At 36.8% G+C, this 115,343-nt stretch carries 93 protein-coding genes and 4 pseudogenes; 42 read left to right on the top strand and 55 right to left on the bottom strand.

The window, feature by feature from the left end:
• Nucleotides 1-38 precede the first annotated feature (38 nt).
• Entirely contained in the window at nt 39-968 is a 930-nt protein-coding gene (locus IPL24_09905; GenBank protein MBK8363977.1) for a hypothetical protein, read from the bottom strand.
• Nucleotides 969-1,249: 281 nt separating this feature from the next.
• On the opposite strand from IPL24_09905, the gene IPL24_09900 reads away from it, so the two are divergent.
• Both IPL24_09900 and IPL24_09895 read left to right on the top strand, forming a co-directional pair.
• Entirely contained in the window at nt 1,250-3,196 is a 1,947-nt protein-coding gene (locus IPL24_09900) for a T9SS type A sorting domain-containing protein (protein MBK8363976.1), read from the top strand.
• A gap of 194 nt (nt 3,197-3,390) precedes the next feature.
• A complete protein-coding gene (locus IPL24_09895; GenBank protein MBK8363975.1) occupies nt 3,391-4,161 on the top strand; it encodes a Ku protein in 771 nt (256 codons plus the stop codon).
• Between the two features lie 81 nt (nt 4,162-4,242).
• Here IPL24_09895 and IPL24_09890 read toward each other — a convergent pair whose 3' ends face one another.
• A complete protein-coding gene (locus IPL24_09890) occupies nt 4,243-4,833 on the bottom strand; it encodes a porin family protein (GenBank protein MBK8363974.1) in 591 nt (196 codons plus the stop codon).
• Between the two features lie 330 nt (nt 4,834-5,163).
• On the opposite strand from IPL24_09890, the gene IPL24_09885 reads away from it, so the two are divergent.
• The 3 genes from IPL24_09885 to IPL24_09875 are packed head-to-tail and all read left to right on the top strand — an operon-like array spanning nt 5,164 to nt 7,497.
• Nucleotides 5,164-6,174, top strand: coding sequence for a PAS domain S-box protein (locus tag IPL24_09885; protein ID MBK8363973.1), 1,011 nt, complete (start codon nt 5,164-5,166; stop codon nt 6,172-6,174).
• The gene (locus tag IPL24_09880; GenBank protein MBK8363972.1) at nt 6,122-7,078 is read left to right on the top strand and encodes a HAMP domain-containing histidine kinase; all 957 of its coding nucleotides are present in this window, start codon (nt 6,122-6,124) and stop codon (nt 7,076-7,078) included. The genes IPL24_09885 and IPL24_09880 overlap by 53 nt, the downstream gene beginning before the upstream one ends.
• 5 nt (nt 7,079-7,083) lie before the next feature.
• Nucleotides 7,084-7,497, top strand: coding sequence for a response regulator (locus IPL24_09875; protein MBK8363971.1), 414 nt, complete (start codon nt 7,084-7,086; stop codon nt 7,495-7,497).
• A 3-nt stretch (nt 7,498-7,500) separates the two neighbouring features.
• On the opposite strand, the gene IPL24_09870 is transcribed toward IPL24_09875, so the two are convergent.
• The 7 genes from IPL24_09870 to IPL24_09840 all read right to left on the bottom strand — a co-directional run bounded on the left by IPL24_09870 (nt 7,501) and on the right by IPL24_09840 (nt 12,462).
• Nucleotides 7,501-8,385: a metallophosphoesterase gene (locus IPL24_09870; GenBank protein MBK8363970.1), complete on the bottom strand. Its 885-nt coding sequence runs from the start codon at nt 8,383-8,385 to the stop codon at nt 7,501-7,503.
• A gap of 47 nt (nt 8,386-8,432) precedes the next feature.
• Nucleotides 8,433-9,038 (bottom strand): hypothetical protein, encoded by a 606-nt coding sequence (locus IPL24_09865; GenBank protein ID MBK8363969.1) that lies wholly within the window; start codon nt 9,036-9,038, stop codon nt 8,433-8,435.
• Nucleotides 9,025-10,293 (bottom strand): glycerophosphodiester phosphodiesterase, encoded by a 1,269-nt coding sequence (locus IPL24_09860; GenBank protein ID MBK8363968.1) that lies wholly within the window; start codon nt 10,291-10,293, stop codon nt 9,025-9,027. The genes IPL24_09865 and IPL24_09860 overlap by 14 nt, the downstream gene beginning before the upstream one ends.
• A complete protein-coding gene (locus IPL24_09855; GenBank protein ID MBK8363967.1) occupies nt 10,290-10,958 on the bottom strand; it encodes a hypothetical protein in 669 nt (222 codons plus the stop codon). The genes IPL24_09860 and IPL24_09855 overlap by 4 nt, the downstream gene beginning before the upstream one ends.
• A gap of 111 nt (nt 10,959-11,069) precedes the next feature.
• Nucleotides 11,070-11,447, bottom strand: coding sequence for a hypothetical protein (locus IPL24_09850; protein MBK8363966.1), 378 nt, complete (start codon nt 11,445-11,447; stop codon nt 11,070-11,072).
• Nucleotides 11,448-11,504: 57 nt separating this feature from the next.
• The gene (locus IPL24_09845; GenBank protein MBK8363965.1) at nt 11,505-12,020 is read right to left on the bottom strand and encodes a DUF4142 domain-containing protein; all 516 of its coding nucleotides are present in this window, start codon (nt 12,018-12,020) and stop codon (nt 11,505-11,507) included.
• A 139-nt stretch (nt 12,021-12,159) separates the two neighbouring features.
• On the bottom strand, nt 12,160-12,462 hold the full coding sequence (locus tag IPL24_09840) for a hypothetical protein (protein MBK8363964.1): 303 nt from the start codon (nt 12,460-12,462) through the stop codon (nt 12,160-12,162).
• Between the two features lie 192 nt (nt 12,463-12,654).
• On the opposite strand from IPL24_09840, the gene IPL24_09835 reads away from it, so the two are divergent.
• Nucleotides 12,655-14,265 (top strand): FAD-dependent oxidoreductase, encoded by a 1,611-nt coding sequence (locus IPL24_09835; GenBank protein ID MBK8363963.1) that lies wholly within the window; start codon nt 12,655-12,657, stop codon nt 14,263-14,265.
• A gap of 18 nt (nt 14,266-14,283) precedes the next feature.
• Nucleotides 14,284-15,423 (top strand): DUF748 domain-containing protein, encoded by a 1,140-nt coding sequence (locus IPL24_09830; protein ID MBK8363962.1) that lies wholly within the window; start codon nt 14,284-14,286, stop codon nt 15,421-15,423.
• Nucleotides 15,424-15,611: 188 nt separating this feature from the next.
• On the opposite strand, the gene IPL24_09825 is transcribed toward IPL24_09830, so the two are convergent.
• The gene (locus IPL24_09825; protein ID MBK8363961.1) at nt 15,612-17,198 is read right to left on the bottom strand and encodes a hypothetical protein; all 1,587 of its coding nucleotides are present in this window, start codon (nt 17,196-17,198) and stop codon (nt 15,612-15,614) included.
• A gap of 140 nt (nt 17,199-17,338) precedes the next feature.
• Here IPL24_09825 and IPL24_09820 point away from each other — a divergent pair, with 140 nt between their 5' ends.
• Nucleotides 17,339-18,211 carry an SDR family oxidoreductase gene (locus IPL24_09820; GenBank protein MBK8363960.1) on the top strand — a complete coding sequence of 291 codons (873 nt, stop codon included), beginning with the start codon at nt 17,339-17,341 and terminating at the stop codon, nt 18,209-18,211.
• Here IPL24_09820 and IPL24_09815 read toward each other — a convergent pair whose 3' ends face one another.
• The 12 genes from IPL24_09815 to IPL24_09760 form a co-directional block, all read right to left on the bottom strand.
• Nucleotides 18,212-20,074: a hypothetical protein gene (locus IPL24_09815; protein MBK8363959.1), complete on the bottom strand. Its 1,863-nt coding sequence runs from the start codon at nt 20,072-20,074 to the stop codon at nt 18,212-18,214.
• Nucleotides 20,075-20,076: 2 nt separating this feature from the next.
• Nucleotides 20,077-20,556, bottom strand: a complete 480-nt coding sequence (locus IPL24_09810; GenBank protein ID MBK8363958.1) for a low affinity iron permease family protein — start codon at nt 20,554-20,556, stop codon at nt 20,077-20,079.
• Nucleotides 20,534-20,935 (bottom strand): hypothetical protein, encoded by a 402-nt coding sequence (locus tag IPL24_09805; GenBank protein MBK8363957.1) that lies wholly within the window; start codon nt 20,933-20,935, stop codon nt 20,534-20,536. Before IPL24_09805 ends, IPL24_09810 begins: the two co-directional genes overlap by 23 nt.
• A gap of 92 nt (nt 20,936-21,027) precedes the next feature.
• Nucleotides 21,028-21,357, bottom strand: coding sequence for a hypothetical protein (locus IPL24_09800; protein MBK8363956.1), 330 nt, complete (start codon nt 21,355-21,357; stop codon nt 21,028-21,030).
• Between the two features lie 20 nt (nt 21,358-21,377).
• Nucleotides 21,378-21,707, bottom strand: a complete 330-nt coding sequence (locus IPL24_09795) for a hypothetical protein (protein ID MBK8363955.1) — start codon at nt 21,705-21,707, stop codon at nt 21,378-21,380.
• A 198-nt stretch (nt 21,708-21,905) separates the two neighbouring features.
• Nucleotides 21,906-22,262 (bottom strand): response regulator transcription factor, encoded by a 357-nt coding sequence (locus IPL24_09790; GenBank protein MBK8363954.1) that lies wholly within the window; start codon nt 22,260-22,262, stop codon nt 21,906-21,908.
• Between the two features lie 21 nt (nt 22,263-22,283).
• Entirely contained in the window at nt 22,284-23,711 is a 1,428-nt protein-coding gene (locus IPL24_09785; protein ID MBK8363953.1) for a PAS domain S-box protein, read from the bottom strand.
• Between the two features lie 21 nt (nt 23,712-23,732).
• Entirely contained in the window at nt 23,733-25,127 is a 1,395-nt protein-coding gene (locus IPL24_09780; protein ID MBK8363952.1) for a sigma-54-dependent Fis family transcriptional regulator, read from the bottom strand.
• Between the two features lie 142 nt (nt 25,128-25,269).
• On the bottom strand, nt 25,270-26,724 hold the full coding sequence (rpoN, locus tag IPL24_09775) for an RNA polymerase factor sigma-54 (protein ID MBK8363951.1): 1,455 nt from the start codon (nt 26,722-26,724) through the stop codon (nt 25,270-25,272).
• Nucleotides 26,725-26,910: 186 nt separating this feature from the next.
• On the bottom strand, nt 26,911-27,348 hold the full coding sequence (locus IPL24_09770; protein ID MBK8363950.1) for a hypothetical protein: 438 nt from the start codon (nt 27,346-27,348) through the stop codon (nt 26,911-26,913).
• On the bottom strand, nt 27,335-27,685 hold the full coding sequence (locus tag IPL24_09765) for a phage holin family protein (protein ID MBK8363949.1): 351 nt from the start codon (nt 27,683-27,685) through the stop codon (nt 27,335-27,337). Before IPL24_09765 ends, IPL24_09770 begins: the two co-directional genes overlap by 14 nt.
• 11 nt (nt 27,686-27,696) lie before the next feature.
• Complete coding sequence (locus tag IPL24_09760) at nt 27,697-27,987, bottom strand: YtxH domain-containing protein (GenBank protein MBK8363948.1); 291 nt, start codon at nt 27,985-27,987, stop codon at nt 27,697-27,699.
• 309 nt (nt 27,988-28,296) lie between these two features.
• Between IPL24_09760 and IPL24_09755 the strand changes: the two genes are divergently transcribed.
• The 6 genes and pseudogenes from IPL24_09755 (at nt 28,297) to IPL24_09730 (ending at nt 38,108) form a co-directional block, all read left to right on the top strand.
• Complete coding sequence (locus tag IPL24_09755; GenBank protein ID MBK8363947.1) at nt 28,297-28,581, top strand: hypothetical protein; 285 nt, start codon at nt 28,297-28,299, stop codon at nt 28,579-28,581.
• A gap of 11 nt (nt 28,582-28,592) precedes the next feature.
• On the top strand, nt 28,593-28,931 hold the full coding sequence (locus IPL24_09750; protein MBK8363946.1) for a hypothetical protein: 339 nt from the start codon (nt 28,593-28,595) through the stop codon (nt 28,929-28,931).
• A gap of 35 nt (nt 28,932-28,966) precedes the next feature.
• The gene (locus IPL24_09745) at nt 28,967-29,146 is read left to right on the top strand and encodes a hypothetical protein (GenBank protein ID MBK8363945.1); all 180 of its coding nucleotides are present in this window, start codon (nt 28,967-28,969) and stop codon (nt 29,144-29,146) included.
• A gap of 264 nt (nt 29,147-29,410) precedes the next feature.
• Nucleotides 29,411-36,117, top strand: a pseudogene (locus IPL24_09740) (HAMP domain-containing protein).
• 31 nt (nt 36,118-36,148) lie between these two features.
• Nucleotides 36,149-37,407 (top strand): annotated as a pseudogene (locus IPL24_09735) (response regulator).
• Nucleotides 37,408-37,697: 290 nt separating this feature from the next.
• Entirely contained in the window at nt 37,698-38,108 is a 411-nt protein-coding gene (locus tag IPL24_09730) for a response regulator (GenBank protein ID MBK8363944.1), read from the top strand.
• A 126-nt stretch (nt 38,109-38,234) separates the two neighbouring features.
• On the opposite strand, the gene IPL24_09725 is transcribed toward IPL24_09730, so the two are convergent.
• From IPL24_09725 to IPL24_09695, 7 genes are all read right to left on the bottom strand, one after another.
• Nucleotides 38,235-38,561: a hypothetical protein gene (locus IPL24_09725; GenBank protein MBK8363943.1), complete on the bottom strand. Its 327-nt coding sequence runs from the start codon at nt 38,559-38,561 to the stop codon at nt 38,235-38,237.
• 193 nt (nt 38,562-38,754) lie between these two features.
• Nucleotides 38,755-39,360: a ferritin-like domain-containing protein gene (locus tag IPL24_09720; protein ID MBK8363942.1), complete on the bottom strand. Its 606-nt coding sequence runs from the start codon at nt 39,358-39,360 to the stop codon at nt 38,755-38,757.
• A 146-nt stretch (nt 39,361-39,506) separates the two neighbouring features.
• Nucleotides 39,507-40,079 (bottom strand): DUF4142 domain-containing protein, encoded by a 573-nt coding sequence (locus IPL24_09715; GenBank protein ID MBK8363941.1) that lies wholly within the window; start codon nt 40,077-40,079, stop codon nt 39,507-39,509.
• Between the two features lie 39 nt (nt 40,080-40,118).
• Nucleotides 40,119-42,413: a BamA/TamA family outer membrane protein gene (locus IPL24_09710; protein MBK8363940.1), complete on the bottom strand. Its 2,295-nt coding sequence runs from the start codon at nt 42,411-42,413 to the stop codon at nt 40,119-40,121.
• On the bottom strand, nt 42,391-47,175 hold the full coding sequence (locus IPL24_09705) for a translocation/assembly module TamB (GenBank protein MBK8363939.1): 4,785 nt from the start codon (nt 47,173-47,175) through the stop codon (nt 42,391-42,393). Before IPL24_09705 ends, IPL24_09710 begins: the two co-directional genes overlap by 23 nt.
• Nucleotides 47,176-47,459: 284 nt before the next feature.
• Nucleotides 47,460-48,332, bottom strand: coding sequence for a hypothetical protein (locus tag IPL24_09700; protein MBK8363938.1), 873 nt, complete (start codon nt 48,330-48,332; stop codon nt 47,460-47,462).
• Between the two features lie 245 nt (nt 48,333-48,577).
• Nucleotides 48,578-49,312, bottom strand: coding sequence for a PorT family protein (locus tag IPL24_09695; GenBank protein MBK8363937.1), 735 nt, complete (start codon nt 49,310-49,312; stop codon nt 48,578-48,580).
• 186 nt (nt 49,313-49,498) lie between these two features.
• On the opposite strand from IPL24_09695, the gene IPL24_09690 reads away from it, so the two are divergent.
• Together IPL24_09690 and IPL24_09685 are read left to right on the top strand one after the other, a co-directional pair.
• A complete protein-coding gene (locus IPL24_09690) occupies nt 49,499-49,855 on the top strand; it encodes a hypothetical protein (GenBank protein MBK8363936.1) in 357 nt (118 codons plus the stop codon).
• Between the two features lie 48 nt (nt 49,856-49,903).
• Nucleotides 49,904-50,365, top strand: a complete 462-nt coding sequence (locus IPL24_09685) for a PA2169 family four-helix-bundle protein (GenBank protein ID MBK8363935.1) — start codon at nt 49,904-49,906, stop codon at nt 50,363-50,365.
• Nucleotides 50,366-50,667: 302 nt separating this feature from the next.
• Here IPL24_09685 and IPL24_09680 read toward each other — a convergent pair whose 3' ends face one another.
• The 3 genes from IPL24_09680 to IPL24_09670 form a co-directional block, all read right to left on the bottom strand.
• Nucleotides 50,668-51,081 carry a hypothetical protein gene (locus tag IPL24_09680; protein MBK8363934.1) on the bottom strand — a complete coding sequence of 138 codons (414 nt, stop codon included), beginning with the start codon at nt 51,079-51,081 and terminating at the stop codon, nt 50,668-50,670.
• Nucleotides 51,082-51,115: 34 nt separating this feature from the next.
• A complete protein-coding gene (locus IPL24_09675) occupies nt 51,116-51,289 on the bottom strand; it encodes a hypothetical protein (GenBank protein MBK8363933.1) in 174 nt (57 codons plus the stop codon).
• A 139-nt stretch (nt 51,290-51,428) separates the two neighbouring features.
• Nucleotides 51,429-51,998 carry an HD domain-containing protein gene (locus IPL24_09670; protein MBK8363932.1) on the bottom strand — a complete coding sequence of 190 codons (570 nt, stop codon included), beginning with the start codon at nt 51,996-51,998 and terminating at the stop codon, nt 51,429-51,431.
• 87 nt (nt 51,999-52,085) lie between these two features.
• Here IPL24_09670 and IPL24_09665 point away from each other — a divergent pair, with 87 nt between their 5' ends.
• Entirely contained in the window at nt 52,086-52,448 is a 363-nt protein-coding gene (locus IPL24_09665) for a hypothetical protein (protein MBK8363931.1), read from the top strand.
• Nucleotides 52,449-52,508: 60 nt separating this feature from the next.
• On the opposite strand, the gene IPL24_09660 is transcribed toward IPL24_09665, so the two are convergent.
• Nucleotides 52,509-53,009: a hypothetical protein gene (locus IPL24_09660; GenBank protein ID MBK8363930.1), complete on the bottom strand. Its 501-nt coding sequence runs from the start codon at nt 53,007-53,009 to the stop codon at nt 52,509-52,511.
• Between the two features lie 390 nt (nt 53,010-53,399).
• Entirely contained in the window at nt 53,400-54,503 is a 1,104-nt protein-coding gene (locus IPL24_09655) for an AAA family ATPase (protein MBK8363929.1), read from the bottom strand.
• Nucleotides 54,504-54,704: 201 nt separating this feature from the next.
• Here IPL24_09655 and IPL24_09650 point away from each other — a divergent pair, with 201 nt between their 5' ends.
• Entirely contained in the window at nt 54,705-55,133 is a 429-nt protein-coding gene (locus tag IPL24_09650; protein ID MBK8363928.1) for a response regulator, read from the top strand.
• A gap of 444 nt (nt 55,134-55,577) precedes the next feature.
• Here IPL24_09650 and IPL24_09645 read toward each other — a convergent pair whose 3' ends face one another.
• Nucleotides 55,578-56,150: a YqgE/AlgH family protein gene (locus tag IPL24_09645; protein MBK8363927.1), complete on the bottom strand. Its 573-nt coding sequence runs from the start codon at nt 56,148-56,150 to the stop codon at nt 55,578-55,580.
• A gap of 138 nt (nt 56,151-56,288) precedes the next feature.
• On the bottom strand, nt 56,289-56,477 hold the full coding sequence (locus IPL24_09640) for a DUF3606 domain-containing protein (protein MBK8363926.1): 189 nt from the start codon (nt 56,475-56,477) through the stop codon (nt 56,289-56,291).
• Nucleotides 56,478-56,643: 166 nt separating this feature from the next.
• Here IPL24_09640 and IPL24_09635 point away from each other — a divergent pair, with 166 nt between their 5' ends.
• A complete protein-coding gene (locus IPL24_09635) occupies nt 56,644-56,817 on the top strand; it encodes a hypothetical protein (GenBank protein ID MBK8363925.1) in 174 nt (57 codons plus the stop codon).
• 31 nt (nt 56,818-56,848) lie between these two features.
• Here IPL24_09635 and IPL24_09630 read toward each other — a convergent pair whose 3' ends face one another.
• Together IPL24_09630 and IPL24_09625 are read right to left on the bottom strand one after the other, a co-directional pair.
• A complete protein-coding gene (locus tag IPL24_09630) occupies nt 56,849-58,555 on the bottom strand; it encodes a CHASE3 domain-containing protein (protein ID MBK8363924.1) in 1,707 nt (568 codons plus the stop codon).
• Between the two features lie 176 nt (nt 58,556-58,731).
• Nucleotides 58,732-59,055, bottom strand: coding sequence for a hypothetical protein (locus IPL24_09625; protein ID MBK8363923.1), 324 nt, complete (start codon nt 59,053-59,055; stop codon nt 58,732-58,734).
• A gap of 200 nt (nt 59,056-59,255) precedes the next feature.
• Between IPL24_09625 and IPL24_09620 the strand changes: the two genes are divergently transcribed.
• The 9 genes from IPL24_09620 (at nt 59,256) to IPL24_09580 (ending at nt 69,809) form a co-directional block, all read left to right on the top strand.
• Nucleotides 59,256-59,798: a T9SS type A sorting domain-containing protein gene (locus IPL24_09620; protein ID MBK8363922.1), complete on the top strand. Its 543-nt coding sequence runs from the start codon at nt 59,256-59,258 to the stop codon at nt 59,796-59,798.
• Between the two features lie 362 nt (nt 59,799-60,160).
• A complete protein-coding gene (locus tag IPL24_09615) occupies nt 60,161-62,506 on the top strand; it encodes a TonB-dependent receptor (GenBank protein MBK8363921.1) in 2,346 nt (781 codons plus the stop codon).
• A gap of 285 nt (nt 62,507-62,791) precedes the next feature.
• Nucleotides 62,792-64,117, top strand: a complete 1,326-nt coding sequence (locus IPL24_09610) for an inositol-3-phosphate synthase (protein ID MBK8363920.1) — start codon at nt 62,792-62,794, stop codon at nt 64,115-64,117.
• Nucleotides 64,117-64,575: a phosphatidylglycerophosphatase A gene (locus tag IPL24_09605; GenBank protein ID MBK8363919.1), complete on the top strand. Its 459-nt coding sequence runs from the start codon at nt 64,117-64,119 to the stop codon at nt 64,573-64,575. The genes IPL24_09610 and IPL24_09605 overlap by 1 nt, the downstream gene beginning before the upstream one ends.
• 20 nt (nt 64,576-64,595) lie before the next feature.
• The gene (locus IPL24_09600) at nt 64,596-65,036 is read left to right on the top strand and encodes a GtrA family protein (GenBank protein MBK8363918.1); all 441 of its coding nucleotides are present in this window, start codon (nt 64,596-64,598) and stop codon (nt 65,034-65,036) included.
• A 16-nt stretch (nt 65,037-65,052) separates the two neighbouring features.
• Entirely contained in the window at nt 65,053-67,578 is a 2,526-nt protein-coding gene (locus tag IPL24_09595) for a carboxypeptidase-like regulatory domain-containing protein (protein ID MBK8363917.1), read from the top strand.
• A gap of 1 nt (nt 67,579) precedes the next feature.
• Nucleotides 67,580-68,290, top strand: coding sequence for a CDP-alcohol phosphatidyltransferase family protein (locus IPL24_09590; GenBank protein MBK8363916.1), 711 nt, complete (start codon nt 67,580-67,582; stop codon nt 68,288-68,290).
• 8 nt (nt 68,291-68,298) lie between these two features.
• On the top strand, nt 68,299-68,850 hold the full coding sequence (locus tag IPL24_09585) for a DUF4833 domain-containing protein (protein MBK8363915.1): 552 nt from the start codon (nt 68,299-68,301) through the stop codon (nt 68,848-68,850).
• The gene (locus IPL24_09580; protein MBK8363914.1) at nt 68,847-69,809 is read left to right on the top strand and encodes an inositol phosphorylceramide synthase; all 963 of its coding nucleotides are present in this window, start codon (nt 68,847-68,849) and stop codon (nt 69,807-69,809) included. The genes IPL24_09585 and IPL24_09580 overlap by 4 nt, the downstream gene beginning before the upstream one ends.
• Here IPL24_09580 and ade read toward each other — a convergent pair.
• Together ade and IPL24_09570 are read right to left on the bottom strand one after the other, a co-directional pair.
• Nucleotides 69,784-71,433, bottom strand: coding sequence for an adenine deaminase (gene ade, locus IPL24_09575; GenBank protein ID MBK8363913.1), 1,650 nt, complete (start codon nt 71,431-71,433; stop codon nt 69,784-69,786). The genes IPL24_09580 and ade overlap by 26 nt on opposite strands.
• 25 nt (nt 71,434-71,458) lie before the next feature.
• Nucleotides 71,459-73,504 (bottom strand): O-antigen ligase family protein, encoded by a 2,046-nt coding sequence (locus tag IPL24_09570; GenBank protein MBK8363912.1) that lies wholly within the window; start codon nt 73,502-73,504, stop codon nt 71,459-71,461.
• A 135-nt stretch (nt 73,505-73,639) separates the two neighbouring features.
• On the opposite strand from IPL24_09570, the gene IPL24_09565 reads away from it, so the two are divergent.
• Complete coding sequence (locus IPL24_09565) at nt 73,640-74,623, top strand: hypothetical protein (protein ID MBK8363911.1); 984 nt, start codon at nt 73,640-73,642, stop codon at nt 74,621-74,623.
• Between the two features lie 21 nt (nt 74,624-74,644).
• Nucleotides 74,645-75,307 carry a 2-C-methyl-D-erythritol 4-phosphate cytidylyltransferase gene (locus tag IPL24_09560; protein MBK8363910.1) on the top strand — a complete coding sequence of 221 codons (663 nt, stop codon included), beginning with the start codon at nt 74,645-74,647 and terminating at the stop codon, nt 75,305-75,307.
• Between the two features lie 3 nt (nt 75,308-75,310).
• Here the strand turns inward: IPL24_09560 and IPL24_09555 are convergent, their stop codons facing one another.
• The 3 genes from IPL24_09555 to IPL24_09545 form a co-directional block, all read right to left on the bottom strand.
• Nucleotides 75,311-75,877, bottom strand: a complete 567-nt coding sequence (locus IPL24_09555; GenBank protein MBK8363909.1) for a DUF4468 domain-containing protein — start codon at nt 75,875-75,877, stop codon at nt 75,311-75,313.
• A 48-nt stretch (nt 75,878-75,925) separates the two neighbouring features.
• Nucleotides 75,926-77,530, bottom strand: a complete 1,605-nt coding sequence (locus IPL24_09550) for a LysM peptidoglycan-binding domain-containing protein (GenBank protein MBK8363908.1) — start codon at nt 77,528-77,530, stop codon at nt 75,926-75,928.
• A gap of 393 nt (nt 77,531-77,923) precedes the next feature.
• Nucleotides 77,924-79,099 (bottom strand): amidohydrolase family protein, encoded by a 1,176-nt coding sequence (locus IPL24_09545; GenBank protein ID MBK8363907.1) that lies wholly within the window; start codon nt 79,097-79,099, stop codon nt 77,924-77,926.
• A 179-nt stretch (nt 79,100-79,278) separates the two neighbouring features.
• Here IPL24_09545 and rlmN point away from each other — a divergent pair, with 179 nt between their 5' ends.
• The 5 genes and pseudogenes from rlmN to IPL24_09520 all read left to right on the top strand — a co-directional run bounded on the left by rlmN (nt 79,279) and on the right by IPL24_09520 (nt 84,303).
• On the top strand, nt 79,279-80,334 hold the full coding sequence (rlmN, locus tag IPL24_09540) for a 23S rRNA (adenine(2503)-C(2))-methyltransferase RlmN (protein ID MBK8363906.1): 1,056 nt from the start codon (nt 79,279-79,281) through the stop codon (nt 80,332-80,334).
• Between the two features lie 29 nt (nt 80,335-80,363).
• Nucleotides 80,364-81,338, top strand: coding sequence for a polyprenyl synthetase family protein (locus IPL24_09535; GenBank protein ID MBK8363905.1), 975 nt, complete (start codon nt 80,364-80,366; stop codon nt 81,336-81,338).
• A gap of 2 nt (nt 81,339-81,340) precedes the next feature.
• A complete protein-coding gene (locus IPL24_09530; GenBank protein ID MBK8363904.1) occupies nt 81,341-82,336 on the top strand; it encodes an alpha/beta hydrolase in 996 nt (331 codons plus the stop codon).
• Nucleotides 82,314-83,971, top strand: a pseudogene (locus IPL24_09525) (DNA primase). The gene IPL24_09530 and the pseudogene IPL24_09525 overlap by 23 nt, the downstream one beginning before the upstream one ends.
• 44 nt (nt 83,972-84,015) lie before the next feature.
• Nucleotides 84,016-84,303, top strand: coding sequence for a hypothetical protein (locus IPL24_09520; GenBank protein MBK8363903.1), 288 nt, complete (start codon nt 84,016-84,018; stop codon nt 84,301-84,303).
• Nucleotides 84,304-84,765: 462 nt separating this feature from the next.
• Here IPL24_09520 and IPL24_09515 read toward each other — a convergent pair whose 3' ends face one another.
• The 4 genes from IPL24_09515 to IPL24_09500 all read right to left on the bottom strand — a co-directional run bounded on the left by IPL24_09515 (nt 84,766) and on the right by IPL24_09500 (nt 94,759).
• A complete protein-coding gene (locus IPL24_09515) occupies nt 84,766-90,546 on the bottom strand; it encodes a T9SS type A sorting domain-containing protein (GenBank protein ID MBK8363902.1) in 5,781 nt (1,926 codons plus the stop codon).
• A 644-nt stretch (nt 90,547-91,190) separates the two neighbouring features.
• Nucleotides 91,191-93,275, bottom strand: coding sequence for a pseudouridine synthase (locus IPL24_09510; GenBank protein MBK8363901.1), 2,085 nt, complete (start codon nt 93,273-93,275; stop codon nt 91,191-91,193).
• A 211-nt stretch (nt 93,276-93,486) separates the two neighbouring features.
• On the bottom strand, nt 93,487-93,849 hold the full coding sequence (locus IPL24_09505) for a YraN family protein (protein ID MBK8363900.1): 363 nt from the start codon (nt 93,847-93,849) through the stop codon (nt 93,487-93,489).
• Nucleotides 93,842-94,759 (bottom strand): LD-carboxypeptidase, encoded by a 918-nt coding sequence (locus tag IPL24_09500; GenBank protein ID MBK8363899.1) that lies wholly within the window; start codon nt 94,757-94,759, stop codon nt 93,842-93,844. Before IPL24_09500 ends, IPL24_09505 begins: the two co-directional genes overlap by 8 nt.
• A 101-nt stretch (nt 94,760-94,860) precedes the next feature.
• Here IPL24_09500 and metG point away from each other — a divergent pair, with 101 nt between their 5' ends.
• Complete coding sequence (gene metG / locus IPL24_09495) at nt 94,861-96,903, top strand: methionine--tRNA ligase (protein MBK8363898.1); 2,043 nt, start codon at nt 94,861-94,863, stop codon at nt 96,901-96,903.
• A 459-nt stretch (nt 96,904-97,362) separates the two neighbouring features.
• Here the strand turns inward: metG and IPL24_09490 are convergent, their stop codons facing one another.
• Entirely contained in the window at nt 97,363-98,547 is a 1,185-nt protein-coding gene (locus tag IPL24_09490; protein ID MBK8363897.1) for a DUF2029 domain-containing protein, read from the bottom strand.
• A 236-nt stretch (nt 98,548-98,783) separates the two neighbouring features.
• Here IPL24_09490 and IPL24_09485 point away from each other — a divergent pair, with 236 nt between their 5' ends.
• Nucleotides 98,784-99,659: an OmpA family protein gene (locus tag IPL24_09485; protein ID MBK8363896.1), complete on the top strand. Its 876-nt coding sequence runs from the start codon at nt 98,784-98,786 to the stop codon at nt 99,657-99,659.
• Nucleotides 99,660-99,759: 100 nt separating this feature from the next.
• Here IPL24_09485 and IPL24_09480 read toward each other — a convergent pair whose 3' ends face one another.
• A complete protein-coding gene (locus tag IPL24_09480; GenBank protein ID MBK8363895.1) occupies nt 99,760-101,031 on the bottom strand; it encodes an NAD(P)/FAD-dependent oxidoreductase in 1,272 nt (423 codons plus the stop codon).
• A gap of 239 nt (nt 101,032-101,270) precedes the next feature.
• Here IPL24_09480 and IPL24_09475 point away from each other — a divergent pair, with 239 nt between their 5' ends.
• From IPL24_09475 to infB, 3 genes and pseudogenes are all read left to right on the top strand, one after another.
• Complete coding sequence (locus IPL24_09475) at nt 101,271-101,744, top strand: ribosome assembly cofactor RimP (GenBank protein ID MBK8363894.1); 474 nt, start codon at nt 101,271-101,273, stop codon at nt 101,742-101,744.
• A gap of 5 nt (nt 101,745-101,749) precedes the next feature.
• Nucleotides 101,750-103,007: pseudogene (nusA, locus tag IPL24_09470) on the top strand (transcription termination/antitermination protein NusA).
• Between the two features lie 93 nt (nt 103,008-103,100).
• The gene (gene infB / locus IPL24_09465; protein ID MBK8363893.1) at nt 103,101-106,145 is read left to right on the top strand and encodes a translation initiation factor IF-2; all 3,045 of its coding nucleotides are present in this window, start codon (nt 103,101-103,103) and stop codon (nt 106,143-106,145) included.
• A 674-nt stretch (nt 106,146-106,819) separates the two neighbouring features.
• Here infB and IPL24_09460 read toward each other — a convergent pair.
• The 3 genes from IPL24_09460 to IPL24_09450 form a co-directional block, all read right to left on the bottom strand.
• On the bottom strand, nt 106,820-107,050 hold the full coding sequence (locus IPL24_09460; protein ID MBK8363892.1) for a hypothetical protein: 231 nt from the start codon (nt 107,048-107,050) through the stop codon (nt 106,820-106,822).
• Nucleotides 107,051-107,358: 308 nt separating this feature from the next.
• The gene (locus IPL24_09455; protein ID MBK8363891.1) at nt 107,359-109,077 is read right to left on the bottom strand and encodes a T9SS type A sorting domain-containing protein; all 1,719 of its coding nucleotides are present in this window, start codon (nt 109,075-109,077) and stop codon (nt 107,359-107,361) included.
• A gap of 164 nt (nt 109,078-109,241) precedes the next feature.
• A complete protein-coding gene (locus IPL24_09450; protein ID MBK8363890.1) occupies nt 109,242-111,542 on the bottom strand; it encodes an OmpA family protein in 2,301 nt (766 codons plus the stop codon).
• A 129-nt stretch (nt 111,543-111,671) separates the two neighbouring features.
• Here IPL24_09450 and IPL24_09445 point away from each other — a divergent pair, with 129 nt between their 5' ends.
• Nucleotides 111,672-112,088: an SPOR domain-containing protein gene (locus IPL24_09445; protein MBK8363889.1), complete on the top strand. Its 417-nt coding sequence runs from the start codon at nt 111,672-111,674 to the stop codon at nt 112,086-112,088.
• 86 nt (nt 112,089-112,174) lie between these two features.
• Here the strand turns inward: IPL24_09445 and IPL24_09440 are convergent, their stop codons facing one another.
• From IPL24_09440 to IPL24_09430, 3 genes are all read right to left on the bottom strand, one after another.
• A complete protein-coding gene (locus IPL24_09440) occupies nt 112,175-113,224 on the bottom strand; it encodes a T9SS type A sorting domain-containing protein (GenBank protein MBK8363888.1) in 1,050 nt (349 codons plus the stop codon).
• Nucleotides 113,225-113,291: 67 nt separating this feature from the next.
• On the bottom strand, nt 113,292-114,152 hold the full coding sequence (locus tag IPL24_09435; GenBank protein MBK8363887.1) for an EamA family transporter: 861 nt from the start codon (nt 114,150-114,152) through the stop codon (nt 113,292-113,294).
• Nucleotides 114,153-114,297: 145 nt separating this feature from the next.
• On the bottom strand, nt 114,298-114,666 hold the full coding sequence (locus tag IPL24_09430; GenBank protein ID MBK8363886.1) for an MmcQ/YjbR family DNA-binding protein: 369 nt from the start codon (nt 114,664-114,666) through the stop codon (nt 114,298-114,300).
• Nucleotides 114,667-115,002: 336 nt separating this feature from the next.
• Between IPL24_09430 and IPL24_09425 the strand changes: the two genes are divergently transcribed.
• A partial coding sequence (locus tag IPL24_09425) for a DUF502 domain-containing protein (GenBank protein ID MBK8363885.1) occupies nt 115,003-115,343 on the top strand: 341 nt, incomplete at its 3' end.

Below are 115,343 nucleotides of genomic sequence, written 5' to 3'. Positions count from 1 at the left end.
CTTTTCAAACCTAAATCAAACATACACTCCTCCATAAATTAAGGTTTGAAAATGGTAGTTGTGTAAGTGTAAGTTGTTTGGGCTGCACCGGTTATTCCACTCACTGTAATTGTATATTCAACATCATTTACATTTGAAAGATCAATACCGGTTGGTTCCCAAACAATTGTTTTATCACCGTAAGAAGCTGTTGATGATACGACATTAAGTGCCACGGCGCCTGAAGGACCGGTCATTGTTACTGTTGCGGCAGAAAAATTTGCCGATGGAATTCCGAAAGACCAACGACCTGGAATTAGCGACTGAGGAATATAATCATTAGGCGGATAGGCGATGAAAGCAGGAACCGACGGATTAGAAAAAGATGAGAAGACATATAATGCCATTGCATTTGAAGTTGAACCATAACTAAATTTATTTTTTTTCGAATGAAGAATCCATCTTCTGTGACCTACATCCTGATTTCCGGAACCATCATCGCGTATAAAAGCTGAAATTGCAGCTGATGAATTATAACCCAATGCAATATTGCTTGATGCTGCTCCATCCGCTCCCATTGAAGTATAACATAACCATGTCATTGGTGGTGCATGGCTCAATTGATTATTAGCCGACATCATTAATGCTGTCTCTTGCTCCTGTGCAAATAACGTCGTGTCCAATGTGCAGTTATCATTGAGTCCGACCATTCTCCGAAAATAATTTATTCGATTGATCACAGCATCATGTGAAGCTTGCGAAACCGAACCGGCATTACAAGTAGAAGTACTTCCCGTCCAGCCCGGATTAGAAATTGCTGATCCGAGATAATTCAAATTGTAATCAGCCAATGCGGAGTCACGTGCAGGATTGGATGAACCACCCGGAGTATTTGGAACAGGTTCTTCTTCCTTATCTTTACTACATGAATTAAATAATAAAGCAATAATAGATGTGTAGAAAACAATTTGGGTAAATTTAGTTTTCATGTTCGCTGTGGATTTAGAGTTTGAAGTAAATATATGGATTTTACAAAATTTAAGATAAATAAACACATCCTTTGAATTCCGGATCAAACACATAAATAGACCTTGTCTGGCATAAAAAATGAATTAATTTTGCAACTTATCCTTCATTCCTCAATAAAAACGGGCCGAATTTCAATTATTCAATGAAAGATGACATTTTCCGAATGCTTCATTTGTAGGAATGATTACGGTCAATGTGTACATTTATATACAAAATAAATTTAAAACAATAATTAATCTATATGAAATTATTTAGTACAATCATTATTCTTTTAATTTCCCTGCAAAGTAATGCTCAAGTCACCTGGGAAAAATTATTCAGCGGAACCAGCACTGATGTTTTCAGAAGTGTAAAAGAGGTTTCCGGAGGTGGATATATTGCTGCCGGATACACTGCCAACTTTTCAGCAAACGATAGTGACGCTTACGCAGTCAGACTAGATCAAGATGGTGACACGATGTGGACATATCAGTATAATGGACCTCAAAGTAAAAAAGATCTTTTTTATAAGGTCATTGAAACCTCTGATGGAGGATTTGCATTCTGCGGCTATACTTCCAGTGTTTCCGGTTTTGATGATGATCTTTTGTACATTAAACTTAATTCATCAGGACAACAACAATGGGTAAAGTTTTATGGTGGTATCGGAAAAGAACGTGGTCAGGATATTGTTCAGACCGGGAATGGTAACTTCACAATCGTTGGTTACACTACTTCGGCACCTGCACAATATTATGATGCATTTATGCTTCATGCAGATAGTAATGGAGATACATTATGGACCAAGCTCTACGGTTCATCTAATTATGATGATGCCAATTCGTTAAAAATTTTAGCAGATGGCGGATATTTGTTAGGAGGCCAAAGTGACAACCCCGGAAATGGTTTAGATCAGTATTTGATAAGAACCAATCCAACAGGAAATGTTATCTGGACTACAAAACTAGGAACTTTAGGAACTGATAATGTCGAAAGTATTGTTGTACTTTCAGATGGCTATATGCTTGCAGGTAGCACCTCTTTGATATCAGGTGGTGACGATGATGGTTATCTGGTAAAAACTGATACTTCCGGAGCATTTGTCTGGGCAAAAATGTATGGTGACACTGCTCCTGATGATTTTCACAGAGTTGAAAGTACAACAGACGGCGGATTTATTTTAAGCGGCACCACATCAAGTTACGGAGACGAAAATCCAAATATATGGATGGTAAAAACAAATTCTGCCGGTGATACACTTTGGAACAAAACTTTTGGAAGACATAATCATGACCATGGTTATAGTGGACAGCAAACTTCGGATGGTGGTTATATTATTGTCGGCCATACAGGGAGTTTTGGATATAACTTTGAAGAATCTTATATAGCAAAGCTTGATGGTTCAGGGAATATTACTAATCCAATGACGTATACATCAGTTTTTGATATGCTATCACCAACTAATAATTCTTGTGGAGATTCAGAAACTCCAATGGAAATCGTCATCAAAAATTATGGAAGAAAAACAGTTGCTAATGTTCCTTTGACTATTTCAGTGACCGGTTCAACTACTGCAAACTTAACTGAAACATATAATATTCCATTAGAGCCGGAAGTTACAGATACAATTACTCTTACTAATTTTATCAATACATCTGCCGGTGGTACATATACTTTTACATTTACAACAGGGAATGTAAACGATGTATATCCTCAAAGAAATACATTCACAAAAACCATAACCCTAAATTCTCAACCAAGTGTTAACCTTGGTCCTGATACTGCCGTGAGTGATTCTACTTTTTTACTGGACGCAGGTCCGGGATTACAGTATGAATGGACTTTTGGCTCTACTGCACAAACCTATACAGTTATAACAACAGGAAACTACTGCGTAACAGTTACAGGCTCGAATTCATGTACCAATTCAGACTGTGTATATGTTGTTGTTTCGGTTGGAGTTGATGAGATCAAACCTTTGATCAATAGTATTTATCCAAACCCTGCAAAAGATAAGATCAATATCGAACTTTTAGCTAATGTTAAAGAAGTAAAATATGTATTAACAAATTCAACTGGAAATATATTAAGGTCGTCATCATTCAGAAACAAAACAACATTAGACTTATCAGTATTTTCAAAAGGAGTTTACTTCTTAAAAATAATTGCTGAAGATGGAGTTGAAACAAAAAAAATCATAATAGACTAATTCCTTTACAATATCAGATCTTCTACGGAGTGTGCAACAGGTAATCAATTCCTGCGCACACTCTTTTTTTTTCGTGATTTTTAAACTAACTTTATAAATTCAAATCAGTGGAAATTTTTAGTGCCGGAAAAGTAGTTAATTCCTATCCTGAGTAAGTCTGGCATTCTTTTTCCATATTACCGAATAAAAACAATATGAAAGCGATCTGGAAAGGTTCAATTGGTTTTGGTCTGGTAAACATTCCCGTAAAACTTTATAGCGCTGTTGAACAAAGTAATTTGGATCTCGACATGGTCGACAGCAGGGATCATTCAAAGATCAGATTTCAGCGGATCAATGAGACCACGGGAAAGGAAGTGAAATGGGAGAATATAGCGAAAGCTTATTTTATGAATGATGATTACATTTTGCTTGATGATGCAGATTTTGAAGAAGCTGCCCCTGAGAAAAGTAAGATCATTGAAGTAAATCAATTTGTAGATGAAAATGAAATTGATCCCATTTATTATGAAAGTTCGTATTACATACAGCCGGAGAAAAGTGGAATTAAAGCTTACTCATTGCTTTATTCAGCATTGACTAAATCCGGAAAAGTTGGAATCGCACAGTTTGTTATGCGAACAGCAGAAGCATTGACAGTACTAAGGCCTTACAAAAATGTTCTGCTCTTAAGTAAAATCCGTTTTTCAGAGGAGGTAAGAGACATATCCGATCTTGGTGCTACAAAAATGGTTGCTGTAAAACCACAGGAACTTAAAATGGCGTTGTCACTTATCAAGCAATATTCCAAAAAATTCGATATTGAGAAATACAAAGATGAATATGCAAAGGCATTATTAAAAGTAATAAAAGCAAAAGCGTCAGGTAAGCGTCAGCCGGTTCGAAAACTCAAAGTTGCACATCGTCATAGCGATGATTTGATGGATCAGTTGAAACAAAGTTTGTCAAAAAAGAAAGCCTCATAGAGCTAAGCATTTATTACATAAGTACAGAGCCTGTAAAGAAAAACTTTACAGGCTCTGGATATTTTTGATCTTCCGAATTTTTTACTCTTCCGAAATTCCAAAACCAAGTCCAACTGTCAATGAAATGTATGAATTCTTTACATCCATTCCGGGAATATCTTCTTTAAAAATTTCTGAAGCACCCATACCATAACGTGCATCAACGTTCAGCCATTTCTTCTCCCCTACTTTGTAATTGAATCCCAAACCAGCCACAAAACCAAAATCGGTACTTTTAAAGTCCTCTTTCTCGACAAAAGGACCATTTGCAGAAGCAAGAATTCCTAAAGAAGGACCCAGTGTGATCTTAGGACGGAAGTCATCTCCATACTGATTGAAAAAAACATTTGCAAGCAAAGGAATCTGAATATACTCGAGATGCAAATCATTGTTGTCGATTTTCGAATTTGCTCCTTGTTGCGAATACACTACATCCAGGCTAACACCAAAATGTTCAACAATACTATAAACCAAGAACCCTCCGGCCTGCAGCCCGATTCTTGATTCTGCATCTTCAACATCAGTAAGTGTACTGAAATTTAATCCTAATTTAGGGCCAATTGTTACTTTTTGAGCTACAGAAACTGTTGTTAGCAGACTAACTGCGATGATCAGACTTGTAATTTTTTTCATAATTTTTTTTTAGCGAACCCACGTTATTCTAATAGCAGGCTCATATTATGGTTCATTAGGAATAAAATCTTGTGCCAATAATCATCAGTAGAGCATGCTTCAGATTCAAATTTTATTACTGAAACTTAGGTTTAAACATGAATTCCATTCCTCCTTGTTCAAAACCTGAATACCCCAGCGTTGAATCTAACTTATCAAGGAACGTTTTTTTAACAGATTGGTAAATGTTAAGAGGAGTTCGGTTTTAAATTCACTACCTGACAATATCATAAAATGTCAACTGAAAAACCTTAAACCTCCTAAACACTCAGAATTTGAACCCATTTTAAAATGACAGAACATTCAATCAATGATTCTTATGCAAATAACGACTCAGGAAAGTCACTAGATATATCAGATGATGTATGGATCTCCAAGATTCTGCACAAAATGGGTGATGCCATCATTCTTTCCGATGATAATGGAGTTGTCCTGAACATGAATGAAGTTGCCGAAAATCTGACAGGATGGAAACTGGAGCAATCTCAGGGTAAACCGATAGAGAATATTTTTAATGCAATTCATGAAGGGGTTTCATTTCCTGTTCAAAATCTTGTTTTGAAAGCATCAAATGAAAAGCGGGAAATTGCATTGCCTAATCATACTGTGTTGCTGAAGAGAAACGGATCACAGTTCATAATTTCCAATAGTGCAATTCCTATTCTTGATGATCATTCAAATGTATCGGGCGTAGCATTGGTGTTTCGTGATGTCACCGAACAATCCATCATAAAGAAAAAACTTAATGAAAGCGAAGGTTTACTGAAAGGTATTTTAGAAAACACAAGCATGATCGTATACATTAAAGATCTGACAGGAAGATATCTATTCATCAACCGGCAAAAAGAAAAAGTTTACAATATTGATGCTTCTACACTAATTGGTAAATACAGTACTGAACATTTAAAGAAGGAGACCGATCTGCAGAATGAGCAAACACATTTTCAGGTTGTCCGTGAAAACAGACAGATTGAATTTGAACAAAAAATCAAACATGCAGATGGTTCAATTCACTACTACCACACATCCAAATTTCCGCTTTACGATGAAGAGAATAAAATGTATGCAGTTTGCGTTGTTTCAACTGACATAACAGAAAGCAAGAAGAATATTGAGATGAAGGAAATGTTGCTTTCCAAAGAAATAGTACAGAAGAGTGAACTCAGATATGATGTGTTGACTGACAATATGCCAAATATGTTCTTTTCTCTTGATAGAAAATACCGGCATACAAGTTTCAATAAAGCATGTGAAAAATTTACCGGAAAAAAAAGCAGAAGACGTAATTGGCAAGACGATTGACGAAGTCTATGAAGATAATGGTACATTATTCCTGCCGGAATATAAGGTAGTGATGAAAACAGGTAAAGCGAAAAACTTTACTACAACTTTTAATATTGGTGAAGAATCATACATATATAAAGTAAACATTTATCCAACTGAAAATGGGATTTCAGTTTTGATGACTGATCTGACCAAGCAAAAGCAATCAGAAAAAAATACCCTGGAAATGGTTTCAAGACTTGAAACAAAGAATAAGGAGCTCCGGCAATTTGCATACGCAGTTTCTCATGATCTCAGGGCCCCTATAGCACGTGTACTTGGCTTGATCTCATTATCAAGGAATGATCCGGGATTTATTATAAACGACAAAACCATTCTTGAAAACGTTGCAATTGAAATCGGAAATCTCGACAATGTTGTGAAGGATATTAACAATGCCATTTCTATTCGTGATGAAGCAAAGCAAAAATCAATAATAGAGATGGAAAACGAACTTGATCTTATTAAAAAGGTTCTGGAGAATGAGATCAAAGAATCGAATGCAGAAATTACATATGACTTTTCAGAACAGCCGGTTATTTCAAGTGTAAAAAGTTATATCTACAGTATTTTATATAATTTAATTTCCAATGCATTAAAATATCGTTCAAAATCACGTCCATTGAAAATTCATGTTCAAACAAAATTAGAAGATGAAATGATTATTCTTTCAGTTGAGGACAATGGATTAGGAATTGACCTGAGCCGTAATGCAGAAAAGATCTTTGGATTATACAACAGATTTCATGGCAAAACAATCGATGGAAAAGGAATCGGATTAAACCTGGTAAAAGTCCAGGCAGAATCATTGGGAGGAAAAGCAGAAGTAGAAAGTACCGTCAATGTTGGCAGCAAATTCAAAATATATTTTCCTTTAGAATAAATGATATGAAATCACCTATTCATATACTCTTACTTGACGATGACCCCATGTCGAATCTGATCAATGAAAAAATATTTCAGTTCTCCGGCTATGATCTAAAAATAAGTTCTTTTGTAGATGCTAAAGAAGCATTAAACTTTCTGCGGACAATAATAAAATTTGAAGACGAAAAATTTCCTGATATTATATTTGCAGATATCAATATGAATGGAATGAGTGGCTGGGAATTTATTGATGAGCTATCAGATTTTCCCGAAATTTTTCTCAGTAATTGTACGGTGTACATGCTTACTTCTTCGATCGATCAGCAGGACATTAAGAAAGCTGAAGCTTATGAGATCATTAAAGACATTATTTCAAAGCCATTAACTGAAGAAATTGTTGTGAGAAACATATCAAAAATAATTTTCCATAACTAAAATTTAATTCGTCTCTTTCAGTGGTATCTTGATTGAATAACCGATCTCAAATCCTTTGAATGGGCTTCCCTGAAGTTCATGTGAAACAACAACAAGTTCTTCATTGAGAATTTCAACAGAAAGATAATGAAAATGTGGTTTATATTCTGCTGATACATCTTCCAGCCGATCTGCTGAATTGCTTAATGGATGATTCAGACCGCCACCGCCACCAATTATAATAAAATCCTTTCCTTTCTTTTTGAAATATTCAAATGCATGCGAATGTCCGGTAATGAAAAGCTTTGCCTTTTTAGAAGCCAGAAACGGTTCAACAAAATAATTCTGAACCAATGAAGATGACTTCACCAATTTGCTATTTGTGTAAGGCGGGTGATGACAACCAAAAATAATAGCTTTAACAGAATCACTGCTATCCAGCACCGCTACTGTATCCTTCAACCACTTATTCTGTTCTTTGATTTCATCCGGACTTAAAGAATTGAAATTACTGTTCAGAAGAACAACTGCTATTGAATCAAATACCTGAACATAGCCTGTTCGTTTATGGTCAGGAAATCTGATTTGAAATTTCGCCTCACCGGCAATAGGTCTTTGCATTAATTCATGGTTACCAAGAACTCCATAGATAGGAATTCCTTCACTTCTTGCGGCTCTGATGTATGCGTCTACCGGCTTCCATTTATTTTCACTATAGCCTAATGAAACAACATCTCCTAAAAGAAAAAACGCCAGCGGTTTTAATCTTATAATATCTTTAAATACAAGCTCTGTAGCTTTTGTATTGTTATTGGATTTCAGAAACACTTTTTCAATCCATAGTGGAGCCTGTGTATCACTTGCAAAAACCAACATATTTGAATAAGGTTTATCCTGGGCTTTCACCATCGGGAAATAAAGCCAGATTATCAATAAAACAGTATTTATTCTATAGCTTACCATCTAAAAAATGTATACCTATAACTTAATTGCAGAACCATAATTGCTTGCTGTGATTCTGCTGAATCCATCCATTTCAGCTCACAATAAAAAGAATTGTTGTCTTTTGAAAACAAAGAATATGATCCTCCGGCAATCCATCCAAGTCCAACTGAATTTGATCTTACTTTACCCAGATAATTTAATTCTGTCGTTTGAAAATAAGATCCTGCTCCTGCTCTGATCTGAAATTTTTTAGTCAAAGGCATTGCAAACTCCACTAATAGCGGAATTGCAGAAATCTTTAGATCTCCTTCGGCATTTTTACTATTGATCGTATATGAATAAAATTTAATCAATCCGCTTTCAACAGATATACTCAACCGATGATCCGTTTTCCAATTGATCCGAAAAGAAAAAGCCTCACTAATCTTACTCACATTCGTTTCCAGATGTAAGGGAACGTTCGGCTTAGTTGAATAGTAGGACCCACCTGCGCCTGCTTCAACACTCAATTCAAATAGTCCGGAATTTTTGTTTTTTTTTGGAAATAACTCCTGGGAATAACCAGAAGTGTATTCAAACATCAGAATAAGAATGAAGATTTTTTTAAGGTCCAACATAATATGAATGTGCTACTTTACATGGGTAGTTAGATAATATTCCATCATAAATATTTTCCGAGACATATTGCTCAATGAATTCAGGAGAGTCTAAAGTCCAGACATAAACTTTCTTTCCAATGCTGTGCAAACTTTCAATTTCCGGCCGCATAACTCCTAATGACCATGGCGCGCCCCAGGCATTTGAGTTGACGTTAATAATTTCATCATACCTTTCATTTAGACTTGGAATATTTAAATAGTCAGGTAATGCTATAAAATTCTGTTGAACATCCTGATCCGGAATTCCAATTAGTAATACCAGATCTCTATTCATTTGTGATGCCTTTAAAAGATACTCTTGCTGAATTTCATAAACTAATTGAAGACTTCCATAATACTTTACATCGAGCCAGACAAAACGCAGGGAAGTTTGAAGTAATACTACATCCAAAATTTCTCTAAGTGAGGGAATAGTTTGTCCATCTGTTAATCTGACAAGATCCCGTATTTGAGCATAAGAGTAATTCGCAATATTCCCCATCATTCCATTCGGCTGAATCAATCTGTCATTCAGGGTTTCATCGTGATAAACAATTGGTACTTCGTCGGAGGTCATTCTGACATCTAATTCAATTCCTGTTGCTCCCAATTTTGTGGATAACAAAACCATGTTTACAGAATTTTCTGCAGCCGGCAGTAAGTCTGAAGTCCTGCCTCCACAGCGATGCGCGAGAATCAGGAAATTTGAATCATCACGCAGAGGTCTTTTATAAATAAATTGGAGTGAATCTAATTCAGTTCCGATCTGACTAAAATTTCCGGTGATAGTTATGCTGTCACTTACTATGGGTTTTGACAGATCCGAAATTAACCGGGTTCCCTTTTCATATTCAATTTTCAAACGTACAACACCTGTTTCCGTGTTGACCATCTTTCTGTAATATCCGTTAACCAGGATAATTGAATCAGTTCTCCGACCGGAGGCAATAAAATAACTGTTGTCCTTTTCAAAAAAACCAGATAGCGTATAAACCGTATCAGAATTTTCTATGGTCCAAACCCATTTCAAAGCAACACTTCCGCCAAACATTGCATCACCCTTTGATATTTCATAAACTCCTTCAATTCTTTTTCCAATTGAATCAGATAAAGTAGTTGTTCCGGCCGCAGTAAATTCATCCCAGTTATTCTCCGGAACAAGGGCAGTAAACTCTTTTTCACACGAGGTAAAGAGAATGCCGGAAAAAATTATAGCGACGACTTTCCGTTTCATATTATAAGTTGAACTTTTATTTCCGGATAAAATACATGCTCTTCGAAAGTTTCGTTGAGAGTCCAGGTCTGCCAATAAAAATCACAATACATTGCACGAAATCCAAGAACAATGAAAGTAGATTTTACAAATGGTTGTTCAATATAGAAACTTAACGCCTGGCCACTATATAACGGCGATGGCAACGATTGGTACACTTCACCGGCAACATCACGACGAAGAAGATTTAATATTAATTCACCTTTAAGTGTCAGGAAGAGATCCTTCTTAATCTGAACACCTGCCTTTAGAGCCGGATAACACATAAAGCCATACCCCTTTCTGTCAAAAGCATCTGAACGGAGTATTCCCGCCCATACCGAACCGGCCAATTCAAAAGCTATTCCATACTTATCGGTACTTTGTAATAAGTAACCACCACTTAATATGAGTTCGTTTTGAATGAATTGAAAGCGGAGCCGGGGATTCAGATAAAACTTTTCACTGAAAAATTTCAAAGCAGAAAATTCTCCTGCCGGTATTCTCCTATGAAATTCCTCAGTAACAACACGAGGAGTTGTCATAAATGTTATTCCATATGATCCATGCAACTCCCTGCTTTGAAATTTTGGATATACAATGAAACCCCGGGAAGTTTCCTGCCCGTGAGAGTAAAATGTTGACATTGTCAAGAGGAGTAAAACGAGAAGATGTAATTTCCTCATATCATTTTCCGGTAAACAACTTCATCAATTTTGCAATATGCCATGAGGATTCACGACAAAAAACAACTGAGACTATTGAAATTTTTCTGAAATATATTTCACTAAACTTTCATCACTCATTTTATTGGACGTACTTTCTTTTGCGACAGCATTTTTATACTGAGGAATTTCCGCCAGGTAATGAATGAATTGTTCCTGCGCAACTCCAGTACCAGTTACGTGAATCTCATCTACGTTTTGCATATGCGAAGTAATGTTTTTAAATAATTTCTGCAGATCGCCTTTCTCAGTATTATGCGCAACATTTTCATTTCCGCCTTTATCTGATACTGCGCTCTTTTCATGTGCGAGAACGACAAAATTTCCGGCTTCATTTTCTTCTCTTCCAACTACAATAGCATGTGCACTATCGAGCCATACTCCAAATTGTTTTTTATTTTTTCCTGACATATATATAATTTTTAAAATAATTTATTTATTGTTATGCTTACAAAAGGTATAAGCAAATCAGTAATTTGCAGCAACACTATCGGCCCACATTTTCCGGGTCTGAATTTCTCCAAGATGATTTGTTGCAAATACTTTTACCTGCGCATTACTTCCCGCACTCATTTCTGTCTGATGTAAACTAATTGCAGTACCAAGATCTTGTACAAGATTATGTATATAAGTACTGTCAAATTCCCGACCACTGATTGTTAGCAAATGATTTCTTAAAGTAAGATGCTGAGGGTCCAATGAATCTGCCACTTGCATAGTAACACTATCTGAAAGATCAATTAAATGTTGTCTGTAAATAGTATGTTCCGTTACGATCAAATCAGCAAATGCAAGAATTGCAGAATCACTTGAAATCGATCCAGCAACATGACTTAATTGAATTGAAGTATAATTAACAATTGATGCCTGCAAAACAAAATATTCGTCCTGATTCACATATGAATTTCCAGTGGGAACAGGATCCTTGTCTTTTTTACACCCAATGATAAGAATGAAAGCCAATAATGGGAGAATTTTGATCATAAAGAGCTGTTTACTTCCATTAGAAAAAAGCATACCATGGTACCAATAAAAATGAGAACCTCTAAAACAGGCTCTCATTTTTACGATTATTGTTCATTTCTGATCAGCATTTACATAAACTGATCAAAACATGGCAAAACTATTTTACAGAATCTCTTTGCATCATTCTGTCGTTTTGATTACGATTTCTCATTGAATCCTGAGGCATCGTTGATGGGGTACGACGACGATCTTTCATTTGAGTAGAATCAGTACGATTAGGATTCATTTTATTCTTATGCATTGTAGAATCAGAATGCATTTTATTATCCTGCATCTTACTTTTATTTCTATTGCCTGTACTGTCAGCAGTTGTAGAATGATCCATACCTGTTTGAGCAAAGCTCGCTGAACTGAAAGCAAGTCCTGCAATTACTAATATTGATTTAATCAGATTTTTCATTTCCTTTTTTTTTAGAGTTTATTATAGGTATAAAACTATTGTGCCAGTCTTGAAAACCTTAGGAAATGGCATCATATTTTTATCATTAATCAGCATAGTCTGAAAATTCCATGCTTCTCACTGATTATCAGAGATAATACATCTTCAGAAAGCGTTCAGAATTGTATAAATAATACCATATTAAATTTAATTATGAATACTGACTTCAAAATTACTTCCGGATCGAATCTTAGCTTCTGGACAGAGGTAACAGAACCAATCAAGTTCAATCAACTTAAAAATGATCTCAGTTGTAATGCTCTGGTTATTGGTGGGGGAATTGCAGGACTGACTATTGCATATGAATTACTTGAGAATAATCAATCGGTAATCCTTATAGAAGATGAATACATGGGCAGCGGGGAAAGTGGTCGTACAACAGCACATCTCACTTACGTCCTTGATGAACGATATTATTCATTAATTAAGTCCTATGGAAGAGAAAAGGCAAAACTAATTGCTGAGAGCCACATTAATGCAATAAACAAAATTGAATCTATAGTAAATAAAGAAAATATTTCCTGTGATTTTATGAGGTTGGATGGATACCTCTTTCCTCATCCATCCGATGATTTTGATACGATTGAAAAAGAATTCAAAGCTGCAAGCGAATTAGGATTACCAGTAAGTATTGTAAATGATATTCCCGGAATGAAAATAAATTCAATACAAGCACTAAAGTTTTCACAACAAGCCCAATTCCATCCTATGAAATATCTGAAAGGTTTGAGTGATGCCATTCAACAGAAAGGCGGTAAAATATTTACAAGCACTCATGCTTCTGAAATTTCATCAAAAGGAATTGTAACTGAATCAGGTAAAATAATAACTGCAGACAATGTTGTGATTGCAACAAACTCACCGGTAAACAATAAAATTCTTATGCATTTAAAACAATTTGCATACAGAGCATATGTTATTTCAGCACTTGTTCCCAAAAATTCTATTGTGCCACAGATCTGGTGGGACACAGGTGACAATAAAAAAAGAGATTACCGACCGCCGTACCATTTTGCAAGAATGCAGAATTACAACGATACTCATGATGTATTAATTTGTGGTGGTGAAGACCATCCTACAGGACAAGCGGATGCAGAAGGGAAACCTGAAGAAGAAAGATATTCTGATCTGATAAAATGGTGTAAAGATAATTTTGAAATTGGCGAGATCATAAATAAGTGGTCCGGCCAGATTCTCTATTCAATGGATGGTCTGGCTTATATAGGTAGAAATCCCGGTGATGCTGATAATATTTTCATTACAACCGGAGACTCCGGAAATGGGATGACCTATGCAAATATTGCTGCTGATCTGATTTCAGATCTTATTTACAAAAAAGAAAATAATTACGAAAAGATCTATTCACCTTCCCGCTTCGATCTCATTAATGCCGGAAGTGTTTTCATAAAAGAAATTGTTGGAGGATTTGTATCATATTTAAAAAATAAAAGCAGCTCTGATGATGTCCAATCTACCCTGGAATTAAAACCAACCGAAGGTCATGTAGTAAATTACGAAGGAAGTAAATTCGGTGTTTACAAAGACGAGAAAAGCAAATTACATATTGTAAATCCAAAATGTACTCATCTTGGATGCACTGTAAACTGGAACAATGACGAGAAGAGCTGGGATTGTCCTTGCCATGGGAGCAGATTTGATATTTTTGGAAAAGTACTTAATGGTCCCGCAAATACACCTCTGGAATATTTTGATGAGGATCCGACTGAAAATACGAATACTAAAATCTCTGAAATTAATAAGTGATTATAATAAATAAAAAATATGAAAAAGAAATATAAAATAATTCTGATCATTATTGGAGTTTTAATAATTTTCAGAATATTTCTACCTGCCATTGTTCTGCATTATGCGAACAAAGCTCTTGAAAATGTTCCCGGATATTATGGACATATAAGCGATATTGATATTGCAATAATCAGAGGTGCGTATGTGATCAATACCTTCTATTTGAATAAAGTTGATTCCGTGACCTTTGACCAGACTCCCTTCTTAAATGCCAGAAAAATTGACCTCTCAATTGAATGGAGTGCGCTCTTCAAGGGCAGACTTGTAGGTGAACTTCAGGTCTTCACACCTCAACTAATATTCACAAAAGACAAAGCTGAGCTTGAAGATGTAAAGAAAGATACAACTGATTTCAGAGTGCTGCTGGATAAATTTATGCCTCTTAACATTAATACCTTTGAAATTCACAATGGCGAATTGAAATACAAAGACAATACAAGCAAACCGGTTGTTGATGTTTCATTGCAGCAAACACATGTGCTTGCTAAAAATCTTTCAACTGTTGTGAATAAAAATATAGTATTGCCGGCAACAGTAAATGTTGAAGCAAATGTTTATGAAGGCCAGCTTACTATTAAGATGAAATTAGATCCTCTTGCAGACCAACCTACTTTTGATGTCAACACAGAAATTAAAAATACAAATCTTGTATTGCTGAATGATTTTTTCAAAGCTTACGGAAAATTTGATGTCAATAAAGGAAACTTTGGCTTGTATTCAGAAATGGCTGCGAAGGATGGAAAATTTGTAGGATACGTAAAACCTTTAATAAAGGATCTTGACGTTTTGGGACCGGACGATAAGAATGATAATTTTTTCCACAAGGCATGGGAAGGAATTGTTGGAACAACAGGATTTATTTTTCAGAATCAGAAAAAAGATCAGATAGCTACAAAGGTAGAGATTGAAGGTGATTTCAAAAACCCTGATACACATACCTTAGATGCACTATGGGAGGTAATAAAAAACGCTTTTATTCAGGCATTGGTACCGGCAATCGATAATCAGATCAATCTTAAATCAATTGACGAAAATGAAAATAAACCTGATAATATTCTTGAAAAAGTATTTGGGTCAAAAAAAGATAAGGCTGAGAAGAAAGAAAATAAAAAATGACCGGGATTTAATTTATTAATGGATTGCCGGGATTTAATTGATCCAGGAAATCCATTGATAAATTAAATCCAGGTCAATTTTCCAGATAATCATAAAAGCATTTAACCCCGGTCATTCTTCCCGGTAATCCAATAATCCATTAAATCCAGGTCATCTTTCCAGGAATTCATTAATCCAATAAATCCAGGTCAATCATTCGTCCCCAGAACGATCCTTTTCGCACCACTCATGATTGTTTTTAAACTATTATTGAAGATGAATCTCTGAGGATCTCTTTTATAATAGAGCTTACTGGTATTATTTTTACTTCGCTCAGATGGCACATCGCTTTTGATAACAAAACTATTTAAGATAAAGCTAAGCACCTTTTTTTGCGTACCCTTTTTACTTCCACTATTCGCATCAACAGCTTCTATCTGGAGATCGCGATAGTTCATCTGAAGTGTACCCAATGCAACCGCAGGTTTTGCATTAAAATCAAATTTCATTGTATCAATGATTCCACTCTTAAAAGAAATTCCTGCAAGAAAAGGCACTAAAGTATTCAAAGTTTTTACTGGAAAACCATTCAGTTCTCCATGACATTGATATGAATTATCGCCGGTTTTCATAGGAAAGGATAATTTTACTTTCAAAGAACCCTTTCCTCCAAGAGCACTGGTAGAGTTTACAAATAATGTATCATCGAACGATTGATTAGAAATATTTATAATGTCTGTCTTTATATTATCAAAAGAAATGTATCCGGATTTTTCATTCCCTTCTTTCAATTCTTCGTATGTTACCGAACCTTTTTCAACCTCAATTTTCTTGATCCCAATCGGGAATTTTATATCACTTATCACCTGTTGAAGGAAAGCAGGATACTCAATCTTTCTTTCAATATTCTTGTCACGGTAAGCTTCTACATTCAGGGCTGACAGTGAGATCAATCCTGAACGTATAGCTTGTATCTCTGTAAAATGTTTAGCATCGAAAGAAGTTGATCTCAGGTTATATGCTTGTAAAGAAATTCTGTCAGTTTGTTTACCGGCTTTTTCTCCAAACATTTTTTTACTGTAGTTAGGTGTTATTTTTAGCGAATCAATCGATAAAAGAGAATCAGAGTATGACAAGTTAAGTTTTGAAATGCTGATGGTATAAAGACTGTCGGCTGTCAGATAATTAATATTCTCAAGTTCTCCCCAAAGATTTTTAGCCGAGAATTGTTCACCGGGTTGAAGATCATTCAGAGTAAAATCACCTATAAAAATATTTCCATGTTCAGTCTTTATCAGTGGCAGCGAATCATTGAGATCTGAGAAGTATGAAAATTTTGGGTTAGAAATTATTATTTCGGATAGAAAAATATCCGGCTTCTTCCCTTTTCCGGAATCATTTACTGCAATTTCCGTTACGGATTTTTTTACTCTGCTCATAATAATATCCGGAGATTCCACTTCAACTTTTCCGGCATGAAAACCTTTTCCGGTTATCAATTTAAAAAACGAAACGTTACTGATACTTACTGAACTAGCCTTAAGTTCAGACAAAGAAGAAAAAGAAGCCTTATTAATATTCTTAAGACTGATATCGTACATCTTCACATTACCTGCAAAAATAAATGATTTAAGATCTCCGATTTTCAAAAAATACTCTGACTGCGAATTGTTATACTGATCAATTAAATAATTTTTTATTTGCTTTTTAAAGAAGATTGGCATAAAAATAATTGCAATTACTATCAGTAGCACAACGGAAAATCCAATTTTAATGCCTGTTTTTTTACTATTCATAGAAGATGCTTATTAGAAAAGGATGCCACCAATTATATAATATGATTAATATTCTAATTACAATTAACCATCAGGTAAATTAGGTTGTAATTTATCGATTAATTGCCAAAAAAGGATTTAACCCATAAAAAATAAAGGAAATGCAGAAAAGAAATAAATATACAGCCCAACGGCCCGCCCAACATCAAAAACAACAGCCCGGAATAGAATGGAAAATGAAACCTAACCCAGATTACGGAATTGGTTTACAGGTATTGGATAAAAAATTAAATGAAAAAGTTGCAATTATCACAGGGGGAGACAGTGGAATTGGGAAGGCAGTTGCACTAATTTTTGCCCGTAATGGATGTAATGTAGCAATCGTTTATCTTAATGAAACTAAAGATGCCAGGGAAACGCAGCGACTTATAGAAGAAGAAACCAATGCAAAATGTCTTTTGGTCAAATGTGATATTCAGAAAGAAAGCAATTGCAAAGCAGTAGTTTCAAAAACAATGAGAACATTCGGTAGAATTGATATTCTGGTCAACAATGCCGGAATGCATATTCCTCAGAATAATATTCAAAAGATAACATCAGGACAATTGGAAAAAACATTCAGAACAAATGTTTTTTCCATGTTCTATTTCTGCAAAGCAGTATTACCACATCTTAAAGAAGGAAGTAGTATCATTAATACAACTTCAGTTACAGCCTACAGAGGAAGTTCACACCTGTTGGATTATTCAGCAAGCAAAGGAGCAATCGTTTCATTTACCAGATCATTATCAGCATCACTTGCACCAAAAGGTATCAGAGTGAATGCAGTTGCACCCGGGCCTATATGGACGCCTTTAATTCCTGCCAGTTTCACTGCAAAAGAAGTAAGTAGTTTCGGCAGCGACGTACCTTTAAAAAGAGCCGGTGAACCTGCAGAAGTGGAAGGATGCTTTTTGTTTCTTGCAAGTTCAGAATCATCTTATATGACTGGTCAGGTAATGCATCCGAATGGCGGAGAAATTATCAATGGATGATTACTGAAAAGAAATTGGAACAGGTTTTGCAAATTCAAAATCACGAAAACCGAAATCATACGTCCGAACGGGATTAAATTTCAGAATATCATATCCTGTTCCAGGAATATAAGGATAGAATCCAATTGAAAACTGAAATGTATTAAAGACAAGCAACTCATTCTTTAACAATAATCCTATTCCAAATGCCTGATAAAAACGGTTTTGAATAAATGGTGACACATCATCACCAACCATACCGACATTCCAGTAAATAAATGGAGCAAACCGGAATCCGATAAAATTATACGGAAGATACAATTGGGACTGGAGTTGAAAAACAATTTTATTTGTTACATCGGGGATAACACCCACAAATCCCTTTATTCCATTTTCTTCATTTATGTCAACAACTTCTCCTACCCTTCTCTTTACACCATATATAATACTTCCTTTTGCAAACTGCCGGAGCTTCCAATTGCCGATAGTAATCAAATTCGAAAAGTATCCAATAGAAGTGCTGACAACTCCCTGCTCAACATTTCCATGATTCCAGAAATTACCATATCCTGCACTTAACGAAACATATCCAAACTTTCCAAAGTGATTGCCTAATGCGGCGTTTACTCCTGTATACAATCGATTTGATGCAAGAGCATTTTCAAAACCTATAAGAAACTGAAGTATACTCCCTGCAGGAACATCTTCAGGAATTCCATAACGATAGATAAAATAATCGCGGTAATAGGATCGTCGTGACAGACCGAACCCTGCCAGGTACAATTTTGAATCACCTGATACTCCCATAGTGTCTATGTTTACTAATGCACTTTTTGTTGTATTGTGGTTAAAATATCTGCCGGTTAGAATGAAATTTGTTTTTTCACCTTCTTCATTTTCCGACCTCGTCATAGGAATACTTCTCCCAAGCCAGATATCAAGATCATTAAACCTTAATCCGAGATTTGATTCTACAATAGAGCCATCAGTTGCCACATTTGATCCTCTGAAGAAATAATCGACTCCACCTGCCCATTTAGTCAGCGGAGAAAAGAATGGTCTGTTTATACCAATTCCATTCGTAAATGTATCCGGACTTGTGTTGTAATAAACAGCTGTTGAAACAAATGAATTTTTTATTGACGGCACAAGATAACTTCCCATCAGATATTTTTTTCCGTTTCCGGGATAGTAAATTAATTGATTCCTGAAAGTATGTCCAAGGCCAATAAAATTCCTTTCTTCCAAAGTTGCAGAAGTTTTCTCACCTAATACATCAATTCCACCAACGATTGTCCATAGGTCCTGCTCCAGAATATACACATCAACACTATCAGTCCCTTTTACATTCTTTACGTGAATTTTCAGATCCTTTACAAATAAGGTCTTTCGTAACAGACGTTCCGATTCACGCACTTTTATCGGATCTAATTTATCATACTTTTTAAATAACAATTGATTTCGGATTGCAAATTGTGTCGACTTATTATGAATTGCATTTCCCGCTTTCTGAACAAAACTTTTTGGATGTATGGTTGTATCTTTTATATCATATCCGAATGGATCAAGCGTTTGTATATTTATGTTACGGATTACCTTGTTTGCATAACGCTTATATGTCGCTTGTGCTTTAATAGCAGTATCGGCAAACTCAGTCTTATCGAGATCAAAAATCGAATTAAATATCTTGTAAGTGAGTTTTCCTTTCTTCTTTGAAAATCTTTCAAGAGATCTATAAAATTTTAAAGAGTCAGCTTTCTCTTCTTTTTTAATAACCCGCTTAGAAGGTTTCTTTTGAGCAAAACTATTTGAGGAAAATAAAAGAATCAGAAATGCAACGGAAAATCCGGCAGCTACAAAAGATATATTGAAAATTCGTTTCACATTTATTTTCCGGATCTTTTCGATCCTTTCATCTTCTCATTGTGATTATCACTTGCATCATCAATTGAGTGAGATTCATGGACATCAGATTCGTTTCTTGTAAGCTCGGCAAGTTTCTCGAAATATTTGGAAATGGTTCTCAATTCATCTTCAGATAATCCTTCAACATCGACCATTCTATTACTTGCTTTATCGTTGGATGCCACAAGTTCATTCAATTTAATGTGAACAGCTATTGAATCCTTATTCTGAGATTTTTGAATAAGAAATACCATCAAAAAAGTCACAATGGTAGTTCCCGTATTGATCACCAATTGCCATGTATCAGAGTAGCCGAAAAAATGTCCGGAAAAGATCCAGACAATTACAATTGTGAAGGCAAGAATAAAAGCTCCTGTGCTCCCTGCTTTTTTCGTAACAGCAGAAGCAAATTGCTCAAAAATATTTTTATTCTTTCTTTTATTTATGATTTTCGATTTCATTACCAAGCGTTTTTTCTTCAATCTTAGCTTCTGCTCCTTTTTTCCGGATATCTATTCTTAAAGCAAAATGAATGTTCATATATAAATTTGCGATCCAGACCAACGCCAGTTCAGCAATAAGATACCCTCGCCAGTCAGTGAACAGCAATTGAAAATTTGTAATTAAAAGAAAAGCTGCAGCAACATAAAAACTGAAACAATACTCACAGAACAAAACATACATAAATTTTTGTCTCAGCAATGAATGTTTTTCATTCGCTAATTTTTTCAGAAACTCCCTTGCCTCTTTGAATAATTCCTCATGTGTCCATGTCCAGGAAACACATGCAATGGGCAGAGCAATTATAAATAATTTTATGATCTGGCTTTGGAATTCCATAGAGTAATGAGACTTTAGCCAATTTAAGAAAAAACTAAGAGTTTCAAAAATTCTCTCTCATATTTCCTGTGTAAATAGCACTAAATCGGATATCAGGCGGGAACCTGGTTATTCAATGGATTGATGATCAAATCCACAAGATTACCTCTCAGGTCCTTTCTCCAGGAATACATCAGACGATTATATAACATTCTTAATAATCTGATATCCTTTAAACTTCCTGTTCGGATACATTTTTGCATCCGCAGATCACGTACGTAGAATTTAAACTTATCCAATTTAGATGTCAGATCGGCGTTTTCAGCGATCAGTAAAACTTCACCATCATTATCAACTGTCAGGTGAGTAAGAGTCGGCTCTTTCACAAATCTATCAATAAGTGAATTGAGTTCAGTTAGTGTTGGATTATGAAACAAATTCATGTGATGTTTTTTTTGATTAATTATTTTTGGTCAATTTTATTAATGCTACCCATTGCCTGAACTAAATTTCCAAGCGTATCTATACACTCTCCATTTTTCAAAATGAAAGACGTACCATCTTTTTTTGCAACGACACCATTTAATTTTAATGTAACACCATTTGCCAATAATATATCTTCAGTAACTTCTTTCCCACCTCTGACAATTACAATTACACCGGAGTCCCGGAGTTCAGAACAATATTTTTCACTATTAGGATTTGGTTCTTGTTTCTGAATCACTTTGGGATCCTGAGACATTACATAAAATGACAGAATCGAGCCGGCTAGTAATGCTATTGTAGTTTTCATATCGGGAAGGACTTTAGTAAATAAATTAGAATATTATACCTCAATATCTATTTAATAAAAAAGGTGTGCCAGATCGAAAAAGCGCTTTTTTAAGAAAATAAGGTCGCTTCAGAAAATTCAATAACCATAACTCAAGATCACGACCCGACTATGATAATTTAAATAAAAAATTCAAAACTTAATTTATAAATTGAAATTTCAGAATGCTCTTTCCTGAGTCAGCTTCTTTACACCTTCCAGTAGATCTACGCCATTGAATGGTTTCTGGAATAACATATCCGCCTTATGAACTGTTGCCTTTAAAACATCTTCACTCATTCCGGTAATAATTATAACAGGAGTCTGACTTCTGGATTTTATATCTTCCACAAGTTCAAAACCACCCTTATAAGGTATCATTACATCAGTAATGATAATATCCCAACCCTTCTTCTGCAGCTCTCTGGAAGCGTCTGTTAAATTAGAAACGGCAGTTACGTCATATCCATTCCTTGTAAGGATCTTTGAAATCATTTCCAGGATTTGCAATTCATCATCAATTACCAGCACTTTCATTAGCTTATATTTTAATCAGGGTTAAATATTTATTCCTATTATTAATTTAGTTCCTTTTCCAACTTCCGATTCTACATCTATAGTACCTTCATGAGATTGGATAATATTATGAGTAGTTGCAAGTCCTAATCCTACTCCACCTTCTTTAGCTGTGAAATATGGTTCGAATAACTTACTGATATTTTCAGGTGGAACACCGATTCCATTATCAATTATTTCAATAATACATCTGTTATCTTTGTTGTTCGTTCGCACCTGAATATTTCCACCTTCAGGATGAACTGCTTCAATTGCATTCATGAGTATGTTTAAAATGGCTGTTCTGAATTTAACTTCATCAACCATTACATCACAAAGGTTTTTGGTATATTGTCTTGTGATTTTTACATTCTTAAGCTTGGCTCTGTCCATAGCAAGTGCCAATGCATCATCCAGAATTTTGTGTATGCTGAACTTACCTTTAACAACTTCCTGTGGTCTTGTTGAAAGTAACAGTTCGTTTATAAGATCATTTATACGGTTACAATTTCTGCGGATCATACTGAAATACAATTCGAATTCTGCATTTGCTACTTCATACTCGAGTTGTTCGACCGTAAGAGTTATATTAGTAAGTGGATTACGAACCTCATGTGCAAGCATTCTGGAAACTCTCCCGGTCAAAGCCAGTTTTTCTGCCATAGCCAGATCACGTTCAATTTTTCTCCGTCTGGTGATATCATGAATTATACCTCTGATAATAAATTTCCCGTTATCCAGGTTTTGCATTGTAGCAGATATCAGACAATACTTTTTATCGTTATTAATATCTTTTAATACAACTTCATAGTTATATATAGAACCGGTTAGTTTGATAGCCGAAAGCAGTTTTTCGCGATCATCATCATTCTGATAAAGCACTGCTACCGATTTTTCCATGATCTCTGAGATCTTATATCCAAAAATCCGGGTAACAGAGTCGTTCACTTCCAGAAATTTTCCATTCTCATCTGTGATATAGATCATATCTCTCGATGATTCAAAAATGGTTCTGTATTTGTTTTCACTTTCCGTTAATGCTCTGAGGCTATCACTTCTTTCCAGAGTATAGCGAATACTCCTTTCAAGTTTTTCAGTATTAACTTCTGCTTTTACCATAAAGTCAGATGCTCCCAACTCCATGGCTTTTACATCAATCTTATAACTTCCCTTTCCTGTAAGAATAATGGTTGGCTTCGTGCATCCACCGGAAATTGCAGACTCAAGTAATTCCAGACCTGTATGTTGCCCCATCAGATAATCTATAAAATATAAGTCATATTTATTTGTTACCATTTCACTGAGTGCATTGTTATACTTTGGAGTCCATGCCAATTCGATATCGTATGTAGCAATTTCATTGAAATAGCTTTTCAACAAAACGTAATCATCCTCATCATCATCTACCACCAATATTTTAATTTTTTTCATCATCAACAGGAGTTTCCGGGTCTATAGATCGTAATCTTTAATTTTATTATACAATGTTTTTCTATTGATATTCAGAATTTTTGCCGCTTTACTTTTATTGAAATTAACTTGTTTCAATACTTTTATGATCGTTTCATACTCTGCTTCACGTGCCGCAGATTTCAGATTTGGAACTTCTGAAGATGCTGAATGTTCTTCTTCAACAAGATTTCTTACCACAGGAGAATCATCGAAACTCAAACGGGTATGATGAGAAATTTCAATCGGAACAGATTGAGCTTTTATGATATCGCCCTCAGTGAGTAAAGCTGCACGTTTAACGACGTTCTTTAATTCACGAAGATTCCCATGCCAAGGATATTGCTGGAATAACTGTTTCACTTCATCTTCGAATCCATGAATTTTTTTTCCGAGAATTTCATTAGACTGATTTAAAAAGAAATCAGCATACATCATGATCTCATCTGTTTTCTCTCTCAGCGGCGGTACAGTAATATGAAATTCATTGAAACGGTGATATAAGTCTTCTCTGAACTTTCCTCTCCGACAAGCTTCTGCAAGATTTTCATTACTTGCAATGATCAATCGTACATCGATATTAATTTCTTTATTTGAACCAATTCTTCTGATTCTTTTTTCCTGAACAACCCGTAATAAAGAAGTCTGAACTTCATAAGGAAGATTCGCAACTTCATCAAGGAAAAGTGTTCCGCCATTCGCAAGTTCAAAGTGACCGATCTTAGTTACAAGTGCTCCGGTAAAAGATCCTTTTTCGTGACCGAAAAGTTCACTACCGGCAAGTTCTTTTGAAATCGCTCCACAATCCATTGCAACAAACGGCTGATCAGCTCTTGCAGATTGACTATGGATAGTTTGTGCAACTGCTTCTTTTCCCGAACCACTTTCTCCATAAATGATAACAGAGTAATTTGTCGGTGCCACCAATTCAATTTGCTTAAGTAAAGCAATTGATTGCGGACTTTTTCCGTAAGCAAATTTTTTCACCGGTGTATGATTTGTACCCGGCAACTTTTTATCAGGAACTGACTTAGCATCCGGATCCAATGCTTTTTGAATAGTTAATAGTATTTCATCCGGGAATAAAGGCTTGGTCACATAATCAAATGCACCGAGCTTCATTAATTGTACTGCTATTCTAACATCAGAATACCCGGTAATAATGATAACCGGAATATTGGGATTAATTTCTTTGATTTGTTTTAATACTGCTATTCCATCGATATCCCCTAAACGAAAATCGCAAAGAACAACATCCGCTTTTTCCTGTTTAAACAATTCTACTCCCTTTTTTCCCGTATTTGCTATCGATGATTCATATCCATAGCGGGTGAAAAATTTTTTGAGAAGATGACTGATTTCATAATCATCCTCAATGATCAATATCTTGGAACTCATAGGTAGTTAGTTTTTTAAAATAATTAACAAAAACCCTGCTTAGACGATATTTTCCCAAAATGATAGGAAAATGGCCTGAAATTAAGGTATAAGTGAAGGGTATTTCTCAAATATATAATATATTGTGGTATTTATTACACAATTAGAGTAAATCTTTTCTCATTCTGGCATTTGGGAGATTCAGACTTTCGCGATATTTCACGATTGTTCTCCGAGCTACTTTGTATCCCATTTCGGCAAGCACATTAACAATTTCAAAATCTGTCAGAGGTTTATCCTTCTTTTCTTTTTGAATTATGTCGATGATTAGCTGCTTTATCTTTTCCGTACTTACTTCAAATCCATCTGGTGTTTGTAATGAATTAGAGAAAAGATCTTTCAGCAATATGTTTCCATATTGTGTTTGTACATATTTATTACACGTAACTCTGGAAACAGTACTTACATCAAACCCTGTAAGTCTGGAAATATCTTCAAGAATCATTGGTTTGAGAGTAATTCTTTCACCGGTCAAGAAATACTCTTTCTGAAGAATTGTTATGACCCGCATAATTTCCAGAAGTGTGTTTTCCCGTTGCTGCAAAGCCTGAATGAGCCATTTTGCTTCATCCACTTTCTTTCTGAAATAATTAAATTCTGTTTTTTGTCTGCGCGAAGCAGTTTCAGATTTTACAATCTCAGTATAATCTTTATTGATATGAATAGTCGTAGAAGGATTACTTGTCAGTGAAACTTCAATATTGTCTTCATCCACTAAAACAACAAATTCCGGAATAATCGATTGCGACATTGAAAGTTCTTTTCCACCTTCGAAAACAGGCTTAGGAAAAAGATGAGTAATAAAATGTAATGCTTGTTTCAATTTATCATTGTCGATATCCATTTCACGCATGATCTTGTCATAATTCTTGTGATGCAATTTTTGAAAATGATCAGTCAGAATAATTTTTGCATGCTCCATTGCTTCACCGGAATTTTCCTTCCGTTTTATCTGAAGTAACAAACATTCCTGCAGTGTTCGAGCTCCGACTCCCGGAGGATCTAATTGTTGAATGCATGTAAGTGCAATTTCGAGTTGCGACTCTTCAACTGACTTACCATGAGCAAATCCATACGTTTCTGTGAGGTCCACAAGTGGTGTCCGAAGATATCCATCCGAATCAAGCGAGTCGATGATATATTCAGCCAACAAACGAATTTCATCAGAGATAGGTAAAACTTTCAATTGATCTTTCAGTTGCTCCTGAAATGACTGGCTAAAAGATGCAGTTGAAGTAAAGACAGGTTCGTCCTTACTGGCGTTATTCAGATAAACTTTATAGTCGGGAATATCGTCGTCGTTATAAAATTCCTCAACCATATTCATTTTATCATCTGTAACTTCTGAATCATTCTCCGTTTCATTAGAGAATGTTTCTTCTTCTGCTACTTCAGCACCTTCTTCTAAAACAGGATTTTCTTCCAGCTGATTTCTGATAAAACTCTCGAGTGCGAGTGTTGGCAGATGCATTAAATTCAGCACCTGCAATTTTTGTTGTAACAAAAATGTATTCAGCCCTTGCTTCTGGGTTTGAACTTGATTCTGATTAAAGCTCATAGTGGTTCGTTTTCCTAATTATTGCCAATAATCTTTCCAAAAATCGTCTTAAATCGTATTTGCTTGTTTTAGAGATGTTTGCTAAAAATAATATGGAAAACACAACGAGAGGTAAATAAAAAAATGGGACATTAGTTATACACGTTTAACTAAAATGCCCCATTTAATAAAGTATCCCTGAATGAATTAATAAATGTCTCTGTCGGAATGCGCAGTTGATGCATCATATGCACGACCATTCGATGAATGATTATTACCTTTTTTGTGAAACATAGAACCTACCCAATCCAATATAGAACCGGAGTTCTTTGAAACATAATTTTTTGCAAGAGTAGTTGCTAAGAAGGATAAACCATATTTAGTTATTAAACCCGAATTTCTGAAAATTCCCTTTTTCAGAATTCCATCCAAAGCGAATCCCACTCCTTTAGTTAGAAGATTTTCTTGCTGATCTTTGTGAAACAAGTTTGCAACTGTATTTACCACCGAAGTAACTGGTCTCAAGTCTTCTTTAAGATCCCTGAAACTTTCAGCCAGATTCTCCTCTGCTGATTTCAATCTTAAGGATGTCAACTTCCGTTGTTCCCTTAGTTCTTTCAGAGTACTTATGTTAGTCTTCGTCATCGTGAATTTGTTTAATGATTGCATTTGAAATAGGTGTCTGAATCCAGCTTACTCTGTTAACGAATGCCAGAATAACCAGTAATACAAAGAACAATCCGACTACCAGATAACCAAGCGACGGTTGATTGTAATAAGTACTGATGTATTTTGCCAAAGCAACGAATAAGAAGAATAGAGAAAATACTCCAAGTATAGCTGAAATCAACAGTAAAGCAGCAGATGAAATGAGTGTCACAGCTTTATCCTTGAGATCAAGAATATAGAGTTTCACTCTTTCATCTGCGTATTCTTTTACACGCTGAACGAAAACATCAAGTTTTGAATTTTCTTCAATCATGATAAGATAAATTAAGAATGTGCATTTTTAGTATGACGGCTTTGGTTTTCTTCTTCACCCATCATATTGCTCGCCTTACTTTTCATCTTATCAACTTTTTGTTCAGCTTTAGCTTCAAGATCAGAAAGTGTTTCTTTACCTTCTTTGATTTTTGAAGAAAGTTGACTGATCAGATCATCAGTTTTACTTGAGATTTTTTTGCGTGTATTGCTTCCTTTATCGGGAGCAAACAGAACTCCTAGAGTAGCTCCGGCGGCTGCACCTAATATAAGTGCGCCTAATAGTTTTTTATTATCTGCCATTTTATTTAGTTTTCCTATAATAAATAAATTTCTATGCCAGCATTCCGGATCAATTCGCAATTTTTCTCAATTCAGCTAAAACCCGGTTATCCATTAATCCAATAAATCAGTGTAAAGAAATTTTGTTATTCTATAATTCATTTTATTCTAAACTGATACTAACTGATCACCTTCCTTCTGTTCAAAATAAATCTTCATTTAAAAGCAAAAAAGAGGTTTAATTAAAATGGCATACATTTTTTCTTATCAGAATATTAACAAAATGAAATTCTGCTTTTAAAAAAAACAGAGTAAGTTAAATAACCAATTATGACAACAAATAAAAATCAGGACCCGGGAAAAAATGTTCCGAATGATCCATCAAAAAACGATCCTACGAGAATTGATCCTCGTACGAATGATCCTTCAAAAGTGGATCCGACACGAATAGCACCGGATACAAACAATCCGGATAAAGTTGATCCCACTCACATCCCACAACAGGATCCTAGTCCCGAACCTCCACCAAATCCAGGCCCTACTATACCATCTACTCCCGGAACACCGGCACAGGGCGGAAACAACATAACACAACAATCAAATCCAACAATTTAAAAATACCACTTATGCTTAATCTAAAAAAAATTAAATCCCAATTGTCGGCTACGCTACTAATTATAGCGATGACTCTTTCGTCCGGCTTTTCATTTGCATCCGGAATCAGCAGTTCCACTGATTTGAAATCAGGAGAATCCGCTAAAACAGAAAAAGCTCACGCAGAAGCGCTGATAAGCAGAATCCATGAAATTGCTTCTTTGAATAAAAAGGAATTAAACAGAGAAGAGAGATCACAATTAAAAAAAGAAGTGACAGGAATTAAGAAAGAATTGAAAGAACTTGGTGGGGGTGTATACATTTCAGCTACTTTGTTAGTGATCATCATCATTCTTATCATTCTCCTTTAACGAAATCAACTAATCCATTTATAAACGATAATCCAATGAAAAAATTAGCAGACAAAGATCTGAAAGATGTCCTGGATGAAAAAAATAAATTGATTATCAATCAAACTCGCAGGATAAACTTTCTGGAAGAAAAAATTTTAGAAATTCGTCAGAAATATTTCAAATTAAAATACGACGAAGAGAAAATGGATATTCATATAAATCGAATCTCTTAATTTAGTTTTTCCCATTTATTATTCAGGATTGACATTTCAGTGGTGGAATTGTCAATCCTGATTTTTTGCGGTTTTTTAGTTCGCCCAAAAATTGAGCCAATTCAATTTTTAAAATTATTTTTAGTTTTTGAGAAATTATTTATACAATTTTTAATTTACTCCTGTCTTTCGTTTTGAATTAAATAAATCAACTACTTTCTTTATAGGAAATACTATCATTCAGAGAATTAATTCTTCTAGCAGGAACTTCTCAATCACAACCCCATGAGCACTAAAAAATCAAATGGTAAAAGTTCAGATTCTGTACCAAATGGTCAGTCTGAAAATCAACTTAGCATCATAGAAGATGCACCCCGGGTAAAAAACAAAAGCAAATTAAAATCTGAAATTGATCAGATAAGCTTTGTCCACAATGAATCGGATACACTCTCGAGTAAGGAATTACTGAACGTACTTCTTGAGATCAAGAATGGAAATTTTAATGTAAGGATGCCAATTGATCAGTATGGTATCAATGGGAAAATCTGTGATACAATGAACGACATCATTTCTCTGAACGATAAAATGATGCAAGAGTTTACAATAGCAAGAAATACAATTGGGAAACAAGGAAAACTTACACAGCGAATTGATCTTCCGGAAGCAAAAGGCTCATGGCGGGTAGGAGTTGATTCACTGAATCTGCTTATATCAGATCTTGTGGATCCCACAATTGAAATTGCCCATGTGATCGGTTCAGTAGCTAAGGAAATCTGACACAACAGATGCCACTGGAAATCGGTGATCACGTTTTGCAAGGAGAGTTTGCACGGATCTCTAAAGAAGTAAATGACATGGTAAAGCAATTGAATTTGTTTTCCATGGAAGTAACCCGTGTGGCAAGAGAAGTTGGTTCAGAGGGAAAGTTAGGGGGACAAGCCAAAGTTAAAGGTGTTGCAGGTGTATGGAAAGATCTTACTGATTCTGTGAATCAAATGGGAAGTAACCTTACTGCACAAGTAAGAAATATTGCCGAAGTAACAACTGCTGTGGCAAAAGGTGATTTGTCAAGAAAGATCACAGTAGATGTAAAGGGCGAGATCCTTGAATTAAAAAACACCATCAATACCATGGTGGATCAGCTGAACTCATTTTCATCAGAAGTTACGCGTGTTGCATTGGAAGTAGGTACAGAAGGTAAACTCGGAGGACAGGCACAAGTAAAAGGTGTTGCCGGTACATGGAAAGATCTTACCGATTCTGTAAATCAAATGGCAAGTAACCTTACAGGACAGGTCCGGAACATTGCTGAAGTAACAACAGCAGTTGCTAAAGGAGATCTTTCACGCCAGATAACCGTTGATGTGAAAGGAGAGATTCTTGAACTAAAGATCACCATCAATACGATGGTGGATCAAATGAATTCATTCTCTGCTGAGGTAACACGTGTTGCCCGTGAAGTAGGTTCAGAAGGAAAACTTGGAGGACAAGCACGTGTTAAAGGAGTTGGTGGTGTATGGAAAGATCTGACTGATTCTGTGAATCAGATGGCGAGCAATCTTACAGGTCAGGTGCGAAATATTGCTGAAGTAACAACAGCAGTTGCCAAAGGTGACCTTTCAAAGAAAATCACCGTTGATGTTCGTGGAGAGATCCTCGAGTTGAAAAACACAATCAATACAATGGTTGATCAATTGAACTCGTTCGGATCAGAAGTAACGCGTGTTGCAAGAGAAGTTGGTTCAGAAGGAAAACTTGGTGGACAAGCAGCTGTGCAAGGTGTCGGTGGTGTATGGAAAGATCTTACCGACTCTGTGAACCAAATGGCGAGTAACCTGACCGGACAAGTTCGGAATATTGCAGAGGTAACAACAGGACTTGCAAAAGGGGATCTGTCGAAAAAAATTACTGTGGATGTCCGGGGAGAAATTCTTGAATTAAAAAATACGATCAACACAATGGTTGATCAATTGAATTCTTTTGCATCAGAAGTAACACGTGTTGCAAAGGAAGTTGGTTCAGAAGGAAAACTCGGAGGACAAGCAACAGTTGTTGGTGTTGGTGGTGTATGGAAAGACCTCACTGATTCGGTTAATCAGATGGCAAGTAATCTTACAGGACAGGTAAGAAATATTGCAGAGGTAACAACTGCCGTTGCTAAAGGAGACTTATCCAGAAAAATTACTGTAGATGTAAAAGGTGAAATCCTTGAGCTAAAGAGAACCATCAACACCATGGTTGATCAGTTGAACTCATTTGCATCCGAAGTAACACGTGTGGCTCTTGAAGTAGGTACAGAAGGAAAACTTGGTGGACAGGCTGAGGTAAGTGGGGTTGGTGGTACATGGAAAGATCTCACTGACTCCGTAAATCAGATGGCCTCTAATCTGACAGGTCAGGTACGGAATATTGCCGAGGTAACAACTGCAGTTGCAAACGGTGACCTTTCAAGAAAAATTGGTGTCGATGTAAAAGGTGAGATCCTTGAATTGAAAAATACAATTAATACGATGGTAGATCAATTGCGTGGATTTGCCTCAGAAGTTACACGTGTGGCAAGGGAAGTTGGATCAGAAGGAAAACTCGGAGGACAAGCAACTGTGGAAGTTGTTGGAGGAGTATGGAAAGATCTTACAGATTCTGTTAATCAGATGGCAAGTAATCTTACATCACAAGTACGGAATATTGCAGAGGTAACTACTGCCGTTGCCAAAGGTGATCTCTCACGTAAGATCACAGTGGATGTTAAAGGTGAGATCCTGGAGTTAAAGAACACCATCAATACAATGGTGGATCAGTTGAATTCCTTTGGAAGTGAAGTAACACGTGTAGCACGTGAAGTTGGATCTGAAGGAAAACTAGGTGGACAAGCCGATGTACCCGGTGTTGGTGGTACATGGAAAGACCTTACCGACTCTGTTAATAAAATGGCGAGTAACCTCACTTCACAGGTCCGGAATATTGCAGAGGTAACAACTGCAGTTGCAAATGGTGACTTGTCAAGAAAGATCGGAGTAAATGTACAAGGTGAAATTCTCGAGTTAAAGAATACGATCAATACAATGGTAGATCAGTTACGGGGATTTGCATCTGAAGTAACACGTGTTGCAAGAGAAGTTGGTACCGATGGAAAACTTGGCGGACAAGCATCAGTACCGGGAGTAGCAGGAACATGGAAAGATCTTACTGATTCTGTAAATCAGATGGCCGGAAATCTTACTGCACAGGTAAGAAATATTGCAGAGGTAGCAATCTCTGTTGCCAATGGTGATATGTCTAAAAAAATTACTGTTGACGTTCGTGGAGAGATCCTTCAGTTAAAGGAAACGCTCAATACGATGGTGGATCAGCTCCGGGCCTTTGCATCTGAGGTAACACGTGTAGCAAGAGAAGTTGGAACTGATGGAAAACTTGGCGGACAAGCCTTTGTTCCGGGAGTTGCCGGTACATGGAAAGATCTTACGGATTCCGTGAATCAAATGACAGGAAATCTGACAGCACAAGTAAGAAATATTGCACAGGTAACAAAAGCAGTTGCCAGCGGTGACCTTTCAAAAACAGTTGCCATTGATGTAAAAGGTGAGATCCTTGACTTGAAGAATACGATCAATACTATGGTTGAACAGTTGAATAGTTTTGCTTTTGAAGTTACCCGTGTTGCCAGAGAGGTAGGTACAGAAGGAAAACTTGGAGGCCAAGCTGAAGTAAAAGGTGTTGCAGGTACATGGAAAGATCTTACCGATTCCGTGAATATGATGGCATCTAATTTAACGAGTCAGGTGCGAGGTATTGCTAAAGTTGTAACATCGGTAGCAACAGGAAATCTTCGTCAGAAACTTTCAATTAATGCAAAAGGTGAGGTTGCTCAGCTTACCGATACGATCAATGAGATGATTGAAACACTTGCCGTCTTTGCCGATCAGGTAACAACTGTTGCGCGTGAGGTTGGGGTTGAAGGAAAGTTAGGTGGACAGGCAAATGTTCCAGGAGCATCCGGGATCTGGAAAAACTTAACAGAAAACGTTAATCAGTTAGCAGAAAATTTAACAACTCAGGTTAGATCGATTTCTGAAGTTGCTTCTGCCGTGACCAAAGGTGATTTGACAAGAACAATAAACGTAGAAGCAAAAGGTGAAGTAGAAGCTTTGAAGGATACGATCAATCAGATGATCGCTAACTTAAAAGAAACTACTCTGCGAAACCATGATCAGGATTGGCTGAAATCAAATCTTGCCAAATTCACTCAGATGTTACAAGGTCAGCGGGACCTGAACTCAGTAACAAAACGGATTCTTTCCGAATTAGCACAGGTTGTAACTGCACATTACGGAGCTTTTTATATTCTTTCAGAAGATTCAGAAGGTCCGAAACTAAAATTATCATCTGCTTATGGTTATAAGGATAAAAAGAGTTTACTAAAAGAATTTGCAATAGGAGAAGGATTGGTTGGTCAATGTGCATTAGAGAAAGAAAGGATCACACTTTCCAATGTACCGCAAGACTATATAAAGATCAGTTCCGGTTTAGGAAGAGCAAGGCCTACCAATCTTATAATTCTACCGGTGCTATTTGAAAACAATGTAAAAGCGGTAATTGAACTTGCAACGCTTGACAGATTCAGCAGAACACATCTTGAATTACTTGATCAGCTAACAGAAAGTATTGGAATTGTATTGAACACAATTGAAACAAATACAAGAACTGAAGAATTATTAGCGCAATCACAATCACTTGCCGGAGAATTAAAAGTTCAGCAGGAAGAGTTGAGACGAACAAATGACGAATTACAGGATAAAGCATTGCTCCTTGTAAAACAAAAAGATGAAGTTGAAGCGAAAAATAAAGAAGTTGAAGAAGCCAGAAAATCTCTTGAAGAAAAAGCAGAGCAATTAACATTGACATCAAAGTATAAGTCAGAGTTCCTTGCTAACATGTCACATGAATTGAGAACACCTCTGAACAGCTTATTGATTCTCGCTCAACAGCTCTATGAAAATGCAGAAGGCAACCTCAACGACAAACAGATGCGTTATGCAAAAACTATCCACAGTTGTGGTGACGATTTGATTCAGTTGATCAATGATATTCTTGATCTCTCAAAAATTGAATCCGGATTTATTACAGCTAATATTTCACCTGTTAAATTTAATGAGATCGCAACGTTCGTTGAAACAACATTTAAACCGATCTCTGAAGCCCGTCATCTTTTCTTTAATATAGAAACAGATACAGATCTACCTGCCAATCTGGAAACAGATCTTCAACGTTTGAACCAGATCCTGAAAAATCTGTTGTCCAATTCATTTAAATTCACTGAAAAAGGTGAAGTTAAACTGAAAATATACAAAGCAAACAAAAACTGGAAACCAGGAATTAATCCAACTCTTGACAATGCTAAATCGGTTGTTGCTTTTGCTATTTCAGATACAGGAATTGGCATTCCTATGGAAAAACAAAATATCATTTTTGAAGCATTCCAGCAGGCAGAAGGATCTACAAGTCGGAAATATGGTGGAACAGGATTAGGATTGTCTATCAGTCGTGGTCTTGCGGAACTTCTTGGCGGATCAATTGAACTTGAAAGCGAATCCGGAAGAGGAAGTACGTTCACCTTGTTTTTACCGGCCGAAAATGTTTCCGGAATTGTGTCCAAGCAAACTGAAAATTTAAAAGTTTACGAGGATCTTCAAAACAGTAATCAGAACATTGACAACCTGCTTAACTCCATGCGGATCACCGGACAGGGAATTGAGAGCAACATGAGTATAGTAAATGAAATGATCAATGACAGTGGCGATGACAGAAACAATATTCAGCCACATGACCTCGTTGTTCTGATTGTTGAAGATGACCTGAGATTTGGAAAAATTCTTCTTGAAAAGATCCATCAGCATAAAATGAAAGGTATAATTGCCATCAGCTATATTGAAGTATTTGATTTTATTAACAAGTACTCACCTATTGCAATTACACTGGACGTGAAACTTCCTGATACCAGTGGCTGGAAAGTTCTGGATTTGTTAAGAAATGATATCAACTACAGGCATATCCCCATTCATTTAGTTTCGGGAGAAGAGAATCGGGTACTTGCATTAAAACGTGGTGCACGAAACTTTTTATTAAAGCCACTTGACAACGATAAGTTAAATGCATTAGTGAACGATATTGTAAAATATCATCAAGCCACTATTAAAAACGTACTCATTGTTGAAGATAATGATATTGAATCATCACAGATTGCAAAGATCCTTAAAGATGATCTTATAAATGTTACAATCGTTAATAACGGCAAGAAAGCATTGAAGCAAATTTCTATGAAAAATTTCGATTGTATTATTCTGGATTACACATTGCCGGATATAAAAGGTGAAGAAATGATAAACAAGGTAAGTACATTAAAAGATGCACTTACTTCAGTAATTGTTTACTCCGCAAAAGACTTCAATAAAAATGAATTAAGTCTGTTGAATCGCGTAACGAATTCAATTATCTTAAAAGGAGTGAATTCACTCGAACATTTGCTAGATGAAACGGTACTGCAATTGCACATCAATGTTAAGCATCTTGCTCCTGAAAAAATGAAGATCATTGAAAACCTGCGCAAGAAAGACGATATACTTAACAATAAAAATATTCTTGTTGTAGATGATGATGTAAGAAATCTATTTGCATTAACAACTGTTTTCGAGAGATACAAGATAAATGTCATTACAGCAGAGAGTGGACAAGAAGCAATAAATATTCTTTCAGAAAACCCGGGTATTGAAATGGTCCTTATGGATATTATGATGCCGGAAATGGACGGCTATGAAACGACTCAAAAAATCAGGAGAGAACACAAAAATAACTTGCTTCCGATTATAGCCGTTACTGCTAAAGCCATGAAAGGAGACCGTCAGAAATGTATCGATGCCGGAGCTTCAGATTACATAACAAAGCCATTAAAGATAGACCAGCTTCTATCGTTAATGCGGGTATGGTTTTATAAATAAATAACAATTAAAGCTTCCTTAATATCAATAAATGACGAAGATCCTGGTAGTAGACGACAGAGCAGACAATTTATTGTCAATTGAAAGCATTCTTGAAAAGATAACTATGATATCATTAAAGCCACCTCAGGAAGAAATGCTTTGAAGATTCTGTTATCCGAATTTGATTTCGCATTGATATTGATGGATGTCAAAATGCCTGAAATGAGTGGTTTTGAAACCGCTTCATTAATTTACGAAAGGCAGAAATTGAAAAACATTCCGATTATTTTCATAACGGCACACGACTATAACGAAGAAAACATTTTCAAAGGATACAAAGTTGGTGCTGTTGATTACATTTATAAACCAATTAACCCTGAATACCTACGGGCCAAAGTCAAAGTCTTCATTGAACTTTATAAAAAAAATCAGCAGCTGGTTTCACAGGAGCAAAAGATGATTGCAATTACAAAGAATCTTGAATCTGAAATCAATGAAAGAAAATTATCGGAGGAAAAGATTCAAGGATTGAATTTACAACTTTTACAATATATAGAGAAACTGGAAACTGCAAATAAAGAGCTTGATCGTTTTGCTTTTATGGCTTCCCATGATTTACAGGAACCTTTGCGAAAAATCCGGACCTTTGCTGATCGTTTAAATACTAACTATTCAGAAAAACTCGATGTTGATGCAGCCAAATATCTAAAAAGGATAGAATACTCGGCAGAAAAAATGCAGAATCTGATTCAAGACATTCTAACCTTTTCCAAGATCGCTAATAATATGGAAAATTATGTTGAAGTTGACCTGAACTCATTGCTGACAGATATTCTTACAGAAATAAATGCTGAACATTCAAATGTGTCAATAAATATAATTACAGGGAAACTTCCCACTATTTATTCAAATCAACTTTTGATGTCTACATTATTTCAAAACCTATTAAATAATGCAATCAAATACCGGCGAGATGATGTGCAACACCAGATAAAGATTTACAGCGAGTTTGAAGAAGGTTCATCAGATAAGAAATACTATAGAATTTATGTTGAAGACAATGGAATTGGTTTCGACCAGAAATATTCCGATCAGATCTTCAAAATGTTTACCCGTCTTCATCAAAATAATACCGAAGGAAATGGAATCGGATTGGCTTTATGTAAAAAAATAGTAGAAACACATAAGGGATATATTTCTGTTCGCAGTAAAGAGAATGAAGGAACAACCTTCATAATCTCAATTCCATTTGAAACACAAAATCCTGTTAAATCAGGAAACATTATTGCGAATCCATCAGAAAATTAATATCATTCTTCATAGTTCCGACAACATTGTTTAAGTTTTGTTTCTGTGAATTTATTTCCCCAGCATATTTTGTCTTTTTAATCAAATTTTTTGATTAATTATATGGCAGATAATTTTATTCTTTATATTAAACAATTCGACATGAAAATACTTTCATTTTACATCTACCAACCAAAATCTACCGGGAGTATTTTAGTCTCCTAATCAATCAATATAATCATAAAGTTACTTAGAAAATAAACTCGGGGTGGATAAATATGTCCACTAATCTCTAACTTAAACAAACAATTTTGAATACACAAATTAAAAAATGTCTTTTAGTAGATGATGATCAGGATGATCGCGAAATTTTTCAAATCGCTGTCACAGAAACAGGAAATAACATAGAATGCTATTTTCATTCAAATGCAATCGATGCAATCAATAGTTTAAAAGCTAAAATTTATCGACCTGATATTATTTTCCTTGACCTCAATATGCCAATGATGACTGGCATTCAGTGCCTGATTGAAATTAAAAAAATTGAATTCATTAGCCAGACACCAATAATAATCTATTCGACATCTTCAGATCCAAGATTTCATTCAGAAGCATTAATGAATGGTGCAAGCGCTTACATTACAAAACCGCATAAACTATCTGAACTGGTATCGATTTTAAAAACTACATTCAAACGTGAGCTAGGAGAGATGCCATCATAAAAATTAAATTACTACGCAGAAATTTTAATGGCAACAAATAAAAATTCCGGGTAAGAAATAAACTACCCGGAATTTTATGTTAACTAATACTAAAACTAACAATAAATGAATCTGAATTCAACAACCTTATACAATATTGTTTGAATCTTTTGAACGTCCACTTGGAGAATCAGATCTTGTTTTACCTGAACCTTTTTCTGATTCTTCGTTACGATCATTTTCCATAGTGATATCATTTTCTTCTTCCATAGAAGTAGAAGAACGACGCTCAGTATTTTCATTCTGGTCTCTGCGAGAACCGGTAGTTCCACCTTTTGATTCTTCTTCACGCTTTCTGTTTGATTCAGAAGTAGAAGTTGGTGTAGTACCTGCTTTCTGACCCTGGTTCTGAGAACGATCTTGCTCTGTATTTCCTTTTTGAGAACCTTGATTTTGATTTTTTTGATCTGCCATAACAATTAAATTTAAAAGATTTTATCGCCTACTCTATTCTATGCTTTTCAGCTTCCGCATTTCTGAAAATTCTTTGGTATTCAGAACTTCCATAATCTATTAAGAAATTTTTATGCCTGTTAACAAATGTGATTCAATATTTTTTTGACTTTAACATTTAAAAACACTTTCACACATTTTTTAACAATTAAAATTATTTTTCTTCTGTTTCCTCTTCTTCTTCCGCACCTTCTTCATTCCACTCATTAAATGCTTCTTCATTGATACCTTCAATTGCAAGTCCATTTAAAGTATCATTTGCATTTTTTTCTTCTTCAAGAATTTCTTCAAGAATTGAAACAACCTCGGTATGACCCATTGTACGTGCAAATTCTGCAAGTATTCCATAAGATGCTATTTCATAGTGTTCAATTTTCTGAGCGGCTGAAATAAGTGCGGCATCGCGTGTCCAGGTATTTTTTTCAGTGTCTTCTAAAATACCCATTGCTTCTTCAACCAATCCTTCCATTGCATCACATTTTTTTGCGACTGCTTTTTCACCAAGTATTTCGAAAATCCGTTCAAGCTTTACTACTTGCTCGTTAGTTTCTTCCAGGTGATTATTGAATGCTTCTTCTAAGTCTTCTGTCGTAACACCTTTAGCAAGCTTCGGCAGATTCTTAGTTAAGTGTTTTTCTGCCCAATAAATATCTTTCAATTCATCAAGAAATAATTTATGAAAGTGATTTGCTTTCATATTTACACTAGAAGCTCCAGACAACTTTTTGGAAGTTGTTACATTTGATTTTTTCGTTTCCATTATATATAAGGTTTAAAATTAAGTTTACACTTGGAAAATAAATTAACATGCCTGTTAACTAAAATTTCAAAAGGACTAATGTTAAATATTTATTAACGCAAAAATCCGGGTTACGGCCCGGATTTAATCAAAATTGTATATAACCTTTATTTTTTTGCAATCTTATTTTGGGTATCCATTGCAACATCAAGATGCTTCCTGAGTTCAGGCAATTGTGAATTTATCCATGCAACAAGTTCAGGATCTTTACAATTATTTGCTCCTTTTTCATAGAGATCGATAGCATCTTTATGAGTAGAAACCATTTTGTTTACATATTTTTCATTAAAATCATTACCTTTCGACATAGCGAAATCTGCTGAATCTTTAGACGCAGGCTCTCCAATTGTAGAAGGAATTGAAATGGTGTTTTTTCTTGCATACTCTGCTAGTTCGTCATAGGAATTGCGATGAGTTGTATTCATTACATTTCCTAGTTCTTTTACTTCTTTAATAGTACCTGATCTGGATGCTATTGAGCCAAGTGACATCTCAATTAAATTCATATTTGCTGCATCAACAACAAATTGAGCATCATCCTCAGCATCTTTTGAGAATTTTGCATCATTTCTATTTTCTGCTTCTTGCTTATCACTTTCGGCTTGCTCATTATTTTTGCCGGTATCAGAGCAAGAAAAGAACATTACAGATAATAAAACTATTATACTCAGGTTTTTCATAGTGTGTTTTTCAGAATAATTTAAAAAAACTATGCCAAATTAAAATGGATACCCAATAGCTATGTTAAACAGTAAATTATCGCCTCTCCACGGCCCTGAACCCAGTTTAATACTATTTACAGTCCAGCGGTCACCTTCAACCAACCATGGCTTACGCAGCGGTATTGCCAGGTCAAAACGAAGAATAAAGAATGAAGCGTCGAAGCGAATTCCAAAACCGGTTCCTACTGCGAATTCAGAAAGGACTTTTTTCAATTTAAATACTTCTCTTGTTGCCGGATCATGAAAGACCCAAATATTTCCCGCATCAACAAAAACAGCGCCCTTAACGATCTTGTAAATTGGGAAACGATATTCAAAGTTTGTCTCAAGTTTAAAGTCACCTCCACTTCTTAAGATTGAATATTTGATAGTATCAGGCGGAGTGGCACCTGGGCCAAGTGCATTAATTCTAAATGCTCTGATGCTTGAAGGTCCGCCACTAAAAAATTGCCGGACATACGGTAGCGAGGAAGAATTTCCATAAGGAATACCAAAACCTGAATAGAGACGTAAAATGACCTGATCCTTACTGGAAAGATTAAAGTAATTATTCATGTCCACGGTAAATCTTGTAAATTGAGAATAAGGCACGCCGGCTGCAGTAAACGGTTCACCATTCACACGCTCTTTCCCCAAAAGAGATTTATTAATCAATGAAAACAAATTTCCGGCAAACTCTGATGTAAATCTGAGATAAAATTGATTTTTTTGTGCCGGAATAACATGCTCATTAAAAGTAAATGAATAAAACAATGCGGGTATAAATTGATTCTCAAATGTCCGCTTCAAAAACAAATTGTCATTTATAAGCAAATTGAATTCATCCGTTCGCTTGGCAACAGAAAAATAATTTACAGAAACAGGATTCAATTCATGCGAGATCCGCAGATTCATTCTCCATTGATAACCATAAGTAAACTGAAACGAATTCAAATTATAAAAGCCTACTCTCTTCAGGAAATTATAGTTGAAGGAAATAACAGTTTTAGGAATGTAATATCCTCTGACTATTGGAATCTTAATTCCCGTTATGAGTCTTGGAAATTTCAGCTCGATCTGTGGATTGAATTCATAGCCAAATACATTTTCACCATTTCCTTTGAACTGTGTTTCTAACGAACTCTTCAAACTGATCTTCAATGCTTCTGCTCCATTGAAAGCATTTCTGTTTAAAAACGAAAAACTCAGAGCAGGGCCTACAAAATCATTCGATTTAGAAATAGCGTCTAACTCACTCTGAATTGATTTTCTTCTCCCGGGCGTTAACTCAATTATTACATTTAAGTAAGAAGTGTCACCGGAGTCAACGGGAATATATCTGATTTTTACAAATTGATATGTCCCCATTCCCATCAATCTGCTAATTGTCATATCATGATTCTGCCGCGAATAGGTTTCACCTTTTTTCAGAAAGATTGATCTTGAAATAACTCTCGGTCTTACTGAGCTATTTGCTGTAAACCTTGCTCGTCTTGTACTATCAGGATAAGATACAACAGAATCGGTCTTTCCTAATTCATAATCTGTATTGACCTTTATGTCTCCTATTTTAAAAGTTTTTAATTCGTCCGTCAAACCATCCTTCAGCAACAATTCAAGTTTAACAGTACGTTCAGTTCTATTTGTATCGGCAGTGAAGTATACATTCTCCTTCACAAAATAATAATATCCACGGTTTCGCATTTCATCTTCAATTCTCCGAAGTTCAGTTCGAATATTTACGAGCATGTATGGTTGCCCGGTTAGTTTAGAGCCGGCAACAATTTCCTTCAGTGCTGTAACAGGAAGAATATTACTATCACGAACAGCTACATCAGACACAACGAAAGGAGAATTCAGATTCAATGTATATTCAACGGATGCTGTTCTTTTGGATTCAATGACTCTTGAGGTAACGGTGTTATCAAAGAAACCATTATTAAAAAGCTGATCTCCCATTCTTGAAACATTAGCAGCAACATCCACATCATCCATTGTTACAGGCTTCGCTCCTATTTTCGTTTTCAGCCAGGTCTTAAACTTTTTTCCAACGGTGTCGGTAATGCCATTGTAGATCCATACCCTGGGCCTGTTGCCTAAAAACTTTTTATTATGTTCCGGTCTGATATTTTTTATCACTTCAGATTCTAACCTGGCTTGCTTTTCAATCTTATTGGGCGATATAATTATTACTTCCGCTCCGGTATACAACACCTGTCCTTCCGGCAAATTCCTTGTACCACTGCAACCGATTAAAAATAAATTAACCGAAACAAGAAATATTAAAAACTTATTTGCTTTCCGGCGATTCATAATTCTTTTCTTTTACTGGATTTTTTTTAAACAGATCTTTCCAAAGATCAAAGTCTTTTACAAACAATAAACCGACACCGGTCTCTACAAGCTGACCTTCAACCAGGCCTTCATATTGATTTCGACGAAATCCTTTTAATCTGTATTCTCCATCTTCTGTCAATTTATATTCAACTGTAAAATCACCGGTCCAGTCTGCAAGGGAATTTTCCTTTGCTCTGGTCCCTTCTACGTCAACAGAACCACCAACTTGTACAGAAATCCTGTCATTAATATTTTTCTTGATGCCGACAGCTAATTCCGTTCTTCCTTCACCGGAATTAGAAGCATAATCATTGTATGATTGCAGATCAAAATTTAATTCCACACCATTTATATATTGAGAACTGAGTTTATTCAATTGATTAGACAGAAATCTGCTAACACTTGATCTTGCAGCATTTTCAGCAGCACTACCTTCGGCTGAACTTGCCAAAGGATCTTCCTGGATAAAACGATTCAACACTAATAGAGCAAAGACCTGCTTGTTCAGTTCAGACGGATCATTATTCAACAGAATTAATTTTTCATTTACCATTCCGCCTAAGGCCCCTCGACTACCTGCCGGCAATTGAATTTCAAAAGTTATTACCGGAGCTTTTAAGTCGCCTTTCAGAAAAAGAAAGACTTGAAATGGCAACCGTTCCTTGAATTCATTATTTGAAGTTGAATTTGCCGAAAACTCATTTGCCAGTAGATCAGCAGGCGAGGTCCGAACCTCATACATTGCCTTCAGATCAACCTCGGCATTCAATGGGTCACCATTCCAGTCAATCCGGCTTCCTTGCTGAATAACAAATCTCTTCTTAACAAGATTCTCAAGAGATACGACATAACTACCATCCTCCAGCTCGTAACTTCCGGTCAGAGACATTCTACCTGTCTTGTCCATTCCAAAATTCAAAGCAGCCGCACCTTGAACAATGAGTGAATCACCTGAATCCGGATCCGGTAATATTCTTAAGACGGCACCTTTGTCAATTTCAAGAAGTGATTCAACAGTTACATTTTTGAATTCACTCTTGTCGATCTCTGCAGTATTTCCTGATGTTAAAATTGAATTCAACCGATCCAACTTGAATACTACTTCGCTGCCACCTCTGTCAGACTGATCAGAGGATTTCGGAATAGCAAACGTAAAATCTGTTCCTTTTTTTACTCCTAATCTTGCTTTGATATATGGTTGATTCAATTTTCCCGAAATATCAATTTTGCTATCCGCTATTAATCTACCATAAAACATTTTCTTCTGAGCCTTAGGAGAATTGAACAATTCAAACTCATCTGAAGAAATGCTTATTGACAATTCAGGATTTGTCATATTTTGCATGTCAATGAAACCATCTACGATAAGATCTTTCCCTTCACTATCTCGCATTGCAAATTTGTCGAACTTTAATTTTTTGTTTTCGATTTCAAGTGAACTTTTTGGCACACTGAATCTGGAATTTATAGTAGTAGGAACTGTTTCAACATCATTAAATGTCAATTTCCCTTCCACTTCCGGAGCAGCAGTTGTGCCCGTTAATACAATCTTTCCGGTGATATTTCCGGCAGAAGAAGACAAACTGCCCATAGACATCGCTTCTACGCTTTTCATTGAAATACTTTTCAGATCTGCAATAATGTTGAGTAAAGAATTTTCACCGGAAGATCTCACATCACCTGATATTTCAATATCATTGTCGTTTCCGCCTAATGTTGACTTAAATGAAAATCCATCAGGAAGCTGATTTGCCTTTACATATATATTCCCAATAGGATATTCCTTAACTTTTATATCGTTAAGGTTCATAACTCCGGAAAGTGATTTGTCAGCAAGAATGATGTTACCATCCAACACTCCTGAAGGAAGAGTAGAATCACGGCTCACTAACTGAAATAAATTTTCAATTTGAAATGCTTTGAATACAATTTTTCCATTTCCATCAACGTCTCTTTCGATCTGAATATGTTCATTTTGTTTAGCGATATCCATGTTGATTGTAACAGGTAAATCTTTTCTAAGATGAATACTGTCAGACCCCAGAGCTTGCCATTCTTCAGAGTTAAGAATAAAGGTAGAGGGCAATAACAATAAATAATCTTCCATAGATTTAGCAATTACATCTGCAGAAAAAGACAATTTTTTCTCTTCGCCTTTCAAATTTAAAATTGAAAGTTTCATTGTGCTGTCTTTGAGCAAAACATTTAAATTCAAACTATCAAGTTTAAATTGCATGTTAGAAACCTCTTTGAAACCCATACTACCGGTAAATGCAGCAGAATCTGATTTGACATCCAGAGCAAAATTTTCAAGTTTCATTCCACCATATTTAAGATAAGGTAATTTCAAGGAAGCATTGAAAACATCTTCCTTCTTATTAAAATTTCCTGTCATCTCGATGGTTGAGAATTCTTCCAGTTCAGGCAGAAATACATCTTTCAAAACAGGATGATTTCTGAGGTAAATATTGAAACTAAAATCATTTTTATTTCCGGTAACAACTGTATCTGAAACAGGGAAATATCTATTTGTCATATTTCTGACTTCCGAAACCAATTTGAAAGGTGAAAACGCGCCTTTGAAATCAGCAGTCAGAATTGCACTTTCCATTTTTGTACTGTTTCCCAGACTATCATTTACAGATGCAACTAACAATGAATCCAACCGATAAATATTTTCATTTTTTACAATTACAATATTATGAATGGCCATACTTCCGGAAAGTGAATCGTACTTTAATCCATTAAAATCCATGGTTGCATTAGAGGAGAACCGAATGTCATCTTTAGCAAAATTCAACTTCTTAAGATTCACACCCAGAATATCCACTGTAGCTTTTACTTTTTCATTTCCTGCACTTAGATCAACTAAGCCATCAATTTTAAGTTCAGCATTAGAATCATTCAACTGAATAATTCCCTGAAACGATTTACCGGAAATATTACCAACAACAGATAAATCGTGATAAGTATATTTATTGTACAGAAAAGATGATGCTAACAAATTTATATTCGCCTTTATATCTGCAGGGGTTAATCCTGATCCGTCGAAATTAAGTTTCACTGAAACCGGTCCTACCTGATCTTCCATCCTGAGCAATTTACCTACATTGAATTCTGTTACATCCATTTCACCCTTGTAGACGTTTTTATCTTTCAACACAGTTGAAAATTCTACTTTGCCAATAGATGTTTCCAAAGCAGTATGAAGATTGAAATTTTTCACAGTACCTTTTCCTTGAGTATTGATGGATATCATTTCAGGTACTCTTATTGAAGCAGGTATTAGTCCGGGAACAGGAATCATCTCAAGATCGGTTCTTGAAGTAACCAGTTTAAAGACTGGTATATCAAATCCAATTGATTCAGGATTCTCAATATTTGTCAATGTAAACTTACTTTCCAAAGTTGTGTTGGTGCCCGCTTTCAAATGGAAATTGTTTACTGCCAGTTTTTCCATATTTCCATTCGCCGTAATATTCATTTCAATATCCGGCCAGGGTTGAGAAAAATATTTCTTTTCCAACTCCGCGGGAACAAAATAAACCAGATCATTCTGGTTTAGCACAACAGACCTTAGGTCGATTTTTGAATCCAACAATTTCAATTTACTATTTGTGTTTTTCCGGAAAAATGAAGCAGAAACATCACCTTTTAATTCAGTTTTTCCATGATGCAAATCAATGTCCGACGCAGAAATATTATTCACACTCTTTACAACTTTTCCACTGAACAGAATTGGAGAAACCTTTTTATCCAGGAATGCAGAAAGCTTTTTTATATTGACTCCAATCGAATCGTTAGAAAGAATAAAATCCGAAAGTGTTCCGTTTAACTGTCCCACTTTAAAGTTTGTGGCGTCAAACTTATTATAAGTGTTCTGAGATCCGGCATTTGACATCTGAACATCATTGTCTATAAATATAGCGCTTCCCATTTTCAGATGCAGTGCAGCTTTATTTGAATCGGTGACCTCAAGCACCCTAGCTAGTTTCTTTTCATTACTGAGAAATATTCTGGAGTGATCACTTTTAAGCGATAGCAATTCAAAATTATTTTTACTGAGATCTATATTCAAAGAAGTAATACCTGATCTGATCGTGCTAAAGAACACCTTTTGACTATCTACGTGATTTGACATTGAAAATGTAAAATTTTCCAGATCAACTTTTCCAATTTGAAAAATTGGCAGAACCCCGGAATTACTTGTATCGACTTTAGAATTTGATGGGTTCATAATAATGTTAGCTGAAGCATCAGCAATTAACATTTCAGACAATTTAAATCTCAAACTTTTAAGATCAAGTGAATCGATTTTTAACTTCAATTCTGAAAGATCGAGTGAAATATCAGCTCCGGAACTATTGTCCTTAAATGAGAACCTGCATTTTTCAAGGCTGACCTGATCAATTTTAAATACAGAAGATTTGTCAGTCTTAATAGTATCTATTTCTTCATCTTTAGAAGAAAGCTTTTCAATAATAAATGAAAAGTTGAAGACTGAATCAGTTTTTACCAGCTTCACATTCGCATCTGTAAGCTTGACATTATGCAAATCAATATTCCCATCTATTAGCTCCATCAATCCAATTCGAAATGAGATATTCCCGGCGGAAATGATAGTATCAGATTTTTCATCGCCGACAAATAGGCCATCGAGATCTACATTACCTGTAAAATAAAAGTGCAGATCCTCGGCAGTAATAATCGAATTAGTCCTGGAGGTAACAGTGTTCAATAATTTGGACAAGGCAAATTGGCGTACCGATTTAAATTGTACAGCAATTACTGAAATCAGTAGAATTGAAATGATAAAGCATAGCAATATGAGCAAGAATTTTCCTGTTATCCGGAAAACTCTTTTTAAACCCCACTTTGATACACTTTTTTCAATCATATAATTTCCAAGATAGTCACCTCAAGTCGGTATTCCAAAAATTAACACCGGATTAACCTAAGACTTATTACATAAAAAAGCCCTGCCTTTATTAGAGGAAGGGCTTTAAATAACTAAACCAACATTTATTGTGCTACAACTACAAGATATTTACTTGCACTCCAGAATTTTTCAGGATCCGAGATCGTCAATACCGACTGCTCATTACTTTTTTTCTCCAGAGTAAAAGAATTTTTTGGGTGCGTAGTTACTATTTTAGGATCATCACTATTAATTGGAATAGATGTGATCTTTGTGTAATCAATTTGTGTAAAACGACTATTATCGAAATCAGAACTTAATTTCGGTGTTTTACCAATTCCTAATAAACCACCTGTACGGTCAATTACTTTTTCATCCTGCAACTCTTTTGATTTACCAACTATATAGTAAGCAGTGTGCAATGCGGTAACTTTACTTGTAATATCTGCTGCCTGAGCTGCATTAACTGTATTAAGTGTATCAAGTGAACTATTAAGATCAGCGATCTGAGTATTAAGGGAATTTAATTTATCATTCATTACAACAAGTTCAGCATCTTTCTGAGCAAGTTGTGCATTTAATGTCTGAATCATTTCCTCAAACTTAGCAATCTTTCCACCTGATGATTTAAGCTTTTTATTTAGTTGAGCAATCTTCGCTCTATTCTCATCCATTAATGAGTTGATATCGGCGATTTCTTTATTGATACGATCTTTGGAAGTTTGTTTAAGTTCTCCATTTCTTCCATCAATTTTCTCAGTAATTACGTTTTGTTTTTTTGCAACAGAAGCAAGATTCGCTTCGATTTCATTAAATGAATTAATGAAATCATTTAATGCTGAATCACGGCCGTTAATAATAGCCTCTAACGAATCACCACGGTTGGTAAGTGATTGTACCTCTGCCTGACGATTATCACAACTTGTAACAACTAATACTACCCAGGCAAGCATATTGATCAATGCAATTTTTTTCATAGTTTTATTTTTATTACAATTTTAAATTAAACACTTATTCAACGTTTTTTTTATTTATATAAATGAGCAAAGATCCCCCTATGGCAATTAGTAATAATCCGGACCAAGGTGTACCAAATGCATTATCTGTGTGAAGGTTTGTACGATCCGCACTATTCATAGAGAAAAAAATCTCAGAAGCAGACCAGATCAATACGAATGATCCTATCAAAATTAACAGACTGGCAAAATACTTCATGCTCTTATCAGAAGCAAAGAGCAACACCTGCATATCCTGAATAGGTATTTACTTTTGCGCGATCCAATACATAATATTCATCGGTTGTGATATTCTGACTGTCGTCACTTATATCAACAAGTCCACGAACGCCGCGGAAACCGAGACTAAGTTTAACTGCATCTCCAATCATAAAATCCAGACCGGCTCCATAAGCGAAACCAATATCACCAGATTTAACTGCCAGTACAGCATTCACACTATCAACTCCTGCACCTTGTGGCATTTTGTCAAGTGACGAACCGGTATTCAGACCAAGTTGCGGACCTACAGCAAGATTCAAATTCAATCCTTTGCTAACATCTGTATTCAACATTAATAAAAGTGGGACATTAATATAGTTTACATTGAATTCTCTTTCGAAACCAGATTCATCTTTATAAGTCTGGCTCAAAGAAGAATACAATACTTCCAGTTGCAAGCCAAAATTCCTTGTCAGGTTTACACCAAGAACCCCACCACCGCCGTAACCGGCTTTATAACTCGTTTCAACAGCACCATTACCAACACCTTTAACTTTTAATGATGTGAAAGTCATTAATCCGCGAACTCCTATATACCCTCTTTTGAAGTCTGTATCAGAATCAGCATTAGAAGTAGTTTCCTGTGCCGGTGTAGTAGTTGTAGTTGTTGTAGTAGTAGTTTGACCATAAGCAGAGTTATATCCCCACAGCGCCATCATAACAATTAATATCTTTTTCATAGTTCAACGTTTTTTTCAAGTAGTAATTAAAACTGCATACCAAAGTCCTTTTTGTATGGAGAACAGCGGTTCACCGCCACAACATGAGTCAGCTTTGGGTAAACAAATCCTCAAATAACCACTAAATGGCCTATTGAACGCTTAATTTTATGGCGTGAGTTTTTAATTAATAAAATAAAAATCCATATGAAAAGAGCAGAAAATCTGGTTGAAGAATCAAACCTAAATACCATGGTAGATTGTGTGAATTCATTAGTCCGAAAAGGATTTGAAGAGAACTTTAAAGCAAAGGAAAATGGGCTGCTATCATTAACCAGTAACCGTTTGTACAAACCGGAAGAGATAAAGATTCTAAATTTTTACCGATTTGAAGGACAATCTGATCCTGGAGACAATAGCATTTTATATGCAATTGAAACATGTGATGGTAAAAAGGGAACCTTAGTTGATGCATATGGTCCCTATGCCGACCGGAATGTCACAAACTTTGTTCATCAGATTGAAGACATTTCAAAAAAGACTGATAAAGAACAACCACTTTAATTTCAGTCAGGCATATAATTTTTAATTAGTATAAAAAAGATAAAAACTATGGAATCAAATGAAAAGATTGTCGATTCTCTGAATGAACTCATTCAGATCAACAACGACCGAATTGAAGGCTACGAAAGAGCCTCTAAAGAAACAAATGAAACAGACCTGAAGTTGCTTTTCGAAAGATTTGCATCGAAGAGCAATATGTTCAAGAGCCAATTGAATTCAGAAGTTGTAAAGCGTGGCGGGAAACCAAACGAATCCACTACTGCATCCGGAAAGGTTTTCAGAGTGTGGATGGACTTCAAGGCAGCTTTAACGGGAAAAGACCGTAAAGCAATTCTTAGCTCATGTGAATTCGGCGAAGATGCTGCACAGGAAGTTTATGATGACATTATTAAATCAGGCATTGGATTACCTACGGACGTAATGCAAATCATCTCTTCGCAAAAAACAACATTACGTATGGATCACGACGAAATTAAAAAGTTGCGTGACCTTGCAATACATGAGAAATAAAAATTAGAAGAACCATTTCTTTTACACACACTTCCAGTTAAATTTTTAATTTTTAACATTCCCCAAAAAAGCCCTTTAATGAGGGCTTTTTTTGTGGCTGGAAGTAGAGCAGAGATTATCGTTTAGGTAAATATAAGTAATGGCTTCAATGGAGGTGTAGGTGTGTGAGTGAGTGTGAGTGTGAGTGTGAGTGTGAGTGTGAGTGTGAGTGTGAGAATAAAAAAACGGCTACCTGGGAAGAAATCCCGGATAGCCGCAAATAGAATAATTAACTAACGGGTTAAGAAAACCCGACATTGAAATTATTTCATTCCATACAACTCTACAGTTGCTTTTTCATCTTTGCTGTTAGCAATAGATTTATATGTAAAGACAATTTTCTTAATTGATACAGTTGATTTAATATCAATCACCCGGCTTTCTCCACCGGCTTTGAATTCATTTTTCAAGGCAACTGCTTCCTGACTTCCATCTTCATAATAGATATCAAGATCGGAAATATTCATTGGAGCATCTTTAACAAATAGTTTGATTGATTTTAACATATCAGCACCCATGACCACTAACTCATCCTTTTCAGATTTAAAGCTCGCAGTAACTTCACCGATTTTATGCCATCCTGCTTTATCGCTTACCATAACTGCAGGTTTTTGTGCATAAGTTGAGCCTACCATTACTAAGGCTATTAGTACAAATAATCCTTTTAAATTTTTCATATTCATTGTTGTTTTTAGAGGTTAGAAATATTATTTAATTTTTATATATTAATGAGTCATCGTCTTCTCCCTTGTTCTTGCCTGGTGGAGGCATTGCCGGCTCGGGTTTCTTTTCAGTTTTCCCCCTTGTAAGTCCGGTTTCCTGTTCAGTTCCGGCAGGAATTGTTACACCTTTTTCCGGCTTATTATCCTTTTTATTTTCTTTCATCGCCTATAGTTTTTAAAATGTCATTTAACTTAATCATAAAGTTCTATGCCACCTTAACGACGTTATAAGCAGATGAATTGTGGACTGGGTTGTAACTTCAGTTAGAATCCAAAAAGAATGGCTTGAAGTTCTGAAAAGGCTAAGCTGAAATTTTACTTACATTACTATACTTCATTTCTTCTTCCACATCACTTGTGTAAATACAATGATAATATTCTTCAAGCTGAGGGCAAGTCCCTTTGAGATCATTTATATTTTTAGCTGACCACTCCAGAAATATTTTTTTTCTTTCTATGTCCCAACCCGGAGGAGGGCAGCTAACCATCATTTCAACATTGGCAACAAGATCTGCTAGCTTGACCATATTAGCAGCTTCATTTAATCCTGCGTAACTTTCCTGAAAAACAACTTCCTTATTATTAGAAAAACTTTTTTCTAAATTTAATTTTCTCACAATAGCATAAGTGCGTGGACCGAATCGTAAATGTATATCAACCGGCTTTACATTCGATCTGCCTACCAAGTCATATAGAATTGATGCCCTCAGAATATCAATGTCTTTAACTTCACCGATAGTAGACAAAAGAGAACAAACCTGGATCAAATGATTAAGATATGGTTCATCATTTTTAGTCTTTTCAAACTTTAACCGATACGAAGCAAACTCCAGAGCTTCCATCAAAAGCAATAAATTTTCGTGTGATTTCATGGGTCTTGATTTATCCTTTACATTAACAAATAATTATGCCAAATGAATTGGTACGAATTTTAATTCTATTAATCAAAAAAGCATACTATGAAAAACGAAATTCCATTTGAAACAAAAGCCCACTCTATGTCAGGCAAAGGGTCATTAGATTTCAATTCCAAAGAAGATTTAAATCAGCTTGCCATGAAACTCATACCCAATTACAATCCCGACAGATTTGACGCAATGGGTTTCCGTATTTATGCTAAGAAAGATGAACCGATAATTACAATTTATGCAGTAGATAAATTAAAACAAGATGACAGCAATTATGATAAAGACAAACTTCCGGTGAAGAAATTTAAATTACGAATTTCATTTCTAGAATTTTTACAAAATATAAAATCTTTCGATATGACACTTTCGAATGGAAATTACGATATGGAAGATATTATAGTAACTAATAAATAAATTCTTTTATAAAGTTCGAAAGAACGTTTGATCAATAAGCATCAAACGTTCTTTCGCTTTTTATTTCCCAAGTGGAACTGAAATATTTTTTTCCGATTTAGGCTTGAATCTAAAGATCTGCATCATTGCCAGTGATAAAATTGCACTTGCGCCAAGACCTTCAGAAATCAGAATAAAACCGATTGCAAGATGTGGATACAGCAATGGTTGGGGCAATTGTCCTAGCAAAAATGCTAAGACAACAGGGTCCAGGTATAGATAGATAACAAACAGAATTGCATACCACGTTTGTCCAAGTAGCCCAATCAAAAACCCAATCATTAATCCTCCGAAATAATTGAGGTGATTTCCGTGTTCCTGATATGCTGATTTTACACCGAAATATCCAACCGGAAACAACAATATATAATTAAGGAACCGCAATTCCTCACGAACATAAAGTCCTGTGATACGCGCGATCGCAAAAATCAGGACAGCAATGAAAGTATAGATGATACTGTACTTGAATGAATAATTAAAATTTTCTCTTAATGTTAACCTTCTGTGGCGAATGTTTTCCATAACATGTTTTTTTTAGAAATCTTTAAAAATTCCAAGCCATGTAAAATCATTGATTTTCTATTGAAAAAAGTGAAGGATTCAAAATATTCACAGAAAAGTGTGTAATCAATTTCTCACATAAAAAAATAAATTCATAAAATAAAAAAGACAGTGCAAAATTTCAATTTTACACTGCCCCCACATGAACACCGACTAATTTATGAAATCGAGTTCGGAATAAGTATTAAATAACTGTGCCAAAACACTGGAACTAGGCCTGACTAGGATTAAAGGATTATTGGATTAATGGAATCTGGAATAATGGAATAATGGATTTAATAGATTACCGGAATTTCCTTACTGGTACTACTTTTCACTCCCGGTAATCCAATAATCCATTAAATCCCGGTATTATCTGAAACCCAGATTTCGTTTGCTGTTATATGGTGTCTGATATTCCTTTTCTTCTGCGAAAAATATATCTGCAAGTACCATTTCAGTTTCAGGAACAAACTTATATCCAAGATACATACATAACCTTGTAGCTTTTTCTATCTCAAGTTCTTTAAAATAGTACTTAGCAATCAGTCTTCCTTTTCTCAACAGTGTTGGCTCAATGGTTCTGATATCGTTATTGAACGTGCATATAATCTGAATGTGAAAAAAGTCAGACAACAACCCATCAGACAACGTTAATATATTTGCCAATACCTGGTCATCGTCTGTGTTTTTCTTTTTCAATAACCAATCTGCATCTTCGATTATCAATATTGAATTTTTATAATCTCTTAGTAATGCGAGGAATTCCGGATTTCCAATTTTCTTACTTAAGCTTGCCGGTACAAATAGTTTTTGTTTATCTATTTCCCCGGCCAGATATCTGATATAAGTAGTTTTCCCTGTCCCTGCTTTTCCATAGAATATAACCAGACCCTTATCATTGATTCTGTTTAATCTGTCAACTAACATTTCATTTAACTGAAACAAATCATCATTATAGTTAAGTTCAATATTAGTATAAGATCGTTTGAGAACAATTGGAACAAATTCCAGTTCATCCTCTTTATTCAACATTAGTAACCGGACACTAACATTCTCCTTATTAACCGGCAGATAAAAGTTTTTAACTTCTTCAAGAAGTCCTGCCACCTTGGTCGTCGGGACTTCGTCAGAATAATAAAGATGAACATCGTTTTCTAATCCTTCTTCTCCTGAAGGAAAATCGAGCAGCAAATGATCATCTAAAGCATACGATCCATATGAAGATTCGCCATCGTCACTATGTGATGAATGAATGGTAGTTCCAAGAACTTTGTTTTTCTGAATATCATATTTTACAGAAAGATTGTCGAGGAGACCTTTCCTGTCTATATTCTTCACCCAATGGCGATGAGGAAATTTAGAATACCGGCGATAGAAATATACGTATGGGTTAAATGAAGTACCTTTAAACAAAGGATCTTCATTCATTTTATCGCTATTATTGAGATCTAAACCTGAACTTTTATCTTCCATACAATATTTCAAGTCATGGAATTTTGAGACCTACCGCCGGACAACTTTATCGAAAGCCCCCTAACGCATCCTTTTTCCCTTTACTTAATGAAAATTACTTAAAAAGACAGACCAACCCCAACTTTTCAACTATATTAAATGTTTTAGTTGTAATTCGCTATTTAACATTTACCTTTGCTCCAACTCGAAGATTAAAAAATAATGATCGTAAATAAAAAAATATTCCTTGTTGATGATGATGAGGACGACCAGCTATTTTTTACTGATGCCTTAAAAGAAATTGATCCTGCTATTCAGTGTTCAGTAGCCAGGAATGGTAAAGATGCGATAAAGATATTACAAGGGTTGAATGAACTTCCGGATGTTTTATTTCTGGATCTGAATATGCCATATATGAATGGCTTTGAATGCTTAAAAGTTTTGAAAACTGAAATTAAACTAAGCCTGATCCCAATCGTAATTTTTACAACTTCCAATGATCCAAGAGATGTGCAATTAACTCATCGCTTAGGAGCTGAAGTTTTTCTTTCGAAGCCAAACGACTTTAATCAGCTCAAACTGAAATTAGAACACATTCTTAAAATTAATTTCGATTTTTATACCCCTGAAATATCCCAATACAGCCTTTAATAGTGGGTATATTTTTACGCACGTGTTCTTTTGAATCGGGTATATCGGAAATAAAATTGGTGTTTAAGTAATCTGATCAAATTTCCGGGTTTTCTTTTAAGAAAATGCAAAACTGGAAATTTAGTTGACTGTACCTCATCCCAGACTGCAAAGAGAATCGAAGCAACTATTCCTAAAACAAAAATTGCTGTTACGAAAAATCCTGTATATTCTATTATCGACTGTATCATTCTTTTTGACTTTAATTATTTTATTGAACTATATGTGCGTAAGGGTAACGCTCTTGCCATACTTTCAGCGAAGAGACTTTGTTAATGATGATAATAGTTTTGCTATCAAGTTTAACCTTGATGCGGCGAGAGGATTCTTTCGGTGCTTTTTTCATGATTATTTTGTAGATTTAAACTGCAGTGAAAATGATAGAAAATAATATGCCACTTTGATCTAACTTAGTGAAGGATCCGGCCATTCTTCAAATAATCCATACATATGGTTTTCCCTGATAAGTTTTTCGCTCCACAAGTGGTCACAAGAGTTGCTATAAAATTCAGGTAAGCTGATCTTGCTTGTCCACCATTTACCTTCATTGATCTCTTCAAGCAAATTTTCTTCATTCCATTCAATTTGACCTACATAAAACCGGAAGTCCTCCAGACTCAACATTCCGGACTCACTCATTTCTGTTATGTATTCATAATCGCCACCGAAGAAAAGTCCATTTCCGAGTTCGATAGATCCCGGAACATCTTCTGAAGAATGTATACAAGAAATGCCATCAACAGCATTAAGGCCGCCAAAGAAAAGAGGTGCATTATATCCAAAGTCAGGAACAACATCGTTTAAAGAAATTGAAGAGACCTTATTTAATATAATCCCTCGTACTTTTTGATTTTCATGTCTGAAAATTAACACTACTGATCTTTTAAATAATTCGTTTTGCCAAAATGGTTTTGCAACAAGAATTTTGCCCTTAGAAATACTCTCCAGTTTGGTTATATTTACTTTGCTATATTTCATAATAACTAGAATTAAGATTAGTATTTGTAACTAAGAAAACATCATGCCCGTTTTTTTATTGCGATATTTTTTAAAAATCTGTGATAAATCTGTGAGATCTGCGAAATCTGCGGGAGAAAAATCACCATAAAATTGAAATCACGAATGCAATTTCGAACTGGCCTTTAAATATTTTCTTATCATCGATAAAACGTTACTGCCTGTCTTAATGATTGCTTCGGAGATACTCGATGCAGAAATTCCCCAATGCCTCGCCCAGAAATCAATATCGTAAGTAAAGTTAATTCTCAGCCTTCTGTAATCGTATGAGTTGGATTTTGTTTTCATGACATCATCTTTTAATGTTAAAATTCAATATCTGTGCCGAGAAAAAAGTCTTTGAATGATAATTTTTAACATAGCTGTTTATAACTCTTAAAAGGTTTAAAAAAAATAATAATTTTAACTATTACTGGTATAAAAATAGTATTGTCATAAATGAAACACAATTATCATGAAGGCAATTAAAAAAGAAGATGTAGATAAAAATGGCAACCAGTTGAATTTATCTGCTTTTAAAAGAATTGACAAACTGCTGAAAAAACATTCACAGATTCAAGCTGAAGACAATTTAAAAAGTGGGGGCAATAATCTCCAGAACTTAAAAAATCTAAACGATGGATTATAACTATCTTATAATCTATTAGTAAGTTAGATTTTTATCGGTTAATCAATGGAAAATAGACGGAAAATATCGATCCAATATCCGGTTTGCCAATTGCTTTGAGTACTCCATTGTGATTTTGCACAATTTTTTTGCAAATGGCCAATCCAATACCTGTTCCGCTGTATTCTGTTCGGCCATGGAGGCGCTGAAATAACTCAAGAATTTTGCTTTCATATTGCTGTTCAAAACCAATTCCATTGTCTTCAAAACTTATTTTCCAATAGGAGAAGGCAGGGTCCAGTTCAGCACCATTATCTAATGCAGTTTTCACAACATCAACACTTATTTTTACAACGGGTGGTATTCCTTGTTTGTTATACTTGATTGCATTTCCAATCAGATTCAGAAATAGTTGATGGATCTGTACGGGAATTACCGGAATGGTTGGCAAAACATCTGCTGTGAATACAGCTTGCTTGTCTTCAATATTTTCTTTGAGTGCAACTTTCACTTCATTAAGAATTATATTCAGATCTGTCACTTCGAAAATCTGATCCTGAGTATTGGTTCGCGAGAAATTGAGGAGAGCATCAATGAGATTTTGCATTCTGCTTGCTGCGGAAATAATCCTTTCGAAATAATCTCTTGCAGAAGGAGAAAATTTTTCCGCTTCAACTTCAATTATCCTGTTTGAAAATCCCTGAATTTTACGAAGAGGCTCCTGCAAGTCATGACTGGCAACATAACTGAACGAAGCTAATTCCTGATTACTTTGTTCAAGTTGACGGTTCTTGCGTTCCAATTGACGGTTTGCTTTCGCCAGTTCTTCAGATGCACGGAAGATGTCTGAAATATCTGTCATCGACGCTGTGATTCCATTATTCAGCTTACTGAGAGAAACCTTATACCATTTTTTACTTCCATTGGCTCCATACTCAAAATCGAATTCAATATTTTTTCCGCTCATCAGAACATCAGAGAAATGTTTATAAATTCCAAGCTCCTTAGCATTTGGAATTGCCTCAAGCAAACTTCTTCCGATTTTAAATTTTGAGTAAACAATATTCAGATCTTCCGAATATTTATTTGCATGAATGATCTTGAAATCCTGCAATTTTCCATTAGAATAAATAGCGTCATACACAACAATACTATTTGGTGAAGTATCGAGTACAGAATCCAGAAAATGTTTGGACTCGTCAACTTCTTTTTTCAGTATTAATTGTTCTCTGAGTTGTCGTTTAATTCTGAGGAAAGAAGAAATCAGAACAACCAATGTTAGCACGAAAAAAATAAATGCATATAGTGGAGTAATGATTGTATCCTTATTTCTCTCATCAATTCTTTGTTTCAAAATTTCATCCTGATGAACCATCATTTTAGTTACTTCAAACCTGAGAGAGTCCATTAATTGTTTGCCACGAATGAGCATTGGCAGATAATCTTTTTGTCGCGAATTTCTGGGCCGGCTATCCATAAAAAGCAAGACGTTCAATGCATCTAAACGTTTCACTCCTAATTCACGGATCCTTTCTATATCAGCATGCTGGTCTTTTGAATCACCGATCATTGATTGTAGTCCGGAAATCTCCCTTTCAAACTGCCCTGTCGCTATGGAATATGGTTCTAAAAAAAGTGAATCATGGCTTAAAAGATAGCCTCTTTGTCCTGTCTCTGCATCTTTTACTGAGGACAAAACCTGCTCAAGTTTTAATTTGACTTCATTTGAATTATTTACCCACCGCTCGGAATCACTCAACTGATTAATCTGTTGATACAAAAAGAAAAAAGATATCAATAGTAATAGTCCGAGCCAAATAAATAAAAGATCGGACAAAATAATTTTAAAATATTTCATAATTGATCTGCGAAGAATACGAAGTTAGAAAATACCTTGAGTTAAACCAAAAAATGGCTTCAAGCTCCAATCATATTTTACAAAACAATTGCACCGTCATCATCAGTAGGTAATGGAGAATCGGCATTTCGTCCTTCTACCGCCGATTTCAATCCCTTGCCTTTCTCTGTAGTTGTGGTTTGTGTTGTACTCTTTTCTTTCTGCGTTTCTGAACGGGGCTCTTTTTTAGTGCTCTCATTCTTTATTTCTGCATCAGTTTCTCGTTTTTCTGATTTTTTTTCATTTGATTCTTTAGGCGGATTATCAGGAACAACAATCTTTTCTGCTGATGCTTCATTGTCTTTGCGAATCGCCATATCTTTTCCAGTCTTTTCACCGGCAGTTTTTTCCATTTTTTTCATTTTCGTAAATTTTAATGTGCTTTGCAAAATTTGTTCCTCGCCACGTTTTACAAGCGCGAATACATTGAGGCTTTGAGTACACAAAAATGAAACTTCACCGAATTTGCTTCAAATTGAAGTAAATATTTAAATTTGCAAAAAGAATATATTTATGAGAAAACTTTACACCTTGCTTCTTCTATTAATTGGATCAACGACTTTTGCACAAAATCCGAATTGACGGCTATGCCTTTGCAGGATTTACAGTAGCGTCATCAGGAGATTTTACGATAGGACCACTAGGTGAATCTGTTCTTTGTCCGGGAGATACTATGTACTTTGAAGTCCTACTGCCTTATGATACAAATATTACATGGTATGAAGATGGTGATACGATTCCGGGAATCAATACAACTGTTTTAACTGTTACTGAACCCGGCAACTATTACGTAACAGGTGCACCAAGTTTATGTCCAAACTATATTGAAGGCCCGGGTGTGACCCTGGATGTTATCGATTGTCCTGTAGGAATTGAAGAAAACTATTCTTCACAGATCTCAATCTATCCAAACCCAGCTGAAAATAGTATCCGGATCTTAAATGGAAACCAGAATCAGGAGTTTTTTATTCTGGATGCGATTGGCAAAAAGGTTATGCAAGGCAAAATCAATTCTGATACTATGATATTGAATATAGAAATGCTTCCTGCGGGATCATATATTTTCAAAACAAATTCTACATCATATTTGATAATTAAAAAGTAAATACCACTAAAAAACAGAATAAAATCGCCCTGAATAAATCAGCCCGATTCCATTTTTTATTTTCCGCTGAGAGTTTTCTAAGTGGCAAACCATAGATCTGTTCTTTTGCTAAAAAAGGCCACACAATGATGTAGGCTGATTTTCTTGATCTCCTTCATTTTTTATCATTGGAATATTGCTAATTTTATAAAACGACAACATAGAGTAAGAACTCCTTAACGAACCATTAACTGTTACTGTAGTATGATTGGCGTAAGTTCGCAATACATACACACCATCATGAAAAAGTCTATTTTCACAACAGCCGTTTTATTTTTTCATTCCTGACTTTTTTATTTGCAAAACAGCCGGGCATCAAAGGAGTGATCAGGAATTCCAATCAGGAGCCGGTAGAATTTGCGAACGTGGTTTTAGTTCAGGCAAATGACAGTACAATTGTAAAAGCAGGTCTGACAGAAACCGATGGAACATATAGTTTTGAAAATATCGAACAAGGACAATACAAATTACTTGTGGTCCAGTTGGGATATGATAAACACTACACTGAAGCATTTGATCTGAAAGCAAATCCGGAACCGTTGGTTTTGAAACCGGTGAGTCTGATAGAAAGCGCTATCAATCTCAAAGAAGCTACTATCACAGCACAAAGACCATTTATCGAGCACCATATTGATAAGACTGTAGTGAATGTCGAAAATAGTATCGTGAATGCCGGAAGTAATGCAATTGAAATACTAAAAAGATCACCCGGGGTAACAGTTGACAATGAAGGCTACATTCACTTGAGTGGTAAAGAGGGCGTGAACGTAATGATAGATGGAAAGCCAACTTATCTTTCTTCAAAAGATCTTTACGAAATGCTTAAGAACATGAACAGTGATCAGCTAAGCAAAATTGACATTATCACAAATCCTTCTGCAAAATATGACGCCGCCGGAAATTCCGGGATCATCGACATCCGGTTGAAAAAAAGACAAGATGTAGGATTGAATGGACGAGTCAATGGTAGTTATGGTCAAGGTGCATATCCTGATGCCGGTGGCGGTTTAAGTTTAAACTATAGAAAAGAAAAGTTCAACTTGTTCGGAAGTTATGATTACACGCGTGGCTATTACTATACAAGAACAACTTTAGCAAGACGTTTTTTCAGCGATGGCAGCAATACACTTTTCGATCAGAGTACTTTTAATAAAGGAAATTATACCAATCAGAATTTCAGAGGTGGAATTGATTACTATTTAGACAAAAATCATTCGATCTCTGTAGTGCTGCGAGGGAATTACAATACAAATTATGACAGAACTATCAGTACAACACTGATGAAGGATGTAAATGAATTTACTGATAGTAGCTATATCACCGATAATATCAATAACAGTAAATGGAATAGTATTACAGGAACGTTGAATTATCAGTTCAGAATAGATTCGTTAGGAAAAGAACTTTCTATAGACATTGACAAAGCACGGTATGACAATGCGAATAATTTTACATTTCTCACACAGTATTACGATGGGAATAGTGTAAATGTAAATTCAGAATATGCTACAAACAATCAGCCGGCAGCAATAAATATTCAGAGTGCGAAGTTAGATTATACACAGCCGTGGAAAAAAACTATGAAGATCGATGCCGGTTTAAAAAGCAGTTATGTTACTACCGACAATGATGTTCAGTACATCAATTTTTACAATGGCGAAGGGGAACTCGATACAGGCAAAACAAATCATTTCAATTACAAAGAAAACATTAATGCAGCATATGTAAACTGGACCGGAGAATTTAAAAAAATAGGATTTGAAATTGGATTACGTGGCGAGCAAACGGTTTCTGAAGGCGAACAGGTAGTAAAAAATGAAAAATTTGAGCGGAATTATTTTCAGTTGTTCCCAAGTGCTTTCTTTAATTATAAGTTTACAGATAAGCATATGACCAGACTTTCTTATAGCCGAAGAATCGACCGTCCGGGCTATCAGCAGTTGAATCCGTTCCGGTATTTCCTGGATCCTTATAATTTCATGCAGGGAAATCCTAATCTTGAACCACAAACAACAGACAACTACGAAGCTTCGTATACATTTAAGCAGTTATACACGATCACATTTAATTATAGTCACACTGCTGATGCCATGACTCAGATCACAAAGCAAATTGATTCGACGCATACGACCTACATTACAACTGAAAATTTAAATTCCAGAAATAATTATGGTGTGAATGTCAATCTGCCTTTGCACATTACAGAATGGTGGACAAGTTCAAACAATCTTTCACTTTTTAATAATAAATACCAAGGCGTATCTTCAGTAGGAAATATTGATAAGTCACTTACCTCCTATTTCCTGAATTCAGTAAATAGTTTTCAGGCTAAAAAAGGCTGGTCGTTTGAGGTAAGCGGATATTACCAATCACAAATGGTTTGGGGAACATGGTTAGTAGATCCACAATGGTCAGTAGGTGGCGGAATCAGTAAAATGCTGATGAAAGAAAGGTTACAGTTGCGTGCAAACATTAATGATATCTTCCATACGCAAAAAGAAAAGTCTAAAATTAAATATCAGAATATTGATGCTGCATTTTCGCAGGTTTATGATACACAATTTGTCCGCTTCCATGTGAGTTATAATTTTGGTAAACGAGGAATAAAAACAAAAAATCACAGCCGCGGACCGGAAGAGCAGAACCGAATTAATTCTGGCAGGCAGTGAGGTAAATATGAACTTTCTCCTTTAGGTGTTAAGGGGTTTAAGGTGTATCGAAACACTTTAAACCCCTTAAAACTTTTATATCTTTTAAAGCTTCCACAAAAAAGATCCTTGAACAATTTCATTATTTTCAAAACATTAGCCTTTTTTTTAAAATATCCTTTTGATTTTGTGCTGATTAGAACTAATTTTAAGTTTAGTTAAAATAAACCCTAAATTCAATCGTCATTATTGAGACCCTACCTGAAATTACGAATTCATGGCACTAATTCTTAAGGTAAAATCACTATGAACACAACCATCACACCGGCACAAGGAAAATTAGGAGTATTAACAGTAGGAATGGGAGCAGTTGCAACAACATTTGTTGCAGGAGTGCTGGCCATCCGTAAGGGAATGGAGAAACCAATCGGTTCCTATTCGCAACTTGGGACAATTCGATTAGGCAAGCGAACTGAAAATCGCAACCCTCTGGTTAAAGAATTTGCAGAACTTGCAACCCTCGAAAGTATGGTTTTTGGTGGCTGGGATATTTTTGAAGACAATGCGTATGAGGCAGCATTAAACGCCGGTGTACTTGATGTCCACAAACATCTTAATCCGCTAAAAGAAGAGCTATCAGCATTAGTTCCGATGAAAGCAGTTTTCGATCCTAAATATGTAAAACGTCTGCACGGTTTACATGTGAAGCCGATCAAATCAAAGCGCAAACAAGCAGATGCTTTGATCGAAGACATAAAATCATTTCGTGAAAAAAATAACTGCAACCGGTTAGTAATGATCTGGTGTGCATCCACAGAAATTTATATTGAAACTTCTGATGTACACATGTCAATTGAAGCTTTTGAAAAAGGACTGGACGATAATGACCCTGCAATTGCGCCATCGATGATCTATGCTTATGCTGCACTGAAATCGAGAGTGCCATTTGCAAACGGTGCTCCTAACCTTACATGTGACATTCCGGCTCTAGAACAGCTGGCTTTAGAAATGGGTGTACCGATCGCAGGAAAAGATTTCAAGACAGGACAAACTTTGATGAAAACCATTGTTGCTCCGGGATTAAAATCACGTATGTTAGGAATCCGGGGTTGGTTCTCTTCTAATATTCTTGGAAACCGCGATGGAGAAGTTTTAGATGATCCGGATAGCTTCAGGACAAAAGAAGTATCGAAACTTAGTGTATTAGAAAATATTCTTGAGCCCGACAAACATCCGGATTTGTATGGCGATCTTTACCATAAAGTGCGGATAAATTACTATCCGCCGCACGGGGATAATAAAGAAAGCTGGGACAATATCGATATAACAGGCTGGCTTGGATATCAGATGCAGATCAAGATCAATTTTCTTTGCAGAGACAGTATTTTAGCAGCGCCAATCGTTCTTGATCTGGCATTGTTTCTTGATCTGGCGCAACGCGCTGAAATGAGTGGGATTCAGGAATGGCTTTCATTTTATTTCAAGGCTCCGCAGACTGCAAAAGGACTTCCGCCGCAACACGATATTTTCAAACAACTAATGAAACTTGAAAATACATTGCGTCATTTAAAAGGCGAGGATCTGATTACACATCTTGGTCAGGATTACTATCAGGAATTTATTGAAGCTTAATGATCAGGAGGCTGAGTAAAGGTTTTGCTACGCTTGGCCCGATCGGGTATTTACCAAAAGCACCGGGTACATGGGGATCCATTGCCGGTGCTGGGATCTGGTATCTGTTAGCTGAAATCATTCCTCGATTTCAACAATATCATTTAACTCTTATAATCATTGCAACAATTGCAGGAATTGTAGTTTCCGATATAGTTAGCAGAGGCGGAAATAAGGATCCAAAAGAGGTTGTTATTGACGAATTTGTAGGAATGTGGATCGCTTTGATCTGGTTGCCACATTCATTAAAACTTACATTGATTGCATTAATCCTCTTCAGAATTTTCGATATTGCAAAACCTTTCGGCATCCGTCGACTGGAGAAGATTCAAGGTGGTTGGGGGATTATGTTGGACGACATTGCAGCCGGAATTCTCAGTGCTCTTGTCATCCATCTGTCGATCAGCTTTCTTGGATAGAACCGGAATCAAATTAGTCTATGGCCACTTTTACCGTTTACAAACAAAGCTTACTGATGGTGAAAGAATCGAAATTTTTCACAAAGAATCAAAGTTTCTTAAAATTTCAGTTGACGGCAGTAATTGCTACCTCTATTGATTTTTTAATGACAATTTTATTCGAACGTTTCATTGGTTTTCATTACTCAATAGCTGTTGCAATGGGCGCAACTTGCGGGGCTATTACGGCATTTATTATTAACCGGAAATGGGTTTTTTCTTCGATGGGTACACATCCGGCTAAACAAGCATTCAAATATTCTTTAGTGGTTGCAGGGAGCATCCTTTTGAATACCGGAGGAACATATTTGCTTACTGAATCAACGATGTTAACATACCTTATTTCAAAAGCTATTGTCTCAATACTCGTAGGATTTACATATTCATATTACTTTTCCAAACGATTTGTCTTTTATGCTTGACAATACAAGATTCCACATGCGCATATTTTTATTATTGTTTTTGTTTCCAATAATCGTTTTTGGACAGACTACTGTCCGGGGATTAGTGACCGATTCAAAAACCGGAGATCCTCTACCCTTTGCAAGCATTCTTCTTGAAGGAACTACAGAAGGCAGAAATACTGATTTCAACGGACAATATTTTATGGAAACAAATGCGCCGGGTACAAAATTGAAATTTGTGCTTATCGGATATGAGCCTGTAGTTAAGGATATTTTACAGGGTCAGTCGCAGATTGTTTCCGTAAAAATGACTCCCGTAGTAAAAGAATTAAAGACTGTGGAGATCAAAGGAGAAAAGCAACGTTACAAGAATAAGAATAATCCTGCAGTTGAACTGATCGATCGTGTAATTGCGCATAAGAAGCAAAACAGAAAAGATCAGTTAAATGCATATGAGTTTGAAAAATATGAAAAAGTGCAATTTGCATTAAGTAATATCACTCAGAAATTTAAGAACAAACGGTATCTGAAAAATTTTCAATTTGTATTTGATAATCTGGATTCAAATCAAATGCCAGGAAAAGTTATTCTACCTATGTACTTACAGGAAACGCTTTCAGATGTGTATTTCAAAAAAGATCCAAAGCGTTTGAAGGAAATTATCAAAGGAAGTCACAAAGTTGACTACGACGATTTTGTAAATAATGATGGGATGTCATCATTCATAGCATATCTCTATCAGGATGTCAATATTTATAATAACAGTGTACCGATTCTTACCAATCCATTTATAAGTCCCATTTCAGATAATGGGCCTTTATTTTATCGCTATTACATTAAAGACACGGTGATGGTAGATAGTACGAAGTGCTATCATCTTATATTTTACCCGAGAAACAAAGCAGACTTTATTTTTCAGGGTGAATTATATATTACTTACGATTCAAATTATGCGGTTAGAAAAAACGAATTGACTGTAAGTCCGGATATCAATTTGAATTTCGTAAAAGAATTAAAACTAACTCAGGAATATACTGAAGCATCACCCGGTGAATGGCTTCTAAGTAAAGACAATATTTCGATCGACTTTGGTATAGGAAAAAATGGTCTTGGAATTTATGGTCAGCGCGCTGTTAGTTTCAGAAACTTTACCATTGATCAACCGAAACCTGACACCTTCTATACAGGCGAAGCTGTAGTAACTCCTGATTCATCACAAAAACGTGGTGAAGAATATTTTGACAAACATCGTCACGGCGAACTTACAACTTCTGAAAAAGGCGTTTATCAGATGGTGGACAGTGTGCAAAAAGTGCCTGCCTTCCGCCATACAGTTAACTTACTGGAATTATTATTTGCAGGTTATAAAGATTTCGGTCCGTTTGAGATCGGTCCTGTAAGTACATTTTACAGCTATAATCCGATAGAAGGATTTCGTGCACGACTTGGCGGCAGAACAACAAAAAAATTCAGTGAGCGGATCCAGTTAGAGACTTATGGTGTTTACGGTTTTAAAGACGAGCAATGGAAATATTTTGTCGGAGTAAAAAAAGCAATAGGGCCAAAATCATATCTGGATTTCCCTCAGAAAAACATTTATGTTTCTTATCAGCATGAAACTAAAATACCGGGTCAGGAATTGCAATTTGTTCAGGAAGATAATGCTCTGCTTTCTTTCAAACGTGGAAAGAATGACAAACTTCTTTACAACAAAACATTCAATCTGGAATTACAGAATGAGAACGCGAACAATTTTTCATACACTATCGGATTTCAGAATTTGATTCAGTCACCTGCAGGCACGTTACACTTCAACAAAATAGATTATAATGACACAACAGGAAATTCTATAAACGAAATTGAAACATCTTCATTTAATATATTGATGCGATATGCTCCGCATGAAAAATTTTACCAGGGGAAAACTTACAGAACACCTATGTTGAATGAATATCCGATCATGTGGGTCAGATATGAATATTCTAAAAAGGATTTTCTGAAGAGTGATTATTCATATCATACTCTGACAGCGAATATTTTCAAACGGGCATTTGTGGCGCCGTTTGGCTATTCAGATATAGAAGTCGAGGCAGGAAAAATTTTCGGACAAGTTCCTTATCCACTACTCGAAATTCATCGCGCCAATCAGACATTTTCCTATCAGCTGCAATCGTACAACCTGATGAATTTTCTTGAATTTGTCAGTGACGAATATTTCTCCGTGAATTTTACACATTACTTCAATGGTTTCTTCTTCAACAAAATTCCGCTTTTCAAAAAATTGAAATGGCGTGAAGTAGCAACATTCAAATTGTTGTATGGAAGAATAACCGATGAAAATGATCCTGCCCAACATGCCGATCTGTTTCGACTTCCAACAAATCCTGACGGAACAAAACTTACTTATTCTCTCGAAGCGCGGCCATATATGGAAGCCAGTATCGGTATAACAAATATCTTCAAATTGATCCGAATCGATTTGATCAAACGTCTGAGTTATCTTGAACATCAATCGGTTTCTGAATTTGGAATCAGAGCCCGTGCAAAACTTGATTTTTAATATGACAATGAGAGACCAACTTCAGAATCTTTTACACCGGATCTTACATCCGCTGGTAAAATTTTTAATTTCCATCGGACTGACTCCAAACGGAGTTACAACGATTGGATTAATTCTGAACGTCGGTGTTGCAGCTATTTTTATTGTGGGAGCGGAACAAGGAGTCAGAGGAGATCTGTCTTACATCGGCTGGGGCGGAGCAATGATCCTGTTCGCAGGAATGTTTGACATGCTTGATGGGCAAGTAGCAAGAATCGGGAATATGACTTCACGGTTTGGAGCATTATATGATTCTGTACTTGACAGATACAGTGAGTTGCTAATGTTTCTGGGCATATGCTATTACCTGGTAGCGCATCATTATTTTCTCAGCTCCATGATCGGTTTTATCGGATTGATGGGTTCATTGATGGTAAGCTATACCCGTGCAAGAGCAGAAGGATTAGGAATACCCTGTAAAGATGGTCTGATGCAACGTCCCGAAAGAGTTGTCACAATTGGTTTGTCGGCGCTTTTATGTGGCATTGTAGGACATTATACAGGTGGAGAAAGTAAATGGTTTTTTCCCGGAATTGAAAAACCATTTGAATCAATTGCAATTTTCACATTACCTTTGACGCTCGTTGCTATACTGGCAAATTATACAGCTATCCAACGCCTGAATGCATGCTATCATTATATGCAGGAGCAGGATAAAAATTCTAAGCACTGACCCACTTAATGCTAAAAATATATAGTCTTCTTATTCTATTGTTTGTAACCGGTGCGCAATCTGCAGAAGATGTAAGACCAAAGGTCTACCCCATTCCACCTACGACTGAAAATTCACTATTTTATGTTCAGAGAAGTAAAAACACCAATGCAATTGTTTATGATCTGAACCGCTTACCGGATGGCACACCCGATCCGACAAATCCAATTCATATCTATTGGATAAGATATGCAAGCGATAGTACAACGGAAGAACTTTCATATATCCAGCAAAAATATGCTTACGGTCTTGTTTCACGTCCGTATAACGGGCAAAAAAATGCATATGTAATCCAATTTGTTTCGTACGATAAAAAGAATTTTTATCTCTTGCCTACGAGTACTCCAAAAAAGTATGCAGCCTTTACCAATATAAATGGAAAACTTGCCGAGCTAAAAAAAGTTTTTATTATGCTCAATGGAGGTACATTCTGGTTTCCGACTATTGAATATATTGAACTGATCGGCAGAGATCCGGCAACTCAGCAAATAACGACAGAACGATTTGTTCCAAAGCGATGAACACCAAACTGAATCCTGCTTCATCATCAGAAAAATCATTGAAGAGGAAACTGATCATCCCACTGCTTTCAGCAATTTATCTTATCCTTGCTTACATTACTACAGGAATAAGAAATGATCACCTTCTATTGGTAACTATTGTCAATGCATCATTTTTTATTTCAGATCTGACGCGAAGATTTATCACCGGTTTTTCGATATTTGTTATTTACTGGATCCTCTTCGACAGTATGAAACTCTGGCCAAACTGGTCGTTTGCTGAAGTTGACATTCTACCCATTTACAATCTGGAAAAAAACTGGTTTGGTATTATGCATGAAGGAACACTTCTTACTCCTAACGAATATTTCAATTTGCATCAAACAACCTTTTTAGACATTCTCAGTTCATCATTTTATCTTTGCTGGGTTCCTTTACCTTTGATTTTTGCTTTTTATCTGTACAACAAAAGGAAAGATCTTTTCATCCGTTTTTCACTTGCATTCTTTTTTGTAAATATACTTGGGTTTATAATTTATTATACTCATCCCGCTGCTCCGCCCTGGTACTATGAAGAATTTGGAAACACATTGAATACAGCAACAAAAAGTAACGCTGCAGGCCTACTACGATTTGATAAATTTTTTGGAATAAATTTATTTGCCGACCTATATTCAAAAGGTTCAAATGTATTTGCAGCTATGCCGTCATTACATTCTGCCTATCCGTTGATCGGATTCATCTATGCAAGTCGTTTAAACAAAAAATATTTCATGTATGTTTTTGGAATTGTTTCAGTCGGAATCTGGTTTTCTGCAATCTATCTTTACCATCACTACACGCTTGACATAGTAGTTGGAATCGCTTGTGCAGTTGTCGGGGTTTACATTCTGGAAAACTATATTCTTTCAACAAAACGCTGCAGCTGGTGGCTTAAGAATTTTGAAGCTTCAATTACGCCTGCACAAGATCAGGGGTAAATAATAATCTGAAATTTGTTCCGTCAAATAATCCTTTGTCACTTAATTTCAAACTTGGAATAACTAGCAGAGCCATGAAAGACAGAGTCATGAATGGTGCACCAAGAGTTGATCCGGCCTTCTTTGCCATCTGATCAATTGCAGTATAATCCTCCGCAACCTTAAAACCATCGTTAGCACTCATAAGTCCGGCAACAGGAAGTGGAACTACCATCTCATTCTTTTCTATTACACAGCTTACACCACCTTCATTTGCAATTACAAGATTTACAGCTCTGCATAAGCTTTCATCATCACATCCAACAGCGACAATATTATGAGAATCGTGTGCAACAGATGATGCTAGTGCGCCTTTTTTCAATCCGAAGTTTCTGATGAATGCCTTAGCAACCGGTGCGTGATTGTAACGATTTACAACAACCATTTTAAGAATGTCATTTTCCACATCACTTGCAAAACACTCATCTATAACCGGAATTTTTAAATCTAATTTATTTGTGATCAATTGTCCATCAAGCGCTTCAATGACCGGCAAATTCGACCTGCCGGCGGCAATAATTTTGTAATCTTCAGGTTTAGTCAGTTTACAATTAAACTGATTAATTGGAATGCATTTTTTGCTTTCAATGAATGTCTTTCCATCTTCAGAAACCAATACTCCGTCAATATAATTCTGAAGAACTTCAAATTCTTTCAGATCTCTTACCACAATGAAATCAGCAGGATCACCTTTTTGCAGTAAACCCATTTTGATCTTGTAATGTTCAACCGGGTTAACGGAAGCCATTTGAATGATCTTGAAAATATCTATTCCTTTTCTGACAGCGCGGGCACACAACTGATTGATATGTCCCTGGACAAGACTGTCAGGATGTTTATCGTCGCTGCAAAACATCATCATCCTGTAATGCTCATTTGCAAGTCCAATCAAAGCTTCAAAATTTTTCGCCGCACTACCTTCACGAATCAGGATCTTCATCCCGTACGTCAGCTTATCGAGTGCTTCCTCCGCAGTAAAGCATTCATGGTCTGTAGAAATTCCGGCATCAATGTATTGCTTTGCTTTTTCTCCGCGCAGTCCGGGTGCATGTCCATCAACAGGTTTCCCTTGCTGATGAGCAGCTTTTATCTTTAACATTACCTGCTCGTCGTTAAATAAAACCCCGGGGAAGTTCATCATTTCACTCAGATAAAGTATGTCGTCTGATTTTAAGAGTTCCGCAACCTGCGAAGCATTTAATGCAGCGCCTGCAGTCTCAAAAGTCGTTGCAGGTACACAACTTGGGGCACCAAAATTAAATTTGAAAGGGACAGTTTTGCCATTATCGATCATGAATTGTACTCCGTCAATTCCACAGACATTTGCGATCTCATGTGGATCACTGACTGTAGCTATTGTTCCATGAATCACTGCTAATCTGGCAAACTCACTTGGTATGAGCATTGAACTTTCGATATGAATATGAGAGTCCACAAAACCGGGCATGATATATCCTTCATCAACTTCAGAACCTTCGGGCAATTTCCTGATCGAATCGATTTTTCCATTAGCAACAGTTACTTCAGCAGGAAAAATTGTCTGCGTTTTATGATCTACGAAAAGTGCTCGTTTAGTGAATGTCATAATTTTGTTGCTTGTTATAGGAAAGCTATTTTATATCAGTAAATACATCCGGCCAGATAGTTCTGCCTTTATAAGTGCGAATATACTTTTTTGTTCGTTCAATATCCTTTACAAATTGATTCATTCCGGAAATCATTACCGAGTCCTTACTTGAAGCGAGGCTGTCGTTTATTTTCGCCGCTAAAATTACACTCATGAATTTTACATAATTTTCATTAGGGCCAATATTAAGTTTTTTGTATTCAATAAAATTGAGCACATCATAAGCAGAATCTATCTTATTCTGATTGAAATAGGTTGCGCTCAAATTCAATCTGGAGTCAAAAAGATTTGGGCTTATTGCCAGCGCTCTCTTATAAAATGAAATAGCACTATCCGGTTGCCCTGTTTGTTCGTAAGCAGTTGCAAGATCGTTGAGAGTACGTAAGTGATAAGGAGTTTTCAGAATTGCTTTCTGGTACAAAGTCAGTGCTGCCGGAATTTTGCCTGAATAAAAAAGTGCCATGCCTTTATACCATTCGATAGAGGTACTGGCATATTCCAACGGGTAAAAATAAAGATTGATCTTTTCCGACTCCCTGATCACTCTGGCAAAATTATTCTGAAACTTTGCTTTGATCATCTTCTTAGCAGAAATTTCACTGTCAAGTCTGATGGCTGTGACAATTGTTGCAAACAAACAAATCAGAATTACAGTTAATGAATAAACGGGTTTCAACACAAAAGTTTTTGTGTTTACGTAATTTGAATTTTCGATTTCATTATGAGAATGTTCATTTACCACAGAACTACTACTATCCCTTTTTACAAAAAGCCATGAGATAAAAAACATAAGTAATACCGGTGAGTAGATACGTGAACGCGGATAGCTGAAAAGTGACATGATGAGAAACGAACTAATTACAAAGAGAATGACAAGTAATATAGCTCGATCAGAAGGTGTTGTGGATTTCCAATTCATTCTCCACACATTAAATACAAAAAAGAAAAAGAAGATGTAGATCAATATTCCGAAAATCCCTTGTTCTGCAAAAATCAATAAGTAATCATTGTGTGGATGTTCGAAATTCATCCCGCCGCTATTGATTATTTCAGTACCATTCACTCCATATGCAGGATAAAGTAATTTCCAGTTATTCATTCCGACACCGGTTATCGGATGATCTGAAATCATCTTTACACTGTTTCTTATCATTAGTATTCTGTCAAATACACTATTGTTATTTGACATTGCATTTTTATCGAGCAGGTCCGGTTCCGAAATATACTTCGAGATCATTTCCACTTTAAACAACAAGTTCTTGGCAACCGGCACTTTTTCGAAAACTATTTTTCCAATTGCAATCAAAGCAATGGAAGTTATGGTCAATATGATGACTGTACTCTTTTTTAATACAAGTGTGTCAGAACTCCGGTTAAGCAGAAAAACTACTCCTACAATTACAACCGATACGATCATTGCAACCCAACATGCAAGGGAAGACAATAGAATTAGGAAAAAAAATGCAAGTATAAATGCTATGATGTGTAAGATCCTGAATTGTTTTTTATCATTCAGAATAGAATAAAAAATTGCAGGAATGAGAAGCACCAGAACCTCTGAAAAAAAGTTTTTATTTGAAAGTGTAGACGCCAGGTCAGAAGAAATAATGATCTTTTTATTGGCCAGAATATCTTTAACTACCGGTATAGTCTGAACGATTGCGAATCCGCAAAAGATCAGAACTGCTATTGAAATAAAACGAATTGGTATCAGAACATTGAATGGACCGTTCCGAATAATTAAAACAGAAACTAACAAGAACGAATAAATAACACCGATACGCAACCATTCTGCGATTGCTTCTCCGGTATTGATGGCAGAAAATACAGAAAGTAATGAGAACAGAATCAATACAATTGAAATGATTCCGATTTTCTTAAACGAATCCGGCAGCAGGATCGGACGATTTCCAAACAGCATTATGCTAACCAGACAAAATACAGAAACAGCAATGATCCTAGGATTCAGATCCGGATCAATGGCTGAAGGCACCATTAGAAAGGGCAAGAGTACAAATAGAAAAGCCAAAAAGAAGGTTGCTGCTCTACTCGTATTTACATTTCGCCACATCTTTTCGTCTACTTACAGAATTACAGTGCAGTTTACAAAATCTTTTGAAAAGTTATAATAAAATTTCTTAACATTACCCAACCACGTTTTTATATGACTGAAAATACGACTCGACCTGCTTCCAGGAAAATTGATTATGATACCAGGATACTTATCAATCATCTGGTTAAAGATAAGTATTATTTTTTGTCAATCTCATTTGGCATTGGGATCATTTTTTCAATTATCATCAAACTTTATGTTTTAGGTTATTCATCTACCGGCTCCTTTTATGTGAACGACATGAATGTTCTCAGTTCTTCAAATGTTGATCTGAAAGTTGTCGATAACCTTACTCCGAGCGATAACTTTAACAGGATCTTCCAGCAAGTGATCTCAACGCAGATTCAAAATCATCTGATAAAAAAATTCAATCTGACAAAACATTATGGAGTTGATTCCACAAAAGAATTTTATTTACAACGCACCGGTAATATTTTAAAATCGAATATTTCAGTTAAGAAAAATACATTCAACACAATACTTGTAACTGTTAACGATGAGCACCGGTATCTGGCTGCGGAAATGGTAAATGAAATAATGAATTATATCGATGAAATTAACAGGGAATATTATGCAAGAACGATTCAACAAAAGCTAAAGATCTCCGAAGCATTTTTAACTGAGATAAAGAAAGACAACAATGCCAAAAGCAGGAGTATAGATTCTTTACTTGCTGAAATGCATCATCTGACCACACAAGGATCGCGACCAACTACCAGTGCGATCTACATGCTTCAGCTGGAGCAAAATTTAGGAAGTCTGATCAATGAGCTTACCAATTCAACTCATGATCTGATGAATTCACAGAAGCTTTACAATCTTGCCCTTCAGGCATTGAATCAAAAAAGTTATAAAACGATCTCTGTTGTTCAGGCAGCTATGCCGGCTCCGAAATCGAATATTTATCAGGCAGTTTTTTACGGCGGATTGATCACAGTTGCATCAATGTTTATAATAATATTGATTGTACACATCCGGTTATTTTATTCGGAACATCTGGATTTACTTATGGGAAAATCTAATAAACCGGAGTAATAATTTCCGATATTGTGAACGATGAATAAAACTGCATTGATAGTAGCCGGTGGATCCGGATTGAGAATGGGAACAGGGATTCCAAAACAATTTCTCCCATTGAATGGAAAGCCAATTCTGATGCACACCATAGAGAAATTTTATTCTGCAAAGATCTTTGACTCTATATTTGTTGTGCTTCCCCATAGTGAGACGATACACTGGGCAAAATTAATTGCTGAACTTAACTTTACAATTCCGCATAAAATCGTTACGGGCGGAACTTCGCGGTATGAATCAGTAAAGAACGGATTGAAAGCAATTCCCGAACAGAAAGGTATGGTCGCTATTCACGACGGAGTCAGACCTTTGGTATCTATCGAACTGATCAGAAAGTGCATGGCAGAGCTTGATAATTTTTCAAATGCGGTTCCTGCAATCCCGATAGTTGACACATTAAGAAAAGTAGAAAATCTGGAATCCGAAGTGGTTGACAGAAATGCATTACGTGCCATTCAGACTCCACAGTGTTTTCATCTGGAACTTATCCGAAAAGCATACGAAAATCCGGAAAGGGATACTACTGATGACGCAAGTGTCTTTGAACAAGACGGAAATTTAATCCATCTCGTTGAAGGCGAAAAATCGAATTTGAAAATTACCGTTTTGACGGACCTGATCATTGCCGAAGCTTTGATCAAATAAATATTACCAGTTGTCTTTATCCTTAACTGCCTTTGCTTCAGTAACTGCTTTTTTAAGAGCCGCAATTACTTCTAATGCTGTTTTATCAAGCTGCTGCAAATAATCATTGTAAGCAGGAGAATAAGATGATGATTTGGTATCCATCCATCTTTCAGAAGGGAAGACAGAAATTTGCTTCCAGTTTACATCAGTGATCTCGTATTTATACCGGCCATCTTTGGCAGCAACAGTAATTGTATATTGGGTAACGCCGCCATCAGTTTTGACCCCATTTTTATCAGGTTGATTTGATAATCGAAAACGGGGTTTGCCTACCATTTTATTGTTTATAGAATCATTTTCACGGATAACCTCTGTTGGGTTCTTATAATAGGATTGAAACCAGGCGTTGATCCGTTGATACAATTCTCCTGCAGCAAAGCCTTTAACTTCCACTATGCCTTCGTAGGTGATCTTTCCGGTGACAGAATCTACCGGAACTTTATAAGGTTCAACCGGAACTGCTTTGTCTTGTGCTTTTACGAATAAAACTGCCATGACCATGCATAGCATAGAAACTGCCTTTTTCATTTACATTAAGTTTAAGGATGGTAAATCTAAGAAAAAGTTCTACTAAAATTATGCCCGAACTTTAACTTTCAACTTCATACCAGGTTTTAACGAACGAATATTGTGGATATTGTTGAGTGTTTTCAACTCAGCAACACTTACACCTTGATATCGTTGGGCAATATTGAAAAGAGTATCTCCCGGGGCAACTGTATGATAAATATATTTAGGTTTTTCTATTAATGGCTTAGAAACTACTTTTACTACAGTTGTTTTATCTGATTTAGCAACTTTATCAGCTTTATCGCCCGTCTTCAATGACTCATTTTTTGAAACAGCAACTTCACTCACAGTTGCTTCCTGAATCACTGCTCCTGAATCTATCTTTGCAGTTGTACTATTCTGTTCAGTTTCGATTGGCTTGTCATCTTCTTCTTCACTTCCATTCGCAATTTTTGCAACGAAAACTTTTTTGTTGACATTCGAATAGACATAAAGTTTTTGTCCTTTGTAAACAGTTGTTCCTTTCACTTTACCTTTATTCCAGCTCTTTAACTGTGCTGTTGAACATCTGTATTTTCCGGCAATGACAGAAAGACTTTCACCACTTTTTACAACGTGAACTTTTTTTACTTTCTCCGTAACCGTCACATATTCTCCGGCACCGGGTTGATTATTTTTTGCAAGATTCGGATTTGGCAATAATGGATTCGGACAATAAGGACCAAGTGGATCCAGTCCGATCGAAGTGTAATAATGATTGATCATATCACGCACCACTTCATTTCTGATCTGCGGACCACGACTACCAAGTACAATACTTACCAGACGATGATCGCATTTAGCAGTAGTAGCAACGAGACAGAAACCTGCGCGTTTTGTATAACCTGTTTTTAATCCATCCACTTCACCTGAAAAATCGATCGTCAGACGATTGTGATTTCTGATCACAGACGTTGACTTTCCATTTTCAATTGTAGCATATCCCATCTTTGCAATATCCAGAATTTCCGGATACTTCAGCATTTCGATGGTCAGTTTTAACAGATCAGTTGGTGTAGATGAATTGTCGCCCATCCAGTTTGGAGAGGGCAATCCGGTAGGATTTCCATAGAACGTAGACAACATTCCCAGTTCCCTGGCACGTTGATTCATTCTTTCAATAGTAGCCGGCAGATTTCCATCACCGATATATTTTGCTAATTGTTCCGCGCATTCATTATTAGAAGCGATCATTGAAGCCTTAAATACATCACGCAATGAGTAGCTGGCAGAGGAGTAAACTGTTCTGCGATGTTTTCTTCTTCCGACCACAGAAGTACGGGTCCATTTAACTGTATCATCCCAGCGATATTTTCCTGAGTTGATGTCTTCAATTGTCAAAAGAGCGCCCATCATTTTTGTGAGGGAAGCAATCGGGAAAACGGTATTCAGATTTTTCTCCCATACGATCTTGTTATTTTCAACATCATATAAAAGTCCGGCCTTAACTTCCCCTTCATTGACCCAAAGGTTGCTGTCTTTTACAAGCGGGAATTGTCCGGATAAACCAGAATAGTCGATTGGAGCAATAGAATCGCCACCGGGAGCGCTTTCAACGGGATCTGCAGCAGCAAATCCGTTTAAGGATGCCTGAAGGATGAAAGCAAAAAATAAGATCAGCGATTTTCTCATATGCATTTAATACCTGAGGATTATGATAAGATAACCCGTATCAGGCACAAATCAATTTCTTTCCGTCAATATACGGCGCAGTTGCCGTAAATATCAGAAATTTATACATGAATATTACTATAAACGTTACCAAATTATTCGTTTTTTCGGATAAAAAACGTTAAAATTTGGTGTAATCACCCTGATTTTTGATGTAATGAATCCCCTATTCTTACACTAACGAATTGCTATGAGTGATATTTTATTCTGGTTTCTTCGCAGCCAGGTATCAATTTCAATTTGAAACCTGAATTTTTGTTTCAGCAAAGATGAAAAATTATCGAAAACACAGCCTTTCTATCTCACATTTTTAACAATTTTATTGAAAAATTCATCAAATTAAAATTCAAATTTTCAGATACGTTTAGCGACGGAATTGCCTTGCAATGTACCCGATTTCAAATCAACATTTTCAATTAACACAATCCCCGGCCTTTTTCCCCGCTCCAGTGAACCAAAAACATTATCCTTACCTAGAAAAGCCGCTCCATTTAAAGTTGCCCACTTCAGCATTTCATGAAGCGGAATTTTTGGAAAATGAGTTGAGATGGTTTTCAGCTCTTCCAGAATTGAAAGAGATCTGTTACTCGCATAACTATCAGTCCCGATGGTGATTCTGCAATTGTTCTTTCTGAATAGTTCAATATCGGGTAAAGTGTTTTCTATGTATTGATTTGCATTCGGACAAAAGCACCAATAAATATCGTCAGAAAACTCCTGCGCTTCTTTGATATGCTTGTCTTTTGTAAATGTATTATGAACCAAAAGTAATTTTTCAAAATGATGCAGATGATCCAGAATATATTCAAGTGATGAATCTGTTTTATGAATTGAATCTGCATTCGCAGGATTTAGTCCGATAAGAAAATCAAAAATATCACCGCTCTGACTATGAAACATGGAGTCTTCATCCTCTGTTTCCTGATTATGTATTGTCGATAACTGTGCCTTATTAAAATACGATTTGGAAAGCAGGGAAAGTAATTTTGATGAAACCGTATAAGGTGCATGTGGTGCAATTGATGCAGACAATTCAACATCAGAAAATTTTTGCGCTAGCATTAATCCTTCTTCAAAAACTTTTTCCGCCCTTCCCGGATTCACATCAAAGACCTCCACAAATGTATGATAGTAGAGTTGCGAGATCTTTTTTATGTCAATCGTATCTGGAGAATTGGAAATATCAGCGACAGCAACTATACCGTTTGCGAGCATTTCCTGATCGGCTTTGAGAATAGATTCGTGAATAAATTCTCCACCACGTCTTAAACGCATCTGATCAATAAAACCAACCAGTCCGGTCTTCTCCGCAAATTTCCCTTTCAAATGTGAAAGTTCCAGATGACAATGCATATTCACAAACCCCGGACAAATAAACCCTTCATACTTCCTGATCCCAGAAGGTAATTCACCCGTAGTCATCGGGTCGATCACCTCAATGATCACTCCCGAATCATCGACGACTACGATTCCATTTTCAATCGGCGGAGAACTGATGGGGAAGACTAGGGTGGATTGGAGGAAGTTCATTTTGTAAAGGTAGGAATGTTGAAAACAAGTTCAAGGTCCAAAGTTCAAGGTCCAAAGTTCAAGGTTCAAAGTTCAAAGTTCAAGGTTTACTTCGTAGTCAACTACGGAGCCAACTTTGAACTTTGAACCTTGAACTTTGAACTATATTAGAACTTAAAGAATCGTATCTTCGCCTCCCAATGCAAAACATCCGTCATTTAAGTCAGGAAGAGATTACTAACTGGTTCATAACCAACGCTGAAAAGCCGTTTCGTGCGAAACAGGTCTGGGAGTGGTTGTGGAAAAAAAGTGCCCGAAGTTTTGCGGAAATGACCAATCTTTCGCAGGCATTACGTGAAAAGCTGGAAGCCAATTTTGTACTGAATGCAGTATCGATCGACACCTTTCAGGTCAGTCGTGACCGGACCATCAAGAACGCTTTTAAATTGTACGATGGAAACATCGTTGAAGGTGTCTTGATCCCAACTGAGACTCGCATGACTGCATGTGTTTCTTCGCAAGTAGGCTGCAGTCTGACGTGTAAATTTTGCGCTACAGGAAAACTGGAACGACTTAGAAACCTTACTGCAGATGAGATCTACGATCAAGTCGCTATCATCCGCGAGCAGTCAGAAAAGAATTATGGTATTCCATTGTCGAACATTGTTTACATGGGAATGGGTGAACCATTGCTGAACTATACAAATGTTCTGAAAAGCATTGAACGTATTACAGCCGGCGACGGATTGAATATGGCTCCGAAAAGAATTACGGTCAGTACAGCAGGTATTGCGAAAATGATTCATAAACTCGGAGATGATGAAGTGAAATTCAATCTGGCATTATCATTACATGCTGCAAATGATGAGAAGCGGAATAAGATCATGCCGATCAACGAAAGTAATTCATTGGATGCATTAGCAGATGCTTTGAATCATTTTGGAGATAAAACAGGAAGCAGAGTAACATTTGAATACATTGTCTTCAATGGTTTTAATGATGAGCTCATCGATGCACAGGAACTGGAAGAATTTTGCAGAAGAGTGAAAGCGAAAGTAAATCTTATCGAGTACAATCAGATCGACGGAAATGAATTTGAAAATACCAGCGACGATAAAATGAAATCGTTCTACTCCTATCTTGCCGACAGAGGTATTATAGTAAATTTACGGAGGTCAAGAGGGAAAGATATTGATGCAGCATGCGGGCAATTGGCCAATAAGAATGAGCATGCTGTAGTAAAATTGAAAAAATAATTTTTATTCAATTAGAAGAAAAATAATTTGTGTCGCAATTAGATGAAATAAAAGCACCGATCTCTTCCGTGATGGACGAATTTGAAAATAAATTCCGGGCATCAATGAAGAGTCAGGTTCCGTTACTGGATCGCATCACGCATTACATTGTGAAGCGAAAAGGAAAGCAGATGCGACCGATGTTTGTATTCTTATCTGCCGGACTTTGCGGCGGGATAAATGAGACGACACACAGAGCAGCTACTCTCATCGAACTTTTGCATACTGCAACACTTGTTCACGATGATGTTGTTGACGATTCAAACGAACGTCGCGGATTTTTTTCTATCAATGCACTTTGGAAAAACAAGATCGCTGTTTTAGTCGGTGATTATTTATTAAGCAAAGGACTTTTACTTTCTGTCAAGCACAAAGATTACAATTTCCTTGACATCGTTTCCGAAGCAGTTCGTGTCATGAGTGAAGGAGAATTGCTACAGATTGAAAAAGCAAGAAAGCTCGACATCAGTGAAGATATTTATTACGAGATCATCAGACAGAAAACTGCTTCTTTGATCGCGTCTTGTTGTGCCAGTGGCGCAGCATCAGCAGGCTCTTCGCAGGATGTAGTGAATAAAATGCATGAGTTTGGTGAATTGATTGGAATGGCATTTCAGATCAAAGATGATTTGTTCGATTACGGTCCTGATGGTGTAATAGGAAAACCTACCGGAATAGACATCAAGGAAAGTAAAATGACTTTGCCTTTGATCTATTCACTGATGAAAGCCGACAGAAGCACAAAACGAAGAATTGTGAATATTATCAAGAATCACAATACAGAAGATAAAAAAGTGAAAGAAGTAATTTCATTCGTAAAAAGTTCCGGTGGTATGGAATATGCAACTCAAAAAATGCAGGAATATCAGGCACGTGCATTTGTGGTTTTGGATACATTCCCTGATTCCGTATTCAAAAATTCACTTCGTGACCTTGTAAAATATACAACAGAACGAAATCACTGATCATGAATTTAAATAAGCTTTTCTTTCTTATTGCATCAATCTTTATTTTAAGTGCTGCATTTATAATTGTAGCGCCGACACTTATTACAACAAGTTTTATTTATCCCACAAGAATTGATTCAACTTATGTTGTATTTCATTCGATCAACAATACAGAAATTGACACGAATCATTTGCGGCCATCTGACGAAGGATTGGACTATACGAACATATCATTAAAAACAAATGACGGTGAAACGTTAAATGGTTGGTACATCCCTACTACAGACACACCTGCAAATACCGTATTGATAATTCACGATCTGAATCAAAGCAAACTAATGTTACTGGATCAGATCAAGCAACTTCATGATCGTGGAATGCATGTCTGCATCTTTGACCTGCGGGCACATGGAGAAAGCAGTGGCGAAATTTTTACGATTGGAATGCCTGCTATTGCTGACATGAAATTGATCACAGATACGATCCTGAAATTTCCTGAAACCAAACATCTGGTACTTTTCGGAATGGGAATTGGTTCTGCAATAGCTATGCAATCTGCCGTCTACGATGGGCGGTGCGATGCGCTTATTTTGCAAAGTCCATTCAATAATCTGGATACATATCTAAGTCGGTATTCCTACAACCGCTGGGGAAATCTGAAATATTTGTGGTATCCGATTTTCAGGAAAAAGGTCGAAAAATTACTGGAATATCCCGTTAGCGAGCTGGACCTCACTAAAATAGCGGCTTTCAACGAGGCACCGGTGCTGTTTATTACTGCCAGCGACGATGCCGAAGTTTTTACCTCGGAAACCCTTCAGATATTTTTAGCCTCCGCCTCCAAGAAAAAAGACTTATTTTTGGTACGGAAAGCTGACCATAATAACATTGCTGCCGTTGGTGCAGAAAAATATTATAATCGCATTTCAAATTTTATCAATACGGTTTTGCCAAGAGAACCGAAAAAAACACGCTACAAAAAATTAGCTTTCAATGATCACGAAAGAAACTATTGACAGAATTTTTGATGCCGTCCGGATAGAGGATGTTGTCGGAGATTTTGTGCAGCTAAAAAAACGAGGCGTGAATTTTCTGGGCTTATGTCCTTTTCACAATGAGAAAACTCCTTCCTTCAATGTAAATCCGGTCCGTAACATTTACAAATGTTTCGGTTGTGGTAAAGGTGGAAATGCAGTGAACTTCATCATGGAGCTCGAGCATTACACTTATCCGGAAGCTTGAAATTTCTTGCGGCAAAATATCAGATAGAGATCGAAGAAAGCGCTCCGGATCCGAAAGAAATTGAATTGCGTGACGAAAGAGAAAGTTTATACATTCTCAATTCATTTGCCTCAAAAACTTTTGCAGAAAATCTTTTTGAAACGGAAGAAGGTAAATCAATTGGTCTCTCTTATTTTCATGAACGCGGATTCAGCGATGAAACAATAAAGAAATTCGAATTAGGATATAGTCTTGCTGACTGGTCAGCTTTTGCAGAACATGCAATTAAGAATGGCTACAAATCAGAATTCATTGTCAAGACCGGATTAGGTTATCCACGTCAGAAAGACGGTGAAGTAATTACCGGCAATGAAAAACTGATCGATCGTTTCCGTGGCCGGGTTATGTTTCCTATTCACAATCTAAGCGGAAGGATCATTGCCTTTGGCGGAAGGATCTTAAAGAAAGACGACAAAGCAGCTAAGTATGTTAACTCGCCGGAGTCAGATATTTATTTCAAGAGCAAATCACTTTACGGAATTTTCTTTGCGAAGAAAGCAATCGTTCAGAAAGACAATTGTTATTTAGTAGAAGGATACACAGATGTGATTTCCTTACACCAAAGCGGAATTGAAAATGTTGTTGCATCATCAGGAACATCATTGACAGTAGAGCAGATCCGTTTGATCGGAAGATATACGAAGAACGTTACAGTACTTTATGATGGTGATGCAGCAGGTATCAAAGCATCTATCAGGGGAATTGATCTGATCCTTGAAGAAGGGTTGAATGTAAAAGTTGCCTTATTTCCTGATGGCGACGATCCGGATTCATATAGCAGAAAACACGGTGGCGCAGCGACTGCGACATTCATTCAGGAGAATGCAAAAGACTTTATTGTTTTTAAAACGAATTTACTTTTAGGAGAAGTTGCGAATGATCCCGTTCGTAAAGCAGGATTGATCCGCGACATCGTCGAAACAATAGGAAAAATTCCTGATCCGATCACGCGCTCTGTATATATCAAGCAAAGCAGTGCTATGATGGACATTGAAGAGCAGGTATTGATTGCGGAAATGAACAAAAGCCGCAAGCAGCAACTGAAGAAAGATGTTCCGGGAAATGATGTTGATGAATTGATGCCAGAGATCCTCACGCAGCAAGCGCAAAGGGATGAAATTCTGACAACAGAATCTCAGGAAAAAAATATTATCCGCTTACTTCTGAATTTTGGAAATCACGATCTGCATTTTGATATAGAAGTAGACGACGAGCATGCGCCTGATAAAAAGAAACAGCAAGTCATTGCAGTAAAAGTTTTCCGCTACATTATCGAAGAGATCATTTCTGATGAGATCACTTTTGAGAATAAAATCTTCAATGGTTTTTACAAAAATATAGTGAGCTTGTCGTTGATCAGGACAACATAGATCCACAAGTATTCTTAAATTCCGAAAATCCCGATTTCAGTGGAATGGCAGTTGAGTTATTGAGTCCACGTTATTTCCTCAGTGAAAACTGGACAGCCATGCACAAGATAGATGTTCCGGAAGAAGAGAGTGTTTTGAAAGAAGCTGTAGAGAATGCAGTGATCCACCTGAAGAACCGTAAGATCCAGAAGATGCTTGAAGAAAGTCAGCGGTTGATCAAAGAAGCGCATGACCGTGGCGATGATTGTACGGCTTTGATTGAAAGGCATATGAAACTTGAAGCAATTAAGATGGAATTGAGTAAGGCGTTGGGGATTGATATACTGCGGTGAAATGAAGTGGAATGAAGTGGAATGAAGTGGAATGAAGTGGAATGAAGTGGAATGAAGTGGAATGAAGTGGAATGAAGTGGAATGAAGTGGAATGAAGTGGAATGAAGTGGAATGAAGTGGAATGAAGTGGAAAATTTCATTTTTTTTCAATTGAACAATTTTTTTTTATTAAACCAATGGAAATGTATTAAACAATTTGGTAGCGCGATCTGCGAATTTTTCTGCGCCTTCATCTGAGGGGTCTGCGGGAGATTTATTGTTTGATTAAAGACGATTACTTGTTTCAGTGGATTAAAAATCCACAGCTCGGGAAGCAAAGGATTACAAATCCTTCGCAGCTACAAATCCACAGCACGGCAATCAAAGGATTACAAATCCTTCGAAGCGCACTACTAGTTATTAGATAAAAAAAGGGCAGTCTCCCACGAGACTACCCTTTCATATAACTTAATCAAAATAGAATCAATTCTGGATGACAAGTGTTCCGTTTGCACTGTTGTCACCATTACTAATGCGATAGAAGTATATTCCTTCACGGATCTCGCCAACGTTCCACACTACTCTGTTTGTTGCATTCGTAGTGGCATCGGAATTAAATAATCGTTTTACCAATGAACCATCGGCACGATAGATATCAACTGTTGTGAAAGACGTTTTACCGAAATTCTTAAACTCTATTGTAACAGAACCTACAGCAGGAACCGGATAAGCAGTAGCCTGGATGTAGTTAAGGAAAACCATTTGCTTGGATTTTTCTTCCTGTCCTTCAGAATCTGTGACAGTTAAGTTTACCTCACCTGATTCATTCAGACGAATTGAACCTTGATTCAGTTCAGGATCATTATTCCAGATTATCGAGTATGGAGGCGTACCACCTGTGATCTCAGCAACTGCTTCACCTGTTCTTGGATCAGCTATGATGCGGCAATTAATAAATGAACGATATCTTACACATACTGTACTTGAACTTGTACAACCGTTACTGTTTGTTACCGTCAATGAATAATTTCCTGCGAAACATGTAGTGATGCATCTTGTTGTAGCACCTGTCGACCATCGGTAAGATGACTGCCCGGACGGCCCACACAGAGTTGTATTCTGTCCACGACTAATTAAAGTATTTCCTGTGATGGTACTGCTCGGCGAACTAAGTTGAGTTACATTAACGCTACAAGTAGATGTACATCCGCCTTTTGTAACACGCACAGTATAAGTTCCGGCATGGTTAACAGAAATTGTTCTTGAGTGTGAACCTGTACTCCATAAATATGAATATCCACTACCGGATGGAGCACTCAATGTTGTGCTTTGATTTCTGCAAATACTCGTATTCCCGGAGATCGAACAATTAGGTCCTTGAGTAACAGTAATTGTTTTACTGCAAGTACTTGAGCAACCATTACTATTAGTCACTGTTACAGTATACGTTCCACCTTGCGTTACATTTATACTACGGGATGTAGATCCATTTCCCCAACGATATGTGTATCCTGAACCATATGCTGCACTTAGTGTTGCAGTCTGTCCGGAACAAATAGTATTGTTTGAACATCCTGATACTGTAATACTACAATTTGGTGGATTGCCTGCACTGATTACTTTATTACAAGTATTTGAACAGCCTGATGCGTTGGTAACGGTAACAGAATAATTACCCGGCGTATTTACACTGATGCAACGACTTGTCGCTCCATTACTCCAAAGGTATGTATAGCCTTGTCCTGCAGGAGCACACAATGTAGCAGATTGCCCGCCACAAATCGAATTGTTATGACATCCGGTTGTAGTGATAGTACACATCGGTCTTGTTCCTGCAATGATAGTTTGAGAACAAGTACTTGTACAACCTGATGCATTACGAACAGTTACTGAATATGTACCTGAAGTATTCACTGAAATAGTTCTTGTTGTTGCTCCTGTACTCCATAGGTAAGTATAACCCATCCCGGAAGGTGCGCTTAAAGTTGCAGCTTGTCCTGAACAAAGATTATTATTATGACATCCTGAAACAGAAATGTTACATGAAATAGTTCCGCCAACGGTAACTCTGATCGTTACAATACTATCGCAACCGTTTACAGAAGTATAACCATGCGGGAAATAACCTGCTACAGTAGTAGATCCACCCCAAGGGAAATGATAACTAGCTCCCTGACAGATGTTCACTGTTGTTTGTGTGTGATCAACAGGTCTTACAGTAAGATGAATTGTTACAACACTGTCGCAACCATTTGAAGCTTCATAAGTGTAAGTATAATCACCCGGATATCCTTCATAACCACCCCAAGGCAAAACAAAAGTTTCTCCATCACAAATGGATTCATTTACTTCTGTATAATATGCAGATGTAAGTGTGAGGTGAATAGTTGCAATACTGTCACAACCATTTTCTCCTGTATATGTATGCGGATAATCACCTGCTGCATTAGCGGAACCGCCCCATGGGAACTGATAGAAAGCTCCCTGACAAATTGAAGCATTTGTAGTTGAACTTGTACCCTGACGAATTGTTAAGTGAATTGTCGCAATGCTATCACAACCATTTACACCCTGATAAGTATGTGGATAATCACCTGCATTTGATGCAGAACCTCCCCATGGAAATTGAAAAGATTCTCCTTGACAGATCGAAGCATTAGTATTTGAACTAACACCTTGTGTGATCGAAAGAATTATTGTTGCAATACTATCACAACCGGAAACAGAAGTATAAGTGTGCGGATAATTTCCGGCTACACTTGCAGTTCCGCCCCATGGCAAATTAAAGCTACCACCTGAACATATCGATTCATTTGTTGATGTCTGTATTGACTGACTTACCGATAAGTGAATTGTTACTACGCTATCACAACCATCAACTGAAGTGTAGGTCTGCATATAATCACCCGGAGTCGATGTACTTCCGCCCCAAGGGAAACTGAATGTCTGATTTGAACAAATACTTTCGGAAGATTCAGATGTAATCGGATTCAGTACAGTAAGGTTTGTTGTTATTGTACTATCGCAACCCGCAACATTTGGAATGACAGTTACAAAAGTTCCGCTTGCAGATTCTTCATTTCCACCCGGAGGTGTATATGTTTCTCCATCGCAGATTGTAATATTTGCAGTACTTGAAGTATTCTGAGTTATTGAAGTTACTTCTACTGTATCAGTTCCCGTACAACCATTTTCAGTATTTGTTGCAGTTAGAATATAAGTACCGGCCTGATCAACAACTGCTGTTGCAGAATTTGCGCCTGAAACTATATTTCCATTTGCTGTTGACCATGAAAAATCGATGGTCTGCAAATTAGAACTACCATTTAATTGAACAGTTCCTACGCAGGTAATTGATTGATCAGTTCCAGCATTTGCAGTTACAAGTAACGGCTCAGTAATCGTAAATGAATTTGAAGCAGAGCAACCTTCAGCATCCGTTACGAAAACAGAATATGTTCCTGGTGAAAGATTTGATATTGTCTGATCAACACTTCCTGTGCTCCACTGATACTGGAATGGACTAACTCCATCTGAAATTGCTGTAAGACTTCCATCCGCCTCACCATTACAACTTACATTGGTTGTGTTAGAACTGATAGTAACAACTTTTACAGTCACAACCTGGTCAGCGGCACCTGCTAAGATACAAGCATCACCACCAATGATCCGGCGGAAATAAGTTTTAGTAAAGAGCTGACCAATATCTGAACCTGCAAGATTTTGTGCGTTAGCATTTGGAATATTTGTCCAGTTAGTGCTATCAGTACTGATCTGCCATTGATATGTTGTTGCAGCTCCTAAAGCCGGATAAGTACTTGTTGTTGTATTACGAACTATTGTTGGCAATACGTATGCAGGCACAGAGCCGGTAATATCGCCCGGAACAGTTCCGGCACATACCGTTTGATTTCCTGTAATACTATTTCCCAAAAGATCAGGTGGATTCGCCCAGACCACTAAGCCTGGTTCATATACATTAGAACTAGAACGTGTAGTATTTAGTGCACCTTGCGTTAAAGGAAGGTTGTTAGATTCAGAAGTTACAATTGTATAAATTCTGCAATTTGAAAATTTAATTCCACGTTCACCTACAGGATCGTAATCATCACCTGAGCCACCGAAATACGTACTAAACATTAAAGTCGAAAGATCAGAACTTAATTTAGAAAATGTCTTATCGTTCGATCCGTTATTAGTTGTTTGTAATGGAACACTGGGCGCGGTAGACGTAGGGAAATTTGTACTGTTTGTGTAACCGAAAATATATACATCGTTATTCAGATCCACATTCAGACCCATCATGTTTACTTCGTTTGCTGAACCACCCAGATAAGTTGCTGCAAGAAAATTCTGATCGATATCCATACGGCAAACATAGAAGTCATTTGTACCGTTATTGTATTGGTTATCGTAAACACTATTTGCAGAAATGTTACTGGCAGCCAAACCACTTGTTATCCCACCGAAATAAAGTTCATCTTTATTAACATTGAATTCCATACAAAGGATAGAAGTTGATTTCGTACTTGCCGACTGGAAATAAGAAGACCATACCGTTGTTCCTGACGAATTCAACTTTTGTAGAAATCCACTTTGAGTTCCGCCTATTGTTGATTGACGAGCATTTAATGTTGGAAAATTATTTGATGAAGTGTATCCTCCAATAAAAATATCTCCGCTTACAACATTCTGAGACATAATTGTTGCCTGATCCGCAGAACTTCCACCATAATTTTTCATCCACACTAATCCGGATAGATCCTGAAGTATTTTAAAAACAAGAACATCATTTCCATTATTGCTGTTTGCTCTGTCTAAAGCACCGGTTCCCGGATAAAGTGTTCCAAGATTATTACTATTATGATTTCCGCAGATTACAATGTCACCAACTTCATTTATCCGAAGATCGAATGAACCTTCATCACCTGCACCGCCTATTACAGAACTTTTTATTGAAAGTCCGTCAGTAGTCATTTTAGTGATGAAAATATTTTGTCCACCGGAGTTTCTTTGATCAATGCTACTTCCGCTGAATGCCGAACCTCCTAAAAGTGGAAAGTTTGGACTTGTTGTATAACCTGTAATATATAAATGTCCATCCGGACCTTGTTCCATTGCATAAGGATTATCATCGCCACTGCCGCCCAGATAAGTCTGCCATACGCGGGTTCCACTTTGTCCGATATTCACCGGCTCTAAATATTTACCGATGATCATATCAAGATTACCATTTGAAACAAGATTGAAAGCACCGGGTGTGATCTGGTCTGTTGAGCCAACAACACGTGCAACAACATAGATTGCACCATCACTAGGATCAACCCAGATACAGTGACCATGATTATCGCCGGCACTAGCTGTATTGATCCATGAAGCCCATCGTAAAGCAATTGGGTCGATGATCAAAGGACTTGCTTTATCATAAGCTTCAAGAGCGAAAGAAAGTTTGTTGCCGCTTGAAAGCTTGTATTTTGAATTGATATTCTTTTTAACTCCATTGATCTTTTGATATACGATTGGAGCAGGAAATTCAATTGCACCTACACTTGTTTTTAAGATCAATGTACCTGATTCAGTTACAGACATCTCTTCAATACCGTCAAATCGGATTGCTATATCTGAAGGATTGAATCCCGGCTTACAGATGATATCATATTCCAATTCGCCTTCAGCAGAAGGATAATACCGGACATCAACATTATTGTAAACGTTATTATACCAGATTTCCCCGTAGCTATAAACCTTTGATTGATTAAGTTCATTTGAAAAATAATTATTGAAATCAGCGTGCTGATCTTTTCCGGAAATTGTCATTGAAGAACTTCTGTTTAAGAAATTCATCATCCATGTATGGCCTTTCAATCCTGTATTGACTGTTCTGAAAGCACCTCCGTTCTGAAGTTGAAACTCTACATCTTCCCCTTCACGATGCAAAGCACCTACTGACTCATGGTCATATGCAGAAACATACATCCCTTCATCGGTAACTACAGCTTGTCCAAGTGGAAAATCCGCGCGGAACTTCCTCTTAGGGTTAAACTGTCCTTTGTTCTCGGTGAAATAAATTTGCTTCTCATAATAGTGAAGCAGTTCATTTATGTCCTCCTTAGCAGAATTTTCATCCTGCGCCTCTGCAGACTCGTGCATGTTGTGTGCAAAAAGAACCTGAGTTGAAAAAAACAATGCAGTAAAAATTACTGCCGTCATTTTTACCAAAGATCGCGATAGTGAACCTTGGTTTCCATTGTAGATTTGTTTCATGTTGGGTTATTGTATTTCTAAAGTTGTGTATATATATAAGTGGTGATAATCAATGCTATTTATATTACTTTAAAGTTGTTCAATGTCCTAAAAGCCTTATCCAATAAGGGTTTCAGAGTGTGTAGTAATAAAATAAAAATAGGCTCAGGGCATTACCTGAACAAGTTTCTAATGTAAACTTTAGTAAAATTTTGGCCAACGGTTAATAAAAGTTGGTATATGACCACTTTAAGCGACATGGAAAACAAAAATTCAATCCAAATTCATGCTTAATACAATTTCTTTATTTTTCACAACTTTAGATTGAGATAGTACAATTAAAATGAAAACTGAAAAATTTCAACTTTTTTCAAGTGAACAAAATTTGTTCTATTATTTAATGAATAGTTTTAAAAAATTTGGTAGTGCTATATGCGAATTTATTTGCGCCTTCATCTGCGGGATCTGCGGGAAAATTTTTCTTTAATTAAAGACGATTACTTGCTTCAGTGGATTATAAATCCACAGCTCGGAAGCAAAGGATTATAAATCCTTCGCAGCTGGAAGGATTATAAATCCTTCGCAGCTTTGCCTTCGCAGCTACATCACAAAAAAAGTCCGAAGAAACTTCTCCGGACTTTTTTCTTATCAATTGTAATCGAAAATTATTTTTTCACTTTACTCGTCATCATTTTCAATGAAGCAACTTCCATATCAGTTAAGAATCTCCATCTTCCTCGTGGAAGATCTTTCTTTGTAAGTCCTGCGAAAATTACACGGTCAAGTTTTTTTACTTCGTAGCCGAGGTGTTCGAAAATTCTGCGAACGATACGGTTCTTTCCTGAGTGTAACTCTACTCCTACTACGTTACGTTCTTCACCGTTTCCTGCATAAAGAATATTATCAACCTTGATCGGTCCGTCTTCGAGTTTAAGTCCGGCAGTGATCTGTTCCATGTCGACTGTTTTCAGATTTTTATCTAATTCAACCTGATAAACTTTTTCCATCTGAAAAGACGGATGTGTCAACTTCCTTGCAAGATCACCATCGTTTGTGAAAAGTAAAACTCCTGTTGTATTTCTGTCGAGTCTTCCTACCGGATAAACTCTTTCTTTACATGCTTTAGAGATAAGTCCCATTACCGTTTTACGGTCATCAGGATCTTCTGTTGTTGTGATAAAATCTTTTGGCTTATTCAAAAGAATGTAAACCATACTTTCACCACGCAACGTTTCACCATTGTATTTTACTTCATCACCGGGCATAACTTTGTATCCCATTTCAGTGATCACTTTTCCATTTATGGAGATCACGCCGGCTTCGATCATTTCATCAGCTTCGCGACGTGAACAAATTCCTGCATTGGCAATGAATTTATTCAAACGTGTTGAACCATCTTCATCTGCTTTTGGTCGTGCAGGTGATGCTTTTTTCTTCTCGCCATAAAATCCGGTCGACTCTTTACGATTCCATTTTGTCGTTCCAAATTCTCCTTCATCTTTCTTACCTCTGAATGAAGGCTTCTTGTCGAATGAACCTCCGCGTGCTCCAGCTGAACTTCTTCCAGCTGGGCGCTCACCTCTTGCTCCACCTCTGCCACCGGCATCACGTGAACCGGTTGATGAAGATCTTCTCTTACTGCGATCGAATTCACTCTTCGGTGCATCGTCGTTAAATACTTTACGCGCGGGACGTTCTGCATCCGGAGTTATATCTCTTCCAAAAGAAGGTCTGCGATCATCGCTTCCCGCACCTCTGTTAAAATTTCTTTTCGGTCCTGTTTCATCAGATGATCTGCGAGGACGTTTTTCATCTCTTGAAAATGGTTTGTATTCTCCTTTGTCGTATGCACGTTTCGGCCGCTCATCACTCGATGAAGAACGTTTATCTTCTCTTGATGATGAATCACCACGATCTGAATACGAACGTTTTGGTTTTTCGTCAAATGATCTTGATGTTTTCGGACGATCACCATCTTCCCGCCTTGTGTATGGACGTTTCGGTGCATCATCTTCTGAACTTCTTCTGTCTTCACTCCGATCAACTACACGTCTAGGTTTTTCATCGAATGAACGAGATGTCTTAGGACGATCACCATCAATTATGCGTTTATTATAAGTCCGCTTTGGTGCATCATCACCTAAAATTCTTCTGTCTTCACTCGGATCGATTTCACGTTTCGGTCTGTCATCAAATGAACGTGATGACTTCCCACGAAATCCTGTTCCCCCGCCTCTGTTATATGGTCTTTTCTGTGAATCTTCACTTGAACGTGAACGCTCTGTACTCCCTACTCGTGAAGGACGTTTTGGTCCGTCACCATAACCGGATGATCTTGGACGTTCACTACTACCTTCACCTCTGTTGTATGGACGTTTCGGTCCATCTTCAGAAGCTGACCGGTTTTCATCACGCGGTGTATAAGTTCGTTTTGGTTTTTCATCGAATGATCTCGATGTTTTCGGGCGACCGGTACTACCTTCGCCTCTGTTATATGGTCTTTTTGGAGCATCATCACCGAAAGATGTTCTTTTCGGTCTGTCGCTACCTCGTGCATCACTTCTTGAGCCGCCACGGTCACTCGGACCATCTGCACTTCTGCTATATCTTGGTTTTTCACTACCTGACGAGGCACCATATGCTCGCTTACCGCCACTTTTTCCTCCACTATCTTTAGAAAAAGAGCCTTTTCTGCCTGATTTCGAAGAAGAACCTGTCCTGCCTGCTGAGGACCTGCCTGATTTTTTCATGGGGCGAAGATACTCTTTTTTGGTGAGTAGTTGGTTGAAATGGTGAGTGGTAAGTAGTAAGTGGTGAATAGCACCAGTTACTAAATTGCAAGAAGTTACCAATGAAGAAAAGGGTGCCACTCACTACTCACCACTTTCTACTTAATAAAAGTCGATCAATAGCCAATCAAGAATGCAGTGCTACTTACTACTTACCACTCACTACTCACCATTAACACATCGGATAAAACGCCTCCACTATATGTTCATGCCGCGTATACTCAGAATTTGTGATGACGATCATGACGTCAAATATTGCTTCTTTGTCGGGGTAAAATTCTTTCATATAATGATCGGCGACTTTGATGATCTGCCTTTGTTTTTTGATCGGGATCAGTAACGAAGGATCACTGAGATACGGACTCGTTCGTGTTTTTACTTCGACAAAAACAATTTGTCCGTTAAACTCACAAACGATATCTACTTCTTTATGATCAAAAATAAAATTCTTAGACAAGATCTTGTATCCTTTTTTCACAAGTTCGTCTTCTGCAATTTTCTCCCCCCGTTTTCCTAATTCTTTTGCATCAACCATTATGAAAACTCAACTCCATTTTATCAGTTACATTCAAAGTTACTTCACTACCCATGATAAGCGGATAATTATTCGGAATATGTCCGGCAGGAAAACCATAGACTACCGGAAAATTATATTCTTTCACTGCATCATGAATAATTTCTTCAGCAGTTTTTCCGAATGGTATTGGATTGTCTTTCATTTCTGACATTCCTCCAACAATTAAACCTGCAAGGTCTTTCAACTTTCCGCTTCTTTTCAGATTCATCATCATTCTGTCGATGTGATATAAATATTCATCCAGATCTTCGAGGAATAGAATTTTTCCTGTTGTATCAATATCCGAAGGTGTTGCTGACAAGCTATAAAGGATGGATAAATTTCCACCGATCAATCTGCCTTTTGCTTTTCCTTTTCGATTCAGTTTTTCGAGTTGAGGCAATTGCTTTGAAGAAGAGTAGCGCAAAGGTTTTCCGAACAATGTTTCTTTGAAAACCTGCAAACATGGAGCGTTTAGTTTTGGAAGATTCAAAGACATGGGAGCATGCATCGTCTGAACCAGGCATGTTTTATGAACATGTGAATGGACGACAGTGATGTCGCTATATCCAATCAGCCATTTCGGTTGCTTTGTAAATTTCTTCCAGTCGATCTGATCAATCACTCTGACTGTCCCGTAACCACCTCGCGCAAACAGCACAGCCTGAACATTTTTATTATTCAAAGCTCGTTGCAGATCTCCGGTTCTGTCTTCATCATTGCCTGCAAACTGGTTTTCTTCCTTATATAAATTCTTTCCTGTCTGAACCTCAAGTCCCCAGCTTTTAAGCAGGTCGATTGCAGGTTTAATTTCGAATTTTGATACTTTTCGGGCGGTTGAAACAATTGCAACAGTATCTCCTTCTTTCAGGTATGGAGGTCGGATCATATTTCTATCTTTGCCTGCGAAATTACTTTAAAGTTCGGGGATTCACGTTTAATCTATGCTGAATATTCAACATCGGTTTTGAACAATCCCAAATACAATTTATGAAACCAACGATCGTCACTGCAGCATTACCTTATGCCAATGGTCCTGTCCACATCGGACATTTAGCCGGAGCTTATTTACCATCAGATATATACGTCCGCTTTTTAAGAATGATGAATGAAGATGTTGTTTACATCTGTGGCTCCGATGAACATGGAGTTCCAATCACTTTACGTGCAAGGAAAGAAGGCATAACTCCGCAGCAGGTGGTAGATAAATATCATTCTATAATTAAAAAAAGCTTTGCAGACATCGGCATCTCGTTCGATATCTATCACCGTACATCAGAAAAGATCCATTACGATACAGCTTCAGACTTCTTCAAAGTAATTTACGATAAAGGAATTTTTACTGAAGCAGAAAGTGAGCAGTATTACGATGAAGAAGCGCAGACATTTCTTGCTGACAGATACATTACAGGAACTTGCCCGAATTGTGGCAATACAAATGCCTATGGAGATCAGTGTGAAAAATGCGGCAAGAGTTTAACGCCGGAAGATCTGATCAATCCGCATTCGCAGCTAAGTGGTAAGCCACCGATAAAAAGAAAAACGAAGCACTGGTATTTACCGCTAGATAAGATCCAGGAAGAATGGCTCGACAAATGGATCCGTTCGCATGAAGGTGATTGGAAGAACAATGTCTTTGGACAATGTAAATCATGGTTAGACCAGGGATTACAGCCGCGAGCAGTAACACGTGATCTAGATTGGGGTGTTCCGGTTCCGCTCCCTGAAGCAAAAGGAAAAGTACTTTACGTTTGGTTTGACGCTCCTATTGGATACATCTCTGCAACGAAAGCACTTTTTGCAGAAAGAAAAGATCCGGATGGATGGAAGAAATACTGGCAAAGTGATAAATCTCGCTTGCTGCATTTCATTGGTAAAGACAATATCGTTTTCCATTGTATCATTTTTCCTGCAATGCTGAAGGCTCATGGTGATTTTATTTTGCCCGAAAATGTTCCATCGAATGAATTTCTGAATCTCGAAGGAGATAAAATTTCTACCTCAAGAAACTGGGCAGTTTGGCTTCATGAATACCTTGAAGAATTTCCAAACAAACAAGATGTATTGAGGTATGTTTTGTGTGCAACTGCTCCAGAAAACAAAGACAACGACTTTACATGGAAAGATTTTCAGGCGAGAAATAATAATGAACTGGTAGCCATACTTGGAAATTTTATCAATCGAACTCTTGTATTAACTCAGAAATATTATGAAGGAAAAGTTCCTGCAATGAATGAATTGAATGCAGAAGACAAACTTTGTATTGAAGCAATTAAAGCTATTCCTGCGAAAATAAAAGAGAACATTTTAGAATATCGTTTCCGCGATGCATTGTTTGAATTGATGAATCTGGCACGTACAGGAAATAAATATCTGGCAGACAATGAACCTTGGAAAATTCAGGCTACAGATCCGAAACGTGTAGAAACAGTATTAGCTGTTTCACTGGAAATTGCAGGTGCACTTGCAAATTGTATGCAGCCATTCATTCCATTTTCTTCGGAGAAACTTTTCAGAATGTTGAATCTTGAAAAAATGAAATGGGATGATTTTCATGGGAAGATGCTATTTAAAGCAGGACATCAATTAGGTGAAGCTTCATTGTTGTTTGAGAAAATTGAAGACGAAGCGATTGAATTTCAGATCAACAAACTTCAGGCAAGCAAAGTTGCAAATCAGGTTGCACCTGCTGCGATACCTGCAAAGGCTTCCACCTCTTTCGACGATTTTTCGAAAATGGATATTCGCATCGGAACTATTCTCACTGCTGAACGAGTACCAAAGACCGACAAATTACTAAAGCTTACGATCGATACCGGCATTGATCAGCGAACTGTTGTAAGTGGTATTGCCGCATATTACAAGCCGGAAGATATCATTGGACAGCAAGTAAGTATTCTTGTTAATCTTGAACCGAGAAAAATAAAAGGCATTGAATCACAGGGAATGATTCTTATGGCAGAAAATGCTAATGGAGAATTGGCTTTTGTTGCTCCCGTAAAAGGTATGGAAAATGGATCCGGAGTTAAGTAAAAAAAGAACTAGAAAATTCCTTTAATTTCTATTCTTATCTCTGCGAATTTATCTGCGAAAATCTACGGAGATTTTCAAGCATTATTTATTTCCCGCATTGATTCCGCATAGTAGCCGAAACCAGTAAGGCCTATAAGCCAGATAAGGCGCAGATCTTGCGAAGGCTATTCGAGATTCCAAGATAAAATGAACAATTATTTTGCATCAGCTTAATGCATTACGAAATCTGATTTCAACTTAACAATTTATACTATAAACAGATTTCATGAAGTCTCAAAATGGGTAGCCCCGATCTGCGGATTTATCTGCGAATTTATCTGCGGTAATCTGCGGGAGATTTTCAGCATTATTTATTTCTCACAGATCCAGCAAATAAGGTCTAAAATAAGCCCGCAGATAAGGCGCAGATCTCGTGAAGGCAATTGAAAATGCCAAGATAAAACGAACAATTATTTTTTATCAGTTTAATTCATCCTTTATCTTTCTTCCCATCATAAGTTCATAGCCAATCATTATCCAGATCAAAACTGCAGGCAATGCTTTCAATGAATACGGAATTACATAATTCAATCTGATCGGTTTTGGAAACAAGTCTGTTGGCGATAGTGATGTTAATATAAATGCCAGTATTATCAAACCAAGATTCCATATATTTTTGACGCCTGAAATATACCAGATCGCGCAAGGAACTATCGCAACAATATAGGATGGTGACTCTGCTTTGTGATTGAAAATTACGATCCATATCAACAGAGAACACAGATAAAGCAATCTGTAATCAAAATCTTTAAATCGTTGAATTTTTATGAGAGGAAGGAGGAAGAGAAATATTCCGCTTACCAATACAATCGTTTTCGAAGGTTCGACAGAAAACCAGGAACTGATGATGCCAAGAACAGAAATTCCATGCGACTGTGAGTGGTCGTCAGCCAGTAATATTCCCCAATTTTTATATTGGTTTATTAATGTTTGCAGATCGGTAAAGACCAATGGTATTGCGCCAAGTACCACAAACCAAAAGGCCGACCACAAAATGAATTTCAATTTTTTATCATAGAATAAAAACAAAACGCACGCCAGTATTCCCGTTAATTTAATGTAAAAACAGATCATGATAAGGAGAGTTGCCAATGGGAATTTCTCTTTCTCCATGCACACGAATGCCAAGAGTAGCAATCCGGCAATCATTGCATTGCTTTGTGAATTCTGCAGTGAGGTTAAAAGTTCTATAAATGAAAATGATAAAATGAAGAATTTACTTTTCGCAGTTAATCTTGGTAAATGTAATATCCCATAATATAATAGAATACAGTTTAACAGATCCCAGACAACAAGCCCTATCCAATCAGGTAGATAATAAAACGGCATCATTAAAGCTGCGAAAGTCGGACTATATTTATAGTAATCTCCATATTCATCATTATACTGGCCATATAAATTTACTCCATCTACGAGGTGTTTAAACGAAGTTTTAAAGATCACATAATTGTTATAGAACGTCTGCTTATGTCCCCAGAAAACCTTCTCTCCCAGAGAGAGCTTTTGAACACTATCGGCAATAGTTACTAATACAAATAACCACAACAGATACTTCAGAAGTTTAACATAATCGTATTTTTCAGAATTTGCTCCGGCGATAATCATTAAAGCGAAGAAAGGAAAACTTTTAGCGATATCCTACAAATAACGAATAGTGAATAACGAATAGCGAATAATGGCAATGAACAAAGTACTTTCCAGCTGGCAACTATGTATTTTCGTGCTACCTTGTAGTATAATAATCCATAATTTGAGTGGTAGTATTCTCAATTATAAATTAATAATATTGTAAAGTAAATATTGTAATGCAAATATCGTTAACCAATTAAACTACCACAATAATGAAAAGCTCCAAGTTTTATCTCCTTACTTTAATTGCGGTAATATTCCTTTCAATCAATTCTCAAGGACAGTCAACTTTAAAATTTACCTTTTATTTTGAGACAGCCCAAAGCAATCCTGAACTAAAAGAGCAGTCAAGATTTAAAAGTTTCTATAAATCGCTCGATAGCCTATCAATCGTTTCAATTAATATAAAATCATTTTGTGATGACAGAGGTTCATCAACTTACAACGAAATTCTTTCAAATGATCGCGCAGCAGCTGTTAAAAATTATTTATTAGCAACATCAATCGACTCAGCTTTAATTAAAAGTTCGATTGGTATGGGAGAGATCCCACTTGACTTTAATTCACTTGACCTTGCCAAACAAAGAAGAAATAACAGAAGAGCGGATTTAGAAATTTCAGTTACCTCCTTGGCAAAGGGCAAATCGAAATCTGCAACTACATCTGAGCCACAGGAAAATCTAGAGTACCCAAAACAAAAAAATCTGCTAACAGATAGTATAAGTGTTGGCGATAAAATAGTTTTAGAAAATATTCTTTTCGAAGGCGGGAAACGAAAATTATTACCGGTTTCATACAAAGCACTTGACCAGCTTGTATCAACTTTGAAAAGTAAAACTCAATATCACATTATGATCCTGGGACATGTTTGTTGCGCCAATCCCGGACAGGACGGAGTCGATAACGATACCGGTATTAGAAATCTATCTGTTGTCAGAGCACAAACAATTTATAATTACCTCGTAAAAAACGGAATCGACGAAAAGAGATTACAGTCCAAAGGAATGAAAGGTGACCTTCCTACCGGACTGGGCGACTATTATGACCGGCGGGTGGAAATTGAAATCACATCGATAAATGAAAAGTGAAGGTGAAAGGTGAAAGGTGAAAAGTGATCAAGTGTTCAAACTATACTATCAATAGTCATTTGAAATAAAAACCACTCTGTCCATTTTCACTTTTCACTTTTCACTTTTCACTTTTTTCATACGGTCGGATGATCAAGCGAATCGCCCTATCATACGAAAAGTAATTCCAGATCCAGTTAAATAATACAATGACCCGGTTTCTGAAACCTACCAGTAACATCAGATGAATGAACAGCCATGCAAGCCATGCAAAAAATCCTTTCATGTGAATGAATTTTATATCTGCAACAGCTCTGCTTCGTCCGATTGTTGCCATTGAACCTTTATCTACATAAACAAATTTCTCCCACTCTCCTTTTGGTTTTTGCGAATTCAAATTTTTCGCAAGATTTTTCGCCTGCTGAATTGCAACAGGTGCAACCATTGGATGAGCTCCGCTTTGCATTGAAGCTACATCACCAATGGCAAAAATATTTTCGTTTGAAACTAAATGATTCGTATCATCAACGATCAGTCTGTTACCTCTAGCTACAACAGTTGCATCAAAACCTTCCGGAAAATTTCCTTTCACGCCTGCTGTCCAGATGAGTGAACTGGTTTCAATTACTGTTCCATCTGCTAGAACTGCTTCATGTCCGTTAAAGGATTTCAATTGTTTTTTCATCAAAAGATTCACTCCCATTTCTTCAAGTTGTTTTTTTGCTTTTCTTTTAGCATAATCAGACATAGCATCAAGAACATTTTCTCCTGATTCCAATATTGAAATGTTCATCATCTTAATATCCAACTCAGGATAATCGCATGGCAAAACATGTCTTTTTAATTCTGCCAAAGCTCCGCTGATCTCCACACCGGTTGGTCCGCCACCAACAATCACAAAATTCATCATCCGCTTTTGCTCTTCTATTGAATTCACCAATAAAGCAGCTTCGAATTTTTGTAAAACAAATGAACGGATGTTCAAAGCATCAGTAACACTTTTTAGTGACAATGCATTTTTTTCTGTTTCAGTCATATTGAAAAAATTGGTTGTTGCGCCCGTTGCAAGCACCAGTTTATCGTATGGCAATTCTCCAATTGTAGTAATAACCTTAGAATTTGCTGCTTCAATTTTCTGAACTTCAGCCAGCCGGAAAAGAACTTTATTGTTTTTACTAAGGATCTTTCTCAAAGGATAAGCTACCGAATCCGGCTCCAATCCTCCCGTAGCAACCTGGTACAACAATGGCTGAAATGTGAAATAATTGTGCTTGTCGATGAGTAATACTTCATATTTCCTGGTATCCAGTCTACGTGCGATCTCTATTCCACCAAAACCGCCACCTAAAATTAATACCCGTTTTTTATCCCCGGATAATGCAAAAATGTCCATAAAATCGACTTTTAAATGAATTTTGACTCCTCAACTTGAGAAATTCCTCCGCAAAGGTCTGTCTTTTTACAATACAGGATTCACGTTTTATGATATAAAAGCAAAATCGGACCCATCATGTGAGCTGTACTAAATTATTCTCTCGTTTATGAGGTGGAAAGCAAGATTTTTTCTATATTTGCAACAGATTTAAGGAAAAGAAGAAGGGGACCACAGTCCCCTTTTTTATTGGTTATTAAATGGATATAAAAGAAGAAATAACGAAATTAGTTGAGGAAAAAATCGCAGGAAGCGATAATTTTCTGGTTGAAGTAAAAGTGACACCGGGGAAAGTACTGGTAACACTTGATCATCCGCAGGGAATAATGATTGAAGAATGTGTAAAAGTGAACCGTCACTTACAAGCTCACTTTGAAAATACACCGGTCTTTGAACATCGCGAACTGGAGGTCGGATCGCCTGGAATGGAAGAACCTCTTCTTGTTCTTAAACAATTTCACAAACGAATAGGACGCGAAGTAAGCGTTCTTACGTTCGACGGAGTGAAACATACCGGAACTTTGATGTCAGCAGACGAAAATGAATTGTCGTTGAACGAAGACATCGTGATCAAGACCGGCAATAAAAAAGAAAAACAAAAACAATTAAATAATATTCCTTTCAACAACATTAAAGAAACGAGAGTTATATTCTCATTCGACAAAATCATTTGAAACAAATGGCAAAGGTAGAAACTAAGAACGAGCACGCTGAACTGGTTGACGCATTCTCGGAATTTAAGGAACTAAAAAACATCGATCGTGCTAGCATGATGAGTATTTTGGAAGATGTATTTAAAAACATGCTTCGTAAAAAATACGGCACTGCTGACAATTTCGACATCGTCATCAATACTGAAAAAGGTGACCTTGAAGCTTTCCGCAATCGATTGATCGTGGAAGACGGACAAGTTGAAGATCCAAACACACAGGTGGAATATTCTGAAGCTGTGAAGATCGAACCGGATTTTGAAGTAGGTGAAGAAGTTTCCGAAAATGTAAAGTTTATGGATTTCGGACGTCGTGCTGTACTTGCTGCCCGTCAGAATCTGATGGCGCGTGTTCAGGAACTTGAGAAAGAAGGAATTTTTCGTAAGTATAAAGATCGTGTTGGCGAGATCATCACCGGCGAAGTATATCAGACATGGAAGAAAGAAACTCTTATTATGGATGATGACGGCAATGAATTGATCTTACCAAAAAGTTGAACAGATCCCTTCTGATTTCTTTAAGAAAGGTGATGCAGTTCGTGCAGTAGTTTTACGTGTTGAAATGACGAATGCTACTCCGAAAATTATTTTGTCACGTACATCTCCACTCTTCCTTGAAAAATTATTTGAACTGGAAGTTCCGGAAGTATTTGACGGTTTGATCACGATCAAAAAGATCGTTCGTGAACCGGGTGAGCGTGCAAAAGTTGCAGTTGAATCTTATGACGACAGAATTGATCCGGTTGGCGCTTGTGTTGGAATGAAAGGTTCACGTATTCACGGTATCGTTCGTGAATTACGTAATGAAAATATTGATGTAATTAATTTCACAAATAATATTCCTCTCTTCATTTCCCGGGCTTTAGCGCCTGCGAAGATCACATCGATTAAATTGGATGATGAGAAAAAGCGGGCTTCGGTCTTCTTAAAACCAGACCAGGTGTCTTTAGCAATTGGAAAAGGTGGAAATAATATAAAATTGGCTGGAAAACTATCAGGATACGAAATCGATGTTTATCGTGACAATGACGATGATCAGGAAGATGTGGATCTGGAAGAATTTGCAGATGAAATTGAACCATGGATCATCGACGAATTGAAGAACATTGGCTGTGATACAGCGAAAAGTGTTCTTGATCTGCCGGTTGAAGACCTTGTAAAACGTACCGATCTTGAAGAAGAGACGATTCGTGAGGTTGTCAGGATTCTACGTTCAGAATTTGAATAAAAATCCGGTGTAAACTTCGGTTTACCAAGTACAATAAATTATTACCTTGCACAAGTCCCATAGAAATGGGGCTTTGCAGGGCAAAAACAAAATATGGCAGAAGTAGAAAAGACGTTTAGATTAAGTAAGGCTATCAAAGAATTCAATCTTAGCTTGGACCACATTGTGGATTTTCTGACTAAGAAAGGTTTTAAGGTAGAAAGCAACCCAAATACCAAGTTGCCCGGGGATGCCTATGCCCTTTTGTTAAAGGAATTTCAAGGCGATAAGTCTGCGAAAGAAGAAGCACAACAACTTGCTCAGAATAAAATGAGAAAAGAAACTGTGATTCTTGACGCTCAGGAAAAACCTAAAGCAGCTTCGAAGAAAGATGATGACTCTTCTGAGATCCTCATCAAGAATGTTGGGGCAGCAAATGCCCAAAAAGAGGAAGCTCCAAAGGCAAAGAAGGAAGAGGCTCCTAAAGCGAAGAAAGAAGAAGTTCCCGCTTCAGTTATCAAAGCAAAAGCCGACAAGGTTGAAGGACCGAAGGTTGTTGGAATGATCGACATTGATGGTGATTCTAAGAAAAAGAAAACCGTTAAAGACGAAGTTCCTGCTGAAGATACTAAGGAAGAAAAAGCGAAGAAAACTGCAGCGAAGAAAAAGAAAGATGATGACGATGCTGCAGCGAAAGTTGTTGCTGATGCAGAAACTGCCGCAGTAGAAAAAGCTAAGAAAGCAACGAAAGAAGTTAAAGCAGTAACTCCAAAAACTGAAGAGCAGCCCCCTGCTCCTGTCATGGAGAAAGCTCCGGAACCTGTTGTAACGCCACCGGCGCCAGAGGTGAAAGAAGTAGTTGCAGAAAAAACTCCCGAAGCTCCGGCTCCGGCAAAAACGGATGAGCCTCCTGCTTCCGATCAGGTTGCAGGTGATGATATTCACAGGATCAAAAGAACAAAACTTTCCGGTCCAACGATCATGGGTAAAATTGAATTACCTGTTGATCCTCCAAAACGTAAACCGGTTGCTTCGTCGACAGGTTCAGTTGGTGACAAGGACAAGAAAAAAAGAAAACGTACTGACCGAAAAGGAACTCCTGTTCCTCAGGACAAAAGTACTCGTCCTCCGGGCGCACCGGGCTCACAAGCTCCGGGTTCACGTCCTCCGTTCAAACCGGGTGGAAGAAATCCAAATTACAAAGGAAACAATCCGAATAATCGTCCACCGGGAACACCTGGAGAGAATAAAACTGAATTGACTGAAAAGCAAATTCAGGATCAGATCAAAGCAACGCTTGCTCGTTTGAGTGGTGGTGGTAAATCGAGATCTTCGAAAATGCGTAAAGCACGTCGTGACGAAAGAAATACAGAGAAAGAAGCACAAGCACAAGATGCAGCAGAAAACAGAGTGATTCAGGTAACTGAATTCGTAACTGCAAATGATCTTGCACGCTTGATGGATAAATCAGTTACTGAAATTATCTCTGCTTGTATGTCTCTGGGTATGTTCGTTTCGATCAACCAGCGTCTGGATGCAGAAACATTAACTGTCGTAGCTGAAGAATTCGGTTACACTGTTGAATTCGTTTCAGCAGATGTGCAGGAAACAATTGGTGTAGAAGAAGACAAGCCTGAAGATATTAAACCACGTTCACCGATCGTTACAGTAATGGGACACGTTGATCATGGAAAAACTTCATTGCTGGATTATATCCGTAAAGCAAATGTAATTGCAGGTGAAGCCGGTGGTATCACTCAGCACATTGGTGCATACGAAGTACAACTTGAAAACGGAAAGAAAATTACTTTCCTTGATACTCCCGGTCACGAAGCCTTCACTGCCATGCGTGCACGTGGTGCGAAAGTTACCGATGTTGCAATTATTGTGATAGCAGCAGACGACAGTGTGATGCCTCAAACTATTGAAGCGATCAATCACGCACAGGCTGCAGGTGTACCAATGGTATTTGCAATCAACAAAGTTGATAAGCCCGATTCAAACCCGGAGCGTATCCGCGAACAATTATCGAAAATGAATATCCTTGTCGAAGACTGGGGTGGAAAATATCAGTGTCAGGAGATCAGTGCGAAAAAAGGTCAGAACATTGAAGCGTTACTTGAAAAAGTATTGCTTGAAGCAGAGATGCTGGATCTGAAGGCAAATGCTAATCGCCGTGCAAATGGAACTGTGATCGAATCAATGCTTGACAAAGGCCGTGGTTATGTAATGACAGTTTTGGTACAAGGCGGAACACTGAAAGTTGGCGACATTCTTTTAGCAGGATGTTACAGTGGTCGTGTGAAAGCACTTTACAATGAAAGAGGATTCCGTATCAAGGAAGCCGGTCCATCAGCTCCTGCACAGGTGCTTGGTATGACAGGCGCTCCACAAGCCGGTGATCTTTTCAACGTAATGGAAGACGAACGCGAAGCACGTGACATTGCAAACAAACGTTTGCAGTTACAACGTGAGCAGGGAATCCGTACACACAAACACATCACACTTGATGAGATCGGTCGTCGTTTGGCGATTGGAAACTTCAAGGAGTTGAATGTAATTGTGAAAGGTGACGTGGATGGTTCAATTGAAGCTCTTGCAGATTCATTATTGAAACTTTCCAATCCGGAAATTCAAATTAACATTATTCATAAATCTGTCGGTGCCATTACTGAATCAGATGTATTGCTTGCATCAGCATCGAATGCCATCATCATCGGCTTCCAGGTTCGTCCGTCGGTGAATGCACGTAAGCTTGCTGAATCAGAAGAGATCGAGATCAGATTATATTCAATCATCTACACTGCGATCAACGAAATTAAACTTGCCATGGAAGGTATGTTAGCTCCGGAATTCCAGGAGAAGATCGTTGGTAACATTGAGATCCGTGAGACTTTCAAAATTCCGAAGATCGGAACGATTGCAGGTTGTATGGTACTCGATGGAAAGATCAGCAGAAATACGAAGATCAGAGTTGTTCGTGACGGTATCGTTGTTTACTCAGGTGAACTTGCATCGTTGAAACGTTTCAAAGATGATGTGAAAGAAGTTTCTGCAGGCTACGAATGCGGATTAAGTATCCATAATTTCAATGATATTCAGATCAATGATATTATTGAAGGATATGAGCAGGTAGCTGTTAAGCGGACGCTGGCTTAATCTTTCGTAACTCATACTTAGAAAATATAAAAGGGCTTCCGGAATGGAAGCCCTTTTTTTGTACTTAATAATTTATTAAAAAAAAAATTTTCATTCCTAATTAGCGAAATGTTCAGCAATTAATCCAACGCGAATTTGAATTTCTCCCAGTAAAATTCAACTACTGAAGTTAGTAAACTGCACGACGATAGGCGGAATGTTGAGCGGAAATTAACGATACATTTTCAGGCTAGTAACCGCTCGAGCGACATTCCTGCCGGGTATGAGGTACATTCTTTGTTGGAAGTATAAATATTACTGCTTATTTAAAACAAATTATCGCTCAATTTAATTTGAACTGCTTCAGCTTACTTAAAATTTAATCGAAACTCATAAAATGTTCAACTATAATTTGATTTACTCTTTACTAAAGTGTCTTCCTTATTCCCCGGCAGGAATGTCGCTTGAGCGGTTACAAATATGGAAGTGTGTCGCTAATTTCCGCTCAACATTCCGCCTATCATTGTACTATTTAATAATTTTAATTATTGAATTTCATGGCTGGCAAATTTTATTTGGGTCTAAAATTTAGCGGAATATTCCTATAAGCGGGTAAAAGTCGAAATGTAATTAAATATTTCTCTATTGGCATTCAAACATAAAAAGGGTCGACTCAGATTTTGCAATCTAAATAATTATTTAGCTCTCTTCTCAATCATCAACAACTGCGATGTTGAATCATGATTCGCAAAAGTAGAATTCTCCAGAGTCCCGGTACTATCAAAAGTATTAGCAGTTGCACTTTGTTCTGTAGTAGTGATTATCGTGATCACAAAAGAAAGTACTGCAATCGTAAGCGAGTATGCGATTACCCTGAATCTAAAAGTCCGGAAGATCCGTTGTCTTTGTTCTAATCTGATTTTCATAATGTGGAATGAATCTGATTACTTTGTGTGAAAGGAATCGGAATATGATTTTTATTCATCATTATACGAATCAATAGTAATTTGTATATATAAATTCGCAAATGCTATTACATATTTTGTGCCCTTATAAAGTTTACAGGAACATCAAGAAAAGCAAAACAAAGCGGAAATGAGTTCTGTAATTGGTAATTTCTCACGATTATCTTACATTTTCAATTTACCAATATTATTAATGTTGCCCTAATTTATACACAAAAAAAAGAGTCCCTCACAAGAGGAACTCCTATACATTTGAAATAAAGAATAACTTAGTTTTTAATAAACCTACCAGTTGCTATTCTATCAGACTGAAATGTTTTGATAGTATAAACACCATTTGCAAGATCAGAAACATCGAATGATACTTCATTAACAATTCCGGAAACTGATCGATTAAGAACGAGTTCACCTTTCATCGAATAAACAGATACTACAGAAGCCTGTCCGCCGGAATTTAATTTTACATTCAGTTTTGAATTCACCGGCGAAGGATAAACCATAAGTTGGTTGTTCTTTGACAACTGGGATACTCCCGTTCCAAGAAATTCAAATGCACCCATGTCAGGCGGTGAGTTTCTCAGTGCTCCAGTGATATCAGTCAAGACCGTTGGTATTACAACACCGGTATTATCGAGCAAACTATTTGTAGGAATCATAATAAACTGAGAAACAAATCCCGGATCAACATTCTGGCTATTCATATCCTGACCACTCGCAGTTTGCCAGTCAGTTAAAGTAGGATAAGGTATAGTAGCAATAGTTGCTTTCATTGCAACATTTCCACCGGGAACCCAAATGTCATTGTAATCACTATTCAAAGCAGTTGTCGGAGTTGAACTACCTCCTAATACAAGACCCGCCTTCACAGCTATTGTGGGTTGCGAAATACTGATAATATTATTCCTGATTATAGAATTCGTATTTGACAATTCCTCAGCAATTCCAACAAGTTCCCCTGATGAAGTATTCGGATTGTCAAGTGAGATGGTGTTGAAATAAATTTCCGGTGCTGTACCTGCTGTGCGAACTTCAATTGCAGTGAAATTCCCACTGGTCAGATTAACATCATGGATCACATTATTGAATACTCTATGTCCGGTGCCGTTAAATAAATATATTCCTCTGAAAGGCATAGAACCATTATCGACTTGAGATACTTTAATAAAATTTCCGAAGATCAATGAATTGATATTAGCTGCTTGCGCGATCTGGATGGCATTGACTGATGTAATATTTGAAGTACGTTTGTCAAAATAATTATCATTGATAATTGCGCCATCAGTTTCACGAAGATAAACGCCATTAGAATGAAAATCATAAAAAGTATTGTTAGAGATTACAATATTGGAAGCAAGATCACTAACCAATCCAAATACAGAAACACCATATCCACCACCTGTTGCAGTATCATTGAAAAAAGTGAGGTCATGAAAATCACCAGTGGTAAGAATACTTGTCTCAGAACCGGAAGCTACGTAAGCACCATACAAAGTACTTGTTGTCCCGGACATATCCACATGACAATTTGTGATTGAAATATTCCTTCCGGTATTAAAAATATGAATTCCATAAAAACCACCTGAAGATGTAGTATCTCTTACGACTCGCAAATTAGTGATGCCGAAATATTGTACATCGGTAAGGCGGATAACATATCTGTCCGTAGTTGTTGTAAAGGCAGTTATTGTTTCACCATTTCCATTAATTGTTACAGAAGCAGTATCAGCCGCTCCGGGCACAGTATTAAAAACAACTTGTTCATCATACGGCCCTGATCCCATCACAACATCAGCGACTACATTCCCTGAAATTCCATTTGTAGAAAGTGCAGTAGAAAATTCAAAGAAGGTCTGGAAATTTGTTCCGCCAGTCGCTTGATTGGAGTTGATTGTGTAGTTGCCAACCATGGGTTGAGCAAAAGTTGATGTTGCTGCTATCAGTAAAAAAATAGCGAGCGTAAAAATATTCTTGTATCTGTATTTCTTCATGGATGTTGGAGTTTAAAGTTTTTGTTAATTTTTCAATCACTATAAAAGTAGAGACAAAAATCAAATTCTCCTATCAAATTTTAAATTTAAGGATCATTTAACAAAAAAAAGGAGCCGTCTTTTCAGACAGCTCCTTCAATTTAATTATAAGAATCGTTAATATATTATTTCAATTTAAGATCCATATCTACTCTTCTGTTCTTCGCACGACCGGCAGATGTTTTATTCGTTGCAACCGGTTGTGATTCTCCGAAACCATCAGACGTCAGGCGATCTGTTGTAATGCCTTTGCTTATGAAATATTCACGAACCGAATTTGCACGGTCTCTTGAAAGTTTCATATTCGTACTATCCGTTCCGATATTATCTGTATGTCCGAAGATTGTCATGTTGTAATCGCTGTATTCATTCAGGATAGCAACAATCTCATCAAGTAATTTGAAAGAACCTTTCTTGATCGTAGCTTTTGCAAAATCAAATTGAATTGCAGTTGCAGCAAATGCCAGTCGTTTTTTAACTTCAACAGAAATTTCAGGACAACCATTATTTGATCTAGGACCTGCTTTTTCAGGACAACGATCCAGGTTATCTGCTATGCCATCATTATCTGTATCAGGACAACCTTCGTTTGCAACAGGACCTGCTTTATCCGGACACTTGTCTAAGTTATCTGAAAGTCCATCGCCATCTGTATCAGGACAACCATTGTAACGCGGCTCACCTTTGATGTTAGGACATGAATCATTCATATCAGGAACATCATCTCCATCGGTATCAGGACAACCATTGAATTTCAACATACCATATACATCCGGACAATTATCTGATGCATCAGCGATGCTATCAAGATCACGATCAGGACAACCTCTTGCGGATTTTAATCCGGCAAGATCAGGACAAAGATCATCAGGATCTAAAATTCCATCTCCGTCTTTATCAGGAATCGGACAACCTTTATAAGCCCACACACCTTTTTCGAAAATACATGAATCCAGTTTGTCAGAGACTTTATCGCCGTCGCTGTCTTTTGGTTTTTTGAAATTAATATTTGCTCTTATTCCGAAGTAAACATTAAACCCTTTAGAGTTAGAACCGAAATATCCAAGAAGGTCATCACTACCAATTGTAAAGAAAGCCACACGTGCTCCGAATCCGACTTTCACATCTTCACTCATCATATTATATGAAACAGGAACTCCGATATCATATCGTTTAGATTCGTACCGAGGAGTTAATGTAACCTGGTTGTAATAATAATTTCCAGGAACCTTCATGTCAGTAACTACACCTTGCATGTAAGTCAAATTACCATACACGTGATTTATAAATTTATAATCAATACCTGCAACAAGTGTAGTAGGTAATTTCACATCGACAGTTTGTCCTGTAACACTATCTACAGTCAAACCAAAAGAAGTAAAATTGTCATTCAGTTCAGAATAATTATTAAAATGCACTTCATTAACGTTGGTAATAGTACCGCTTCCTGTTACATGAATTGACTGAACATCTTTGTATCTCACTTTTCCGATATCAAGAACAGAGAGAGACGCTTTGAATTTATATTTATTGACTTCGCGGTCATAGATATGAGTTTCATTATCCATATCATAATAATAAGATTCGTGATCAGGGCGATATTCATAGATAACTCCGACATCTCCACCAAAGCCTGTTCCGGCTGATTTACCAAAGAATTGATCGAAGAAATTTGAGACTGTACCGAAATTCCGCAATTGATTTGCTTTTTCATCGGTCAGATTGCTCGACATAGTAAAATCAGCATCGTTGACTACCAAAGAATCTCCATCAGAATAATAAGTTCCATCAAGCGATGTTCCCGACATATTCAGAAAAGCATTTCCTCTGTAAAACTTCGCAGTGATACCCGCTTTAACAAAATCTTTTCCTTTGTCCATCAAAACGACTCCATAAGAAAGTCCGAGATCTGTTACCAGATGCGAGGTCCAGTAATAAGGGGTACTATTATTCACACTAAAGCTGTTCCCTGAATTAGTAAGTCCGTGAAGAACGGCATTAAATACATCACCGTTAAAGTCTTCAAACTGGTTGAGCAATCGCACCCGGGTATTAAGACCTATTGTATTTCTGCGATCGATAGAATAAAACAAAGAAGGGCCACGAACTTCAGCATAAGGGAGTATCATATTGAGATTAGTCCCACTTAATGATCTGAGATAATTACCTAACTTTAATGAATCGCTGCTTCTGGCATCTTTGAACAATCTGTTAAAATCAAATTTAGCCTGATTGTTATTTGCCAGGAAACTTACTGAATACAATTCAAAGGCCAGTCGATGTCTTGAGTCTGCAATTGCAGCAGGATTCAGGTACATTCCTTGAGTTCCGGAGAAATTGCTGTGCGCAACTCCAAAGTTCAACTGAGCTGATGAACGATAAAATCCGGTGAATAAGAGAAGACTTATAAGTAATAGTTTTTTCATTTATAATATGGTTTTTCATCTGTAGTGTAATTCATGTGCCAATTAACAGATTAAAAGAATAAAAAATCAAATTAATGACAAGAATCATCGTTTAGTTCGTAATTCAAACAAAATCCTTATTTTTCGGACATGAAACGATTGATCTTTCTGCTGTCTATTTTATTGAGCACTAATTTGTCATTTGCACAAAAAACTGTTACAACATACAACGATGACAGTACATTAATGATTACAAAAGATCCGCGTTATGATCAACTGGTTGCGAAACAAAAGCGTCAGAACCTGATGACACAAACAATGCCGGGTTACAGGATCCAGATCTATTTTGGTGGGGTTCGCCAGAAGGCTTCAGAAGTTAAATTAGATTTCAATTCCAAATATCCGGGAGTACCTGCATATCTCACTTACCAGCAACCGAATTTTAAAGTACGGGTTGGTGATTACAGAAGTCGTTTTGAAGCTCAGAAATTTTTAAAAGAAATCGACGGAATGTTCCCTTCAGGATTCATTGTACCTGAAGATGTGAAGTTGCCCCCAATCCATTAATCATTCTTCCAGGTAATCCAGTAATCCTTTTAATCCCGGTCACTTATCCCGGTAATCCAGTAATCCATTTTATCCCGGTCACTATATTAATCCACAATAAAACTCCCGGTACTTTTCAATCCGCTTTCACTTTTCACATTATAAAAATATTTCCCCGATTTCATTTTAGAAACATCAACAGTAAAATTTTTACTCTTTTCAGCAGGTGAATTTTCCAGGATCAATTGTCCCATTGAATTGAAGATCATGATTTCTTTAACATTTCCCTCCATCAGATTTATGGTAACACGATCTGTTGCAGGATTAGGAAATGCAGTTGAAACACCCGATGAAATTTCATTTACAGACACAGTATTAAAATCAAGAAATGTGACAGTATTGTTTCCTGAATTCGGAACGGCCAATACATCATTTGTTACATCGTAAAAAATATCCGCTGGACCACTCATTCCAGTTCCAACAATAGTTGGTGGTGCAACGAAATCACTGTCGTAACGAACTATAGTTTGATTACCCCAGTTAGAAACATAATATCTTCCTTGTCCATCGCGCGCAATACCATCGCAATTACTCAGTGTCGTTGAAATAATTGTTGAAATAGTATATGTAGAAAGATCAATAGCATTTATTGGTGCATTGCTTCCCCATGTCACGTAAACACAACGATTGTTAGCGGCATCATAAATAATTCCATTTGGAGTTTTTACAAGTCCACTTGCAATAATCGAATCTGTCATAGCTGAAATTGAAACCTTATGAATGGTCTTGGCTGAATAATCAGTTGCATATAAATTTCCGGAATTATCATGTGTTAAGCCATTCAGAAATGTAGCACCAAGATTCAAATTAAAAACTTGCTGACTGGTAGAAAGCAGATAACCTTTTATGCTACCACCTGAACAACAGAAAACAGTATCACCGACAATTTCAATTCCGTATGGTCCGTTACTGGTTCCGGGCACAAATATAGAAAGAGTTCCCGCACTATCGCGTGCAAGAATCCGGTGGCTCACTGTATTTGAGATCAGCCAGCGGTTATTTGCAACATCGAATTCGACACTTTCGGGGCCACTGTAAGTTTGAGCATTCGCAGAAATTGCAATAAACAATAGGGCGAGAATTGAAGTGAATTTCATTGTTGGATTAATGTTTTTTATGAAGTACAATGGTACGAAATAATAAATAAAATTCACTTAATGTTTTTTACTTGCTATAACTTTTGTTTACAAGATAAACTCCTGCAATAGTAAGCACAACTGCCGTCCACACAAGCATATTAAGTGGTTCATCCAGCCAAAGCCATCCTAAGAATACAGCGACTACTGTATTGATGTATGCATATGTGCTGATGATTGTGGCCGGCAGCAGTTTGAGCACATACATATAAGCACCATAAGCGATTATTGATCCGAATAAAATAAGATAAACTAATGCCCATACTGCTTCTGAAGAGGGATGTAAATTCGACCACTCCCCTCTTGCCGTCCCTACCAGATCCAAAATAATTCCACCACATACCATTTGTAATCCGGCTCCGAATAATGGACTAGTTTCCGACCGATGGTTTTTCGAATATACTGTGCCTACGGCCCAGGCAATGTTTGCAATTAAAATTGATATAATACCTATGGCATAATTGGGGTCGGCAAAATCTTTGATGTTATCCTTGAACAACAAGAACTGACCAAACAGACACAATAAAATTCCAAGACCAATTATATAATTTAATTTTTCCTTTTGTCCGCTTACACTGTTTACTGCAATGATCCAGATTGGCGTCAGAGAACAAATAAGCGCGGCCAATCCGCTGTTCACATATTGCTCTGCCCAGGTTACAAGACCATTTCCAAAGGCAAGCATAAGCAAACCATTTATTGCAAAAACCTTCAGATCTTTTTTCGGTGGAAGTTTATATCCTTTAAGATAAAAATACAGACAGATCAGAATACCACCAATACTATGTCTGAATCCTGCCATTAAAAAAGGCGGAAAAGTTTCTACTCCAACGCGGATGGCAAAAAAGTAGTCCCCCAGAAAATTGCTACTGCTGCATAAGCAAGCCATGCATTGAAATTGACAGATCTGTTCATATTTAAGTTCCTTCTCAAAGTGTGGAGAAGTACCGAAGTAATATAAAATTATTCCAATTGAATTCGATTTGTAAAGAACGTGGAAAATTATGTCATTTCAATTTTTTCTCTGAATAAATTCACTTCGCTTTTTTGACTTTTGATCCTGATAACTTTCGGGATTGCATTTTGACTTTATTTATTAATTCATACGAATCATCAATCCATTCCTTGATCAACTTATCCGAAACCGTTCCATCAACATAAACAGTATTCCAGTGAGTTTTATTCATATGGAAACCGGGTTTTACACATGGAAATTCAGAACGGAGCTCTATGGCTTTCTCCGGATCACACTTTACATTGAATTGTAATCCTTCTGTATCTAAAGGAAGCAATAAAAACATTTTTCCATTGACTTTAAATACTAAAACCGTTTCTCCAAAAGGAAATCCTTCCTCAACATCGGTTTTACCCATACAATACTGACGTAATTGTTCTATGTTCATGAGTGTACTTTGGAAAGATAAAACTAGTAAAAATTAATTGCGGATTTCGAATTGATGCTTTGATTATAGCTTGTCTGTTTACTTTAAACTTATTTCATCCACTATGAACTTCCATTGCAAATTTACATTGCATCTCCTACGAAGCATCAATCCGAAATCCGCATTCCGAAATCCGAAATTATTTAAAATTTCTTATAAGGTCCATCTTTAAAACCCTCTTTTTAGCCCAAAGCCCATCCAAAATAAACTTATTCAATACAGATAGTTAGTTTCTATTGCAGACAAGCCTAATCACGAACATTACTTTTGCGATATTTACCATTCAATTCAAATAAAATGAAAAAGATTCTAAATTACTTTTTACAAGGCTGCCTGTTTGTCGTGCCTATCGTTGTAACCTTATGGGTGTTATTAAAAACGATATTCTGGATCGATGGCTTGCTTCCTTTCCAAATACCAATAAAGGTTCCGGGCATTGAACAATTAGAAATACCGGGGTTGGGACTTCTGACAATTTTTGTTGGGGTTGCTGTAATCGGGTATATCGGTTCGCATTATATCCGAAATCCTTTTTTCTCCTATGCTGAAAAAGCAGCTAACCGGGCACCATTAGTTAAGCTTATTTATTCATCGGTAAAAGATCTTGTGGAAGCATTCGTTGGCGAGAAAAAAGATTT

The sequence above is a fragment of the Bacteroidota bacterium genome, from assembly GCA_016711505.1.
Classification (GTDB): Bacteria; Bacteroidota; Bacteroidia; order AKYH767-A; family 2013-40CM-41-45; genus JADKIH01.
The sequence above is the reverse complement of the archived record's forward strand: the minus strand, read 5'-3'. Positions and strand labels throughout refer to the sequence as shown.

Bases quoted from the DNA above. Each gene is read 5' to 3' on its own strand.
- IPL24_09905 (MBK8363977.1), bottom strand. From the start codon at position 968: ATGAAAACTAAATTTACCCAAATTGTTTTCTACACATCTATTATTGCT.
- IPL24_09900 (MBK8363976.1), top strand. From the start codon at position 1,250: ATGAAATTATTTAGTACAATCATTATTCTTTTAATTTCCCTGCAAAGT.
- IPL24_09895 (MBK8363975.1), top strand. From the start codon at position 3,391: ATGAAAGCGATCTGGAAAGGTTCAATTGGTTTTGGTCTGGTAAACATT.
- IPL24_09890 (MBK8363974.1), bottom strand. From the start codon at position 4,833: ATGAAAAAAATTACAAGTCTGATCATCGCAGTTAGTCTGCTAACAACA.
- IPL24_09885 (MBK8363973.1), top strand. From the start codon at position 5,164: ATGACAGAACATTCAATCAATGATTCTTATGCAAATAACGACTCAGGA.
- IPL24_09875 (MBK8363971.1), top strand. From the start codon at position 7,084: ATGAAATCACCTATTCATATACTCTTACTTGACGATGACCCCATGTCG.
- IPL24_09870 (MBK8363970.1), bottom strand. From the start codon at position 8,385: ATGGTGAAAGCCCAGGATAAACCTTATTCAAATATGTTGGTTTTTGCA.
- IPL24_09865 (MBK8363969.1), bottom strand. From the start codon at position 9,038: ATGTTGGACCTTAAAAAAATCTTCATTCTTATTCTGATGTTTGAATAC.
- IPL24_09860 (MBK8363968.1), bottom strand. From the start codon at position 10,293: ATGAAACGGAAAGTCGTCGCTATAATTTTTTCCGGCATTCTCTTTACC.
- IPL24_09855 (MBK8363967.1), bottom strand. From the start codon at position 10,958: ATGTCAACATTTTACTCTCACGGGCAGGAAACTTCCCGGGGTTTCATT.
- IPL24_09850 (MBK8363966.1), bottom strand. From the start codon at position 11,447: ATGTCAGGAAAAAATAAAAAACAATTTGGAGTATGGCTCGATAGTGCA.
- IPL24_09845 (MBK8363965.1), bottom strand. From the start codon at position 12,020: ATGATCAAAATTCTCCCATTATTGGCTTTCATTCTTATCATTGGGTGT.
- IPL24_09840 (MBK8363964.1), bottom strand. From the start codon at position 12,462: ATGAAAAATCTGATTAAATCAATATTAGTAATTGCAGGACTTGCTTTC.
- IPL24_09835 (MBK8363963.1), top strand. From the start codon at position 12,655: ATGAATACTGACTTCAAAATTACTTCCGGATCGAATCTTAGCTTCTGG.
- IPL24_09830 (MBK8363962.1), top strand. From the start codon at position 14,284: ATGAAAAAGAAATATAAAATAATTCTGATCATTATTGGAGTTTTAATA.
- IPL24_09825 (MBK8363961.1), bottom strand. From the start codon at position 17,198: ATGAATAGTAAAAAAACAGGCATTAAAATTGGATTTTCCGTTGTGCTA.
- IPL24_09820 (MBK8363960.1), top strand. From the start codon at position 17,339: ATGCAGAAAAGAAATAAATATACAGCCCAACGGCCCGCCCAACATCAA.
- IPL24_09810 (MBK8363958.1), bottom strand. From the start codon at position 20,556: ATGAAATCGAAAATCATAAATAAAAGAAAGAATAAAAATATTTTTGAG.
- IPL24_09805 (MBK8363957.1), bottom strand. From the start codon at position 20,935: ATGGAATTCCAAAGCCAGATCATAAAATTATTTATAATTGCTCTGCCC.
- IPL24_09800 (MBK8363956.1), bottom strand. From the start codon at position 21,357: ATGAATTTGTTTCATAATCCAACACTAACTGAACTCAATTCACTTATT.
- IPL24_09795 (MBK8363955.1), bottom strand. From the start codon at position 21,707: ATGAAAACTACAATAGCATTACTAGCCGGCTCGATTCTGTCATTTTAT.
- IPL24_09790 (MBK8363954.1), bottom strand. From the start codon at position 22,262: ATGAAAGTGCTGGTAATTGATGATGAATTGCAAATCCTGGAAATGATT.
- IPL24_09785 (MBK8363953.1), bottom strand. From the start codon at position 23,711: ATGAAAAAAATTAAAATATTGGTGGTAGATGATGATGAGGATGATTAC.
- IPL24_09780 (MBK8363952.1), bottom strand. From the start codon at position 25,127: ATGAGTTCCAAGATATTGATCATTGAGGATGATTATGAAATCAGTCAT.
- rpoN (MBK8363951.1), bottom strand. From the start codon at position 26,724: ATGAGCTTTAATCAGAATCAAGTTCAAACCCAGAAGCAAGGGCTGAAT.
- IPL24_09770 (MBK8363950.1), bottom strand. From the start codon at position 27,348: ATGACGAAGACTAACATAAGTACTCTGAAAGAACTAAGGGAACAACGG.
- IPL24_09765 (MBK8363949.1), bottom strand. From the start codon at position 27,685: ATGATTGAAGAAAATTCAAAACTTGATGTTTTCGTTCAGCGTGTAAAA.
- IPL24_09760 (MBK8363948.1), bottom strand. From the start codon at position 27,987: ATGGCAGATAATAAAAAACTATTAGGCGCACTTATATTAGGTGCAGCC.
- IPL24_09755 (MBK8363947.1), top strand. From the start codon at position 28,297: ATGACAACAAATAAAAATCAGGACCCGGGAAAAAATGTTCCGAATGAT.
- IPL24_09750 (MBK8363946.1), top strand. From the start codon at position 28,593: ATGCTTAATCTAAAAAAAATTAAATCCCAATTGTCGGCTACGCTACTA.
- IPL24_09745 (MBK8363945.1), top strand. From the start codon at position 28,967: ATGAAAAAATTAGCAGACAAAGATCTGAAAGATGTCCTGGATGAAAAA.
- IPL24_09725 (MBK8363943.1), bottom strand. From the start codon at position 38,561: ATGGCAGATCAAAAAAATCAAAATCAAGGTTCTCAAAAAGGAAATACA.
- IPL24_09720 (MBK8363942.1), bottom strand. From the start codon at position 39,360: ATGGAAACGAAAAAATCAAATGTAACAACTTCCAAAAAGTTGTCTGGA.
- IPL24_09715 (MBK8363941.1), bottom strand. From the start codon at position 40,079: ATGAAAAACCTGAGTATAATAGTTTTATTATCTGTAATGTTCTTTTCT.
- IPL24_09710 (MBK8363940.1), bottom strand. From the start codon at position 42,413: ATGAATCGCCGGAAAGCAAATAAGTTTTTAATATTTCTTGTTTCGGTT.
- IPL24_09700 (MBK8363938.1), bottom strand. From the start codon at position 48,332: ATGAAAAAAATTGCATTGATCAATATGCTTGCCTGGGTAGTATTAGTT.
- IPL24_09695 (MBK8363937.1), bottom strand. From the start codon at position 49,312: ATGAAAAAGATATTAATTGTTATGATGGCGCTGTGGGGATATAACTCT.
- IPL24_09690 (MBK8363936.1), top strand. From the start codon at position 49,499: ATGAAAAGAGCAGAAAATCTGGTTGAAGAATCAAACCTAAATACCATG.
- IPL24_09685 (MBK8363935.1), top strand. From the start codon at position 49,904: ATGGAATCAAATGAAAAGATTGTCGATTCTCTGAATGAACTCATTCAG.
- IPL24_09680 (MBK8363934.1), bottom strand. From the start codon at position 51,081: ATGAAAAATTTAAAAGGATTATTTGTACTAATAGCCTTAGTAATGGTA.
- IPL24_09675 (MBK8363933.1), bottom strand. From the start codon at position 51,289: ATGAAAGAAAATAAAAAGGATAATAAGCCGGAAAAAGGTGTAACAATT.
- IPL24_09670 (MBK8363932.1), bottom strand. From the start codon at position 51,998: ATGAAATCACACGAAAATTTATTGCTTTTGATGGAAGCTCTGGAGTTT.
- IPL24_09665 (MBK8363931.1), top strand. From the start codon at position 52,086: ATGAAAAACGAAATTCCATTTGAAACAAAAGCCCACTCTATGTCAGGC.
- IPL24_09660 (MBK8363930.1), bottom strand. From the start codon at position 53,009: ATGGAAAACATTCGCCACAGAAGGTTAACATTAAGAGAAAATTTTAAT.
- IPL24_09655 (MBK8363929.1), bottom strand. From the start codon at position 54,503: ATGGAAGATAAAAGTTCAGGTTTAGATCTCAATAATAGCGATAAAATG.
- IPL24_09650 (MBK8363928.1), top strand. From the start codon at position 54,705: ATGATCGTAAATAAAAAAATATTCCTTGTTGATGATGATGAGGACGAC.
- IPL24_09645 (MBK8363927.1), bottom strand. From the start codon at position 56,150: ATGAAATATAGCAAAGTAAATATAACCAAACTGGAGAGTATTTCTAAG.
- IPL24_09640 (MBK8363926.1), bottom strand. From the start codon at position 56,477: ATGAAAACAAAATCCAACTCATACGATTACAGAAGGCTGAGAATTAAC.
- IPL24_09635 (MBK8363925.1), top strand. From the start codon at position 56,644: ATGAAGGCAATTAAAAAAGAAGATGTAGATAAAAATGGCAACCAGTTG.
- IPL24_09625 (MBK8363923.1), bottom strand. From the start codon at position 59,055: ATGAAAAAAATGGAAAAAACTGCCGGTGAAAAGACTGGAAAAGATATG.
- IPL24_09610 (MBK8363920.1), top strand. From the start codon at position 62,792: ATGAACACAACCATCACACCGGCACAAGGAAAATTAGGAGTATTAACA.
- IPL24_09605 (MBK8363919.1), top strand. From the start codon at position 64,117: ATGATCAGGAGGCTGAGTAAAGGTTTTGCTACGCTTGGCCCGATCGGG.
- IPL24_09600 (MBK8363918.1), top strand. From the start codon at position 64,596: ATGGCCACTTTTACCGTTTACAAACAAAGCTTACTGATGGTGAAAGAA.
- IPL24_09595 (MBK8363917.1), top strand. From the start codon at position 65,053: ATGCGCATATTTTTATTATTGTTTTTGTTTCCAATAATCGTTTTTGGA.
- IPL24_09590 (MBK8363916.1), top strand. From the start codon at position 67,580: ATGACAATGAGAGACCAACTTCAGAATCTTTTACACCGGATCTTACAT.
- IPL24_09585 (MBK8363915.1), top strand. From the start codon at position 68,299: ATGCTAAAAATATATAGTCTTCTTATTCTATTGTTTGTAACCGGTGCG.
- IPL24_09580 (MBK8363914.1), top strand. From the start codon at position 68,847: ATGAACACCAAACTGAATCCTGCTTCATCATCAGAAAAATCATTGAAG.
- ade (MBK8363913.1), bottom strand. From the start codon at position 71,433: ATGACATTCACTAAACGAGCACTTTTCGTAGATCATAAAACGCAGACA.
- IPL24_09565 (MBK8363911.1), top strand. From the start codon at position 73,640: ATGACTGAAAATACGACTCGACCTGCTTCCAGGAAAATTGATTATGAT.
- IPL24_09560 (MBK8363910.1), top strand. From the start codon at position 74,645: ATGAATAAAACTGCATTGATAGTAGCCGGTGGATCCGGATTGAGAATG.
- IPL24_09555 (MBK8363909.1), bottom strand. From the start codon at position 75,877: ATGAAAAAGGCAGTTTCTATGCTATGCATGGTCATGGCAGTTTTATTC.
- IPL24_09550 (MBK8363908.1), bottom strand. From the start codon at position 77,530: ATGAGAAAATCGCTGATCTTATTTTTTGCTTTCATCCTTCAGGCATCC.
- IPL24_09545 (MBK8363907.1), bottom strand. From the start codon at position 79,099: ATGAACTTCCTCCAATCCACCCTAGTCTTCCCCATCAGTTCTCCGCCG.
- rlmN (MBK8363906.1), top strand. From the start codon at position 79,279: ATGCAAAACATCCGTCATTTAAGTCAGGAAGAGATTACTAACTGGTTC.
- IPL24_09530 (MBK8363904.1), top strand. From the start codon at position 81,341: ATGAATTTAAATAAGCTTTTCTTTCTTATTGCATCAATCTTTATTTTA.
- IPL24_09520 (MBK8363903.1), top strand. From the start codon at position 84,016: ATGGCAGTTGAGTTATTGAGTCCACGTTATTTCCTCAGTGAAAACTGG.
- IPL24_09515 (MBK8363902.1), bottom strand. From the start codon at position 90,546: ATGAAACAAATCTACAATGGAAACCAAGGTTCACTATCGCGATCTTTG.
- IPL24_09510 (MBK8363901.1), bottom strand. From the start codon at position 93,275: ATGAAAAAATCAGGCAGGTCCTCAGCAGGCAGGACAGGTTCTTCTTCG.
- IPL24_09505 (MBK8363900.1), bottom strand. From the start codon at position 93,849: ATGGTTGATGCAAAAGAATTAGGAAAACGGGGGGAGAAAATTGCAGAA.
- IPL24_09500 (MBK8363899.1), bottom strand. From the start codon at position 94,759: ATGATCCGACCTCCATACCTGAAAGAAGGAGATACTGTTGCAATTGTT.
- metG (MBK8363898.1), top strand. From the start codon at position 94,861: ATGAAACCAACGATCGTCACTGCAGCATTACCTTATGCCAATGGTCCT.
- IPL24_09490 (MBK8363897.1), bottom strand. From the start codon at position 98,547: ATGATTATCGCCGGAGCAAATTCTGAAAAATACGATTATGTTAAACTT.
- IPL24_09485 (MBK8363896.1), top strand. From the start codon at position 98,784: ATGAAAAGCTCCAAGTTTTATCTCCTTACTTTAATTGCGGTAATATTC.
- IPL24_09480 (MBK8363895.1), bottom strand. From the start codon at position 101,031: ATGGACATTTTTGCATTATCCGGGGATAAAAAACGGGTATTAATTTTA.
- IPL24_09475 (MBK8363894.1), top strand. From the start codon at position 101,271: ATGGATATAAAAGAAGAAATAACGAAATTAGTTGAGGAAAAAATCGCA.
- infB (MBK8363893.1), top strand. From the start codon at position 103,101: ATGGCAGAAGTAGAAAAGACGTTTAGATTAAGTAAGGCTATCAAAGAA.
- IPL24_09460 (MBK8363892.1), bottom strand. From the start codon at position 107,050: ATGAAAATCAGATTAGAACAAAGACAACGGATCTTCCGGACTTTTAGA.
- IPL24_09455 (MBK8363891.1), bottom strand. From the start codon at position 109,077: ATGAAGAAATACAGATACAAGAATATTTTTACGCTCGCTATTTTTTTA.
- IPL24_09450 (MBK8363890.1), bottom strand. From the start codon at position 111,542: ATGAAAAAACTATTACTTATAAGTCTTCTCTTATTCACCGGATTTTAT.
- IPL24_09445 (MBK8363889.1), top strand. From the start codon at position 111,672: ATGAAACGATTGATCTTTCTGCTGTCTATTTTATTGAGCACTAATTTG.
- IPL24_09440 (MBK8363888.1), bottom strand. From the start codon at position 113,224: ATGAAATTCACTTCAATTCTCGCCCTATTGTTTATTGCAATTTCTGCG.
- IPL24_09435 (MBK8363887.1), bottom strand. From the start codon at position 114,152: ATGGCTTGCTTATGCAGCAGTAGCAATTTTCTGGGGGACTACTTTTTT.
- IPL24_09430 (MBK8363886.1), bottom strand. From the start codon at position 114,666: ATGAACATAGAACAATTACGTCAGTATTGTATGGGTAAAACCGATGTT.